The sequence below is a fragment of the Coprococcus intestinalis genome (assembly GCF_023656595.1).
In the GTDB taxonomy this organism is placed as follows: Bacteria; Bacillota; Clostridia; order Lachnospirales; family Lachnospiraceae; genus Coprococcus_A; species Coprococcus_A intestinihominis.
In genome coordinates this window covers 57,672-155,426 of sequence record NZ_JAMOKJ010000005.1, presented here as the reverse complement: position 1 = coordinate 155,426, position 97,755 = coordinate 57,672, and the positions used below count along the sequence as shown (strand labels likewise).

Sequence of the window (97,755 nt, the reverse complement as noted above, 5' to 3'; positions counted from 1 at the left end):
AATGCCTTAATTATAGCATGATATTTGAATTTGAACATCCATTATTAGGGCTTTATTTGACCTCAGAACAGAATTTTGATTATTAGACGTATTTTCAGTTGGGTTTTAGTTTTTCATTCAAGGTAGATATAAAAGAGAAAACAGGGGATTATGGCATACATCTCTAATATATGTGCTATACTGGATTTAACTAAGAAGAAGGAGAAGTTCTATGCAGGTATCGGACAAATTAATCAGGCCACTGACAGAAGCAAAATATTTGAATGCTGACAATGTAAGCAGATACCGTTGTATCATGCGTATATTTTTTGAGCATTATGAAAAACTGAAGTACTGGTTGTATCAGGAAGAAGTCTATGAAGAGATGATACAGGATCCATTTTTTGCTGATTATAGAATGGAACAGTGCCAGCAGGATCTCATGATGCTGACAGAGTGGAAGAATCTGAATACAATCCAGGATACCAAAAAGGTCGCATCGATTGAAGAATTCAAGAATAAGAAATACCGGTATCAGATGACGGAGTACAGTGTGGAGATAGAACGTCTGGTCATCCGGTTAGAGAATTTGTTTATAGAAGGTGCATCATTAGAGCCGACCCTTTTGGAACGTATCCGAAGAAGTGTGGAGCGGTTCCCGGAGATGGGAGAAAGAGATAAGAGTGAAGTATACACATGGTGGACGGACCTGAATAATGATTTTGTGCGGTTGAATCAGAATTATCAGGATTATATCAGGGATCTGAATAGCGTCCGGGCGGAAGAGATGATGCATACGAAGGAATTTCTGGTGTTCAAAGATCGGTTGATCGAGTATCTGCGAAACTTTATTAAAGGACTGCAGAGAAATGTCGGAGTGATAGAGGAAAATCTGCGTTTACAGAGCGAAGAGCTGAAAAAACAGGTATTTGAAAAAGTGATAGATTATGAATTGTCAATTCCGCGTATGGAGATAGAAGTCTCAAAAGAAATGATAGAGCAGAAGATCCAGGGACGTTATCAGAGCATCTATGACTGGTTCGTGGAAAATGAAGGGCAGGAGAACGAAGCGGGAAAACTTTTTGATGCTACCAATGATATCATCCGCAGGATTACAAGGTATGCGGCACAGCTGAGCGAGAAAAATGCACTGGGTGCCAACCGAAAAGAGGAATACCGGAAGGTAGCAGAATTATTCTTGCGATGTCAGAATGTGGAAGAAGCACACAAGATGTCGGCAATGGTATTCGGTATGGAATGCCCACAGCATCTTGCAGGAGAATTGATCCGTGAGACGGACAGCATGAATATCGGAGTCTACGAAGAGCAGCCAATGGAAATTACTCTGAAACCGAGAGTGCGTACGTACCGGGAAAAATCCCGGAGAAGTGCCATCCGTGAATCGGCAGAGCAAAAACAGGAAACAAGACGTAAGTTGCTTGAGCAGCAGAAAAAAGAGACGGAAAAACTACGGGCGTTGGAAGTAGATGGAAAGATATATTTTGATAAACTGCCTGTATTGGAACCAAGAATCCGCGAGATTCTTTTAAAATGGTTGTCAGATGCCATGGAATCCGCAGATTTTTCGGCAAGGACAGACGATGGAAGAAGATATATATTAGACAGAAGTCAGGCAGGAGAAAACTGTGTGGTACATTGTGAAGATGGAAACTTTACAATGCCGAAGCTGTCAATTGTATTTCAGGAGGAAGTATGATGAAGGAGTTGGAAGTTCTTTTAAGTAAAAGATGGATATTAAAATCCAGAGACAAAGAAATGTATTATAAATTAAGAGATGCACTCGGAGAACTTCGCAAATTTACTATAGAGAAAATGGGCTGTCAGATTATTGATAATTCCCTCCTGATCAAAATGGAGAAGATTCCGGTCATTCCAGAAAGTTTTATGGGCATCATGAAATTTTCATCAAAAGAAGAATATGCCTACCTGTGTATGCTGTTAATGTATTTGGAAGACCGGGATGCACAGGAACAGTTTATTCTGTCGCAGCTGACGGAATACATCACGGCAAATCTGCCGGGTGATATTTCGGACTGGACGTTATATACGAACCGGAGAAAACTGATCCGTGTATTAAGATTTGCAGTAGAGCAGGGAATTGTCGGAATTACGGATGGAAAAGATGAAGCATTCATGGATGATGAAGCGGGAGAGGTGCTTTATGAAAATACAGGAGCATCCAGATATTTTATGAAGAGCTTTTCGAAGGACATCATGGAATATACAAAGCCGGAAGATTTTCGGGAAAGTGATTGGTTCGAAGTAGATGAAGACCGGGGATTCGCGAGGAGACACAAAGTGTATAAAAGACTGGTTTTTGCGCCGGGCATGTATAAAGAAGACGGATCACCGGAAGATTTTGAATATTTGAAATATTATGGACGGAGATTGAGCGAAGAACTGGAGCAGCTATTTGACTGTCAGGTGCACATTCATAGAGGAAGTGCCTATCTTTTGTCCGGTGACGACTGCAGAATGGGTTCTGTATTTCCGGGCAATAATGCAATATCGGATATTCTGCTTTTGTGTTTTGGGAAGATGCGTAAGAAGATAGAGAATGATGAATGGAAGACAGCAGCAGATGAGAGCTGCTGCATAGACCAGATTGAATTTGAGAATCTGATAAAAGATGTGAAAAAGGAATACGGAAGTGGATTTTCGAAAAACTATCGTGAGATGCCAGAAGGTGAATTTGTCAAAAGTGTGATCGATGAGATGGAAGTGTGGATGTTTATAAGGAAAGATGAGGCGGATCATCAGATTAAGATCTGTCCGCTTATCGGAAAGATACAGGGAAGTTATCCGGCGGATTACATGGGAGGAAGAAATGATGAATAGTAGATGGCAGGCCAATAAAATCGGGTTGATCAACTTCTGGTATTATGATGAACAGGAATTTCCTTTTGTAAAGGGAAGAATGCTTCTTCGAGGATCAAATGGATCAGGAAAATCTGTTACGATGCAGAGCGTAGTACCACTTTTGCTGGATGGCAATATGAGCCCGGAACGATTGGATCCATTCGGTTCCAGAGACCGTAAGATGAGCAGTTATCTTTTGGAAGAAGATGATGGGCGAGAGGAGCGGACCGGTTATCTTTATCTGGAATTCAAAAGGAAGGACAGCGATACCTATCTGACGATCGGTATGGGAATCCGGGTGAGAAAAGGGAAGAATCTGGACAAGTGGTATTTTAGTCTGACGGATGGGAGACGGGTAGGAAAAGATTTCTTTTTATACAAAGACACGGGAGAAAAAGTCACACTTTCCAAAAAAGAACTGGAGAACAGGATAGGGGCAGGAGGACGGGTTATTGACAGACAGGCCGATTACATGGAGTATGTCAACCACCAGATCTTTGGATTCGAGACGGCAGAAGAATATAAGGAAATGATAGATCTTTTGATCCAGCTTAGAACACCGAAGCTTTCCAAAGATTTCAAGCCGTCTGTCATTAATGATATTCTGAGCGATTCGCTTCAACCATTATCGGATGATGACCTGCGTCCGATGTCTGAAGCCATTGAAAATATGGATACTATGAATATGAACCTGAAGAATAGAAAAGAAGCGAAACAGGCTGCAGAGAAGATTCAGGTGGTATTTTTAAAATATAATCAGAAATTATTATATGAAAAAGCAGACAGGTATGAGCAGGCAAAAATCAGACTGGAAGACGCAGAAACACAGCAAAAAGAGCAAGAGAAGAAACTGGACGGGTGCAGGCAGAATATAGAGAAACTCAAAACAGAACATCAGGAACTGGATGCGAAACGTGAGTCTATGGAAAAAGAACGTGAATCCCTGAATAAAAGTGATGCTGTAGCATTAAAACGAAGAGAATCAGAACTGGCAGCAGAACTGGAGGTCCGGCAAAAGAATTTAAAAGGGAAAAAGAATTTTCTTGAACTGAAACAGGATCAGTACAAGGATGCACAGAATCAGATCAAAGCAGAAGAAGACAGGAAGTATGAGAAAGAAAAAGAACTGGAGGAACTCATAGAAGAGATGCAGGACGAGGCAGATACCATGGCCTTTGAAGAACATGCATTTATGAAAGACGAGCTGAAAAAGTATCCGGAAGAGCCATATAAGTTCGAATTACATCAGCAGCAATATAATCATACAAAAGAAAAAATCCATGAAGGAACAGAGATTCTTGCAGAGACAGATCACCTGGAAAGACAGAAAGATGATCTGATCAAAGACAGAGAAAAACGGATCCGTGAACTGGATACGCTGCAGAGAAAAGTATCGGAACTGGAAGCTGTATTCGTACAGACACAGAATGAATGGAAAGAAAATCTGTATCAGTGGAATGGTGCGAATCAGGAACTGGTACTGGAAAAAGAACTATTAAGAGCATTAAGCATATTTGCAGAGTCTTACGAAGAGAACTCTGATTTTGCAGAGGTCCGTCAGAAGATTGCAGATGTGTGGATTGGAAAAAATGCGGAGGTTGAATCCGGGATTTCTGCGAATAGAGCAGAGAAAGAAACAACAGAAAGAGAACTGGAAGAAGTAAAAGCAGAACTGTCAGAATGGGAGAATCAGAAAGAACCACAGCCGGAACGATCAGAAGCGGTTATCTGTAACCGTCGGAGACTGGATGCACTTGGAATTCCGTACCAGGAGTTCTATAAGGTTATAGAGTTCGGAAATAATCTGGACGAAAAAGAGTGTAACCGTCTGGAAGAAGCATTATTGAAAATGGGAATTCTGGATGCGCTGGTGATTGATGAACAATACAAAGAGCAGGTTCTGCACTTAGAACAGGGCTGTGAAGATCATTACCTGTTTAGCTGTAAAAATGGTCAGAAAGATATCCAGTCGGAGCACAGTCTGTTAGATGTACTGAAACTGAATGAAGAAGTTAATGACATTTTCTCCAATCAGCGGTTGACAGGAATTCTTGGAAGTATTGCGTATGATAACGAAAGTATGATTGCGGTTGCAGAAGACGGCACTTACCGGATGGGTGTACTTGCAGGAACAGTAACCGGAGAATATGAGGCCGGCTACCTTGGGACAAAGGCCCGTGAAAAACACAGACAGGCAAAGATTGAAGCCTGCAGACAGAGAATCGCAGAACTGGAAGAAATATTGCAGCAACTGGAAGAAATGCATCGGAAGCTGTTTGAAAGGAAGGATATTCTCAGACAGGAGTACGAGAATCTTCCAAAAGACACAGATATGAGGGAAGCCCTTCAGATGATGCGTGCAGAGGAAAGGGCATGTGAACAGATCAGACGGGAGAGTGATAGATTAGAAGAGCAGATTCGTGAACTGATCGAAAACGTGAAAGAGAAGAAAAAGAAAGCACTGGAAATTGCAGAGTCTCTGTATCTGACCTGCTCTTATGATGTATTCAAAGAAGCAAAAAAAGCAGCAGAAGAATATGGCAGGCATCTGATCAGTCTGATTGCAGCACATGAAATGTTCCTCAGAAGCCTGGAGTATCTGAAAGAGAGAAAAGAACATCTGGAAGACCTGGATGCAGATATGGAGCAGATCCGGTATGATCTGTTCGAGATTCAAAAAGAAATACAGAGAAAGACGGAAGAACAGACATCGATTCAGGAACAATTACGGCTGACTGATTATGAAGAAATCAAAGACCGTCTGGACGCATGCATCAAGTGGCTTCAAGCCTATCCGGAAAAACTGCGTATGTGTGTAAGCAGACAGACCCATGAAGAAGACGAAGTCGGACAACTGACTCTGCGTCTGGAAAACGGCAGGAAGAGAATTGAAGAATACGAAAAGAAGACGGCATATTTTTCAGAATGTTATGAACAGGAGAAGCGTCTGCACTATGTGGAGATACCGGAAGAGATACCGGATGATGCCGGACATGTACGGAGTTATCTTGAGTCTGACGTAAAGGCATTGGATAAAGACAGTGTGATCCGTGATCTGAATAAAGTATATTTTGAAAACAGAGGATTTCTGACGGATTATCATTTGATGCAGAATGAATTATTTGCAGAAGCAGAACAGACAGAATTTCCTGCAAAGCGACTGGATATTTCCGCCAGATATCAGGGGGTAAAGATATCATTTTTAAGTCTTCTTACACATCTGGAAGAAGATATCGAAGAGTTGGAGAATCTGATTAAAGATGGTGACCGGGAACTGTTCGAAGATATTCTTGCCAATACGGTAAGCCGGAAGATCCGTGGAAAGATTAATGCATCCAACACATGGGTACAAAAGATGAATTCCCTGATGAACGACATGAACACATCCAGTGGTCTGAAGCTTAGCCTCAGATGGAGAAGCAAAACAGCAGAACAGGAAGACCAGCTGGATACAAAAGAACTGGTGGATTTGTTAAAGAAAGATTACCGCCTGATGAGCGAAGAAGAAGCATCTAGGCTTTCGGCACATTTCCGCTCGAAAGTAGCAGAAGCGAGAAGAAATGCAAGAGACAGTGCCGGAATGATATCATTCTATCAGATTATGAAAGATACTCTGGATTATCGTAAATGGTTTGAATTTCAATTGTTCTCACAGAAGAACGGAGAACGACAGAAAGAACTGACAAACAGTGTATTTGGAACTTTCAGCGGCGGAGAAAAGGCGATGTCCATGTATGTGCCGTTATTCTCAGCAGTTGTGGCGAAGTATCAGGGCGGCAGGGAAGACGCGCCAAGACTCATCTCACTGGATGAAGCATTTGCCGGAGTGGACAATAGGAATATCCGTGATATGTTCCGTCTGATGACAGAGTTCGGGTTTGACTTTATTATTAACTCCCAGGTTCTGTGGGGCGACTGTGATACACTGGATGCATTGGCAATCTACCAGCTGATTCGTCCGGGCAATGCGAAATTTGTGACGGTTATGCCATATCTGTGGAACGGACATAAAAAGGAATTGTTAGAGCATGAAGAAGAAGTTGAGCAGAGAGGTATAGAGCTTGGAATGGCATCAGAAAATCACTAGTACATCGTTTTCGAAATAACTACACCATTCACTTGCCTGCGAATCCGATTGTGCAGGTAGAAAAGCCTCGGCGTAGCCCGCTACGCCTGCGTTTTTTTACCTGCACAATCGAATCCGCATCCTACGCGATTGGTATAGTTATTTACGAAACGATGTACTAGTAAGATAGTTGAAAAATGCAGTTAAGGATATGATGAAAAGGTTGAATGGCGATGAATGAGAGTGAACAGGAAGAACTTGAGAAGATAAAAAAAGAATGCCTGGCATATTTTGGACAAAGTCCGGTCTGGAAAAAAGTTCTGAGAGGCTTTCGAGAAAAATACAGCTCTTATGGAAGGTTTGGCGGAAAAGTGGTTTTGAAGAATCTGAAATCACAGGACATCGAAGAATTGGAGGGCTTCTTTGGCAAGTCTTTTCATGGACAGAAAAGTGTGACAGTGTCTGCAGAGAAATTCCGGCAGGCACTGGAAGTAAGCCGTTACAAAAATATGACACCGGAATGGCTGTTAGAAAACTTTTTCGAAGAACCATTGCTTGGAAAACAGAAACAAAAACTTCTAAGGCAACAGGAAAAAGAAAGAATATGGGAAAATTTCCGAAAGAGTTACGAAGGAATGCCGATAGAGGCGGTGGAAGAATCGTTGAAAAATATCGTCAAAGACAGTGAGAATCGGGAACTTACAGAATGGGAGCGACTGTTGCGGCTTGGAGCAGAAATGTATAATCATTTACCATATCGTCAAAGTGAGAAGCTGTATCTGGCTGTATTTGCAGCGATGCTGACAGGAAATCCACATGCATTTGACAATGGAACTGCCGATGGCAATTTCCTGTATCAGATTATCCAGATGGATATGGAGAGTAGAAGCATTAAGATAGAGGCATCTGAGATTTTTCCGGCTTACAAGCGCCAGAAAAGTTATCTGATGGCAGGCATTATGCTGGATGATATCTCAAATTATGCGATGCTGTATCAGGTACAGGCAGTCAAAAAAGATGGAAGTATTCATCAGGGGATGGCGGGATTTGCAAGGGAACAGCATATTGTACAGGTGCCGCTTGCAGTGATATCAGAGTGGGAGTTGCTTCGTTGTTCACAAGATGAAATCTACATTGTGGAAAATCCTTCTGTTTTTGCAGTATTGTGTGGAAAAGAAAAAGAGAAAAACACAAGAAGAGCGTATATGTGTATGAACGGACAGCCGAGACTGGCCGGACTGATGGTACTGGAGCTTCTGGCAAAGTCTGGAACCAAAGTGTATTATGCGGGAGATCTGGATCCGGAAGGTATACTGATCGCACAGAAGCTATCACGGTATTATAAAGGAGAATTTCATTACTGGCATATGGAAACGGAAGATTATGAGAAGTGTAAGTCAGAGGAAGTTATATCGCCGAAGCGAATGAAGATACTGGAGCGGATTACGGATGATAGATTGAAACCGGTGGTGGAAAGAATTAAAGCGTATGGGACTGCCGGGTATCAGGAAATGTTGATGGAGGAGACAAAATGATGATCAGAGACGCAAAAGAAAAAGATATTCCGAGAATTTTAAAGCTATTAGAACAGGTACTGCAAATTCATGCAGATATAAGACCTGATATTTTTATCCCAGGTACGACAAAATATACCATAGACGAATTGAGAGAGATTTTAAAAAATAAAGAAAAGCCAATATTTGTTGCAGTGGATGAAGCGGATGTTTGTGTGGGGTATGCATTTTGCCAATTACAGGAGCAGCCTGTTTCAAACAATATGGTACCATTTAAGTCGTTCTATATCGATGATCTGTGTGTTGATCAAGAAGCACGGGGCCAGCATATTGGTGAAAGTCTGTTTGAACATGTAAAAAAAGAAGCAAAGCAACGGGGCTGCTATGAAGTGACATTGAATGTATGGACAGGAAATACTTCAGCAGAAAAATTTTATGAGAGAATGGGAATGCGAACGAAAAAAAGACAAATGGAATACACGGATCTGTAAAATGATAGCTTGAAATATTAGATTGTGAAAAGAAGGCAAGGGGAAATGAAATATGACCACAAATCATCTGATTTTAGATTTTTCACATGTATATTGTGACGAGAAGATTCCAAGGAATGATAAAGTGCATTGGCTGGACTGTTCTGATATTACGGAATGTGATTTATATTGTTCCAAACGTGCAGAAGAAGAAATCAGAGCGAGAATTGCGCCCTATGGTATTCATGGAATTCATTTTCTGGATTCTGGAAATTATCACTATGTAACAGGCATCATGACGGCGTTGATTAAACAGAAATTTTCTTTAATTTTACTTGACCATCATACAGATATGCAAAAACCGATGATTGAGCAAATGACAAGCTGTGGTGACTGGGCAGGAAAAGTATTAAAAACAAATCCATGGTTGCAGCAGTTGATATTGATTGGACCGCAGGAAAGCGATATTTTGCAGATATATTGTGAAAAAGAAGGTCTGGTGTCTGGTGCAGAATTGCAGGAAAAGCTGATTACTTTTTCTGAAGAGGAGATTCAAAGTGTAGAAGATGAAAATAAAATTTCGGGGATAAAAAGGAATCTTCCGGTTTATATTTCTATTGACAAAGATATTTTGGATGAAGAATATTCAGAGACAAATTGGAGTCAGGGAAAAATGCCATTACCTGTGCTGGAACGGCTGCTGATGCCATTTTTAACAAGCGGAAATATCCTGGGCATTGATATTTGCGGGGAATGTCAACAGGGAATACCATTGCCGCAGTACCTGGAAGCAGAGGAAATTAATGGAGAAACAAATAAAGAATTGTTTGATTTTCTGATGCATTACTGTAGAAATTTTTGACGACTGTCGTCGGCGACATACAGGCATTGCGATTCAGAATTTTCCAGAAGGAGCCACTATTTCCATGCCGCTCAGAGCAGAAGAAGAGGGGAAGGGGATTTCTAGGCGGCGTGTTATCCGGTGTAGTTGAACCGGTCGGATTCAGTTTGATGATTGATGGTGCTGGATGTGGCACTTGGATAAAGTAAATAAGGGAATTAAGTGAAGCCAACCGGAACAGTGGAATTCGAATAAAACGAATCTATACAATATAAAGCTCTTAGCTGTGGGTCAAAACCCATAGCTAAGGGCTTTTGTCAAACCATAAATCGAGAAATTGTATCACTGTGGCATTTTGCGTATGAAAAATAAATATAACTGTTCAGAGCTAACCTCCAAAATGCTACGCATTTTGTCGGTGTGGCGTATCCGCCAAATAAATATATAATTTCACTTTCTGTTTGACGGCTTTTTGTGTATACTAAAAGTAGCGGAAATATCTTTGCGAAGCAGACAAAGGATTCGTGTCAGATGGATGAGCAGGTTCGGGTATGCGGCGCATTAAAAAGAGTTTCTGATGACGTTGCAGGAGGAAAGTTTATGGGAACACGAAAAAAGATTTTGTCATTGCTGCTGATGATTGTATTATTGCTTCCGATTGGAATGGGGATTCATGTGGAAGCGGCAGCCGAAACGAAACAAGTAGACGTTTTGTTTACACACGATACGCATTCGCATCTGAACAGTTTTTCGACAATTGTAGATGGGGAGCAAAAGGAAGTCGGCGGATTTGCCAAAATAAAAACGCTGATCGACGAAAAGAAGAAAGTAAATCCGGATACACTTGTGCTGGATGGCGGCGATTTTTCAATGGGAACGCTGATTCAAACGGTCTATGACACAGAAGCAGCAGAGCTGCGCATGCTTGGTTTTCTTGGGTATGATGTGACAACCTTTGGCAATCACGAATACGATTACCGTTCAAAGGGGCTGGCGAATATGCTGAAGGCAGCTGTAAAATCCGGTGAGACATTGCCTGCACTGGTTGTCTGCAATGTGGATTGGGACAGTATGGAACAGGCTGGACTAAGTGACGGACAGCAGCAGATTCAGTCTGCTTTTGAAACATACGGTGTGAAAGATTACGTTGTGCTTCAAAAGGGAAATGTAAAAATTGCAGTAGTAGGTGTCTTTGGAACAGATGCTTTGAAATGCGCACCGACATGCGAATTGATCTTTAAAGATCCGGTGGAGGCTGTTAAGCAAACCGTAGAAGAAATCAAGAAGAATGAAGATGTCGATATGATTGCCTGCGTGTCTCATGGCGGTACGTGGGAGGATGAGTCGAAGTCGGAGGATGAAATCCTCGCAAAAGCAGTGCCGGATATTGATCTGATCATCAGTGGACATTCGCATACGGAGCTGAAAACAGCCATTTGCCATGGCGATACATACGTTGTTTCCTGTGGTGAATACGGAAGAAATCTCGGTTCCCTGTCGATGACACAGAAAGCGGACGGCCGATGGGAGCTGACAGATTATACGTTGATTCCGGTGTCTTCGGATGTCGAGCCGGATCAGGCAACGCAGGAAAGAATCAATGCATTAATGGATACGGTGGATACGAACTACCTTGCTGATTTTGGTTATACAAGAGAAGAAGTGCTTGCAGAAAATGCGGTGGAATTCAACAGTCTGGAGGAAATGGGGACAAAGCATGAGGAACTGAATCTCGGTGATATCATGTCCGATGCGTATATTTATGCTGTCGAAAATTCAGAGTATTTTGATGGCGATCCGGTAGATGTAGCCGTTGTTCCAAGTGGTACGGTGCGAGACACTTATACAAAGGGCAACCTGACAGTTGAAGATATTTTCAATTCATTTTCATTAGGTATCGGCAAAGACGGTGTACCCGGATATCCGCTGATTGACGCTTATCTGACGGGAAAAGAGCTGAAACTGGCAGCAGAAGTGGATGCTTCCATTTCTGATTTTATGACAACAGCGCGGTTATATTGCAGTGGTTTGAATTTTACTTACAATCCGAATCGAATGATTTTAAATAAAGTGACGGACTGTTATCTGACGCGCAAAGACGGGGAAAGAATCGAAATCCAGGATGATCAGCTGTATCATGTTGTGACAGATTTATATACCGGACAAATGCTTGGATCCGTCATGGATCTGTCGTACGGGTTATTGTCGCTTCAGCCAAAGGACAAGGATGGTCATCCGATTGAAAATCTGGAAGATTACGCAATTATGGAAGGTGACAGAGAGTTAAAGGCCTGGGACGCGATTGCCAGATATATGCAGTCTTTTGATGATACGGATGGGGATGGCATTGCCAATGTACCTGAGTATTATGCGGCGACACACGGGCGTAAGGTGGTGGATGACAGTAAAAATATCATAGATCTTGTGAAGCATCCGAACAAGTTCTCTGCGATCATTATCATGATCTGTCTGATTGTTGTTGTCATCATTGTGCTTGTGATCGCTCTGATCCGAAAGCTGGTCCGGAAAGCCAGAAAGTAACATAATATCGAAGAGACGACATCCATATGAAGTGACAGGAGGGTAAAGACAAATATGATTATTTCAAATCAACAGGACAATGAGATGGAGCATTTAAATAAAAGGATTCAGACAGTGGCTGTTCTTGGCGCCGGTGCAGTGGGCTGCTATTTAATTGCGGGCCTTGCGCCAAAGCTTGGTGAAAACCTCTGGATTATCGCAGAAGGCAGCAGAAAAGAGCGGCTGAAAAAGGAAGGTCTGACAATCAACGATTGTCAGCTGTCACTTTGCGTAAAAACACCTCAGGAGGCTAAAGGTGCCGATCTTCTGATTGTAGCTGTCAAATATGGCAGTCTTGAAGGAAGTCTGGATGCCATTGAACAGATCGTTGATGATGAGACGATCGTGATGAGTGTGATGAATGGTGTTGACAGTGAAGAGATCATTGGTCATCGGATCGGCATGCAGCATATGATGTATTCGATGATCAAAATCGCATCCGAGCGCACCGGCCATTGCGTCCGTTTTAATCCGGAAGTGACGGAGGGTGTTTATTTTGGGGAGGCGGACGGTAGCCTGTCGTGGCGTGTTGCGGCGATTGAGAATCTTTTCAATGATTCCGGTGTGCGATTCCATATTTCAGAAGATATCCTCAAAAAAATATGGGCGAAATATGCCCTGAATATCAGTATGAATCTGCCGCAGGCCATCGTCGGATGCGGTCTGGGCGGTTACAGAGACAGTGCGTATGTGATGGATATCAGTACAAAATTAAAGGACGAGGTAGTGGCAGTGGCCCTGGCCGTCGGCATCGATATCCGGGAGGAAAAGGCGGCGAGCTTTGACAGCCGGACGGTTTCACCGAAGGCCCGTTTCTCAACACTTCAGGATCTGGATGCAAAGCGACATACAGAAGTGGATATGTTTTCGGGAGTGCTCGTCCGACTTGGAAAGCAGTTTGGAATTCCGACGCCATACAATGCGTTGGCGCTGGATATCATCAAGGCACTTGAAGAAAAAAATGACGGCAGGTTTGATTATCAATAACCCGGGGAGGAAATAGAGAAATGAAAAAGAAAGTAATCACAGGGATGATGACAGCATCGGTGATAGTAAGTCTGGCAGGCTGTGGTGCAGGTCAGAAGGAGACCGTGGAAAGTACGGCACCGGCAACAATGACAGAAACAGTTGCGGCCTCTCAGGTGGAGACAGCTGAAGTGACCGAGACAGAGACGACGGTGCAGGCAGACCGTGCATCAAGAATCAAAGCCTATCAGGCAGCATTGGAAAATATTTATCAGAATCATATTTTGCCGGACGGATCAGAATTGAGAGATGACATCAGTGGTGAGATGTCAGGCAACAAATTTGCTGTTTACGATGTTGATCATGACGGCAGAGAAGAGCTTGTTTTCTGCTATACGGCAACAAGTATGGCGTCAATGACAGCGAAGATTTATGATTACGATGAAGCAAGCGGTGAATTGTATGAGGAACTTTCGCAGTTTCCGATGCTGACATTTTATGACAATGCAACGATCGGAGCCGGTATTTCACATAATCAGGGCTATGCCGGTGAGTTCTGGCCGTATACGTTTTATACTTATGATGTAGCCAATGACAGCTATCGGGCCGAATACTTTGTCGATGCCTGGGATAAATCTTTATCCGATGTCAATTATAACGGGGAAGCCTTCCCGGATGATGCGGACAAAGACGGTGATGGCATTGTGTATTACCTGGATGCACCGGATGGCAGTGAAACCGGTGAGCCGCTCGACAGGGATGCTTTTGATCAATGGATCAGTGAGAATGTCGGCAATGAAGAAAACATTCCGTTTCGGGATTTGACAGAGGATGCAATCCGTCAGATTCAGTAAAAAAGAATGAAACATACATGCGCTGAGCGTGTTTTTACAGAAACAGAAGGTGCGTAAGGGGGAATTTGGGATGGAGCAGAGAGAAATCAGAAAATTGGTCAATAGACAACGCAGGTTTTTTTATACAGGAAAAACGCAGCATATGGCATTTCGTGAGATGGCGCTTAGACGGCTGCAGATCAGCATTATGGCACATGAGGATGAGATTAATCGGGCACTCAGACTGGATCTCGGTAAAAGCGCATCGGAAGCGTATATGTGTGAAACCGGCATGGTGTTGGCAGAGATCAGCTATATGCTCAAGCATATGCGGCAGTTTGGCAAGGATCAGACTGTGCGGACACCGCTGGCCCAGTTCGCGTCCAGAAGCTTCAGAAAGCCGTCGCCATATGGGGTGACGCTGATCATGAGTCCGTGGAATTATCCGTTTCTTCTGACGATGGAGCCACTTGTAGATGCGCTGGCAGCTGGCAATACAGCGATTGTCAAACCGAGTGCCTACTCGCCTTTTACGAGTGAGATCATGGCGAAGATCATATCGGAATGTCTGCCTCAAAAATACGTTGTGGTTGTGAACGGCGGACGTAAAGAGAATCAGTGGCTGTTAAAGGAAAAGTTTGATTATATCTTTTTTACGGGCAGTCAGGCAGTAGGTAAAGAAGTGATGGCACATGCGGCGAAGCATCTGACACCGGTGACATTGGAGCTCGGAGGCAAAAGCCCGTGTATCATTGACGAGACAGCCGATATAAAGCTGGCGGCCAGACGTATTGTATTTGGCAAATATCTGAACTGCGGTCAGACCTGTGTGGCACCGGATTATGTGTACTGCGCGGCTTCGGTTAAGGATGCACTTGTTGACGAGATGAAGAAACAGATCAGGAAGCAGTTTGGAGACGATCCGCTGGCGAATGCCGATTACGGCCGCATTGTCAATGAGAAGCATTTCAGACGTTTGATTGGACTGATCGATCCGACGAAGGTTGTCGCAGGCGGCGAGTGTGATAGCACACTCCTTCAGATTGCACCGACGATCATGGATCAAGTGACATTTGAAGATGCCGTGATGCAGGAAGAAATATTCGGACCGATTCTGCCGGTGATGACGTTCCATTCACTGGATGCGGTGATCAGCCAGATCAATCGCAGAGAGCATCCGCTCGCCTTGTATATGTTTACGGAGAGCAAGGCCAATGCCGATCGTGTGATGACAAATTGCGGCTTTGGCGGTGGCTGTATCAATGATACGGTGATTCACCTGGCGACAAGTGAGATGGGCTTCGGCGGTTTTGGGGAGAGCGGCATGGGGGCTTACCATGGCAAGACCGGTTTCGATACGTTCAGTCATTATAAGAGCATTGTCGACAAGAAGACATGGATGGATCTTCCGATGCGCTATCAGCCGTATAACAAAGTCTTTGATTTCCTGATCCGACTGTTTATGCATTGATGGCTGCGTTGAAACCGGATTTTCAAAAGAGATAGACTTGTACTTATGCATATTATTTGATATGATAAAAGACGATTTAATTTAGTTGTGCGCCGAATTAAAGTGGTGGCGGCAACAAGACTGGATGGAGGAAATTATCATGGTTATTGCAAAAAGAATGGAGCCGCTTGTTGCAGGAAGCTCTATTATCCGTAAATTATTCGAAGAAGGCAAGGAAATGGCCAAAAAGGTGGGCGCTGAGAATGTCTATGATTACAGCCTGGGCAATCCAAGTGTTCCGGCACCGGACGCTGTCAAATCGTCGATTATCAAAATCCTGGATACAGAGGATCCGCTTTTTGTGCATGGCTATATGAGCAATTCCGGCTACGAGGAAGTCAGAAAGGCTGTGGCGGACAATCTGAATGAACGTTTCCAGTGGCAATATAAAATGGAAGATATCATTATGACAGTCGGCGCTGCTTCCGGTATCAATGATATTCTGAATCTTTTTCTGGACAGCGGTGATGAAGTGGTCGTCTTTGCACCTTTCTTTGGCGAATACAGGAACTATGTCATCACCGCAGGCGGTGTTTTAAAGGCAGTGCCGGCAGACACAGAGACCTTCCAGATTAATATTGACGGATTGGATGCAGTGATCACGGAGAAGACGAAGCTGATCATTGTCAATAATCCGAATAATCCAACCGGCGTCATCTATTCAGGAGACACTCTGGATCAGCTGCAGAAGGCACTGGAGCGGGCCGAAGCGCGCATCGGGCATCCGCTGTATGTGATTTCAGATGAACCATACAGAGAGCTTGTTTATGATGATAACGAGCTGCCGTTTATGCCGGCCCATGTCAAAAACTGTCTGATTGTTTACTCTTTCAGCAAATCACTTTCTCTTCCGGGAGAGCGTATTGGCTATATCGCTGTTTCACCGAAGATGGATTATTATGAAGAAGTAAAAGCCGGACTGATCACAACGAACAGAATCGGCAGCGTGAATGCCCCATCCCTGATGCAGCTTGTCATCAAAGAGTGCCTGAATGAGCGCCCTCAGATTGAAGTTTACGATCAGAACAGAAAGATGCTTTATGAGCATCTGACAGCGCTTGGCTTTGAATGTCTGAAGCCACAGGGGGCCTTTTATCTTTTTGTGAAATCACCGATTGAAGATTATGCCGCTTTTGTAGAAGAAGGCAAGAAACAGCATATTCTGATGGTGGATGCCTCAAGTTTTGGATGCCCGGGCTATGTGCGTCTGGCTTATTGTGTATCCCCTGAGATGATCAAGCGTTCTTTCCCGGCTTTTGAGAGACTGGCAGAAGCATGCAAGGCAATGAGGTAGAGGAAGAGGTGACCGAGATGAAAGCATGGCAGGATAAAATTCGTTCAGTTGTACCCTATACACCGGGAGAACAGCCGAACAGGCCGAATATGATCAAACTGAACACGAATGAGAATCCATACCCTCCGGCACCGGGTGTGCGGGATGTATTGGATCATTTTGATGAAGACAGATTGAGACTTTACCCAGATCCGACAGCGGGAACTCTGGTGGACGCACTGGCAGATTATTATCATGTAGGAAAAGACCAGGTATTTACCGGTGTGGGCTCTGATGATGTACTGGCCATTGCCTTTATGACATTTTTTAATTCAGATAAGCCGATCTTTTTCCCGGATATTACTTATTCTTTTTATCCGGTATGGGCGGATCTTTTTAAAGTGCCGTATGAGACAAAGCCACTGAAAGAGGATTTTTCCATTTGTCCGCAGGATTATTATCCGGCCAACGGCGGTGTGATTTTCCCGAATCCGAATGCACCGACCTCCCACTATGAGGACTTATCTGTGATCCGAGAGATTCTGGACCACAATCAGGATGTGATTGTCATTGTTGATGAAGCATACATAGATTTTGCCGGCGAAAGTGCCCTGAGTCTGTTGGATGACTACGAAAATCTGCTGATCGTGCAGACATTTTCAAAGTCACGTTCCATGGCGGGAATGAGAATCGGTTATGCCATCGGTCATCCTGAGCTGATCAAGGCCATGAATGATGTGAAGTACTCCTTCAATTCCTATACAATGAGTCAAACTGCACTGGCTCTCGGTGTAGAAGCTGTCAGAGATGATGTTTACTTCAAAGCATGCACTGCGAAGATCAGAGCAACCAGGGAAAAAGCCAAACAGGCATTTACAGACCTTGGATTTACTTATCCGGAACCGGGTGCCAACTTCATTTTCGTCACTCATCCGGACTATCCGGCCAAAGAACTCTTTGCAGCCCTTCGCGAAAAAGATATCTATGTCCGCTACTTCGATAAACCGCGCATCAACAATTACCTGCGAGTCACCATTGGAACTGATGAACAGATGGAAGCATTATTTGCGTTCCTAAAGGAATATATGAATCGATAAATTAAATGTAGCGTCTAAAAAGGAGAAACAAAATGTCACAAAAAACAGTCACCGTTTCCGTTCGCCGGCTTGTGGAGTTTATTCTCAGATCGGGAGACATTGATACCGTTTCCGGCGCGTTTGGAGAAATGGATGCAATGCAGCAGGGTGGCCTGATGCATCGAAAACTTCAAAAAGAGGCCGGGCCTTCTTACAGGGCAGAGGTGTCTCTGAAGCATACGACAGAAATGGATGAGACGCTGGCGATTACTGTTGAGGGACGTGCCGATGGTGTCATAACAGAAACTGAGATGGCAGCGGATGAAAGCGGCGAGCTGGGACTGAAAGAAGTTGTGACAATTGATGAGATCAAAGGTACTTATAGAAATTTAAGGTATATCACAGAGCCTGTGCCCGTCCATCTGGCACAGGCAAAGTGCTATGCCTTTTTTTATGCAGAAAAAGAGAATTTAGAGGAAATACAGGTCCAGATGACGTATGTGCATTTGAAGACGGGAAAAGTTCAGCGATTTAGGGAAAAAATGACACGAAATGAGCTGGAAGTATGGTATACTGAACTGATAGACAGATTTGCGGTCTGGGTGCGTCATCAGATAGCCTGGATTAAAAAAAGAAATCTTTCTATTGGTGCCGGCAGTTTTCCTTTTGAGTACAGAGAGAGTCAGAAAAAGCTCGTCTCAGGCGTTTATCAGACGATTCTGAGACATCGGCGGCTTTTTGTAGAAGCACCGACAGGTACCGGCAAGACGATTTCCGCCATTTATCCGGCTGTTCAGGCGATGGGAAATGGATTGTCAGAGACAATTTTCTATTTGACGGCGAGGACTATTGCCAGGACTGTTGCGGAAGATACATTCGGACTTCTTCAGGATAAGGGACTTGCCATGAAGGTGATCACCCTGACGGCAAAGGAGAAAATCTGCGTGCTGGATAAAGTTCAGTGCAGTCCGGAGTACTGTCCAAGGGCAAAGGGGCATTATGACAGAATTAATGAAGCCCTTTATGATCTGGTCACCCAAGAAGACCGGATGACCAGGGAGTGCATCCTGGCTTATGCCGACAAACATCAGGTTTGTCCCTTTGAGTTTCAGTTGGATGCGGCTTTATTCGCGGATGCGGTCATTGGTGATTATAATTATGTGTTTGACCCGAATGTGGCGCTCAAACGTTTTTTCAGTGACAGAAGCGGGGACTATCTTTTTCTGATCGATGAGGCACACAATCTGGTGGATCGTGCCAGGGAAATGTACAGTGCCGTGATGTCAATGACTGAATTGACCCATGCCCGTCACGCAGTGGAAGATAAAGCTGTGGACCGGCGACTGGTCACTTATATGGATCGTTCGATATTGGCCATGTCTGCGCTTCGGGAGTCTTCAAACGAGTCCTGCCAGCTGATGGGGAATATCGGCAGTCTGATCGTTTACCTGACGAAGCTCAGTGAGCAGCTGGAGGAAACACTGAAGGAGGGCGTTACTGCGCCACTCAGGGAAGTTCTGATGGAATTTTATTTTGACATTCGACGTTTTATATGTGCCTTTGATCGGTCGGATGACCGCTATTTGATCTATGCGCTTCGAAGTGAGGACAGCTTTGAAATCAAGATTTTCTGTGTGGATCCTTCCAAAGATCTGGGAGAACGTCTGGCAAAGGGATGCGGAGCCGTATTTTTCTCTGCAACGCTTCTCCCGGTGCAGTACTACAAGGAAATGCTCAGTGATACAGCAGCATCGGATTACGATCTTTATGTGGATTCACCTTTTGCGGAGGAAAACCGTCTGCTTGTAGCGGCAACAGATGTAAGCAGCCGCTATACAAGGCGGGGGAGAAAAGAGTATGAACGGATGGCTGCATATATCCGAGATATTATTCGCGGCAAGCATGGCAATTATATGGTCTTTTTTCCGTCATATCAGCTTATGAAGGATGTTTTTGAAGTTTTTACAGAAATGGAATTAATGAAGGCAGGCCATGGTCTGCAGTTGGTTGTGCAGGAATCCGAGATGAGTGAAGATGCAAGACAGAAGTTTCTGGATGCTTTTCAGGCGGATGCTGCAGATGCGGTTATTGGTTTCTGTGTGATGGGCGGTATTTTTTCGGAGGGCATTGATCTGAAAGAAGACCGGCTGATCGGTGTCATCATTATCGGGACAGGACTGCCGCAAGTTGGAGAAGAGAGAGAGCTTTTAAGTCGGTATTTCAATGAGAAATCCGGCAGAGGGTTTGAATATGCCTACCTTTATCCGGGGATGAACAAGGTTTTGCAGGCAGCAGGACGCGTGATCCGAACGGAGAAGGACAGAGGCGTGATCGCGTTATTGGATGAGCGATTTAATTACAGTCAGTACAGAAAAATGTTCCCGAGAGAATGGCACAATTGCAGTAAGACCAGTCTGAATACAATCGTGCAGCAGGTGGAGGATTTCTGGACAGATAAAGCATAGGATCAGATAAGAGAAAAATATTTTCAGGCAGATGAGATATTTGATATAGATAATAACAGGAGATAAACGGAGGCGATAAAGTTGAGGATTGGTTTTATAGGGCTCGGTATTATGGGCGAGGCCATGTGCTATAATATTATCAGAAAACATGACGGTGACGTCTATATTTATGACGTAAAAACAGAACCGGTACAGCGGTTGGCGGAAAAAGGCGGTATCGCCTGTGACAGTGTCGTTGATGCAGCAAAACATTCGGATGTGATCATTACGATGCTGCCGAGATCAGAAGATTCCCTGTCAGTATATAAAGAAATACTCCCGGCCGTCAATGCAACGAAAATCTGTATTGACATGAGCACCATTGATCCTTCCGTTTCATTGAAAATCAGTGTTATGATCCAGGCTCATGGTGGACATTTCCTGGATGCGCCGGTTGTTAAGTCGAAGGCGGCCGCGGTGCTGGGCAATATCGGCATTTATGTAGGCGGCGAGAAAGAAATTTATTTCCAGGTGAAGCCAATCCTGCAGTATATGGGATCAAATGTACTGTATATGGGATCCAGCGGCAAGGGTATCGGTATGAAGATCTGTCAGACCACACTGCTGGCACAGATTCAGAATGGTGTCAATGAAGCCCTGGCTATGGCTGTGAAACAGGGCATTGATGTGGATCGTTTTACAGCGGCCCTGTCTTTTGGCGGTGGTCAGAATGCTTATTTTGATGAACGTCAGATGGCCATCAGGAACAAAGATTATGCGACGACATTTTCGGTCCGGAATATGTCCAAGGATATAGATATCTGTCGTCGGCTGGCAAAGACGGAAGGAGTTCAGGCAGAAAGTCTGGAAGGCATCAGGGAAGTCTACGACCGGGCACTTGAGGCGGGATATGGTGATAAGGATTACAGTTCTGTCATTGATATGGTCTTTGAGAAAAACCATGTCAAATATAAACCTAAATTATAAAAGCGATTGATTGTTGAAAACGTGATTATAAAAGTATTATTCAAAAGTGGATATTGAATATTGTATACAAATTGTATAAAATTAAAAACTATAGGAAACTGTGTTGAAAGAAAAAGAAACTATTGTTAAAATATTGTTAATCACTCGGGGAGGAGAATGATTAACTAAAATAAGGAGGAATTGCTATGACAATCACAATCTGTATTGGAAGCTCATGTCATCTGAAAGGTTCAAGAACAATTATTCAGAAACTGGAAGAATTGATCACGGAGCGTCAGTTAAACGACAAAATTGAGCTCAATGGTTCATTTTGCATGGGCGAATGTTCAAATGGTGTTTGTGTAAAGATTAACGATGAATTGTTCAGCGTTTCACCGGAGACTGTGAATACATTTTTTGAAAATGAAGTACTCAGGAGGCTTTAAGGGTGGGCGTCATTGGATTTAGAAAGGCAAAGTGCAAGGACTGTTATAAATGTGTCCGTTTGTGTGAAGTAAAGGCCATTCGTATCAAGGATGAACATGCACAATTTGTTGCTTCAGAGTGCGTGGAATGCGGTCAGTGTCTGGAGGCCTGTCCACAGAATGCAATTACATTTATCAAGGATATTCAGTGGATCAAGTCCATGGTGAAGAACCGGGAGAAGATTGTTGTATCTCTGGCGCCGGCGTACCTGGGTGTATTTGGAGATGCAGATCCGAACCAGATGGCGGCAGCCCTTCATCAGCTGGGATTTACATATGTACATGAAACGGCAGAAGCAGCTGGATATGTTGTGCAGGAATACATGAATTATTGTGACAGATCTGATAAGGATGCGGTTCTTCTGACATCATCATGTTCTGCCATCAACAACTTGATTGAGAAATATCATCCGGATATGCTGCCGTATCTTCTGCCTGTTGTGACACCGGCTATCGCACATGCAAGAATGCTCAGAGCACAGTATGGACCGGATGTGAAGATCATCTATATCAGTCCGTGTGTCTCAGATGGAGGAGATGCATTGAAGGATCCGAGAACAAAAGGCATCATCGATGCGGTGTTGGATTTTGCAACACTGCGTGAATGGCTCAGAAGCGAACAGATCAAGATTCCGGAATGTCCGAGCAGCCATATGGACAGTATGGATCCAAAGGTGATGCGTCTGTTTGCTGTCAGTGGAGGGATTCTTTCTGCTATTAAGGCTGCAAAAGGCCGTAAGTACAAGCACAAGCGACTGTATGTCAGCGGTATCGGACCATGTGAAGAACTTTTTGAGTGTATCCGTAATGGAGAGATCAAGAACTGTGTTATTGAGTTGAATTCATGTACCGGCGGCTGCATCAACGGACCGATGACCGGAGGCAAGAAGCGTGACCGTTTCAGATCCAAGATCAGTGTCAGCCAGAAGGTAGATGAGCATGAGGCACCGGAATTACCGCCGCTGCCGGAAGGTGTCAGCCTTTATAAGGAATATACGGCGCGCTGCGAAAAGAGAATTGTCCCGTCAGATGAGCAGATCCGTGCAATCCTGTCCAAGATTGGCAAGGATTCACCAGAGAAGGAATTAAACTGCGGTGCCTGCGGTTTCCCGACATGCCGTGATAAGGCCATTGCTGTATACCGCGGCAAAACCCAACTGACCATGTGTATTCCGTATATGTATGAGCAGGCCAAGGGTATGTCTGATATTATTCTGGCTGTGACACCAAGTATGATCATTGTTGTGGATAAGGATTATTATATCTGCGAATTCAACAATGCAGCAGAGGTCGCTTTTGGTGTATCCCAGCAGAAAGCGCTGGGACATCCGGTATCTGAGCTTATTTCCACAGAATATTTTGAAAAGGTTTTCCGTGAGAAGCGAAGTATTATTAATCAGCGTGTAGATTATGATACCTATCATATTAAGACAATGCAGAATATTATCTACATGCGTGAGCAGGAAAAGGCCCTTGTGATTATGCGTGACATTACGGAAGGTGTGCGCAAGCAGGAGCAGCTTCGGAAGGTGAAACTGGACACAGTGGCTATGGCTCAGAATGTCATCAACAAACAGATGATGGTGGCTCAGGAGATCGCCGGTCTTCTTGGTGAGACAACAGCTGAAACGAAGTCAACCCTTCGCAAATTGAGAGACACACTGATGGACAGTGATGAGGATATAAAGATATGAATGTAAGTCTGGATGTCTGCAGCAAGAGTCTGAACAAAAGAGAAGAAGAACTTTGTGGTGATACTGTCGAGATCGTTAAGACAGCGGATGCTGATATTATCATTCTGTCAGATGGTATGGGAAGTGGTGTAAAGGCCAATATCTTATCCACATTGACCACCAGGATTCTCGGTACGATGCTGAAAAACGGCGAGACCATTGAAGACTGCGTGGAGACCATTGCTATGACACTGCCAATCTGCAAAGTAAGGCAGGTGGCCTATTCCACATTTGCGATCCTTCAGATTTTCAGAGATGGGCGTGCCTATCTGGTGGAGTATGATACACCGGCCTGCATTGTGATCCGTGACGGTCAGAAGCTTGATATTGAGCATACAGAGCGGGAGCTTTCAGGCAAGATTATCAGAGAATATCGTTTTAACATTCAGGAAGATGATTATTTTGTGATGATGAGTGACGGTGTGACCCATGCAGGGGTTGGCGGTCTGTATGGTTTTGGATGGGGACGGACGAGAGTTGGTGAGTTTATCCAACAGAGGTTCAATGATACGAAGATGACAGCAGCACGCCTGGCATCCTATGTGATCAATGAGTGCAGTCAGCTGTACCATCAGCGACCGGGAGATGATACAACCGTTGTTGTGGCGAAAGTGACAGCACGAATGGACCTGAATATTTTCACAGGTCCTCCGACAAAGCGAGAAGATGACGAAAGTGTTATCCGTGAATTCATGCGCTCACAGGGGCTGCATGTTGTCAGCGGCGGTACAAGTGCCACAATAGCGGCACGTGTATTAAACAAACATATAAAAGCATCCCTCATTTACGAAGATCCGGATATTCCTCCGACAGCTGAAATTGACGGACTGGATCTTGTGACGGAAGGTGTTCTGACACTGAACCGTGCGGTGAGTATGATGCATGAATATAATGAAGGACGGCAGGATCAGTCGTTTTTCAAACGGCTTGATGAGAAGAATGGCGGTTCGCAGCTGGCAAAACTCATTATTGAGAGATGCACGCATCTGCATTTATTTGTAGGTGAAGCGATGAATCCGGCTCATCAGGCAGCTGGTCTTCCATTTGATCTCAGTGTCCGCATGCGTTTGGTGGACAAGATCATTGAGGAAGGCAGGAAGATGGGAAAAACAGTCAGTGTTAAATATTATTGAGGATGATATGTATGAAGACAACATTTATTACTGATATTAATAAAATTAAATTTGAAGTCAATACAGAAGTTGCCCGGCTGGCTTTTGCAGGAGAATTGGACGAGAAAGCCAATGAGATTCCTTACAAGCTGATTCCGGGACGTACACCGCACTACAGATGCTGCGTTTATAGAGAACGTGAGATCATCCGTGAGCGTGTACAGCTGTCTATGGGACGTTCTGCCATGTCCGGCCAGAAGAACAAGAATATTGTGCAGGTGATCGAGGCTGCCTGTGAAGGCTGTCCGATCAACAGATTTAATGTGACTAACAACTGTCAGATGTGTATGGCCAAAAAATGTCTTGGCGCATGTAATTTTGGCGCCATCAAGTTTGAAGGCGGCCATGCCGTCATTGACCATAAGAAATGTAAAGAGTGCGGTAAGTGTGCAGAGGCTTGTCCTTACAATGCCATTGCCGATCTGATGCGTCCATGTAAGCGCAGCTGTCCTGTAGATGCCATTACAATGGATGAGGACAACATTGTTGTTATTAATGAGGAGAAATGCATTAACTGCGGTCAGTGTGTGATCAACTGTCCGTTCGGTGCTTTATCAGACCGTTCATTTATGGTGGACGTAATCAAACTGATCAGCAGCGGCGCACCGGTTTACGCCATGGTGGCACCGGCTATTGAAGGGCAGTTCGGCCCTGATGTCAGTGTCGGTATGATTCGTGAGGCTGTCATGAAGCTTGGCTTCAGAGACATGTATGAAGTATCTCTGGGCGCAGATTTTGTATCAAAGAATGAAGGACAGGAGCTTCTGGAGCACTATGAAGCCGGCGAGAAAATGACAACATCCTGTTGTCCGGCTTTCGTTTCTCTGATCAAGAAGCATTATCCGCAGGTACTCAAGTATATGTCTACAACTGTTTCACCGATGACAGCTACAGGACGTCTGATCAAAGCCATGCATCCGGATGCTGTATGCGTTTTTATCGGACCATGTATTGCCAAGAAATCTGAAGTCATTGATTCCATTACTTTCGGTGGTGCAGATTATGCCATGACTTATGAAGAACTGGCCAGCATGTTTGAGGCGAAAAATATTGACCCTGAGGAATGTACAGAAACTATGCAGCAGGGAAGTAAGTTCGGCAAGCAGTACTCTGTATCCGGCGGTGTAACAGCGGCAGTGCTCGAGACATTCAAGGAAGCCAACAAAGAAGTTGATCTGAAGGTTAAGACCTGCAGCGGTGCACTGGAATGCAAGAAAGCACTGATGCTTCTGAAAGTCGGCAAGCTTCCGGAAGACTTTATTGAAGGTATGGCATGTGTCGGCGGCTGTGTTAACGGTCCGGCAATGCTTGGTAAATCCAGAACATTCCTCAAGGACAGAAATGGTCAGATCGCCAAGGCGGATGATCGAGGTGTTCTTGAAAATGTTGCACAGTACGATGAATACGGCATTAATATGACGAGAAATCATCAATAAAATGATTAAAATGCGTTCGTATATTTCGAAAAGGATATAAAAAGGAGACTCTTCAACAGGCACGTTTGCACTGCCTAGCTCTGGCAGCAGTACGTAAGATGCTAAAAAACAGCATCTAAGTACTGGCCGAGCTAGAAGCACCTGTTTGAAGAGTCTCCTTTTTATATCCTTTCTCCGAAGTGTTTAGACGCATTTTATATGATGTATTGATGGTTTCTCGAAATCGGAGGAAGAGTGGGGAATAATCGAGGAAGATAAAATAGTGAGCAATTTTATTTTTGATGTTTTTGACTGCACGCTGTGATGGGCAGAAGTGTAAAAGAATGAATCCTGTGTTTGGATATGCTTTCTCAAGAAAATGTAGAGAATATGAGAAATTGATATTGACGAAATGATGTTTATATACTAAAATAATGATAACGATTACTATTTGTAAATATTTATTGATGAGTATAGAAACAGAGGAGATTAGTATGCCGGGATTGAAGTACAGCAGACAGAGAGAGTCTATTATTAATTGTCTGAAAGGGCGGAAGGACCACCCGACAGCAGATATGATTTACGCGTCGGTGCGGGAAGAGTATCCGAAGATCAGTCTTGGGACGGTTTACAGAAACCTTTCTTTATTAGTGGATCAGGGAGAGATTCTCCGCTTTTCATGCGGGGAAGGACAGGATCATTATGATGCAGATACATCACAGCATTATCATTTTGTATGCAAGAAATGCAGGGCTGTTTCAGATTTGCATATGCCACCGTTGGAACATATCGATGTGCTTGCGAAGGATGGTTTTGACGGTGAGATAGATGGTCATTTCGTTCTGTTTTATGGCACTTGCGGGAAATGCAAAAAAAATGAAAAAAATAGTTGACAAGGCAGGAAAAGTGGTGTAATATACAGATAACAGTAATGATTACTGTTTTAAAAGAAACATATTAATCGTAACCGTTCCGTATAATGGGGAAGCAGTCAGCGGGCATATAGCTGAAGGCAGTTAGTATGGATTGGAACGGTTACAGTATATTATAAAGTATGAAAAGGAGATTATAATTATGAAGAAATGGGTTTGTACAGTATGTGGTTATGTTTATGAAGGTGAAAACGCTCCGGAATTTTGTCCAGTCTGTAAGGCACCTGCCAGCAAGTTCAAAGAACAGTCCGGTGACAAGACATGGGCTGCAGAACACGTTGTAGGTGTTGCACAGGGTGCGCCTGAAGATATCATGGCTGATTTAAGAGCGAATTTCGAAGGTGAATGTTCAGAAGTTGGTATGTATCTGGCAATGGCTCGTGTCGCTCACAGAGAAGGTTATCCTGAAATCGGTTTATACTGGGAGAAGGCAGCTCATGAGGAAGCTGAACATGCAGCTAAGTTTGCAGAACTCCTTGGCGAAGTTGTTACAGACAGCACGAAGAAGAACCTTGAGATGAGAGTAGATGCTGAACACGGCGCAACAGAAGGTAAATTCGACCTTGCTAAACGTGCGAAAGCTCTGAACCTGGATGCTATCCACGACACAGTTCATGAGATGGCCCGCGATGAGGCAAGACACGGCAAGGCATTCGAAGGACTGCTTAAGAGATACTTCGGCTAAGATTTAAGGCTGAGTCAAACTAAAATTAAAAAAATATTCGGGAACCGCTGGAGATCGCAATTCTGGCGGTTTTCTTGCGTTCCGGTATCTCTTAAAATTTCTTTTTTTCTTCTCTTATAGGTGCATTTTCTTTAAAAATTTCTTTTATAAAATTCTTGATTTTCCCTTATTTTTTCAGCATTTCAGGCCTGTTCAGTCTCAAAAAATGGGGAGAAAACGGGCATTCACACTTTTTAGAGGTGTCAAATTCGGTCAAAATTGGCGACTAATCCAAAAATTTCACACGTTAAAGCGTTAGAAATACCTTGTTTTGTGCGGATTTAGGCACTAAAAAATTCACATTCTTATTCACACTTTCACCTTAAAAAAGGAAGTGCATGCTGGCTGAATCTGACCGACAAAAAACACTTCCTTCCATAAACGCTCAAAAAAATCTATTTCAAAAAAAAAAGGAGGCGGCCAGTTAGTTCCTGGCCAGTGAATCTAAAAAAACAATCGGAATAAAATGAAATAACAGTTTTAAAAATAATTAATTAATTGCTACGTTAGCATCACCTCTATTGTTCATGGACCTCTGTTCATCTGTATATCAACTCCTCTCCTTGTTTGTATCATCATTATACCACATCCTGCTGCCTCTCAAACTTTGCGAAAATCGGCTATCCTCCTCGAAAAATTACACGCCGCAAAACTCCCATATTATAATCAGAAAACCAACGGCCACGAAAAGGCCGATTCTGTTTTAAAGGGGGAAAACTTTATGAGCACAAAATTTAAGGCATTTTTAAAAGACACTAGCATCCGCGCGATCAAGACAATGGCTCAGACCGCACTGTCTCTGTTCACGATCGGTCAGGCGGTAACAGATGTTTCATGGATTTCAGTAATTTCAATTTCATTGGTGTCAGGTCTCTATTCTGTATTAACATCTATTGTTAACTACAACATTAAGCTCGACTCACCAGATACACCAGACACTACAGAGTAGCAGAGGTGATCTCAACATGATTACAGAACAAATCATAGTCACTGTCATCACAGCCTCTGCTTCCATCGTCGCCGCGATGATTGCAAACATTGCCGCTATGTCTCGAACGAGCCGAAAAATCGATACTCAGATCGCTCTTATCGAACAAAAAATCGATCAGCTCTCAACACGTGTTGAAAAACATAATTCAGTTATAGAACGCATGTATAGGCTGGAGGGAGAGGTCGAGGTAATAAAGAAAGAGGTAGAAAACTAAATGAAACAGACCATTTTCCTGACGTAACGAAAAAGGCAGAAACTAAAACAGAAAAGAAAGGGGGGACTAAACAAATGGGACAGTTAGATGGCATTAAAGATTACAGATTCGGCCAGAACATCAAAAGAACGCCAGAGGAAGAGCGGAAGCTGAAACAAAAGGGAGCTGCTGCCTCCCACGTGACCCGGAGGCGGAATAAAACCATGCAGCAGTGTGCTAAATTGCTATTATCTGCGGAACCGGATGATAATGCAAAAGCGTTGTTGAAGAAAAATGGCATTGAAGAGGATGATATGACTAATCAAATGGTCATTATGTATAACCTCATGCAGCTTGCAAAGGATGGCGATGTTAAAGCAGTCAAGGCATTGGCGGAGATCGTCGGCGAAGGGGCAGCAGGACAGGCTTTGAAGCAGAGAAAACTTGAGGCAAAGCAGAAGAAAATTTATCAAGACAAATCTCTGGAATTGATGGAACGCAAGGTCGAAAATTCGGAGTTTTAAAGTTTGAGAAGAGGCAGATGGGCAATACGCCTGCTGCTTCTTTTTTTTTGTGGAATTTAATTCCAAAACTTTCACGCTGTCAAAAATCACATATTTGTTGTAAATCCAACGAAAGCGAGGAATTACAATATGGCAATTGCTGAGACTTATGAAGAATTTGTTGATAAATTTAAGCCGAAAAGAACGACAGATGACTGCTACACTCCGGAAGGAATTTATGACGTCGTCCGCGACTATGTAATTGAAAAATATGATCTGCAGGGTCGTCCAGTTATTCGTCCGTTTTGGCCTGGCGGAGACTACGAAAAATTTGATTACCCTGAGAATTGTGTAGTCATCGACAATCCGCCGTTCTCAATCTTGGCCAGGATTCTTGATTTTTATGCGGAGAAGAAGATTGATTTCTCATTTTTGTGTCTTTTTTAGGTGAAAAAACTAGTGTGTTAGGTGCGCCTAATCATTGCTGCCATTCTCCTTCCTTCTATCTTCCTCCAAATTAATTCCGGTTTCTCTGTCCCACCAGCAATCCGCTTCCCTTGCCCTCACGGCTACATACTGTTCCGCCGACATTCCCACAATGTGTAATGCAGAACTAATTTTATAATGTTCCCTTACAATTAGCATATCCACTACATCCGCTGCTACATCCATTATCGTCTCTGCCGTCACGCCAAGCGTGCCTCTCGCGTAAGCATATGCATCAATAATCTTCAAATCTCTAATGCTCAACATATTCTCACTCATCCTCAGTTTCCTCCTCATCAAAAAACTATTTTTCTATATTATACCACAGCAAATTTTCCACACTTTTACCAGAAAATCGTTCATAAAAATCTAATTGTGTAATAAGTTATACACATTTGAAAGAAAAATTATATTTTTATCATAGACGTTATAGAACCAGATCGGAACAATGATTTTATCATCACACTCAATCATCATCAAAAAAACGAAAAAAAACAGAAAAATCCCCTCCAGCAAAAAAAACGAAACAGGAGAGGAAGAAGATTCCTTTTTTAACACTGTGTCACCTATACCTGCCACAGTTTGATCTGCTTCTCTACCTGCTGCAGTACCTGGACACCCTCACGTACTGTGTCACCTATAGCTGGCCCAGTTTGCTTTATTTTGCCACGGAAGAAGATGCTTTTACTGTGTCAGCTATACTTGGCCCAGTTCGTACAAAAAAGCCGGGACAATATCAAAAAAATGATATCTCCCGGCATCTGCTGCCAGTCAAGCTCTTCAAAATTCTGGCAACACATATACAGAACTCGCCAATCCACTAAAAAAAATCTGGCAAACACGCCAGCTGATCTCAAAAAACGAAATCGAAAACGAAAAAATGATGGGATTGCAGCGCTTTCTACTATATAAACTGTTTTTATCGTCAAGATGTGACAGAAAAATTGGAAAATTCTGGAAAAGATTTTAATTGGAGAGGAGACAGGAAAGAGGAGGCGACAAAGGAGCCGGATGACTGCAACAGGAGAAGCAGAAGTCCGGCTCTTAGTTTGTTTATGTTATGTTGCTGTTGTGGAATTTAATTCCAAAAAGACTTTATTCATCTTCCTCTCTATCTGTCTCTGCTATATCCTTAAAATCTAGCTTTATATAAACATTCTCCTCCTCTACACCAGCTTTTTTCTTATGATATCTATACCTTCGTCGTTGATCCCGAGGTAGTACTGCTGTGTGACTGTTATGCTGCCGTGCCCCATCATTTTCAGCAGTAAGTGCTGCGGGACGCCGGCATTGGCCATCCGCGATCCGTATGTGTGGCGGAGGTTGTGATAACGAAATTCAATTCTGCGCTTCTTCAATTCTCTAGCATGATATTTGAATGAATTGCGTGTGTATAGCGTTCCATCCATACTACAATTAACCAATTCTGTGGCGGAGATGACGCTTCCGTCAATGTCGATGATGCGGCGGGCTCTAAGCTCCCGTTTTTGCTTTTCCTCCGGCGTGAGGGCAGCGAATTCTGATCTTAGGAGAAGAAGATGGTTGATGAGGGCCTGCGGCATGACGACATTCCGGTATGCGTTTTTTGTCTTAGGTTTGACAAGGGAGAGGATGCCGTCGATGTACTGCTGTTGTCTGTCAATTTTTATGTAACCACCTTCAAAACACACATGATCCCATTTTAATCCGAATGTCTCATTTATTCGTAGTCCACAAAATTTGCCGATCATGTAGGCCGTCTCGACCGTCGAGCCTCTGAAAAAATCATCCAGCTGCTTCATTTCTTCTCTATTATACACCACAATATCCTGTTTCGGCTTTTCGCACGGCATCGTGATTCTTGCTTTTTTATCCTCACAAAGGCGGTTGTATTGCGATTTGCCTATATAATTATGCCGATAGGCTGTTCCGATAATTACATAGAAGAATTTTAAAAACCCTTCCACGTAGCCAAAGGCATAATCGTCATCCATTAATTCAGACAACCATAAATTTATTTCGCCGGCAGACAGACTTTTTATATCTCTCTGTCCCCACCTCGCACGGAAATGATTCTTCCAGAGACTCTTTCGTTTACACACTGTTCCGTAAGCTTTTTTCTGACTTTCTGGAATAACGCAATGTTCATATATGTCTGCTACCGTGCCATTTTTAAGCCCATATTTTTCCGCTTTTTTATCTCTGCGACGTTGTAATTCGTTCGCGATTGCCCAGTTTCTCTCTTTTTCCGCAGCAGCAGCGGTTTTCATTATTAAGCCGTTTCGGTCTCTTGTTCGTCTAATATCAAATTGATTCTCGATTCTCGCACGATATCCCCACGTGCCATCCGGCAGCTGAAAAACTCCTGTACGCTTTTTCATAGCATAGAATCGTCCTTTCTTTATTTATTTTTTTTCTTTTCTTGATTTTTATTTTTAGACTCGATTTTTTTTGAGATTTTTTGAAATTTTGGGGAGAATCCTGTGAATTTAGAATTTTACACCTTGAAAAAGAGGAGTGAAAATGTGAATCTTCCGGTGAAGAAAAGAAGGAAAAAAGCCTTGAAAATAGTGCGATTTTAAGCTCTGAACCTGGATGCTATCCACGACACAGTTCATGAGATGGCCCGCGATGAGGCAAGACACGGCAAGGCATTCGAAGGTCTGCTGAAGAGATACTTCGGCTAATCACAAAGCCGCATAGAATAAGGATTTTTATGAGAGGGAACCACGAAAGTGATTCCCTCTTTTCAGTTTCGTCGATCTTGATCCTTCCCTTTTTACAAGTCGTAGCCTTGGATTTCAATCGATGGGTAGCGGATTAATGGACCGCAGATATAATAGTCTGTCCTCGTTTAATCATGCTGGATAGTTTTTGCTGATTGAGTGGCTTGCGTTTGTAAAGGACATAATCATAAAGGTCCTGTCTGTATTGGTGTACTTCTCGGAGCAATGAATTTGTAGCAGAACCATGAAACGGCTCACTGAAGATATCTTCAAGGTTTAAAACGATGCGCTCTCTTGACTTTATTTCTTTCATAGCCCAGTCTTTACGATATTCCGTTGTCATTTGCTTATGTGTGATAAAGAAGTAATAGAAGTGTAAAAAATTTTGCCGTTCCTATCCGATACTTGCCTTTGATATCGGATAGGGCGGGCGGTCATTCGGGCAAGTCCACTTTGCCGACGAAAGAATAGTAAATCTCAATATCCTGTCTGCGTGTGCCGTTTTCATCGTAGCTGCACTCATGCACAACGATTTTCTCTACAAACTCACGCAAGAGGGTGTGGGTCAGTTCTTCAAAGTTCATGTGCTTGCGGACAATGTTCATAAACTTTTCTGCGTTTACGGTAGCTTCCTGTGCTTTGGAAAGCTCCGCCTGTATTCTGGCAACACGCTCTTTCAATTCCTGCTGTTCGGCTTCATAGTCTGCCGAAAGCTCCGTGAAACGCTCGTCAGAAATGCGACCGCTTACGCTGTCCTCATACAGCCGCTTGAAAATAGCGGAAAGTTCACCGATACGCTTTTCGGCAGCTTCCAGTTCCTTTTTCTTGGCGGCGTTCCGGCGTTTGCCGCCGTCCTCGTTCTGCTCGATCAGCAGCTTCATAAACCGGGCTTCATGCTTTGCCGCATAGCTCGTCACTTTCCGTAGATTGGAGAGAACGCCCGCAGTCAAAAGGTCGGTGCGGATAAAATGTGCGGTGCAGTCATGGATGCGCTTCTTGTAGTTCCCGCAGATATAGCAATCCTGTTTCCGCTTATCGGTCTGGTAACGCTGCTGATACATGACGCTGCCGCAGTCCGCGCAAAAGAGCATACCAGAGAACAAGCCCACTTCATCATAGCGGTTCGGACGCTTGCGCTGTTTGCGTAATTCCTGCACACGCTCCCATGTCTGGGTGTCGATGATAGGCTCATGGTGGTTCTCGAAAATTGCCTGTTTCTCAATGGGATTTTCTATGCTGTGCTTGGTCTTGTAGGACGGTTTCTCCGTCTTGAAGTTCACCAAACAGCCCATGTACTCCCGGTTTTCAAGGATATGCACCACGGTATTTGTCGCCCATTTGCACTCATAGCCGGGGTGATAGCGGCGTGTACTGCCCGTCCTGCGGTATTCCAGCGTTCCCGACGTTGGGATTTCCTGCTCGGTCAGCATACGGGCTATCTTGGTCGGACCGTTCCCGGCAAGGCACAGACGGTATATCTGCTTGACCACGGGTGCGGCTTCCTCGTCAATGATGAAGTTTTCGTCCTCGTCCATGAGGTAGCCGTACACGGGTTTGCTCGTAACAGGCTTGCCGCTCATGCCTTTTGACCGTTTTACAGCTTTGATTTTCTTACTCGTATCTCTCACCAGCCATTCGTTGAAAATGTTCCGCAGAGGGGCAAAATCATTGTCGCCCTGTGCGCTGTCTACTCCATCGTTGATGGCGATAAAGCGGACGCCTTTTTGTGGGAAAATCATCTCCGTGTACATTCCCACTTGCAGGTAGTTTCGCCCTAACCTCGACATATCCTTTACGATAACTGTCCCGACTTTTCCGGCTTCAATGTCCGCAAGCATGGCTTGAAAACCGGGTCTTTGAAAGTTCGCACCAGAATAACCGTCGTCCGTGTACCAGCGCAGATTGGAAAAGCCGTTCTGCTTTGCATAGGTTTCAAGAATACGCTTCTGGTTGGAAATGGAATTGCTCTCGCCTTGCAGCTCGTCCTCATGGGATAGTCTTGGATAAAGGGCAGTGATTTTCTGGGTGGTCTGTCTTAACATAAAATCCTCCGTTTCCGACAGCCAGCCCCACTATTCCGTATTTCGATTATACCACATGGGGCGGCTGTCTGTATAGCGGCTTCTGCTTCTTTACCGCCCGGTAAAATGACGATTTTTCTGTGCGGCTTGTAGCGTTAAGGCGAAAGCTGGGCTTTGTGTCCTGCGGCGGCTTCCGCCTCCAGCACTTTCATCATCTTATCGGCTGCGGTGTCGGTGGTATCTTTCTTGAAAAAGCCGGAAACGACAAGGACGGTGTTGCCCATGCGGATCTCTGTCACGCAGTCCGGGCGGCGTTCCGGGGTGGTGTTCTGCTTGTTCTCTGCCATAGGCAACTCCTTTCATTTCATCTCGTCGTCGCAAAGTCCATTCGGCTCCGTTTCCCGCTGGAGCGGAAAACTACGCTCATTTCCTTGCTCCTCCTCTCCCCGCAAAGCCTTACGGCTTTGTGGGGCCCCCATTAGCTTTTTCAGCCTGTTCAGCTTGGCTTGCGCCGTTTCCCGGCGAAAGTTCTCACCCGTAAAGAGGATAGGGGCGCACATTTCCAAAAGGCGGTCATAAATCCGGGCATGGGCGGTGTCCAGCGGATTTTGCAGGCTGTCCAATGTCAGATTGGTGGTGACGATTAGGGGCTTGCGGCTGCGGTAGCGGCTGTCAATCACATTGTAGACCTGTTCTAAACCGTACTCTGTGCCGCGCTCCATTCCAAAATCATCAATGATAAGCAGAGGAAATCGGCAAAGACGCTCGATATACTCGTTGCGCCCCCCAAAGCTGGCGGTCAGGTCATTCAAAATCGCAGAAAAATTCGTCATGCGGACAGCGACTTCCTGCTCCATGAGGGCATTAGCGATACACCCGGCAAAATAGCTTTTTCCTGTGCCGACCTTGCCCCATAGCAGATAGCCGATATTTTCCTCGCGCATGATTTCCCAATGCTCCACATAGAAGTGTGCAATCTCCATTTGCGGGCATTTCCCGTTGTCATTGGCGAAAGTCCATTCCTGCATGGTGGGATTGGTAAATCCCTGGCGTTTCAAGTCCTCCACGGTATCAAGGTGCTTTCTGCGCTGTTCGGCGGTTTCACGCTCCAAACGCTTGGCTTTCTGGCAGTCACATTCTGCCGGGTGGCGGTCACGCCCAAACGGGGCGGCTTGCTTTTCCGGGAAGTAGGCTTCTTTCGGGGTGCGGCACTTGCCGCAGTAAAGCAGCCCGTCCTCGCCTGTGTAGTCCTCCGGCTCTGCGGTAGTAGTCATCATATTCAAAACGGTATCGGTAAAAAGTTCAGTCATAAACTCTCGCCCTCCTTAAAGGTGTAATCGGGTATGCCTTTTTTCGGCGGTTTCTTGGCTTCGTCCTCCTGCGCCCACTTGTATATCGTGGCTGCATGGCTACGGTATTTCGTTCCTTTGGACGCTATATGAGTAGATAAGCGGTCAATATAATACTCCCATTTGTCGGGCAGTTCCGCTTTCAGCTCGTCCAGTTCCGTATCGGAAAGAAAAACATTGTTGTATCTGCCATAGCGGCGGGCGGGGGCTTGTCCCTTTAACTCTCCCTCTTTTTCTAACTCTATATCTATCTCTTTCTTTATCTCTATCTCTGGTGGACGAATGTCGGACAAATGTCCGCCATTTGTCCGCGGCGGCAAAAGCGCCTTGTTTTCAAGCCTTGCGGCGCGTTTCCGTTCCGCTTCGGTAGAGGATTGACCGATCATCAGCTCAATGTCGGTCATATAAAGCAGCCCGCAGTCAAGCTGCTCCACAAGCCCTAACTGCTGGAAGATGGCTAACGCCCGTTCCACCGTCCCGATTTGGTGACGGGTCAGCGTGGCTATCATCTGGGCGGTATAGGGGATATGCTCGTCAAGCTGTAATCTGCCGCCATTTTTCAGCGATTTTAAGTACAGCTTCAAGAGGATATTGGAATACAAAATCCCGTCTTTCATGTCCTCTAACAGCACAATGGAATCGCTGTCGAAGAAGTTTTCTTTCAGTTTGAGGTAGTAATATTTGCGGTTATCTGCCATTGGCGGTGTCCTCCCTGTGTTTCCATCTCTTAGAGAAATACCGGGGGCAGAGGACGATAATCGCCCGGAAGCTCTGCCTGCAGCCGTGTGTGCAGCCCCGGCAAAGGTCATTGTAAGTAATACGGTTTCGGTGGTTGAGGAAAAAGCTCCATTCCAACCGCCGCTTTTTGCTCATGCGCGGCATTTCTCGCTCCTTTCTGCCGCTTCCGCTGGTATAAGCGGATAGGTCGGTAAAAATGTTGTTTCTCGGTATCATTTTCGGGGATTTCCTGCGCTGTATGCCCCGTTTCAAAGGTGGGTAGTATTGCGGATAGGGTGCAGGGCATATCCCCGTTTTGGTATCGTTTGGGGCGGTTTTTAACGCTCCTGTTCGTGTGTTTTCTCTCTGTCTTTCTCGCCTTGCAGGATTTGGGAAAGATTGCTTTTCACGGTATGCAGCTCCTTGACGCGGGCTTTTTTCTCCCGGTATTCGTTGTAGTGGGCGTTCTTTTCGGCGGTAAGCTGCTCGATTTCCGCTTGCAGCGCCTTATGACTTGGCAGCTTGGAAACGCCATGCGCCCGGAAATAACGGGCGGCTGCGTCCGCTATGATAAAATCGCTTTCGTACCGTTCCCGATAGGTGCTGCGGGCTTTCTCCGTTTTCTGTGCTTTCAGACCATCACGGGCAGGCTTGGTCTTGGCATAGGCAATCACCTGTGTCTGAAGCTCTTTTTTCTCCCGGATAGCAGCGTCCAGGGCTTTCAGCTTGGCGGTGCTGTCCTGTAAATCCGCATTGGCAGATACAAGGGCTGCGTCCAGTTCCTCCGGCGAATAGCCGTACTGCCCGTAGGCGGCAACGGTAGCCGCCATTTGTTTCAGATTGTGGACTGCCGCCCAGCGGTCATATCCCACGCCTTTTCCCTCCGCTCGTTTTGCCGCCCGGTCAACCATACGCTGAATACCGTCCTTTTCCGGGGCGGTTTGGACAGCTTTTTTACCCTGCAAACGCTCCTTTATGCTGCGGGGATATTCGGGTATGGCTGCGGTCTGCTCGGCGGTTCTGTGGGCATTCTGTTCCAAAAGGGCAAGAACGGCGGTGCGGTCAAAATCGTCGCCCAGCTTGCGGGCGGTAATGGGCTTTGTCCTGTCCGGCGTGAGATAGGATAGCCGCCCCCGGCTCTCCTTGACGGTCACGCCCTGCTGCAAAAGAACGGCGGAGAACTCGTCATAGCTGGCGGCAGAGGACAGCGCGGCGCGTATGGTCTGCCGCAATTTTTCCTTGTCTGTTTCAAACTTCGTGGGCTTGGCTGGCTGCTCCTCGGCTGGTAAGGCGGCAGCTTCCTTGTCCAGCTTTGCCTGTCCTTTCCGCTGCGCCCAATACTCGCGCTCGGTAATGCGGTTCTTGCTGCCATGCAAAAGGTCGATTTGATAGAGATTTTCCCGGTGGCACAGCTCCATGACTTCGGCTTTGAAGTATTCCATCGCCGCGTCTGTGCAGCGGTGCTTGCACCCGGCGCGGGTGTCCGCCGGTCTGTCCATGTAAGGCAGGAACGGAACTTCCGCTATCCGCAGAGAATTGATAACGATATGCACATGGATATTTCCGCTGTGGTTATGTCCGTCCGGGTGGGTGCAGACAATGGCTTGGTGTCCGGGAAACTGTTTCCGGCAAAATTCCTCGCCCAACGCCTGCGCCCGGTCTACGGTCAAGCCGTTGTCTACTGCGTCCCGTGGGTCAAAGCTGATAATGTAGTGGTGGCTTTTCACATCTTCTCGTTTTTGGTTTTTCCCATAACGGAGATTGGATCGCATACAGGCAACAGCAAAATCCTCGCCGCCGCAGTTCAGCGTTGCTATTCGGTAGTCCTCCCGGAGCATGAGCCGCCCGCTTTCATCAAGGGTGGGCTTCATGGTAAACTCATCATGTTCAAAGGTGAGGTACTGCTCGGTTGCGCCATAATCCGCATTTTTAGAGCTGATATGTTTGAATGTTGCCAACAGCGTCACCTACCTTTCGCAAGACTTCAAACTTCAAGGCGGCAAGGTCAGAAATGGCGGCGCGGACTTCAACGGACAGGGCGTTGTATGGTGTGCCGTACTCATTGAGGACGCGGGCGATCTGATTGAGGTTGCCGCCGATTTTTCCGTATTCGGCGGTCAGCCTGCCAACGGCGGACAGCAGTTCATCGTTGACCGGGGAAACGGTAACGATGGGGCGAATAGTCGCCCGTGTGATGGCTTGCCGGATAAATTCGGCTTGGCTCATGTCATAGTGTTTCAGCCGCTCGGTAAAGTCGGCGTATTCTTCCTCGGTCATGCGGGTTTTGACCACATGGCAGCGGTGGGGCGTGTTGTATTTTTTCTTCAAGCGTTGACCTCCTTTCTCGCCCGACAGGGCGCATGAGCAGGGTTTGGGGAAGGCACTCCCCAACAAGATTTACCAAAGGGGCAAAACCGCAGATATGCGGATTTTGGCACCGTGGTAGAATCTTGCTCTAAAAAACTGCCGCTTTCCTCGGCGGCTCTGGTTTGCGGATATACTGGCTTGCTCCACCAATATAGCGATTGCGGCGGCGTGTTCTGCCCGCTGTTCACCACTACAACGGTGAAAAAGGTGCGTTTTGGCAAATGCAGCGGAAATTTTTTTGATTTCCCCGTCCTGCTCCCTACAACAATCCGGCGGTGTGGTTTGCCAAAGATTTTTGAAAATAGGCGCAAAAAAAGCAGCAAACCTTTTTCAAGATTTACTGCTTATATGCCGCTGTGATGGGCGGCGGTATTAAATTGTCAGCCGTTTTTCAAATGGAATTTATCTGCAATCGCTTTCTTTTCGCTTTCCAATCCCTTTTCTGTAATCTTCCATAATCCTAACGCAATGATCTGCTATCTTTTGCATTCCGAGTTCTTCAAAAAAAGCAATTTGTATTTTCATCAGTTCTTCGCAAACAGCCAACTTCTGCTCATCCATATTGCTAATAGCAAGCCATGGGAACGCTTTATATTTCTTAGTGTCACCAATGAGAAAATTGTACCCTATCAACTCATTTTCACGGAAAACGAAATAGAATTGTGGACCTGAACCCGGAACTGACTTTTCCATAATTTGTTGCATGGTTTTCACACCGCCGTATGCAGGAAAAAAACCTATTCGCTCAAGAGCATTTAATATGTCAAGCCTTTTATCTGTGGGTATGTCTCTATAATTGATAATCTGTTCCATTTGCTCCACCCCCATTAAAGTTTAATTTGTCAGGCTCTAATTATACAACTTTTCTGCTTAGCGGTCAAAGCGGAACTTCAACAGGCTTTCTATCAGCCGCCCGACGATATGTTCCTGCATATCTGTGTTGATCTGTCCGTCCATTTTCGCACAAGAGCGGATATATCCGGCATAATGGGATAGGACGGCGGCAACAGCTTCCGGGTCGCCCTCGCTTGCCTTAACGATTGTTTCATAGGGAAGTAGCTGGTTCATAGGACAAGCCCTCCAACTCTGCCCGTAGCCGCCGTAAAATCATCTGAATACGCCGCCCGGTTGTGTTGCCAGCCCGTCCATATCTCCGTCCAATCTCCCTATGCGTCAATCGTTGGAAGTAGTACAAGAAAATGATTTCCTGTTCCATCTGTGATAGTGCGGACAGGGCTGCGGCAAGCTCTGGACTTTCCAAAAGCACCATCTGACCACAGACGAAAAGCGGATAGCTGGTCATGCCGGATTGCTCCGCAAAGTATTTATCTGTGGTACTGAATGGATAGTGTTTTTCTTCTATCAGATATTCAAGCGAGATTTCCCGCTTGCGGCGGCTCCGTATGCTCCGGGCTGCGTCTATGGCAGCGTGGCGAATAACAGTCTTGCAAAAGGCATCGTGTGTATGCCGGATATGTTCTTGATACTTTTCGTGTTCGGTCATGGAAAATCCCCCTTTCTGAATAATGGCAGAGGGCGGCAGCATCTTGTGCTGTCGCCCTCTTGATTACCGAACAGCAAAGACGGGCGGGGCTGTCAACGGCGGCGCATTTGCGCCGTTCATCTTGACCGTTGACAGGCTCGGCTGGGTTTGCTATCTGCTCACGGCAATTCACTCTCATTGATAGGAATTGCTTCAAGGTCCGTATTCAAATTGTTCCAATAAGAGCCAATATCCGCACTTGTGAAATACTTAAAACCGCCTGCTTCTGACTTCAATTCGCCGTTTTTAACTCCATAGCAGGCGTAAATCAAATCGTAGCTTGTTCCATCTGAGAGGTTAAATCTAAAGCTGGTCACATCTGCTCCGGCAGTTTCCTCAGTTGTTTTGTCTTTTAAGGATAAGTCCTTGAACTTATCATACAGGGTCTTTATATCATTTTCAGCAACAACTACTTTCTTTTCTGCTGATGCAGGCACTCCGTCATAGTGGTACATTTCAACGCTTTCGACATCTTCAACCTCAAATGGGAAGTCGATTTTGACAGGCTCATAAGCAATGTTTATAGGTAACAGAAAGAGAGCTGTAAAAATTGCAATGGTACAAAGAGCGATGGAAACGAGAACAGCAATCGTTATCTTTTTCCTGCCCCTCTGCTTTTCTTTTGCCTCATGGCGCATAATAACGCTTTCGCTTTCTTCGTGAAGAACATCTTCGCTCGTGTGAGAAAGCAATTTCTGATAAATTGCGTTACAATCAGCACAGGCGTTCAAATGCTCTTTTACCATCTCTGCGCTTGCTTCGCTGCAAGCACCGTCAACATACAGCGGAAGAATATCTCGAACAATATCGCATTGTTTACTCATGCTTTTCATCCATCCTTTCTTGAATTTTTAGCTTTGCACGATGATAAGTAACTCTCGCCCATGATTCTGTTTTTCCAAAAATTGCAGCGATTTGTGAAAAAGATAGTTCCCCGAATACGCGAAGCTGAAAGACTTCTTTGTATGGTTCTTCCAAACGGTGAAGAACGAGGTGTATGCGGAACGCCATGTCAGAATCTGCAACTGAGTTCTCAACATTTTCATTTGATGGCAAGTCATTGATTTCACTCACATCAGCTACTCGCTGACGGCTTCGCATTTCATCATGGTAAAGATTTTTTGCTATGGAGCAGAGCCATGTCAATTCATCTGACTTACCTTTGAATTGTGATGTTGTAGAAACAGCCTTATAGAATGTGTTCTGCGTGATTTCCTCTGCTATCTCACGATTTTTGGCAAGAGAAATAGTATACGAGTATACCTGTAAATAGTAGGCTTTATAGAGCTTTTCATAGTCCATACTTGTCATCACCTCCTTCAGCTTCATAGGTTAGACGGAGAAATCGGAATTTCGTTACAAAGAAGTTTGAAATTTTTATACCTTTACGCTACTCTTGCTTTCTGCGGACTGTTGGTAGACGCACATTAACGGCAAGCAAAGAGATTGCTGTGTCAGCTTGATATGTTCAAATGCTAATTAAGTATAGCATACAGCTATGAATTTTTCTATTGCGTTCCCCTGACTTCGGAATAGTGGCAGGGCTGGCTATCCATGTCTTGTGCTTCTCTACCGTACATGAGCATTAAATCAAGGTACATATTGAGCAGATTGATTTGGGCTTTTCCAAGGCTCTGAAGCTCTGCCTGAGCTGTCTTTTTAAGTTCTAAACTTGAATCACCGTAGAAAATTGCATCTTTATTGTCAAACCAAAGTTTCCAATTGAAATCATAGGTTTGACTATTCCAACATTGTTCCACAAGTTTGTACATTTCTTGTTGGAAATATTTTTTTGACCTTTCCTTTTCGGCTTTTTCATTTGTCTCTTTTGCGTGATTATACAGACAAATACCTACGATTACAACAATAACGCCGTATAGATATCCTCCGCTCAGGAAAATAAGGATACCGATGATAGAAATGATGATGCCGACAGCTTCTGTTTCGAGACAAAATAAAACAACATTTACAAGGATTATAAAGAGGAGGGCTAATCCGATAATAGTTAATAACATTGATGTATCAATTCCTTTCTTTTCTGTTTATTTGATTTTTGATGAGTTGTGAAAAATAATTTGTTTTCTATGCTGCTATTGTATCATTTGAGTTAGAAGTGGGTGGTCCCGGGTGGGGAAAAAAACAGTGATTTGGAACTTGTAGACGGCTGTGATAATCGCTATAATAATGAAAGAGATAAACGGGCGCTTCACAGTGCGGCCGTGTCAAAGGAGTCAATCAATGATAATTACTATACTACTTGCAGGACTGCTTCTTATACTTGCTGCAGGCATCAGGTGTGGATTTGCGCTGGATGATTTAATATGGATGGCAGTCAATGGCATAAAAAAGGCTGTGAATGTCCTGAGTGTGCTGGCTATTGTCGGTATTTTGACAGCGATGTGGCGTGCAGATGGTACGATCGCTTATATCGTATCATCCGCAGCGGGGTTATTTAAGCCATCTATTCTGATCGTGACCATTTTTTTGATGAATTGTCTTGTTTCTTTTATGACAGGGACTTCATTTGGAACAGCTGCAACGATGGGCGTGATCAGTATGACGATTGCCGGTACAGCAGGTGTTAATCCGGTAATTAGCGGTGGCGCGGTGATTTCAGGCTGTTTTTTTGGTGACAGATGTTCACCGCTTTCAAGCAGCGCAATTCTCGTGGCCTCTGTAACAGATACGAATCTGTTTGACAATATCCGAAATATGTTAAGGACTGCAGCAGTTCCTTTTGTACTGACGTGTATCATCTATGGGGCGATTGGACTTGGTGGTGCCAATCAGGTTGATGCCGCTTCCATATCGGATGTTTTTGCAAAAGAGTTTCAGCTGAATAGATGGATGATTTTGCCGGCTGTTATTGTGCTTGGACTTTCAATGCTGCGTGTCGATGTGAAGCAGTCGATGACGCTCAGTATTGTATGTGCAGTCATCCTTTGTGTTTTGTATAAAGCACAAGAGAATTCGCAGAGAGCAGTTGATCTGGAAGATTCTGCCGTTTTGATTTCGGCACTTATTCCGTGGTCCATTGCGGGAGCCGTGCCGGCAGCTACGATTGGTGCACCGGTATATTGTCTTGCAGCGGCATGTTATCTGTATTTAATTCCGATTTGTCGACTGGTTAGAAAAAAGAATATCTTTCTGGGATGCAACAATTAAGAATAATATAAGAAATAAGTCAGTCAATCGTCCTTGACAGAAGATGCAAAAAAAATTACAATATCTATTATACATGGAATTTGCTCCCAATTCCGCTGAAAATAAGGATGGGAGCCTTTTTATCATAATTGGAGTATAAATTCCGCCTGTGGTAAACGCTCCGCATGGATGCGCAGCGATTTTTAATGGATATTTAGTTTGATTATTGAGTTTTGTCTGCACATGCAGACAGATAGATTTAGGAGGAGACGACAACATGCCGATTAAAATACAGGATGATTTGCCGGCAAAGTCCGTGTTGGAGGATGAGCACATTTTCGTGATGACGGAGACGAGAGCTTTGTCTCAGGATATTCGTCCTTTGAAGATTGTGATTCTGAATCTGATGCCGACGAAGATTGAGACAGAGACACAGATTCTGAGACGCCTTTCCAATACGCCGCTGCAGATTGAGATTACGCTTTTGCAGACAGCGACCCATGAGTCGAAGAATGTATCTGAAGAGCATATGATTGCTTTTTATCAGGAATTTGACCAGATTAAGGATGAGAATTATGATGGTATGATCATTACCGGTGCGCCGGTGGAGATGATGCCATATGAAGAAGTGGAATACTGGGATGAGTTATGCGAGATTATGGAGTGGAGTAAGACACATGTGCATTCTACCTTCCATATTTGCTGGGGTGCCCAGGCGGGGCTTTATTATCATTACGGTATTCCGAAGTATATTCTGGACAAGAAGATTTCCGGCGTATTTTCCCATAAAGTGCTGAACAAGAAGTCCAGACTGTTCAGAGGTTTTGATGATACATTTTATGCGCCGCATTCCCGTCATACGGAAGTGAGAGCCGAGGATATCGAGAAGGTGCCGGAGCTGAGAATTATGGCGGCTTCCGAGGAGGCCGGTGTTTATGTTGTGGGCAGTGCGGATGATTCCCAGTTCTTTATCATGGGCCATTCAGAGTACGATGTGGATACATTGGCGAAAGAATATTTCAGGGATGCAGAGAAGGGAATGAATCCGGAAGTGCCGAAGCATTATTTCCCGGATGATGACCCGACGAAGCAGCCGGAGATGAAGTGGAGTGCCCACGGACAGTGGATTTATTCTAACTGGATGAATTATTTTGTTTACCAGACAACACCATATGAATTGAAGAATGGTGTTTTTGTACCTGTAGAATGATCAATACAGTAACCTTGTGAAATGAGTGACAGGTAAGTGTACAACGGCAGTTATGATGCATGGTGTACCATATAAAAAGGATGATTTTATGACGGAAGATTATAAGGGACTATCTGGGAGTGAAGTCAGCCAGAGAGTTGAAGCGGGAAAGGTCAATACCACCACTAACAGTATATCCCGAACGAAGAAAGAGATTTTTCGGGCGCATTTATGTACGTTCTTTAACTTTCTGAATGTTTTTCTCGGTGCACTTGTTCTGATGACAGGACAGATTAAGAATCTGACTTTTATGTTTACGATTATTGCCAATTCAGTCATTGGTATTATTCAGGAGTTAAAGGTCAAGAGTCTTGTGGATAAGCTGTCTGTGATTACAGCCTCGAAGGCGACGGTTATCAGGGATGGCACGAAGAAGCAGATACCGTTGGATGAGATTGTTGTGGATGATGTGATGGTGCTGGAAAGCGGTGATCAGATTGGTGCGGACTGTGTGGTTCTGGAAGCCCAGGGCATTGAAGTGAATGAATCCATGATTACCGGTGAATCTGTGGCTGTGAAGAAGCATGAAGGCGATGAGATGTTGTCGGGAAGCTTTCTTGTGGCCGGAAGCGGTGTGGCAAGGGTTATTCATGTGGGTAGTGAGAATTATGCTACGATTCTGGCAGCCAAAGCCAAAGACAAAAAGCGTGCCACATCGGAAATGCAGGATTCCATCGGCAGGATTATCAAGATTGTCGGTTTCCTGATTGTACCGGTTGGTATATTGCTTTTCCTTTCTCAGAGAGCCATTGAGGGAACCACCACATCCGATGCCATTGTTAACACCGTTGCCGGTGTTATCGGTATGATTCCGGAAGGGCTGGTACTTCTGACCAGTGTTTCATTTATTTTGGGTGTTGGCCGTCTGGCAAGAAAGCAGGCATTGGTGCAGGAGATGGAAGCTATTGAAGCACTGGCCCGTGTGAATGTGCTTTGCCTGGATAAAACCGGTACCATCACCACCGGTGATTTGGAAGTGGTGGAAGTTGTGCCTTGCGGGACTATGTCGGATGAGAAGATCAGAGAGGTCATGAATGAGATCACATTTGCATTCAATGATGTCAATCCGACCCAGCAGGCTTTGATGAATTATTTTGAAAAGACGCAGAAATGGCAGACAACGGATCTGATTCCGTTTTCCTCTGCGAGAAAATATCGTGCCATTGCCTTTGGCGAGCACGGAGCTTATGTGCTGGGTGCACCGGAATTCATTATGAAGAATGATGAAGAACTACTGAAGAAGAGCGAGACTTATGCACTGCAGGGCTATCGTGTGCTTTTGCTGGCAGAAACGGATCAGATTTCAAGTGCCGATGGTACGGTAGGAACACCAAAACCGGCAGCGCTGATTGTTATTTCCGACTGTGTCAGAGAAGAAGCACCGTCCACATTTGCTTATTTTGAAGCACAGCATGTGGCAATTAAGGTTATTTCCGGTGATAATCCGGCGACAGTTTCACAGATTGCTCAGAAGGCCGGTCTGAAGGATGGCGACAAATATATTGATGCTTCCACCTTGCCGGAGAGCTTTGATGAGCTGAAAAATGTTGTCAAGAACTATACGGTTTTCGGCCGTGTAACACCGGAGCAGAAGCAGCGTCTGATCAAGGCTTATCAGGCCAATAAATCGGTTGTCGGCATGGTGGGCGATGGTGTCAACGATGTTCTGGCTTTAAAGGATGCTGACTGTGGTATCGCCATGGCGGCGGGCAGTGATGCAGCGAAACAGGTGGCACATATCGTGCTGCTGGATTCAGATTTTGTTCATCTGAAGGAAATCGTCAGCGAAGGCCGTATGATTATCTCCAACATCGAGAGAGTGAGCTCTCTGTATCTGACAAAGACGATTTATTCATTGCTGTTGAATGTGATTTTTATCTTATTGGGACGTTCTTATCCGTTTGTGCCGATTCATCTGACACTGATCAGTACGGTGGCCATCGGTATTCCAAGTTTTATTCTGGCATTAGAACAGACCGAGACTGTGACCCAGAGCGGCTTCCTGAAGCATGTGCTTCGAGTCGCACTGCCTGGAGCTTTGACCATGGTGCTGAATATGCTGCTGATTCAGGGAATTTCTATTGTACTTGGGTTTGACAGCGGCATGACTGCGACGTATAATTTGATTGTGGCAGGCATGGTCAGCCTGATGGTACTGATGCGGGTATGTAACCCGATGAATAAGATCCGAAGTATTTTGTGCAACACGATGATCGTGATTTTTGTGGCTTGTGTCATTTTATTCCCGGATCTGTTCAGCATCAACAGTGTATTCAGCTGGAGAATGATCTTTATTGCACCGCTTGTTATTTTTACTTATTACAGTATGAAGTATCTGTCGGCAATTGTTCATTTTCTGTTAAGAAAACATATTTAGAATCAGGAGGCCGTCGCTGCCTGTCGAAGTCTTTCGGCAGTGGCGGCGGTTTTTATTTTTTTCTGAAATTCGAGCATTAAAGATATCGCTGAGTGATTGAGTCATCGGCGTTAGGGAGGTATTTGTATGGATATAAAAACTTTTGCAAAGGAACATTTTGAGGAATACAAAGCGTTGATCTGTCAGTTGACAGCAATTCCGGCGCCGTCTCATCATGAGGAAAGGAGAGTTGCGTTTATCTGTGAGTATCTGCATCAGTTGGGATATGGCCAGGCGTTTATTGATGATACGAAGAATGTGATCTGTGAGGTAAAAGGCAGTGATTTGGAGGCACCGGTGCATATTTTTATGGCGCATACGGATACGGTTTTCCCTGATGAGATAGAGATTCCGGTTGTTGTAGAAGACGGCTGCATTAAGGCACCGGGAGTTGGGGATGATACCACCAATGTGTGTGCGATTCTGATGACTTTGAAATATTTATCTGAGAAAAAGATTGTGCCAAAACAAACCATGGTTTTTGCCTTGAATTCCTGTGAGGAGGGACTTGGCAATTTGAAGGGATGCAGAGCTCTTGTGAAACAGTATACAGGAAGAATCGGGCAGTTGGTTTCTTACGATTGCGGATACAATGCGGGAACCGTCTGGGCTGTCGGTTCGAGACGTTATGAGATTCGTATTCGGACTACCGGTGGACATTCCTATGCAGATTTTGGAGCGACCAATGCGATTGCGGTGGCTGCGGATATGATTCATGATTTTTATGAGATAGACACCAATACGATGCCGGGAAAAACGACGTACAATGTAGGATTGATCGAAGGCGGTACATCAGTGAATACCATTGCTCAGGATGTGAAGATTCTCTATGAATATCGTTCAGACAGAATGATGGGACTGGAGCTGATGGAAAGAGAAATGTCAGCGATTATTGATAAATATACAGATCGTGAAGATGCCAGAGTGGATATTGAGATGATCGGGGACAGACCTTCTATGGGTCAGGTAGACAAAAAGAAAATGGCGGAGCTGCAGAAGCGGGCAGAAGGGATTATTTTCAGAAATACCGGTGTGATGCCGATGTTCGGAAGTGGATCTACAGACTGCAATATTCCGTTGTCCATGGGCATACCGGCCATCTGCTTCGGCGTCTATCTGGGTGGCGGACAGCATACAAGAGAAGAATATGTCCGAATCGATTCACTGGAAACAGGCCTGTGTGCGGCCATGGAAATGATTTGCGAGGATATGACGAACCCGCTGTAGGAAAGGACTGGTTTCTTATTGACGGTTGAATATATCGTATTCTTCTATGAAACGTCGCACACCCGTGCGAAATGTTTCATAGAAGAACACGATATATTCAACCTGTGAATTGAGGGAAACCAACGCTTTGATGACAGCGGGATTGTCATATTCTCTTTGGAAAGTGGACAGTCGGGGAGAATGTTTCGGAAAGAAGGATATGATGTCAGAAGGATATTATATTTCTCAGATGAAAAAGAATGTATTGAAATATAAATTGTAATAGTGAGGAAAATACCGTGAAGATAAATAGAATGGCTGTTGTACAGGGGCTGAATCTTGAGCCTGTTCCGGGACAGTTAAGATATGGCTGCGGGATGACTGATTTTGAGGACTTTTATGACATTGCTGAATACGTGAATGAAAAAGCATATTTGGGCAATCAGATTGTTTTTGGCGATTATGAAACTGGGGCAGTGTATATACCTTTTGAAAAGGAAAGGAATATTGCCTATGGCGGAGTTGAATGGATAGAAGGTTACTTTTATTTTTTAAAGGCTGATTTTAGCAAAAAGACGGTGGCGATTATGCAATATCGGCCGGATTGGGACTGTAAGGAATACTTCAGTATCGGAATGGCTGAAGTAGAATTGTATAATTTGCGTATTGTTGGGACACCGGCGCATTTAATCAGTCAGGATGAGGAAATGCGGTGTTATTATCCGGAGCAATTTTCAATTAAGCTTTCAACTCGGGAAAGTGTGATTGAAATTGTGGACAATCATATCTATTGCAGCTGTTGGGAGGAAGAAGGCGTTGCTGAGTGTGAGATCACAGAAGACTATAAATATTATGAAAAACTGATCGTCAGAAATAGATTCGGTGATGTGGTGTCAGAGGAACCGGGGGCATTGACACGGCTGCCGAATGGCCAGTGGTGGTTGTCGTAGAAGCTGCCGCGGATGTATCAGATAGCAGGTGTGAATTACCTTTTTCATGCAAGCGGGAATGCCGCCGGTTTGACACCGCTGACCGCTGCCTGACAGAGATGGAAAACCGGTGTTTTCTCCGATTATGAGTGAATAGGTTCACTGAATCAATATTAGATCATGTTGTAATAGGCTGCATAAATGCCATTTTTATCAAGCAGTGTCTCATGTGTTCCGCGTTCGGCAATGCCGTTTTCAGTGAGGACAATGATTTCATCTGCATTTTTAATAGTGGACAGACGGTGAGCGATGGTGATCGTTGTACGGTCTCTGGAGAGTTCCTCCAGACTGTGCTGGATCCATCGCTCACTTTCGTTGTCCAGGGCACTGGTTGCTTCATCAAGAATAAGAATCGGCGGATTCTTCAAGAAGACCCGGGCAATGGAAATACGCTGCTTCTGGCCGCCGGAAAGTCTGGCACCGCGTTCACCGACAAAGGTATCATATTGATTGGGCAATTCCATGATGAAGTCATGGATATTGGCACGTTTGGCAGCTGCAATAATTTCATCTTCTGAGGCATCTGGTTTGCCGTAAGCAATGTTATCGCGGATGGATCCGGAGAACAGATAGACATCCTGCTGTACAACGCCAATCCGGCTTCGCAGACTTTTTAGAGTGAGGGTGCGGACATCGTGACCATCAATTGTGATCCGGCCATCGGTTACATCGTAGAAGCGGGGCAGCAGGGAGCATATGGTTGTCTTACCGCCGCCGGAAGGACCGACCAGTGCGACGGATCTGCCGGCAGGAATATCAATGGATACATGGGAGAGAACGGTTGTCTCATCGTCGCTGTAATGGAAAGAGACATCTTCATAGCAGACATGACCTTTCACATTGGCAAGATCCACGGCATCCGGTGCATCCTGAATATCCGGCACGGTTTCCATAACATCAAGAAAACGGCGGAAACCGGAAAGACCCTTCTGCATCATTTCCATCAGTTCTACCAGAATCTGTATCGGACTGATGAAGATGCCGATATACAGGGCATACATAGCCAGATCGGCAGCAGACATTTCGCCATTGGCGATTAAGAAACCGCCATAAACCAGTGTGACAAGATACATCATGCCCTGGAAGAACAGATTGGAGCTCATGAATTCCCCCATACATCTGTAGTTGTCCTTTTTGGAAACAAGGAATGCCTGATTGCTCCGTCGAAACTTTTCTTTCTCGATGTCTTCATTTGTAAAGGATTGAACCACACGGATGCCGGCTAAAGTATCCTGCAGGCTGGCATTAACATCCCCGATTTTTCTTCTGTTTTCCATGAATGTCCGCTGCATCTTTTGATTCTGACGGAAAGAGAAGAAAAACATGACAATGACAAGGAAAATCAGAGGCAGAGCAAGCTTCCTGTTGATGACAAAAAGGAAGATGAAGGCACCGACAATTTTGATCAGAGAAATGAACAGATTCTCCGGACCATGGTGGGCAAACTCAGAAATATCGAACAGGTCACTGACCAGTTTGCTCATCATCTGGCCGGAATTATTCTGGCTGTAATAAGAAAAAGACAATTTTTCATAATGCTCAAAGAGCTGCTGACGCATATCCCGTTCCATGTTGGCACCCATCATATGGCCCTGATAGCTGACATAATATTTGCATAGGCTCTGGATCACGTACATCAGAAACAATCCGATGCCAATCCATGGGAGGACATGCAGGATGATGCTTTTATCCTGAGTGAAAAGTGTTTTGGTGGCTGTCCGCAGAATCTGCGGATAGGAAAGGTCTACAAGGCTGATGATGGCTGCACAGAGCAGGTCAATAAAAAAGACCACTTTATAGGGGCCGTAGTAATGAATGAATTTTTTGAGTGTATGCATAAAAAGTTCCTTTCATCATATGATTTCTATTTGGTCAGTCATGACGTTGATTTTATTATAAAGGAATACGGGCACTATGACAAGCTGTTCATTCAAGTCATTTACCGGCCCCGTTTTTATGGTATAGTGATAGAAAATCCGGATTTGTGAAGTTGGAGGAAAAGGTATGACAGAAGGGGAAAAATCTTGTTTTTGACGAATAGAGAAAAGGACATTCAGATGTATTAAAACGTTAATCGCATCTGATGCCATACCACATTTCCGTGGACAGATTCTGAAATGCCTTCGTCCACGAAACCAAAGGAGGCATAATAATGGATCAGCTTGTCTTTGCAGGTTAATACCAGACCTTTTCGGTGCTGGGCTTTTGCGTCGAAAATGGCTCTTCGGATTAATTCTCCTGCATAGCCATGCTGACGATAAGAGGGGATGGTATTGACACCGAAAATCATTTGCCATGCCCCTTTTTCATTGTGCATAGAGGCGTTTTCATACATTTCATCAGTTAAATCCGGATGGTCGGTAACAAAGCCATCTACAAAGGCAATGAGTTTGTCTGCATCAAACATCAGCCAGAAATGATCGCCGTAAAATTTAATCCGTTCTGCAAATTCTTCTTTTGTTGCGGCTTCTGCTGCAGGGAAACATTCTGCTTCAACAGCAGCAATCGCATCAAGGTCATTGATGGTGGCAGTTCTTATCTTCATATGATGCCATAGATTATTCGATTCGATATGTGATTTTTTTAATTCATTTTTAAAAATTTTTTCATTGTCCATGAGAACCTCACCCACATTTAAATTTTGAAAATTATATCATAAATTTAAATATTAATCAATCAAAACATATGATGATATACTTGTGTAAATATTGAATAAGGAATGACAAGTGGATCTATATGATATATGAAAATATACAGCCACTTATTTTTGTGATATAGTGTTGGTAGAAACAACTGTACTTGGAGGTATACGATGATTTTTTGTTTTTCAGGAACCGGCAACAGCCGATATATTGCACAGCGGATTGCAGAGGCTCTGCAGGAACCGATGATAGATTTAAATGCCAGAATTAAAGATAACGATACGACAACAGTGGATACCGGCAGTGATGTCGTCATGGTGACACCGACTTATGCATGGCGTATTCCCAAAATTGTTTCGGAATGGATGGCGAAAACAAAATGGACAGGTGCGAAGCGTATCTGGTTTGTGATGGATTGTGGCAGTGAAATCGGTAATGCAGCAAAGTATAATCGCAGCCTGGCAGAACAAAAACAGCTTAACTATATGGGAACAGCACAGATTGTTATGCCGGAGAATTATATCGCCATGTTCAATGCACCACAGGTGGATGAGGCACAGCAGATTACGGCAAAAGCGGAACCTGATATTCAGGCAGCAATCAAATGTATTCAGAAGAAGCAGGAATTTCCTGTACCGAGGAATAATTTGTATGACCGTTTGATGAGTGGACCGGTGAACCCGATTTTTTATAAAATGATTGTAAAAGCGGATGACTTTAAAGCAAGTGAAGCCTGTACTGGATGCGGATTGTGTGTTAGAAAATGTCCGATGAACAATATTCAACTTCGGGAGAAAAAGCCGGTGTGGGGCAAAAACTGTACCCATTGTATGGCCTGCATCTGCTATTGTCCGACGGAAGCCATTGAGTATGGCAAAAAGAGCGTTGGCAAACCGAAGTATCAATTTGAAAAGCTGACAGGGGTGAAGTGATGGAGATAAAACTGCATTATCAGGAAAAAGGGGAAGGCGAACCGATGATTCTTCTGCATGGAAACGGGGAGGAGGGTTCTTATTTTGCACATCAAATGGACTATTTCAGCAGGAATTATCGTGTGATTGTGGTGGATACAAGAGGGCATGGACAGTCACCCAGGGGAACGGCGTCATTTACCATTGCTCAGTTTGCAAAGGATTTGCATGATTTTATGGATGAGCTTGACATTTCAAAGGCAGTGATTCTTGGCTTTTCAGATGGGGCCAATATTGCCATGAGGTTCGTTCTTAAATATCCTGAAAGGGTAAAGGCTCTGATATTAAACGGAGGCAATCTGAACCCGAAAGGTGTAAAGCCTATCACGCAGATCCCGATTGAGATCGGTTACAGAATAGCCTCGAAATTCGCTTCAAAATCAGCTGGGGCGAGGAAAAATGCGGAAATGCTGGGACTGATGGTGAATGATCCGAATATTGAGGCAGAAGAATTGTCTAAGATCACGGTTCCGACTCTTGTTATTTCCGGAACGAAGGATATGATTAAGGAATCTCACACAAAGGAGATTGCCAAAGCACTGCCAAATGCAAAGCTGGCTATTATAGAGGGCAGTCATTTTGTTGCCAATCAGAATTCGAAGGTATTTAACCGGGTGGTGGAGCAGTGGCTATCGCAGGTGCAGCATGAAAGATGAAAAGGAAGCAAAAAAAGTTGGCCTTGGAAAAAATATCGCAATGAAAAGAAAAGATATTGTCAAAAGGTGGAATTGCTTATATTACAAAATGAATTTAAGGTGGGGTAATAATGTTTATACAACCGGACCATACATACAGAGATATTCAGGAAAAATCCTTCCAGCAGTGGCTGGATGAAATGGAGCAGCATGAGGATTTGGCTGTCAGCGGCGGCGTCAAACTGGCCAGAGAATATGTACAGTATTTGAAAGATGAGATAAAGCGTCAGGAAGAATCCAATCAGCTGAAAATAGACTATATGAAAAAACTGAAAAACGGCAGATAACGATAGGAGCAACAGACTAAACATCAGGAAACAGAAGAGAGATGTTTAGTCTGTTTTTTTGTGTAGCAAGAGTTAGAGTTGTAAGTTGACAACTATATCGCACTGTGATATAGTATATATAACGAAGTGCGATATATTGAACGTTGATATAGAGTACAGCAATATCGATGAACGAAAGAGGAAAGACAATGGATGCCCACATTAGAAAAGTTTATGTTCCAATGACTGAAACAGGGTTTTACATTTTATATTGCCTGCAGGAAGAAATGCATGGTTACAATATCGGATTGAGAGTGAAGGTGATGACCTGCGGAGAAGTCACCATCAGTCCTGGAACGATGTACGGAACATTATCCAAGATGGAGAAGGATGGTTTGATTTCTTTTTTGAGGGAAGAAGATAAGCGGAAGATTTACCAGATCACGGATTTGGGGAGAGATGTGCTGAATCTGGAATTGGCGAGAATTGAACGATTGTACAAGAACAGTAAGGGGGAACGGTACAATGGCAGATAAGAAGGAGATGAAGATTTTTACCTTAAGTGAATATGAGGAAGAAGAACAGTATTTGAATCAGATGGCACGGAGTGGGTATTTGTTTGAGAAAGTCACTTTGCCGGGAGTTTACCATTTCAGGAAGACAGCTCCGGTGAATATGGTTTATAGAATAGATTTTAACCCCAAGAAGAAGGAAGACTGGGACAGCTATAAGCAGATGTATCAAGACTATGGATGGACCTATATCCAGGATTTAAATGAATACAGCTATTTTTGCAAAGTGGCAGAGGATGAGGAAGAAGCAAATGAGATTTTTAGTGATAATCAGTCTCGAATCGATATGATGGACCGCATTATCCGGCGAAAGATGCTGCCGATTGTAGCCATCTTTTTATGCTGTGTCATTCCCCAGGCAGTTCGTATGGCAGACGGTATGTATATAGATAGAGTGTCTATTGCATTTTATATTTTATGGGTGATTTTGATTGTGCTGTATGTTTATTTGATTGCCCGAAGTACAGCAGGGTTTGTAAGATTGAGAAAGAAGTATGAGATGGAGAAGTAAGGCTTCATTTAATCATCATCAGTTAATCTTTTTATTGAATAAAATATATATCGTGGTATATACTAATAATAGAAAGGGGCTGATTTTATGATGACGGCAAAAGTTTTTGAAAACGGAAGGAGCCAGGCTGTGAGACTGCCAAAAGAATGTAGATTTAACACAGATGAGGTAGCTGTTAATAAAATTGGGGAAATTGTATTGTTGGTTCCGAAATCAAGTAAATGGAATTCATTTATGCAGGCTATAGACATGTTTTCGGATGATTTTATGGAAGATGGGCGAGATAATGATATAAAGCAGGAGCGTGAATCATTATGAGATATATGCTGGATACCAATATATGTATCTATGCAATAAAGCATAAGCCAGAACAAGCATTTAAGCGGCTGCAAGAACACGACCCATCGGAAATATGTATTTCTTCTGTTACATATGCAGAATTGGTACATGGTGTAGAAAAGAGCAAATCAATTGAAAAGAACAGGCTTGCATTAGCATTATTGTTGGCAAATATTGAAATAATAAGTTTTGACTCTTTAGCTGCTGAAAGTTATGGAAAAATTAGAGCTGATTTAGAAAAAGCAGGAAATCCCATTGGACCATTGGATATGATGATTGCAGGACATGCAAAATCACTTAAGTATACTGTTGTAACAAATAACACAAAAGAGTTTGAACGGGTACAGGGATTGAAACTTGAAAACTGGGCAAAGTGATTTTAGTCTAAAATTACTTTGCCGGAAATTCAATACACTCAGAAAATAACAGAAGATGAAACAGACAGCAGAATGACTGGAACAATGGAATGGTCATATCTATGGCTTTGTCCGTTGAAACGTTTCGTACGGGTGTACGTTGTTTCAACGGACAAAGAACATGAGATATGGACAGATTGTGCCTAGGTGCTGTTTGTTTCATTTCCTGTTATACAAAGACTATTTGTTTTCGGCTCAAAATTTTTAGTTTAATTCAGCGATTCTTGAAACACCCACATAGATCTGGCTGATCTTATACCATGTGGCATAATCCGTCACCCCGGTCTGAGGGAGATTGAAGATCTTCTGGAATGTCCGTACAGCCTCTGCGGTCTGATTGCCATAGATGCCGTCTGCCGCTATTTTCGGAATAGCCGGATAATTATCGGAGATACGGTTTAATTGCTCCTGCATCTGCTGGACCTTCTGGCCGGAACTGCCGATGGTGAGATCGTAACCCGGCCAGGAGCTTGGAATGCCGCTGATCTGTTCTGCAGAGTTAATATAGATATCATCCCCATAGTAATAGCGCAGAATCTCAATGGGTGAATAACCCTGTTCGCCCAGATCCTTAGAGCCCCACTGGCTCATCCAGTTTGGGCAGGAGACTCGGCGACCGTCACAGTACTGGGTGAGAATCGGCTGCAGGACACCCGGACGGGAGAGATAGTTGGAGAAAATCATATCCACTGTTTCGGATATGTTTTCAAAAATATTTCTTCCATAGACAAAGAAATGGTCGTAGGCAGTGGAGTTGGTGATAGTAAAATCATAACCCTTATTGCGATACCATTCAGTGAACACTCTGTTGAGGGTGAAGGAGATAATGGCCAGACAGTTGGCGATAATGGAGGATTCCGGCCAGGTGGCGTAGATTTCACTGGAAGCGACGTTTTTGATATATTCTTTAAATGGAATATAATAATTGGCAGCTCTGGTATCTGTAGGCGGTCCGTCGTGGACGATGATGGTTTCGGGAATGACAACACGGCTTAGTACGACTTCACCGGATTCAGAGACATCTTTGATTTCCGCTTCTGCGATTTTAGGCGGGAAATTACCGTATAGGGTATGAGGCGGTACAACGATCGGAGAAGCTTCGATGTTGGCCAGCGGCATAAGTCGGGCGCTCTGAAGGGCAGTAACGTTGGCTAGTATCTGAGCACCGCTGATTGTCAGATTGGAATAACCTTCAGCCTGAACGGTGAAATTATACTCTGAATAGGGTTGGGCACTGCTGCTCTCCAGACTGTAAGAAACAGGAGGGGCAGGCAATTCAATGGTGGGTGTTTCACCGGAATTATCTGTTGTCAGTTCCTCAATAATATTGTCTGGATTTCCGGTATCTGTAACCTGAATCACGGCATTTTCGATGGGAGTATAATCATTGCGGCCTGTGACGGCAAGCTGCAGGCGACCGTAGGAAGCGGCGGATACCTGGGCCGGCATAACAGGAACTGGGGATGAAGCCATGGGTGTAAACCTCAATAGGGAATTGATTTATTATATGCATATTTGACGAAAAGATGACGGAGAAAGCATGCATTATGTGAAAAATTATGCATACAAAAATTTTCAGATAATCATATAATTATTTAGGTTGAATTTGCTTTTAATCTATGGTATACTTCATGCAGTTTAAAATTCAGTGTCGAAAGATATTGAATATAAGTGACTTTTGGAAGTTATTTACAAAAAAGGACAGGAGTGGAAGTATCAATGATGTGTTTATATTCGCAAAGCTTGAAAATGCATATTTATACAAAATTTTCCATTTTCTGTTTATATTTATTAACTTAAAAAAAGAGGTTTCATGTTATTGTCTTTTCTATTTTTGACATGAAATTATCTTTTTTTTTTGCAAATTAGGAGAAAGGATCAGGTGAGAAAATGAAAGCGTTTCTGATTTTGGCAGACGGTACTGTTTATGAAGGAGAAAGCATCGGTTCTACCAGAGAAGTTATCAGTGAAATTGTGTTTAATACATCTATGACAGGTTATTTGGAAATTTTAACAGATCCGTCCTATTGCGGCCAGTCTGTCGTTATGACGTATCCGTTGATTGGCAATTATGGTGTATGTTATGAGGATATGGAGGATCCGGAATCTTATGTAGACGGTTATATCGTCAGAGAGATCTCCAATAGCCCAAGCAACTTCAGAAGTGAAGATAAACTTGAAAAATTCCTGGTGGATCATGATATCGCCGGCATCCAGGGCATTGATACACGTGCATTGACAAAACGTCTGAGAAACTACGGTACAATGAACGGCATGATCACAACCAATGAAAATTTTGTTCTGGAAGAGGTTCTTCCGAAGATTAAGGCATACAAAGTAACAGATGCGGTAAAACGTGTCAGCTGCAAGGAGAAGACAGTCCTTCCGGGTGACGGCATGAAAGTAGCTTTGATGGATTTCGGCGCAAAGAAAAACATTGCCAAATCCCTGAATGAGCGCGGATGTGAAGTAACGATTTATCCGGCGTATACATCTGCCGAAGAGATTATTGCTTCCAATCCGGACGGTATTATGCTGTCAAACGGCCCCGGCGACCCAAAGGATTGCGGACCGATCATTGAAGAACTGAAGAAGCTTTATGCAACAGATATTCCGATTTTTGCAATCTGTCTTGGACATCAGCTGATGGCGCTGGCCAATGGCGCTGATACAAGAAAGATGAAATGGGGGCATAGAGGTGCCAATCATCCGGTCAAAGATCTGACAACAGGCCGTGTGTATATGTCTTCACAGAACCATGGTTATGTGGTAGCAGATAAGACAGTACCGGAAGATGTAGCTGAGATCAGTTTCATTAATGCCAATGATGCCAGCACAGAAGGTCTGCATTACCTTGGCAAGAATATTTTTACGGTGCAGTTCCATCCTGAAGCCTGCCCGGGTCCACAGGATACAGCGTTCCTTTTCGATAAATTCATAGACATGATGGAGGTCAATAAAGATGCCTAAGAATAATAGTATTAAAAAAGTTCTGGTTATTGGTTCTGGTCCGATTGTCATAGGACAGGCAGCAGAGTTTGATTACGCAGGTACACAGGCCTGCCGTTCTCTGAAAGAAGAAGGTATTGAGGTTGTACTGGTCAATTCCAATCCGGCAACCATCATGACGGATAAACAGATTGCAGACAAAGTGTATATTGAACCGCTGACAACAGAGGTTTTGAAGAAGATTATCAAGAAAGAAGAACCGGACAGCATTCTTCCGACACTTGGCGGACAGGCTGCACTGAATCTGGCTATGGAGCTGGATGAGAGCGGATTCCTGGTTGAAAATCGTGTCAGAATGATCGGTACTTCTTCACAGACCATCAAGAAAGCCGAAGACCGTCTGGCATTCAAAGAGACAATGGAGAAGATCGGCGAGCCATGTGCAGCCAGTGAAGTCTGCACAACACTTCAGGGATGTTTTGATTTTGCAGAGAAGAACGGTTATCCGGTTGTTATCAGACCAGCTTATACACTGGGCGGCAGCGGCGGCGGTATTGCCCATGATGCACAGCAGCTGCATGATATTGCCAGCAATGGTCTGAGACTGAGCCGTGTCGGTCAGGTCCTTGTTGAACGCTATATCGGCGGTTGGAAAGAAATTGAATATGAAGTGATCCGAGACAGCTACGGCAACTGCATTACCGTATGTAATATGGAGAATATCGACCCTGTGGGCGTTCATACAGGAGACAGTATCGTTGTGGCACCTTCACAGACTCTGGGGGATAAAGAGTATCAGATGCTTCGTACATCTGCCCTGAACATCATTCAGGAACTGGATATCCACGGCGGCTGCAACGTACAGTATGCACTGAATCCAAACAGTTTTGAATATTGTGTTATCGAGGTTAATCCGCGTGTATCCCGTTCTTCAGCGTTAGCTTCCAAGGCAACCGGTTACCCGATCGCCAAAGTTGCTGCCAAGATCGCTCTGGGTTATGCCTTGGATGAAATCAAGAATGCGGTTACCGGCAAAACATACGCCAGCTTTGAACCGGCCCTTGATTATGTGGTTGTCAAAATCCCGAAATGGCCTTTTGATAAATTTATTACAGCGAAACGTACACTGACGACTCAGATGAAAGCCACAGGCGAGGTTATGAGTATCTGCCAGAATTTCGAAGGTGCGCTGATGAAAGCCATCCGTTCTCTGGAACAGAATATTTACAGCCTGGATTACGGCAAATACCATGAGCTGACAGATGAAGAACTGAAAGAACATTTATATAGAATTGATGACAGACGTCTTTTCTGTATCGCAGAGGCTATTCGTCGTGGTTATACACTGGAAGAAATCCATGCCATCAATAAGATCGATCTCTGGTTCCTGGATAAGATCGCCAACCTTGTCAAGATGGAACAGCGTCTGAAAACAGAGCCGATGTCTGTTGAACTGATGAAAGAAGCAAAGCGTATGGAATTCCCTGATAAGGCCATTGCTGAGTTTACACATCAGTCCGAAGCAGAAGTGAAAGCTTATCGTTACAGAAACGATATCGTTGCAGCATTCAAGATGGTTGATACATGTGCAGCTGAGTTTGAATCCGAAACACCATATTATTATTCATGCTTCGGCAATGAAAATGAAGTTGAAGTTGGCGAGAAGATGCGTAAGAAAGTCCTTGTACTGGGTTCAGGCCCAATCCGTATCGGTCAGGGTATAGAGTTTGACTACTGCTCCGTTCACAGTGTATGGGCATTCGCAGACTGCGGTTATGAGACAATTATTGTCAACAACAACCCGGAAACAGTCAGCACGGACTTTGATATTGCAGATAAACTGTATTTCGAACCATTAACACCTGAAGATGTGGAGAATATCGTTCGTTTGGAGCATCCGGACGGTGCGGTTGTTCAGTTCGGCGGCCAGACAGCCATTAAACTGACACAGGCCATCATGAAGATGGGTGTGCCGATTTACGGTACACAGGCAGAGGATGTAGATGCAGCTGAAGACAGAGAGCTGTTTGATGAAATCCTTGAGAAGTGTAAGATCCCGAGACCTGCAGGCACAACAGTATTCACAACAGAAGAAGCATTGAAGGCAGCCAACCATCTGGGTTACCCGGTACTGATCCGTCCTTCCTATGTTCTTGGCGGACAGGGTATGCAGATTGCAGTTAATGACGGCGATATTGTCGAATTTATGAATATTATCAATCAGACAGTTCAGGAACATCCGATCCTGATCGATAAGTATCTGATGGGTAAGGAAGTCGAAGTGGATGGTGTCTGCGACGGCAAAGATGTCCTGATCCCTGGCATCATGGAACATATTGAGAGAGCCGGTATCCACAGCGGTGATAGTATTTCCATCTATCCTGCACAGCATTTGAGCGATGCCGTTATTGATAAGATTGAAGATTACACAGCGAAACTGGCGAAAGGCCTGCATGTCAAAGGTCTTCTGAACATTCAGTTTATTGTATATCAGGAAGAGGTTTATGTTATTGAAGTAAACCCTCGTTCAAGCCGTACGGTACCTTATATCAGCAAGGTAACCGGTATTCCGATTGTCGATATTGCATCAAAATGTATCGTGGGCAAGACAATCAGAGAGCTTGGTTATGAGCCGGGTCTTCAGAAGAAAGCAGATTATATTGCCATCAAACAGCCGGTATTCTCATTCGAGAAACTGCGTGGTGCCGAGACAAGCCTTGGACCTGAAATGAAGTCAACGGGCGAAGTCCTTGGTATTGCCAAGACATTTGAGGAAGCCCTGTACAAATCATTTATCGGTGCCGGCATCAATCTGCCGCGGACAAAGAAGATGATCTGTACAGTCAATGATGCGGACAAAGATGAATTAGTACCGATCGCAGCACGCTTCCAGAAATTGGGTTATACCATCTATGCAACCCGCAGCACTGCAGATAAGCTTATTGAGAACGGCATTCCTGCCATCAAGATCAAGAAGATTTCTGCAGGCTCACCAAATGCGCTGGATCTGATCCTTGCCGGTGAAGTCGACCTTGTTATCGATACACCGACACAGGGCCGTGACAAGAGCAGAGATGGTTTCCTGATCCGTCGAAATGCCATTGAGACAGGATGCACATGTCTGACATCCTTGGATACAGCGGCAGCATTGGTAACAAGCCTTGAAAATGCCAATATGGAGACACTTTCCGTGATTGATATCGCAGAAATCTAAAAGCTTCTGACATTTTGACGGTATGAAAAGATTCATGCTGGTCAATTGAGAAAAAGTATGCTAAACTAAATACAAAATATGGAAAAGACTGCAAGGGGGCAGTGTGTGGAGTGAGAATTCCCTGCCCTTTTGCGGTCTTTTTGTATATGCCTGACGTAAATTTTTTACAATATTGACAAAGAAAGGGCATTATTGATATAGTTGAACTATCTTAATATAAGGAGAGAGCGTAATGGCAAAATATACAAAAAAGGACATTATTCAGATGGTGGAAGATGATGATGTTGAATTTATCCGACTCCAGTTTACGGATATTTTCGGAGCATTGAAGAATGTGGCGATCACAGCCAGTCAGATTGAAAAAGTACTGGACAATGGCTGTATGTTTGACGGCTCTTCGATCGAAGGCTTTGCCAGAATCGAAGAATCCGATATGTATCTGGTACCTGACCTGAATACATTTGAGATCTTTCCGTGGCGTCCGCAGCAGGGCAAGGTGGCACGTCTGATCTGCGATGTTTACAAACCGAACGGTGAACCTTTTGAGGGCGATCCCCGTTATATTTTAAAGAAAGTGATCAAAGAGGCAGATGCGATGGGCTATACATTCAATGTCGGTCCTGAACTGGAATTCTTCCTTTTCCATACAGATGATTATGGTATGCCGACGACAGAAACCCATGAAAAAGGCGGTTATTTTGATCTTGGCCCTATTGACCTTGGTGAAAATGCAAGACGTGATATGGTGCTGACCCTTGAGGATATGGGATTTGAAATCGAGGCATCCCATCATGAAGTTGCACCGGCACAGCATGAGATTGACTTTAAGTATACAGATGCTCTTCATACAGCGGACAATATTGAAACCTTCAAGCTGGTTGTCAAATCCATTGCGAAACGCCATGGTCTTCATGCGTCCTTTATGCCGAAGCCGGTTTACGGTGTGCCTGGTTCCGGCATGCATATCAATATGTCACTGGATGACAAGGACGGCAACAATATTTTTGGTGATCCGAATGATGAGAATGGTCTCAGCAAAGAAGCCTATTATTTCCTGGCCGGTCTGTTAAAGCATGCAAAAGGTCTGATGGCATTGACGAATCCGTTGGTCAATTCCTATAAGCGACTTGTACCGGGGTATGAGGCACCGGTGCATATTGCCTGGTCTTCCATCAACAGAAGTCCGCTGATCCGTATTCCGGCAACCCGAGGAACCGGACGTCGTATTGAACTCAGAAGTCCTGATCCGGCCGGCAACCCATATCTTGTACTGGCAGCATGCCTGGCAGCGGGTTTAGAAGGCTTAAAAGAAAAGAAAATGCCGATGCCGAATGTGGATAAGAATATTTTTGAGATGACAGAAGCAGAAAAAGCAGCAGAAAGCATTGAAGAACTGCCGCTAAATCTTTTTGATGCAGTCAAAGAGCTGGAGGCCGATCAGTATATTTGTGATGTTCTGGGCAAACATGCCAGCAGCAAATACATCGAGGCAAAATACGCGGAATGGGATGAATACCGCAGACAGATCACAAACTGGGAGATTGACCAGTATCTGTACAAAATTTAATTTTTTCCCCTTCTTGATGAATCATTAATGGAGGTGGAAAAAAGTGGTTAATATTATCGTTGTCTTTTCAAGCCAGAAGGATGGCATTAATATCCGCAACCTTCTGATGAGGCACGGGCATAATGTGGTCACTGTCTGTACCAACGGAGCCGCTGTCAGTCAGGCCGTTGATCAGATGGAAGGCTCCGACGGCATTGTTGTGTCGGGCTATAAGTACCAGGATATGACTTACAGTGACCTTCTGGCGGATCTTCCGGATACATGGCAGATGATCGTTATGGCCTCTCAGGGTAATCTGAGTCATATTTTTGAGTACAACGTTATCAAAATTCCCATGCCGGTCAAAGTCTATGATCTGTTTACAACATTGCAGGCCATCGAGACAACCATTATGCGCCGACGCAAGAAGCGCAGAGAAAAGCCGAAGGAGCGTTCATCCGCTGAGAGAGCCTTGCTTGAGCATGCCAAAAGCCTTTTGATGGAGACAAAGAATATGTCAGAGATCGAAGCTCACAGGTACATACAGAAATGCAGCATGGATAACGGAACCAACATGGTAGAGACAGCACAGATGGTCATTGAGATTTATTCTCAGGCGTAAAGCGGTGTGCGAAACTTCAAGGGTATTGAATTGTTGAGATATTTAACAGTTTCGTGGCGGCAAAACACGAAGGCTGTGAATTGATTGGATCACTGTATTATTCAAATGCAGGCACGTTTGCACTGCCAGCACCTAGCAGCGGTACATAAGGCAGCAAAGGACGCTGCCTAAGGACCGGCTGGTGCTGAAGCACCTGCATCTGAATAATACAGTGATCCAATCGATAATGAGGTTTATTGAGTTTTGCCTTAATAATTCAAGGTTATACAACTGTTAAATACCTCAACATTTTCAAAGGCTGTGAGTTTCGCAAATATTATTTACGCCGTAGGGGTTATAGGGGAGTGCAGCTCGGAAGGTTATAGAAATGGATAGATAAACTCGAGTATAGGACTTTTGAGTTTGGAAATTTGTTAGAATGCGTGCAATTCAAATGGTATAGATAGATGAGATAAGTGCATGTAGAAAATGTACACGAGCCTATTGTTAACTTAAATATAAAAATGGTTGACAATAGGCTTTCTATGGTTTACAATACCAACATCAGAAATTTTTATTTGAATGAAAGAAACAAGCATTAGAAAAAGCCTTGTTATCCTGGATAGCTGTAATGAACTGACAGATTCGGATACAGGTGCTTCCAGCGCGTCCAGTACTTAGGCAGTGTCTTTTACTGCCTTATGTACTGTTGACAGCGCTGGGCAGCGAGAGCGGCCTGCTCCGAACTGCCAGTTCATTACAGTTTTGATAATTTGATGGCTTTTTCTAATGCTTGTTTCTACATTAAGAAGAGATGTAGAGGAGTTGTTACCATGGAAAATGAATTTTCAAACAGAATTTCAGTGAAGAATATTGTGTTAGCCGGCATGTTTGCCGCATTCCTGGCGGTTATGTCCCAGGTGTCCCTGCCGATGCCGACAGGTGTCCCGATTACGGTGCAGGTTTTTGCGGTTGCACTGGTGGGTGTGATCCTGGGCTGGAAGAAAGGTGTTCTGGCGGTTCTTGTGTATATTTTAATCGGTGCCGTTGGCGTTCCGGTTTTTGCTAATTTTAAAGGCGGTCTTTCTGTCCTGACAGGTCTGACAGGCGGTTACATTATTGCATGGCCGGTGATGACAATTTTATGCGGTATCCAGCCGAAGACGCAGAATACAAAGCTGAATATGACAGTGAATATTATTTTATCTCTGGTGGGTCTGGCTGTCTGTGAAGGTGTGGGCGCCCTGCAGTGGGCATTGCTTTCAGGTAATGATCTGAGAGGCATTATTATTTATTCCCTGACAGCATTTGTACCAAAAGATATCGTTTTGACGGTGCTGGCCGTGATCATCGGCAGACAGGTGAGAAAAATGGCAGCAAAGGCCGGTGAATTGTAGAAATAAAAACACGCAAAATAAGAAATCGTGAACACTTTGGTGGGCACGATTTCTTTGTGGTAAAGAACGTTTTATTTTGTTTACTATATTCTGCCTCGACAGCTATTGACAAAAATTATTAATAAGGATAGACTAACTCCGTAAGAATTGATTTTTTTTATCAATAGGAGACATAAAATGACATTAAGAGATTTACAGATGGGTGAATCTGCCGTTATCACGACAGTAGGCGGAAGAGGTGCCCTTAGGCAGCATTTTCTGGATATGGGCATGATTCCGGGGGTTCAGGTAACACTTGTGAAGTATGCGCCGATGGGAGATCCGATGGAGCTGAGGCTTCACGGATACGAACTGACACTGAGACTGGCAGATGCAGAGCAGATAGAGATTGAAGAAGTTCAGAAGGCAGGAGCCGAACATGAGGCCTCTAAGGCGGGAAAAGGTGGAAGATTGAAGGAAAGCGGGCGCTTTACGGATCATCCCGGTCTTGGTGAGGGTGGCAAATACCATGAGAAGGAGACGGAGCATCCGCTTCCGGATGGGACAACACTGACTTTTGCATTGGCGGGCAATCAGAATTGCGGTAAGACAACATTATTTAATCAGCTCACCGGTTCCAACCAGCATGTAGGTAATTTCCCGGGAGTTACTGTGGACCGTAAGAGCGGTGTGATCAGAGGACATGAGAATACACTGGTGACAGATTTGCCGGGAATTTATTCCCTGTCACCCTATACAAGTGAGGAAATTGTCTCAAGGCAGTTTATTCTTGATGAAAAGCCGACAGGTATTATTAATATTGTGGATGCAACCAACATTGAGAGAAATCTTTATCTGACCATGCAGCTGATGGAATTGGATGTACCGATGGTGCTGGCATTGAATATGATGGACGAGATGCGCGGCAATGGCGGAACCGTTGATATCAATGAGATGGAGACATTTCTTGGAATTCCGGTTGTACCGATTTCGGCAGCGAAGAATGAAGGTATTGAGGAACTTGCAAGTCATGCGCTGCATGTGGCGAAGTATCAGGAATGCCGCGGAAGGAAAGATTTCTGCGATGAGAGTGATCATGGCGGTGCGGTTCACCGCTGTCTGCATGGCATTATGCATCTGATTGAAGATCATGCCATACAGGCCGGCATCCCTGTGCGCTTTGCGGCCACAAAGCTGGTGGAGGGCGATAACGGCATCCTGGAAGCTTTGAAACTGTCGCAGAATGAGCAGGAGATGCTTGAGCATATTATCTGTCAGATGGAGGAGGAGCGCGGACTTGATCGTGCAGCGGCCATTGCGGATATGCGTTTTTCATTTATCCAGCACCTGACAGAAGCATGCGTGGTCAAACCGCATGAGAGCAAGGAACGTGAGAGAAGTCGTAAGATTGATCAGATCCTTACCGGCAAATATACAGCTATTCCATCTTTTATCGGTATTATGGCGCTGGTTTTCTGGCTGACATTCAACGTGATCGGGGCATGGCTGCAGGGACTGCTTGAACAGTTCATTGGATGGCTGACGGAACTGGCAGATGCGGGAATGACAGCATGGAATGTGAATGATGCCCTGCATTCGTTAATTATTAACGGCATTTTTAATGGCGTCGGCAGTGTGTTAAGCTTCCTGCCGATCATCGTGACATTGTTCTTCTTCCTGTCACTTCTGGAGGATACAGGTTACATGGCCAGAGTGGCTTTTGTTATGGATAAGCTGTTGAGAAAGATCGGTCTTTCGGGACGAAGTATCGTACCGATGCTGGTCGGCTTTGGGTGTTCAGTACCGGGGGTTATGGCCAGTAGAACCCTGCCATCGGAACGTGACCGTAAGATGACGATCATGCTGATTCCGTTTATGAGCTGTACCGCCAAACTGCCGATTTACGGATTTTTTACGGCGGCATTTTTCCCGGAGTACAGCGGATTGATTATGGTTGCACTTTATTTTGGCGGTATTGCAGTCGGTATTCTGGTGGCAATGATTGCGAAGAACAGTATTTTCAAAGGGGATGCGGTACCTTTTGTTATGGAGCTGCCGAATTATAGAATGCCGGGAGCCAAGAATGTTTTGCAGCTTTTGTGGGATAAGGCAAAAGATTTCCTTCAGCGAGCATTTACGGTTATATTTCTGGCAACGATTATTGTCTGGTTCCTGACAACATTCAGTCTGCATCTGAATATGGTGACAGAATCCAAAGACAGTATCCTGGCCGGTATTGCCGGTGTGATCGCACCTGTTTTTGCGCCGCTTGGATTCGGTGACTGGAGAATATCAACAGCATTGATCACCGGTTTTATTGCCAAAGAGAGCGTTGTTTCCACATTATCTATTTTGTTTGGGACAACAACTGCACTGACGTCGCTGATATCGACAAAAGCAGCGGCAGCATTGCTTGTATTCTGTTTGCTTTATACGCCGTGTATAGCTGCCATTGCATCCATACGAAGGGAGCTGGGACAGAAATGGGCCATTGGTGTGGTTATTCTGCAGTGCGCCATTGCATGGGTATGCGCATTTGCCATGTATCATTTGCTGATGTTTTTGTAACAGATGACATATTTTACTTTACAGGCTGCTTTTCGGAAAGTTCCCGGAAGGCAGCTTTTTACGTTGCTGACTCAGATGCGTACTTTGTTGAATTCCTTTCGTTCAGTGATTGACCGGGAGAATGAGTTGTAATAAAATAGTAAGAGTCAAAATGGCCGAAAGGAGATTTTTGGAATGCGAACAGCTGAAGAGCTTCGAAATGAACTGCGGGGGATGGACAGGCGGAGCTATCCGGCCTATAAGGCACTGGCAGGAACCTGGCAGTTTGAGAAATATAGATTAACCATTGATCATGTGCAGGGAGATCCGTTTGCCTCACCTTCCAGTCTGCATGTGGAGCTGTCTCACAGACAGGCCAGGATTCCGGAGCGATATTATGAGAATCCGTATGCAAAAACAGCACTCAGAGATTATATTGTCCGTGAAGCAGGGAGACAGTTTGAAAAATGCAATTTCAAGGCCAGGGGATCCGGCAAGAGCGGTCTGATGAGCATCAGCCGGTGCGGCCAGGAGGTACTGGAGCGAAGCGCCTGCGAAATTGACGGGGAAGGGATTATTCTCAGATTTCATGTGGGTTTTCCGGCTTTTGGAAGGACGATTCAGGCCAAGGAGCTGGAGAAGATATTATTTGATTTTCTGCCGGAGTGCATCGAGAATGCCATGTGCTGGCGAAGGCTTGATCATCGAGCAGTGGAACAGGCTGTCTGGCTGGCAGAGGATCAGGAAGCGCTGCGGAAGATACTTGTGGAGAGGCATTGGGTCGCTTTTGCGGCAAATGGTTCTGTTTTGCCGAGAAAGAGCGGTGTGTCAGAACTGCCGATGACAGGAAGCGTTCCGTTTACGGCACCGGATTCAATGACAGAGACGGTTGAACTGCCGCATCGCGGCAAGGTAACAGGAATGGCTGTACCTGAGGGCATTACGCTGATCGTCGGCGGCGGTTATCATGGCAAGTCTACATTTTTGGAGGCTCTGCAAAACGGTGTGTATAATCATATCGGCGGTGATGGCAGGGAATTGGTTATCACAGACAATACGGCAGTGAAGCTCAGAGCGGAAGATGGGCGTTCTGTGAGGAATGTAGATATTTCCATGTTCATCAATGATCTTCCGAATGGCAGGGATACGACCTGCTTTTCAACGATGGATGCCAGCGGTAGCACTTCTCAGGCTGCGGGAGTTGTTGAGAGCATGGAGGCGGGGACACGGCTGTTATTGATCGATGAAGATACATCGGCAACGAATTTTATGGTGCGGGATGCGCTGATGCAGCGGGTGATTTCCCGGGAGAAAGAGCCGATTACGCCATTTATCGAGCGGATGCGCGCACTTTATGAGCAGGCGGGTATATCGACAATTCTTGTTGCCGGAAGCTCAGGCGCATTCTTTTATGAAGCAGACAGAGTTATCCAGATGGATCGCTATCATGTGGTGGATATCACGGAAAAAGTCCGCAACATCTGTGGACAAAATGCCTGTGGACAGCATGTTATGGAGCAGGTGCAGACTGCAGCCTTTGAGATGCCGGTATTTGACAGAAAAAGTCCGGCAGCCGGACATAAACGGGAAGTGACGGACACGGGCAGAGAACGCGGCGGCCGGAGAGGACGGCATGGATCAGGTGCCGCAGATCGTTCGCGTACAATGAAAGTGAAGATCATGGGCAAAGAAATGCTGATGCTTGATAAGGAAAACGTTGATCTGAGATATACAGAGCAGCTGGCAGACAGTGAGCAGACAACGGCATTGGCTTATTTTATGCGTTATCTTCTGGAGAAGGCAAAGTCAGCACAGACAGTCCGGGAATCTGTCAGTGAAATAGAAACACTTTTTGAGAAAAAAGGATGGCAGGCTTTTTGCAGTGGCTATGTACCCTGCGGGCTGGCACGGCCGAGGACGCAGGAAATATATGCGGTACTTAACAGATACCGCGGTTAATGGATGGTACACGCCTGACAGGAAGGACTTTGATAAGGAATGTTGTAAATGCGTGCATTGAATTTAGGAGGAAAATATGCTGAATCAGTTTTCTAGAACAGAATTACTGCTGGGACATGACAATATGGAAAAACTGAAAAATGCCAGAGTGGCAGTTTTTGGAATAGGCGGTGTCGGCGGATTTACAGTTGAAGCCCTGGCAAGAAGCGGCGTCGGCACGCTGGATCTGATTGATGATGACAGGGTGTGCCTGACGAATATCAATCGTCAGATTATTGCAACAAGAAAAACAATCGGACAGTACAAAGTGGATGCAGCCAAAGAAAGAATTCTGGATATTAATCCGGATGCAGTGGTCAATACCTATAAGACATTTTTTATGCCGGATACGGCAGATGCTTTTGATTTTTCTGTCTATGATTATGTTGTGGATGCCATCGATACCGTCACGGGCAAGATTATGCTTGTGGAGGCTGCGCAGAAGGCCGGTACACCGATCATCAGTTCAATGGGAGCTGGCAATAAACTGGATCCGACAGCTTTTGAAGTGGCGGATATTTATAAGACATCGGTATGCCCTCTGGCAAAGGTTATGCGCCGGGAGCTGAAGAAAAGGGGCATCCGCAAGCTGAAAGTTGTTTATTCGAAAGAAAAGGCATTAACACCGATTGATGATACGGCCAACAGCTGCAGGTCACATTGTATCTGTCCGCCGGGAAGTGCAAGAACCTGTACACAGAGACGTCAGATTCCGGGAAGTACAGCCTTTGTCCCGTCTGTGGTGGGCCTGATCATTGCCGGAGAGGTTATTAAGGATTTGACGGTACATTAAGACGGCTGTATCGCATATTACTTTTTTTCTCTAAATTATGGCATATAAGGTATAAATGTGGTATACTCAATATACCTTTTGGGTTATCCCGGCGGGAAGAAACGCCCGGATTGAATAATAGAGGAAAGGATAAGTTTATGCTGAATGAAGAGAAAATCCGCTGGATGACCAGAGCTTCTATTTATGAGAAGCGTCAGGGACATACGGATCTTGAACGAAATGAATATTTTCTTGGTGATTATGTCAGACTCCATCTGATGAAGAACATGATTGGTGTGACGGTTGCCTATATTCTGATGGTAGGACTCTATGCGGTTTGCAAGATTGAGGATATATTCGCATTAGCAGCGAATATGCAGTTGATGGTGTTCCTGAAGGAAGTACTGCTTGTTTACCTGATTCTTGCGCTTATTTATACGGGTATTGGTATTATTTATTATGCATGGCAGTATCAGTCAAGCCATAAACAGTTAAAGAAGTATTATCGCATACTGCGCCATATTGACCAGTGCGGTGAGAAGAACAGCCGATCACAGGAGGATAAGAGATGACGGAGATTTTTGTGATGAGGGACAGAATCAATCGCTTTGTGAAAGAATACGAGACATGGTTCCTGATCATTGCCAAGTTTATAGGAATGATGTTTGTTTTCAGTTGTGTCAATTCACAGCTTGGATATTTTGAAGTTTTGAACAATCCGATGGTCAATATATTGCTGGCATTGATCTGCTCGATTATTCCGGGCAGTTTTTCGGTATTTATCGTGGCAGCAGTTATTGCAGCACATATGGTGAAGCTGTCCGTTTTGCTTGCTGTTCTGACAGTTGTGGTTATGCTCATCGTGTATCTGATGTTTTTGAAGTTTGCACCGGGACAGAGTGTTGTGTTGCTGGCGGTGCCGGTACTGATGCAGTACAATCTTCATTATATGATCCCGATCCTGGCAGGTATGTATTTTTCACCTTATGCGGTTGTTCCGGCAGTGATCGGTCTGTTTATGGTGAAGTTTCTGGGATATGCATGTGCGGCTGTATCCATGACAGGTACAGGCATGTCCATCAACCTTGAAGGTGCGACAGAAGCCATCAGCACGATTTTCGGTCAGTTAGCCGATGACAAGTCTATCTGGGCTTATGCCATTGCGGCAGCAGTGACGATGACGGTTGTTTATCTGATCAGTCAGTTATCCTTTGATTATGCCTGGTATGCAGCGATTGTGGCCGGTGCAGCAGCAGAGATCATTGTTACGTTTTTCTGTGCAGCGGCATTTGGAACAGAGCTGAATATAATCATGACGAACGTGGGTATCATCATTGGTACTTTACTGGCAGTATTTTTGCAGTTTATGAAATGTGCTGTAGATTATTCCAGAAAAGAATATATACAATTTGAAGATGACGATTATTATTATTATGTAAAGGCTGTTCCGAAGATTTTCATATCGGAACCGGAGAAGAATGTTGTGAAGATGAATTCCAGGAAGAAGGCGTTTGCATCCAAAGAGGTGCAGGCATCGAAGGATCATGAGGAATAGTTAACGGGAATCAGTGAAAGACAGGGGGGATATGAAATGAATAACTGGATGAAATCATTGACGAATATTGGATTGCCGCAGTCGTTTCATATTACCTATATTGTTGAAATTCTTATCCTCACAGTTATTATTTATGAACTGTTGATATGGGTCAAGAACACCAGAGCCTGGACACTTCTGAAGGGCATTGTTGTCGTGACGGTTTTTGCCCTGGGTTCCTATTTCTTTCATCTGACAACACTGACATGGATTATGTCGAAGACCGCAGGTGTGCTTGTGACGGTTGTTGTGATTGTTTTTCAGCCTGAGCTCAGACGTGCATTGGAACAGCTGGGAAGAAAGAATATTATCTTCTCTATTTTCGGTCCGGCAACGGTGCGTGCAGAGGAGGACAGGAGAAGTCTGGACAAGATCAATTCCGAAATTGTACGTGCCGTATATGAGATGGGCAAGGTCAAAACCGGTGCGCTGATCGTTATGGAGAAGCAGGTGATTCTCAATGAATATGAGCGTACGGGTATTCCCATTGATGCACAGATATCCAGTCAGCTGCTGATGAATATTTTTGAACATAATACACCGCTCCATGATGGTGCGGTATTTATAAGGAACCAGCGAATTGTAGCGGCGACCTGTTATCTGCCGCTGAGTGACAATATGGAACTTAGTAAGGAGTTGGGAACAAGACATCGTGCCGGCGTTGGCATCAGTGAAGTCTCCGATAGTCTGACGATTATTGTTTCGGAAGAAACCGGTGCTGTTTCAATTGCGGAAGGCGGATTGCTGAAGCGGGATGTTGGACAGGATGAATTGAAGAAGAAACTTTCAGAGATTACACAGGGAATAGAAGAAGGCAAACGTAAAAAGCTGATGGGAAGGATTAAGAATGAGAGAAAGACTGACGCATAATTTTGGTTTGAAACTTCTGTCATTGGCTCTTGCAATTCTGGTATGGATTGTCGTTTTAAGCATTGAAGATCCGGTGTATACCCGTGAATTTTCAGATATCAGCGTGACGGAAGTGAATGGAGATCAGATCACTGAAGCAGGTAAGGCCTACAGCTATGTAGGCGGCAATACAGTCAGTGTCAAGGTCAAGGGAAAGACCTCGGTGGTCAATCGATTGTCGAAGGATGATCTTCTGGCAGTGGCAGATCTTTCCACACTGTCGATTACAGGTGCGGTCATGGTGGATGTCTCATGTCCGAAATATCCGAGTCTTGAGATCACACCAATTGGAAGCAGCACAGCACTCAAGGTTGAAATAGAAGATCTGGTTGAGAAGTCGTTAAATGTCAAAGTGAATACGAATGGCAAGGTTTCTGAGGGCTATTATATCGGTCAGGGTGTGGCAACACCGAATATGGTTACAGTATCCGGTCCTGAGTCGGTGGTCAATAAGATTAACGAGGCCAGTGTCAATGTCAGCATAGGCAGCGGTAATACAACGGATGTGACGACGAATACGACGCTGAAACTGCTGGATCAGAGCGGGGATGAGGTATCGAGTTCTACATTGAATATTTCACAGACCGATATCAGCGTCACTGTGCCTATCTATGAAACGAAGACGGTGCCGGTGGACTTTGGTGTAACGGGACAGGTGGCGCATGGATACAGGATGGTTTCGGCAGCCTATGAACCGAAAGAGGTGACTGTTGCCGGAAGAAAGGAAGATCTGGACAAGATCAGTCAGGTAACACTGAAGGATTATGATATTTCAGGCAAGAACAGCAAGGTGGAAGATTCCATATCGATTGTACAGAATCTTGCCGAGCAGCTTCCGGATGGTGTTGTATTTACGGATAAGGAAGCAACAGTTGCATTGGTTGTGGATATTCAGCAGATTACAGAGACATCCTTTGAACTGCCGCTGAGCAAGATATCGCTGAAGGGCAGTAATACAGCCTATACTTATCAAAAGAGCGGGCCAGGTTCTTCTGATAAGGCAGTAACATTGAAAGTTAAAGGAATATCCAGTGAGATTAACAGTCTGACAACAGATAATCTGACAGCGCTGATCGATGTGAGCAATTATGGTGAGGGAGAATATGACCTGCCGCTGACGGTTATCTTTGATGATAATTTGGAACTGGCCGCAGATGCATATGTACATGTGGTGATTTCTAAGACCAGTGATGAATAGAAAATAGGATATTGAGGGAGGCACTGAAGATGGTAAGTGTAGAACTGCAGCTTCAAAACCCGTCGGGACTTCATCTGAGACCTGCAGGTATTCTGTGTAAAGCCGCAACAAAATTTCAATCGCATATTACAATAACGACAGCAGACGGAACAGAGGCCAATGCCAAAAGCGTACTGAGTGTTCTGTCAGCCTGTGTCAAATCAGGGGATAGGATAACGCTGTCTTGTGACGGTAACGATGAAAACGCAGCCCTGAAAGAACTGGAACTGGTTATCAGAGAACGACTCGAAGAATTATAAATCCGTAAGCGGAAAGCTCATACGCATCGGTGCGGAAATAAAAATGATCGGGTCATCTATCATTTGAATAAAAATACATATTGTATTGAGCAAATAGTACTTGGATAGGAGAGGCCGAATAAAATGTTCAGTCACAGGTGCTTCAGCACTTATCGAAACGGAGCGGAGATTTAGTAGCGGAAGCGGCCAGTGATAAACATTTTATTCGGCCTTTCCTTGTGAATATCCGGGCGGCACACCGCATTTTTATACACAGAATATTGACAGATGCACTTTTTTTTGCTAAAGTAATGTTTAGACGAAGTTCGTCTGGAAATAGATTGAAAAGGAATGAAAGACATGGGGTTAGTATTTTAAGTCCGACATTGTTTAAGTTAATTGTATATGGAGTGGTCCTTCGACTCCGTCACTCATAGATCGTAAGATAACTAACGGAGATGCAGCAGAAAGGTCCGCAGATAGTTAAAGCTGATGGAATTCCTTGGCTTTATTTTCATGCGCAAATACAGTGATTAACGGAGGAATATAAAATGTTAAATTATAAGAGATATAAGAGAGTACCTGTAGTTCATTATCCGGAGAGACAGTGGCCGGACAAAGAGATCCAGAAGGCACCGATCTGGTGCAGTGTCGATCTGCGAGACGGCAATCAGGCACTGATCGAGCCAATGGTTGTTGAAGAGAAGATTGAATTTTTCAATTTGCTTGTGAAACTGGGATTCAAGGAAATCGAAGTCGGTTTCCCGGCAGCTTCTCAGATTGAATATGATTTTCTGAGAACACTGGTTGAGAGAAATCTGATTCCTGATGATGTCAAGGTTCAGGTTCTGATCCAGTGCAGAGAGCATCTGATCAAGAGAACATTTGAGGCTATTCAGGGATGCAAGAATGTCATTATCCATATTTACAATTCCACATCCACCTTGCAGAGAGATGTGGTCTTTAATATGGGTCGTGAAGAGATCAAGCAGATTGCAGTTGATGGTACGAAGATGGTGAAGAAGTATATGGAAGGCTTTGACGGCAATATCCAGCTTCAGTATTCACCGGAGAGCTTTACAGGTACAGAGCTTGATTTTGCGCTGGATATCTGTGAGGCAGTCAAGGAAGTATGGCAGCCGACTGTGGAGAATCCGATCATCTTCAATCTGCCTGCAACGGTTGAGATGACAACACCGAATGTCTATGCAGACCAGATTGAATGGATGTCCAGACATTTTACAGAGCGTGACAAGATTGTGCTGAGTATTCATCCGCATAACGACAGAGGCTGCGGTGTGGCTGCTTCTGAACTGGCATTGCTGGCTGGTGCAGACAGAATTGAAGGTACATTATTTGGAAACGGTGAACGTACAGGTAATGTCGATATTCTGAACATTGCTTACAATATGTTTTCACAGGGCATTAATCCGAAACTGGATATTGAGAATGTCAATGAGATTATAGATGTATATGAGAGATGTACCAAGATGGATATTGATCCGCGTCATCCATATGCAGGCAAGCTGGTCTTCACAGCATTCTCAGGTTCTCATCAGGATGCCATCAACAAGGGACTTCATGCGATGGAACAGAGAAATTCCGAGTATTGGGAAGTTCCATATCTGCCGATCGACCCGGCAGATCTTGGAAGAGAGTACGAACCGATCGTTCGTATTAACAGTCAGTCCGGAAAGGGCGGCGTAGCCTTTGTTATGGATCATTACTATGGTTTCAAACTCCCGAAGGTGATGCACAAAGAGCTGGCTGATGAGATTCAGTTACTTTCTGAGCGTCAGGGTGAAGTATCACCGTCACAGATCATGGACAAGTTCAGAGAGATGTATATCAATGCAAAATATCCGTTGCATTTCAAGAAGATGCGCGCAGAAGATATTTCCGAGACAACAGAAGGCTACGATACAAAGGTTGTTCTGACTTATACATTCAAGGATGAGTTAAAGACCATCGAAGGCTTCGGCAATGGGCCAATTGATGCAGTTAAGCATGCACTGTGCAACCAGGGTGGTTTCAATACCAAACTGACAATGTACGAGGAGCATGCATTGACAACCGGTTCTGATTCTCAGGCTGCATCCTATATTGAACTGATGAATTCAGAAACAGGCGAGAAAGCTTTCGGTGTTGGTATCAGTTCCAACATCACACGTTCCTCTGTAAGAGCGATTTTCAGCGCGATGAACAGACTGTTCTTCAGAAAGAAATAAAGCATTGCAGTCATGAAGGCTGCCGTCATATAACAGGTGACGGCAGCCTTTTTATACGGTTATTTTGTAACAAAAAATTAAATTTTTGTTACAAAATAACTTTAAAAATGTTAAAGGGTGTGATAGAATAGTACCAGTTGGTGTGATACAAATTGAAATAAAACGATATGTATCGATGAAAATACATAACGGAGAAGGACGGAAAGGCAAGTGAGTATAAAACGTATGAAGAAGAAGCTATTAGCAATGTTGATGATTATGTTGATGTGTATCCCATTATCAGGAACTGTCACTGCGAATGCAGCCAGTTCTGATTATCGGTCCTGGGCACAGTGGGATTCGGAATGGGGAAGCATTCATTTAGGCAAGAGCCAGTATACCATGAAGTCATCAGGATGTCTGGTTACAGCTATTGCAATGTTGATTTGTCATACAGGCAGTGCAGATGCATCCTCCTTTAATCCGGGAACATTGGTTACCTACTTGAATAACAACGGCGGTTTTACATCAGATGGTTCTTTGTATTGGGGCAAGGTATGCGGCGCAGCAGACAACTTTACGCTGTATAACAGCCGAGTGAGCCTGGCGAATATGACAAAGGCACAGAAGATCGCCAAGATGGCGGAGTATGTCAATAACGGCTACGGTGTTATTGTTTCTGTCAGAAACGGCGGACACTGGGTAGCTGTTGACAGAATTGAAGGCAGCACAGTCTATATGCTGGATCCGGGTGACCGTAATACAGATCTTTTTGCAACATACAGTGAATCCGGTGTGGATCGTCTGGCTATCTATAAAGGCAAGAATGCAGGCGGTACAGTTTCTGGGCATCCGGGCAATACAGACAATACAACGACGCCTGACAAAGTGATCGGAACAGGCACTGTGAATTGTTCCAGCTTATATGTCCGAAGCGGAGCTGGCACGAATAACAGCATTATTACAGCCATCAGCAAGAATACCAGTGTAGATATCCTTGGCAAAGCTAATGACAGCAAGGGAAGGAAATGGTATCAAGTGAAGGTAGGCGGCAGAACAGGTTATGTCTGTGCCGATTACATTACAGTCAAGAATTCCGGTTCTAATAACAATAATAATACAGAAACTGCATCAGGCAGCGGCGTTGTGAACTGTTCAGCACTGAATGTTCGAAGCAGCGCGGGTACAGGAAGCCGTGTGATGACAACCATATCCAGAAACCAGGCGGTTACAATTACCGGAACAGCTAAAGACAGCAGCGGCAGTAAGTGGTATGCGGTGTCATTCACGAAGAGCGGTAAGAGCTATAAGGGTTATGTTTTTGCACAGTATATTACATTAAAGAGTGATAACAGCAGCAATGGCAATAATAACAATAATAGTAATTCTGATAACAGCACATCGGCAACATCTATCCCGGCAGTTGTTAACTGCGGTGCATTGAATATGCGTTCAGGTGCCGGCACGAATTATTCAGTCGTGACAACACTGACAAAGAATACAGCCGTAACGATTACCGGAGAAGCAAAGGACAGCAGCGGTACATTGTGGTATAAGATTACTGCAGGCAGTAAGACTGGCTATGTGCATTCTTCTTATCTGACGAAGAAGAACGCAGGTGGCAACAGCAGCAATAACAACAACTCAGATACTTCAACAGATGTATCCGGACAGACAATGAAGGTTGCGTATGATGTGGTCAATGTTCGAAGTGGAGCCGGTACATCTAAGGGCGTTGTGACGGTTGTCTACCAGAATGAGAAGGTAACTGTCGTAGGTCAGGATAAGGATAGCAGTGGCAATATCTGGTATAAGATTAAGACAGCATCCGGCAAGAACGGTTATATCCGCTCTGACCTTCTAAAGGCTGATAACTCAAACAGCAGCGATACAAAGAGTGACAGCAATAATTCAAATTCAGGAACAGAATCAGATCTGAATGGACAGAAGATGCAGGTAAAATATGACGGTGTCAATATGCGAAGCGGAGCCGGTACATCCAAGGGTGTTATTGAAGTCATTTATCTTGAGGATACATTGACGGTTGTAGGTCAGGATAAGGACAGTAGCGGAAATATCTGGTATAAGGTCAAGGCAAAGTCCGGCAATACCGGTTATATCCGTTCTGATATGCTGAAGCAGTCCTCCTCATCAGGCAGCACAGCATCATCCGATCAGACATCGGACAGTACACCGACAAGCGGTCGTGTTGTTGATGGATGGCTGAATGTTCGAAGCGGAGCCGGTACATCCAACAAAGTACTGGTTGTTATTTCCGAAGGAACCAAAGTGACGATCAGTGAATCTGTTAAGGACGGCAGCGGAAGTCTCTGGTATCATATTACAGTGAACTATGGCGGTGTGAATTATGACGGCTATGTTTCATCTCAGTATATCAGCAAGTAATCGGCTGATCTAACAACGAAATACATAATTTGGCAAAACCTGTGGTAAATCGTGTTTTTACCACAGGTTTTGATTGTTATTTTTGAAAAATCAGATTATAATGAAATATATTGTAGTCTAAGGAGAAAAGATTGTGGAAAATAGAGAACAATATAAACGCTTAATTATGTTTTTTGCTTCTGCACTGATTCTGCTTGTTCAAGTGGTGATATTCTACTATATTTGGCATCGCTACTATAACTACAGATCAGTTATCGGAGCATTATACTGGCGCCGAGGCAACTGGGCATTGATGGGAGTGTATGCTTTTATCAATTTCTTCTTTTCAAAAATTTTTGGTGCCTATAAGGTTGGTTATCTGAAAGTCTCAGATGTTATTGCGTCCCAGATCCTTGCCGTTTTATGCTGCAATGGCGTGACTTATATGCAGCTGGCGCTGATTGGCCGTTGGCGTTTTTCGGCTTATCTGGAACCTATCATGCAGATGACCCTTTATGATGTTGTCGCTGTTATTGCATGGGTGATCTTCATGCGATGGATTTATGCGAAGATTTATCCGCCGAGACAGATGCTGCTTGTTTATGGTGATATCAATCCAAAGGCACTGATCCAGAAGATGACATCCAGAACGGACAAGTACAGTATTGTTGATATGATTAATATTTCAGAGGGTTATGATGCAGTCATAGAACGGATCAGCCATTATGAAGCAATTGTGATCGGTGATATTCCGTCTGTTTATCGCAATAAATTTTTGAAATATTGTTATGCCAACTCTATTCGCTGCTACAGTATTCCGAAGATTTCGGATATTATGATCAAGAGTTCAACAACCATCAATCTCTTCGATACAGAATTGATGCTGTTCAGGAATCACGGCCTGACAGCAGAGCAGAGACTGCTCAAGAGAGCATCGGATATTGTTTTTTCATGTATCATATTGGTTGTTTTTTCACCGATATTGCTTCTGGTGGCCGTATTGATCAAGCTTTATGATGGCGGGCCGGTTTTTTACAAACAGGAAAGGTTGACATATAATCATAAGGTTTTTATGATCTACAAATTCAGAAGCATGCGTGTGGATTCTGAGAAAACCGGTGCACAGCTGGCGAAGAAGAATGACGACCGTATTACCCCTGTTGGGCATGTGATCCGGTCTCTGCATATCGATGAGCTGCCACAGCTCTTCAATATTCTAAAAGGGGATATGGCATTTGTCGGTCCGCGTCCGGAGCGCCCTGAGATTGCAGAACTGTATAAGAAGAGTATTCCGGAGTTTGATTTCCGTCTGAAGATGAAAGCAGGACTGACGGGTTATGCACAGGTTTTCGGCAAATACAGTACAACACCTTATGATAAGCTGAAACTGGATCTGACTTACATCGAGAACTATACTTTCGCACTGGATTTGATGATCATTATTCAGACAGTGAAGATTCTTTTCCAGAAAGAGAACTCAGAGGGGCTTGATACCGGTCAGAAGACAGCATTGCGTACGGAGGACAAGAAGAATTGAAGCATGTAGAGGTATCTGTTATTATTCCTGTGCATAATGGTGCGGATTATATTGCACAGGCGATTGATTCAGCTTTAATACAGGATATACCGTTGGAGATTATCATTGTCGATGATGGTTCAACAGATTGTCTGGCAGAGGCTTTGTCGCCATACATGGAGCGGTCGGAGATAACGGTGCTGCATAACAGGCACAATATAGGCGTTGCAGAGAGCCGCAATCGGGGTGTAAGGCAGGCCAGAGGTGAATATATCGCTTTTTTGGATTGCGATGATTGGTGGGAGCCTGGAAAGCTGAAAATGCAGCTGACATTACTCAGAAAGACTGGTTATGTTTTGTGTGCATCAGGAAGACGGCTGGTCACACCGGATGGAAGACCGACGGAGAGAATCATCGGTGTGAAAGAAAAGCTTACATATAGGGATCTGCTGTTCCAGAATCCTGTCAATTGTTCCTCTGTTGTGATCAAACGTGATGCAGCCACTGCATTTCCGATGGTACATGATGAATGCCATGAAGATTATATTATGTGGCTTCAGATTTTGAGACATTATCATACGGCCTGTGCCGTGAATCAGCCTTTATTGAACTACCGGCTGAGCAAGACAGGCAAATCAGGCAATAAGCTTCATTCAGCGAAGATGACGTTTAAGGTATATCGACACATGGGTTTCAGTATGCCAAAAGCATTGTTTTGCTTCGCGGGATATATGTTCAACGGTATCAAAAAATATTACTTTCATTAAAAAATTATTTTTTTTCGGTTTTTCTGTCACAATTCGTTGAAAAAGAAGGTTTATATATTATAAGAGTTTGAGGAGAGCTTGTGGGAGGCGGTAGTATGGCAATGAATTTGACGGATTCGGGATCGAATATGCATTCAGAGGAGCAGCAAAACCCTGAACAGGTGGCAAAATTCAACATAACCTTCAGGCTGTATGCATCAACGATGAAGCGGAAGGCCTATGCTATTTTGAGAGATGAAGGATGGGCAGAAGATGCTGTTCAGTGGACATTTATGAAGCTGTTGCAACATTTGAACCAGATTGGTGATCCGTACAGTATTAAAGCGAGATGTTATATTAATACAATTCTCGTCAATAACTGCTTCACTCTGCTCAAGAAGAACAACCGATATTATTTCATGGAAGATTATACCTATCAGAATGATTACAGACACAGCATGATCAGGGCGGATGAGTCATTAGACAATCTCATTTACCGGGAATTGCTGGCGGATGTACAGCAGATTCCGGAGATGTATTCGAATTTGATCATACTGAATGGGCTTTATGGGTATTCACCGCAGCAGATCAGTGAATTGCTGGACCTGAAGCCGGCAACGGTCAGAAAGCGAATGCAGCGAGGCAGGGAAATGCTCCAGAGAAAGATAGAAGAAAAGCAAAAGAAGAATAAGAAATGAATAAAAGGCGTTTCCGCGAAGGAAGCGCCTTTTGAGTATTAATAACCGGTTTCGTTATAAAGTTCATAGCTGATATCAGAAACAGTAGAAGAAGGGTTATAATCCTCATTGTCAAAGAGGTATTCGTGTAGCTCTTTGACGTTCTGTTCAAGACTGTCTGCAAAGACATAACTCAATCCGTCTGAAGGGAGAGAGCCTGTTTCTTTCTCAAATGGCCAACCGGTCTGATCGGCAATGTTGTAGTTGAAGATATCCTTGGCGAGGGAAATCAGGTCGGTGCTCGTCATGTTGGTATATACTTCAGGGAGAATCGTATCGATAATATTCAGCAATGTTCCGATATTCGCTGATTTGGCTTCTTCAAAAACCTTGGATAAAACGATTCGCTGGCGTTCAGCACGCTTGAAGTCGCTGTCAATCTTTCGGATTCGGGCATAGGCGGTGGCCTGTGTACCGTTGACGTGCTGGTAGCCCGGACCGGATATGTATTCGGAATCAGAACCGGTGACGCTGTTCTGTTCATCAATCAGAGGATTGATCAGACTGTATTCGGCATCTGAGATATCCAGATCGATACCGCCCACAGCATCGATGATCTTGGCCAGGACACCGAAATCAACAGTTGCAAATTCTGTGATATCCAGGTCAAGGTTGGTATTCAGCATACTCATGGACAGCTCAGCACCGCCGTAGGCATAGGCATGAGTGGCTTTTGAAAAACCATATCCGGGTACTTTCAGACATGTATCACGATAAATGCTGGTAATCTTGACATCCTTCGTCTCCTGGTTGATGCTGATAACCATAATACTGTCAGAACGTGCGCCTGTCTGAAGAGAGCCGTCACGGGAGTCGACACCGAAAAGTGCAATATTGCGGTAGCCCTTCAATGCTTTTTGTGTTGTGGCATCCACATCATTGTTGATAACGATGTTCGCTTTGTCTACATCACTTGCAGAGGCTGTCTGGATAAGAGAAAGCTTGGCATAGACAAATACAACAGGGATCAGGATAAGAATAAGAACCAATTCAATGCAGAAGATAATTCCCCAGCGCTTTGTCTTGGATGATCTCTTCTTCTTTCTTCTTTTACTCATTGTAGAAATCCTCACTTTGTAGTACGAGATGCCTGCGTGGACAGAAATCTCTATTGGTTATATGAAAATGAAATGCATATTAAAAAGCATAAACAACTTTTATAATACCTTAAAAACGTTGAGATGACAAGCTTTTTCTCAAATATCGGCAAATGTTGTCATTGATCGGATAACATAAAGTTTTCATTTTTGGTTCACAATCTTAACACAATTAGGTGGTAGTATAATGGCATAAAAGAAATAAAGACGAAAGGGGTTGTCTATTATGGCATTTGATGAACAAGATAGATTCGATCATACAGAAACTGATAATCATGTTAATGAGCAGAACCAGACCGCAGGCACCGCTCAGAACGAAGGAACGGAAGGATCCGGATTGTACAGAATGACAAGAGAGGATTTGAAGAATTCTACATTATATACAGATACAGACAGAAGAAGTGAATATACATCCGGTACTGCATATGAGAACAGAACGAATACAGCGCACACAGGCAGTTCTTATGCGGCCGGCAATGATTACAGCTATTATCATCCGACACAGAATAGCGGCGGCAATGGCGGAAACGGCGGCAATGGCGGAAACGGCGGCAGCGACAATTTCCATTCAGGTCCTGAGAAACATCATTCCCGGAAGAAGGGCGGTTTTGGCAAGACGGTGGTTAAGGCAGCATGTCTCGGCGTTGTCTTCGGACTGGCAGCTTCAGCTGTGATGTTTGGTGTGAATAAAGCAACAGGTGTATCTGCATCAGCCAGCGGCAGCGGTTCACCTTCTTACAATGTTCAGATTGTGAAGACATCGGCAGAAGGTGTGACAACAACGGATTCCAATGATGTGTCTGATATTGTAGCTAATGTTATGCCGGGAATAGTAGCTGTGAATACAACCGTTGAATCAACTTCCACCGACTGGTTTGGCAGACAGTACACACAGGAATCCAAAGGCGCCGGTTCAGGTATGATCATCAGCGAAGAGAACAATACATTATATGTTATGACCAATTACCACGTTGTTGAAGGTGCCAAAGAGGTATCCGTTCAGTTTTCAGATGAAACCACAGCTACAGCAACGGTTAAGGGATACGATGAGGATAAGGATGTGGCAGTCCTGACGATTGATATGTCCCAGTTATCCGACGATACAAAGAAGGCTATCGCAGTTATGGTTATGGGCGATTCAGATCAGTTGAAAGCCGGTGAAAGTGCGATTGCCATTGGTAATGCTTTAGGTTACGGCCAGTCAGTGACAACAGGCGTTATCAGTGCTGTCAACAGAGAAGTGGCATTGACAGATAAGACAATGACATTGCTCCAGACAAGTGCAGCCATCAATCCCGGCAACAGCGGCGGCGCTTTGCTGAATGGTAAGGGCGAAGTGATCGGTATGAATACCGTGAAGTATTCAGATACATCTGTAGAAGGTATGGGATATGCAATTCCTATTAATACAGCACTGGAAACAGCCAAAGGCATCATCGATGGTACAATTGTTGCAAAGACAGATGAGACAACGGCATTCCTTGGTATTACAGGCGGTACACTTGATGAAGATACGGCATCTGCCTATAATGCACCAGCCGGTATCTATGTCAGCAACGTGGCATCCGGTTCCGCTGCACAGCGTGCAGGTCTGCAGGCAGGATGCATTATTACCGGATTCAATGGTGAAGATGTTTCCACAATGGAAGACCTTCAGAAACTGATCCAGAATTGTGCACCGGGCGACAGTGTCACCATTACAGCACAGTTCCCGGACAGCAACGGCAATTATACAGAACAGACATTGACAACCATCATGGGATCAAAGGCTGATGCCGGAGACAGCAGCCAGAGTACACAGCAGAATGGTCAGAATAACGGTCAGGGCAGCCGAAACAGTCAGGGCGGTCTGGGCCAGTCAAATGGTCAGTAAGATTGGCTGAATTGCATAACCAAAGGGCGTATGGAAATTGTTAATTCATTTTTCATGCGTCCTTTTTTAAATCAAAATTAAGAAAATTGTAAATTGAATACAGACAGGGATTGGTCTATAATAGAGAGTAATACAGGAGGATGAGCAGAGTTAATGAGCGATTATAATAACGATGATATAAAGGACACTGAAGATGAACAGAAATACGAAGATGTCTGCTATATGTGCAGACGACCGGAGAGTAAGACAGGACGTATGCTTCATATTCCGGGTATGAACAATATGTGTATTTGCATTGACTGTATGGAGCGCAGCTTCAGAGTCATGGATGGCAGCAACTATGCAGATCTGATGCAGGGTATGAATATTCAGGATATTTTTCCGGGAGGTCTGAATATGGATGATATGATGAATATACAGAATCAGATCCCGAAGAAGCAGAAGCTGAAGAAGAAGGCGAAGGATGGTGAAGAAGCCCATCCGGAATTTGATATAAAGAATATTCCTGCACCGCACATTCTGAAGGCAAAGCTGGATGAATTTGTTATCGGACAGGATCAGGCGAAGAAAGCGATCGCAGTTGCCGTTTATAATCACTACAAACGTGTGGCAACAAATACAATGGATGATATTGAGATTGAGAAGTCCAATATTCTGATGATCGGTCCGACAGGATGCGGCAAGACCTATCTGGTCAAGACGCTGGCGAGACTTCTGGATGTGCCTCTGGCAATCACAGACGCCACATCCCTGACAGAGGCCGGCTATATCGGTGATGATATAGAAAGTGTCGTATCGAAGCTTCTGGCGGCTGCTGACAATGATACAGAACGTGCAGAGCGAGGCATTATATTTATTGATGAGATTGACAAGATCGCCAAGAAGAAGAATACAACAGCCCGGGATGTCAGCGGTGAGTCTGTACAGCAGGGCCTTTTGAAACTTCTGGAAGGCAGTGAAGTAGAAGTACCGGTTGGGGCCACCAGCAAGAATGCCATGGTACCACTGGTAACAATTGATACAAGAAATATTTTATTTATTTGCGGCGGTGCATTCCCGGATCTTGAGAATATTGTTAAAGAACGTCTGACCAGACACAGTTCGATCGGTTTCAGTGCTGAACTGAAGGATAAGTATGATCAGGATAAGAATATTGTCAGCAAGGTGACCATCGATGATCTGCGGGCATTTGGCATGATTCCGGAGTTTATCGGGCGACTGCCGATTACGGTGACACTGGAAGGCCTGAACCGTGATATGATGATCCGTATTTTGAAGGAACCAAAGAATGCTATTCTCAGACAGTACCAGAAACTGCTGGCGCTGGATGAGGTGGATCTTCGATTTGATGATGAAGCCCTGGGTGTTATTGCGGATAAAGCAATTGCCAGAAAGACAGGTGCCAGAGCACTCCGCTCCATCATTGAGGAATTTATGCTGGATATTATGTATGAGATTCCGAAGGATGACAATATCGGCAGTGTGACGATTACCAAAGCCTATATTGAAGGCAAAGGCAGTCCGATGATCGCTATGCGCGGAACACCTGCATTGCCGGAGAGTCCGTCAGCGAACAATTAACAGTTTCTATCACCGTCGATACATTTCCAAAGTGCAGAAGCTGGTTATAATTTCCGGGTAAGCGTCATATAGTCTGTTGAATCTGCTGACAGGCGGGAATGAAATGGCAGAGAATTATGACGACATATCCTGTGAAGATGTGATTTACAGTGAGGATTACCGGGATTATATCAAAGAGTATTTTCAGGACTTTTCAAGTATTGCGGGCACGTATCATCCGGTCTGCATTGAGGCTATCGGCAGCCGGTATGCGGTGATGCATCTGGCAGGTGATACATCTATGCAGAACATACTTTCTGACTACAATATCAGCATGCTGCCGGCTTTATATGGTCTTCTGGGGACAGCCGGACTGGAAGAGAGCGGTATTTCATATTTTCACAGATCACCTTATCTGAATCTGAGAGGTTCAGGTGTGATGATCGGTGTCATTGATACCGGAATCGACTACAGGCATCAGGCATTTACCTATGAGGACCGTACAACGAAGATTTATTCCATATGGGATCAGACTATTCGTGACGGGGAGAGCCCCGAAGGCTTTATATATGGCACTGAATATACTTCAGAGCAGATCAACCGGGCATTGGCTGCAGAGAATAGTCTGGCTGTTGTGCCATCTCAAGATGAAAACGGGCATGGGACATTTATAGCCGGTGTTGCAGCAGGAAGAGTGATAGAATCAGAAGATTTTTCGGGGGCAGCACCGGATTCATCTTTGTGTATTGTCAAGCTGAAGCCATGCAAGCAGTATTTGAGGCAGTTTTATGGAACGGCGGCAGATGTCCCTGCATATCAGGAGAATGATATTATGGCAGGCATCAGCTACTGCATTCAAAAGGCACAGGAAGCCAGGATGCCTGTGATCATTTTGCTGGGAGTCGGGACGAACAGCGGCGGACATACGGGCCAGTCGTATCTGAGTCAGCTGATTGATGATATTTCCGGTTTCAGCGGTGTTTGTGTTGTAACAGCAGTGGGCGGAGAGGCAGATAAGAGACATCATTTTCTGGGCGTCCTGCCTGAGGATTCGGCTTATACAGAGGCTGAGATCAGAGTGGGGGCCGGGGAGAGGGCTTTTTCGCTGGAGCTGTGGTCGATACACCCGGATCTCTATACTATTGGGATTCAGTCACCCGCCGGTGAGAGAATTGAGAAGATCACACCAATTGCAGGAAGAAGCCAGACTATTCGTTTTATTCTGGATCAGACGGAAATTTTTGTTTATTATCAGATGGTTGAATCTCTTTCCGGACAGCAGGTGGTTTTTCTGCGATTTGATGAACCGACACAGGGAATCTGGTCACTGCGCATATATGGCAATCTGGCAGTGAACAGACGATTTCACATCTGGCTGCCTATGACACCATTTATTTCAGATCAGACATATTTTCTGAGACCAGATCCGGATGTGACACTTTCTGATGCAGCCTGTGCATCGGAGGGCATATCCGTGGCGGCTTATAATGATACGAATAACAGTTTGTACGCCGCATCGGGAAGAGGGTTTACAGCAGATTACGAAATAAAGCCGGATCTGGCAGCACCGGGAGTGCAGATATACGGACCGGTTCCGGGAAACAGATTCGGGACCAGGACAGGAACAAGCATGGCTGCGGCACAAACGGCCGGTGCGGCAGCTTTGCTGATGGAATGGGGACTTTTAAAGGGCAATGATCTTCAGCTGAACAGTCATAAGATCATTAAATATCTGACATTGGGTGCTGTCCGCAGAGAAGGTGTTGTCTATCCTGATCGGGCATGGGGCTATGGAAGATTGAATCTTCTGAAAACTTTCAATGAACTGGTGACAGGACGTACATAAAGGTATATAATAGTAATCGAGACAAAGAGATTTTTGACTATACACGACAATAGCCGGAAATAGTACATACAATTCATACAGGAGGGTAATATTATGGCATTTTTTGATGAGCTTAAGAAAAATTTATCAGGCGTAACAGACACAGTTGCAAAAACTTCTGAAAACGTGATGAAGAAATCCAGTACAGCGATTGAGATTCAGAAGGCAAAGCTGAAAAGAGTATCGTTGGAAGGCGATATGAAAGAATTATATGCATCTCTTGGCAAGTTGTATTTTGAGGAATACGCTGATGGCGATATGCCAAAGGAAATGGCAGAGTTATGCGAGAAGATTACATCTTGTCAGCATGCGATCAATGAAGCTGAGCAGAGAGCCGCTTTATTGAAAGGAGTTGTCATCTGTTCAAATTGTCAGGCAGAGGTGGATAAGGATGCGTCCTATTGTCCGAAATGCGGTGCAGAGATCATCCATGTTGTAGAAGAAGATGAGAATGTGGATGCAGCATCTTCTGAGGAAGTGGATGATGAAGTGCCAGATGGTGCAGATACAGAGGATTCAGAAGGCGGGGCTGAAGAAGCAGACGCTGAACCGGAAGAAAGTGCAGAGGCAAACGAGCAGGAAGATGAAGCTGCTAAAGAAACGGAAGAGGGAGAAGCTTCAGACGAATGCACAGACAACGAATAAACGAGATGAGAAACAGAAAAAGCTGCTGTCGAGCAGGCAGCAGCAAGAGGGAGAATAAAATGAAAAGCCTGAAGAAACTGGCGGGCATGATTGGGCTTGTTATTTTGTTGTGTGGCATTATGACCGGATGTTCCGGAAAGAGACTGTATTCAGAAGAGGAATTAACACAGATCCATGATGTAGTTGGTGCTGTAGAACAGATAACAAAGGAATTCCAGTATGTGATCGGCGGCAGCATGCAGTCGCTTTTGGAGGATTCTTCAAGCAGGGCAGATTTGATGGATTATGTGTCCACAAGGAAATATGACCCGGACAAGAAGATCATTGCATTGACCTTTGATGATGGGCCGAGCACAGCGGATACGAATGGCACCAGTGATCTTCTGGATGTACTGGAACAGTATGACAGCCGTGCAACATTTTTTTGTGTCGGCAACAATATTAATGACAAATCAGGTCCGTTGCTGAAACGTATGGTGGAACTGGGATGTGAAGTAGGCAACCACAGCTATGACCATGCACAGCTGACGAAACTGGATGCCAAAGGTGTCCATGATGAGATTGATACGACCAACGAATTGATTAAGAAATATTCAGGCAGAGACTGCCGTATCATCCGACCGCCATATGGCGCGGCTGATAATGACATTGTACCGGCGAATGTATCACAGCCTTTTATTATGTGGGATGTAGATACGGAGGACTGGAAAAGTCTGAATGCGTCTAAGGTTATTGCCAGTGTCGAAAGGTACAGAAACCAGGATTGGGATGGTGCTGTTATACTGATGCATGATATCCATCCGACAACGGTTGAGGCCTGCAAGACACTGATCCCTGAACTGGTCAATGCAGGATACCAGTTAGTCACGGTATCGGAGTTGGCTTATCTCAAAGGTGTTAAACTGGAACCGGGCAAGAGTTATTGGGGCATTGGTGAGAAATCAACTGAAACAGACTATTAGCATGGTTGTTTGCGTTCGGCCGCTCAGAAAGCCATGTGATAAAAAAGAGAAATCCCCCATTGAAAACGTTTCGTGCGGGTGCGCGTTGTTTTCAATGGGGGATTTCTCTTTTTTATGATATAACCTACCAGCGGCCGAACTCGGACAACTCAAGGCCTTTATTCTTATCCAAAACGGACTGAACAGCCCATTCATGAACAAAGAGCAGCAGCGGGTTGCCTTTGAGGTCTTTGATACGCTTCATATCGGATGTGCCGATAATCTTGTTTGTCTCAATTTCATCCTTATTGGCAATCCAGCGGATGTATTCGTGAGGCATTGGTTCAAGACGGATCTCAACGCCGTATTCATTGAGCAGACGGTGCTTCAGAACGTCGAACTGAAGGACACCGACAACGCCGACGATGATCTCTTCCATACCGGTGTTGTATTCCTGGAAGATCTGGATGGCACCTTCCTGGGCAATCTGGGAGATACCTTTGATGAACTGCTTACGCTTCATGGTATCTACCTGACGGACTTTGGCAAAATGCTCAGGTGCGAAAGTCGGAATACCTTCAAAGGCGAATTTCTTGCCGGGTGCGCAGACGGTATCTCCGATGGAGAAAATACCCGGGTCAAAGACACCGATGATATCTCCGGCATAGGCTTCGCTGATAACCTTACGTTCCTGAGCCATCAGCTGCTGCGGCTGGGAAAGACGGAGCTTCTTCTTACCCTGTACGTGATAAACTTCTTTGTCAGCATCAAATTTGCCGGAACAGATACGCATGAAAGCGATTCGGTCGCGGTGTGCCTTGTTCATATTGGCCTGGATCTTGAATACAAAAGCTGAAAAGTCCGGGCTGAAGGTATCGATGAGACCGGAGTCAGACATCCTCGGCAACGGAGAGCTTGTCATTTCCAGGAAGTAATTCAGGAAAAGCTCAATACCGAAGTTATTCAGAGCAGAACCAAAGAAAACAGGTGAGAGCTGACCTTTGGAGACAAGATCCATATCCAGTTCATCGCTGGCACCATCTAAAAGTTCAATATCATCTACAAGTCTTTCATAAAGTTCGGATCCAAGTTCCTGCTCAAGTTCAGGAGAGTCCATGGTCAGATCCTTGTCAGATGCGGCCTTCATACCGTTATTATTCTCTGTGAAGGCGTGGATATGGCGTGTCTGACGGTCATAGACACCCTTAAACTCCTTACCGCTGCCGATAGGCCAGTTGATCGGGCATGTATGGATGCCGAGGACGGATTCGATATCTTCCATTAGGTCAAATGGGTCCTGGGCTTCACGGTCCAGCTTGTTGATAAATGTAAAAATCGGAATATGGCGCAGCACACAAACCTTGAAAAGCTTGATAGTCTGAGCCTCAACACCCTTGGATGCGTCGATAACCATGACTGCAGAATCTGCCGCCATCAGTGTACGGTAGGTATCTTCAGAGAAATCCTGATGTCCCGGTGTATCCAGAATATTGATACAATAATCTTTATAGTTAAACTGCATAACGGAAGAAGTAACCGAAATACCTCTTTCCTTCTCAATTTCCATCCAGTCGGAGACAGCATGCTTTGCTGTTTTCTTTCCCTTTACGGAGCCGGCCAGATTGATGGCACCGCCATAGAGCAAAAACTTCTCTGTCAATGTCGTCTTACCGGCATCGGGATGGGAAATAATTGCAAATGTACGGCGTCGTTCTATTTCCTTTTTAAAATCAGCCATTTTAAATCCTCCATTCAATCTCTGATATTTTAGCGTGAACAGGGCCTCCTTGTCAAGAAAAAGGCGGATATCCTTGCAAAATAGCGATTTTTACGGTATATTAGACAGGTATAGAATTTTTTTGAATATAAGGAGGATTGGCCGATGGCAAGAATCGCTATTGTGACAGACAGTAACAGCGGCATCACCCAGGCAGAAGGAAAGAAGCTTGGCGTTTATGTATTACCGATGCCTTTTGATATAGATGGACAGCCGTATTTTGAGGATATTAACCTGACGCAGGAACAATTTTATGAGAAGCTGACGGGAGATGCAGATGTATCCACATCACAGCCTTCACCGGATGCAGTCATGTCTCTGTGGGATGACCTTTTGAAGAATAAAGGATATGATGAGATCGTCCACATTCCGATGTCAAGCGGGCTCAGCAGTTCCTGTGCTACAGCCATGATGCTGGCACAGGATTATGACGGCAAGGTTCAGGTTGTGGATAACCAGAGAATTTCCGTGACTATGAAGCTTTCTGTACTGGATGCCATGAAGATGACAGAAGACGGTTTTTCAGCAGCAGAGATCAAGCGGATACTGGAGGAGCAGAAGTTTAATTCCAGCATTTATATTATGGTAGATACATTGAAGTATCTGAAGAAAGGCGGACGTATCACACCGGCAGCAGCAGCCCTTGGTACATTGCTCAGACTGAAGCCGGTTCTGCAGATCCAGGGCGAGAAGCTGGATGCTTTTGCAAAGGCCAGAACCGTGAAGCAGGCAAAGAGAATTATGCTTGATGCGATTCATAAGGATATCGAAACCCGTATGGGCGGCGAGGTGAATATGGATAATCTCCACATTGCAGCTGCTTATACACCGGGGGAAGGTGTTGAACAGTGGCTTGAAGAAATCCGCAGGGAATTCCCGGACAAGGAGATTATAGTAGATCCGCTTTCATTAAGTATATCTTGTCATATCGGACCGGGCGCGCTGGCTGTAACAGTGACAAAGAAGACGGAATATTAGAAATGCGTACATATACTCATGTGGTACATGATCTGACACCCGTTTATGATGAGCATTCGCGGATATTGATACTTGGATCGCTGCCTTCGGTGAAATCCCGGGGGCAGTTTTTTTATAATCATCCGCAGAATCGTTTCTGGAAGGTGCTGGCAGCGGTGACAGACCATGCACCTTTAGAAAATGTGGAAGAAAAGAAACAATTTCTGCTGGAGCATCAGATTGCCCTGTGGGATGTGATCGCCAGCTGTGATATTATCGGCTCCAGCGACAGCAGTATTAAGAATGTTGTGGCGAATGATATCGGCAGGGTTCTCTCGGAAGCATCTATCCGGCAGATATTTGTCAATGGTCAGACAGCGTTTAAACTCTATAAGAAATATGTTCTTCCGGAAACCGGAGTGATGCCGGTGTGTCTGCCTTCCACCAGTCCGGCCAATGCGGCCTGGAATATGGAGAGACTGACAGAGGCATGGCAGGTGATTGTCAGAGAATCGTAAGGCTTCTTTCATTGTTTTCATGCAGCAGGTATGTTATAATCTGAATATAAGATGCATGAAAATGGGGACAAGGACTGGGCTTTGAGGCACAGGGAGAAAGGAAAAGGGAAAGTATGAAGAAGCGATTTTTGGGCATGGTGACGGCAGGGATTTTGGCAACAGTTATGCTGGCGGGCTGCGGAGCATCCGCATCAAAGGTAACCGCAGAATCTTTATTGCAGGAAGTCCAGAGTAAATGTGATGCAATGAAGTCTTTGGAGACACACACAACAGCGGAGATCACACTTGAGTCAGATGCTCTTGGCGGAACCATGGATATGACTATGGATATGACCATGCAGACAACCATAGAACCGGTTGCTAACTACCTGAAGGGCAATATCAGTATTCCGGGGCTGGGTACAGCAATGGATATGGAGAATTACACAGTGGTCCAGGATGACCAGATTCTTTCTTATACCGGTATAGCGGGCCAATGGATGGTGTCTAAGATGGCCTATGACAAGGATTCTGTAGAGAGAATCAATGCTGCAGCAGAAGATCTGCTTAAGAGCAAGGATTCTCTGAAGTTAGCAGACGAGACACAGGATGTGGATGGCACGGAAGCCTATATGATTTCCGGCAGTATTTCCGGTGCAGATGTGAAGAATCTGCTGAGTTCCATGGAGAGTACACTTGGCGGTCTGACTGGTGATACAGAGATGAATCTGGATGATATCACCGTGGACTTTACCTATGCTGTCAGCAAGGCGGATAAGATGCCATTATATATGGATATGGTATTTAGTGGTCTGGGTGCCGGTGAGGGTGATGAACAGGTGACATTCAGCAAGTTCAACATGAAGATGGAATATACGAATTATGATACTGTAGAAGCCATCACGGTTCCTCAGGATGTCGTTGATTCTGCAATCGATGTGACAGATTATCTGAATGATCTTCAGAATGAGACATCTTCAGATACAGAATCTGAAACAGCAGCATAATAGAAATAAAAGAAAGACAGCGCATACGAAGTGTGTCGGAAACAGCAATAACCGGACAGGGTGGATCATCAATCTGTCCGGTTATTTTTGTGTTCGCGTTTCAGATCCCCTGTCTTATGAATAAATTTATTGACACTGCCACATACTACCTGTATAAGATGTGTGGGAATTCAGATGAAAATTGATGTCTGTGCAGCAGACCGGAATTCCGTATCGGGACCCATGGGCGGGTCGCGGATGAAAATAGACAGTAAACAGGAGGAATGGCATTATGAAGGCGACAGGAATTGTAAGACGTATCGATGATCTGGGGCGGGTGGTTGTGCCGAAAGAAATCAGAAGAACGCTGAGAATCCGGGAGGGTGATCCGTTGGAAATATATACAGACAGAGAAGGCGGTATTATTCTTAGAAAATATTCACCGATTGGTGAATTAAGCCAGTTTTCAAAACAATATGCGGAGGCCCTGGCACAGAATACCGGCTATATTGTCAGTATTACAGACCGAGACCGGCATATTGCTACGGCCGGTTCGGGGAAAAAAGAGTTGATGCAGAAAGAGATCAGCCGTCAGCTGGACAATCTGATGAACCAAAGAGAGAATCTTCTGGCTGTGAAAGGGGAACGAAAATTTATTTCGATTACGGAGGATGGCGGAGAAAATTATACAGCACAGGTCATCTATCCGATTATCGCAGAGGGAGATGCCATCGGCACCGTTATTCTGACGACAAAGGATGAAAAAGTACGGATGGGTGAGATGGAAATGAAACTGGCTGCTTCAGCTGCCAGTTTTCTCGGGCGACAGTTGGAACAATAAGACGGGCGTCGGGGGACAAGCGGCACAGGCAAAGTTGCAGAGAACATAATTTCCTTGATTTTAGCCTGTGCCATTGCTATAATCAGAAAAGAAATTTCTTGAACAGAGGAAAAAGGCAATGAGTGAGAACCAATTATATTTTGCACCCATGGAGGGAATTACAGGCAGCATTTACCGAAGAGCCCATCATCGGATATTCGGCGGTGTGGACAGATATTATGCACCGTTTATATTTACCAATCCAAAAGGAAAAATCAGCAAAAAGGATTTATTGGAAATCGCGCCGGAGTACAATGAGGGATGTTGGGTTGTCCCACAGCTTTTGTCAAATTGTGCAGAGGATTTTATAGCCACAGCCCATACATTAAAAGGGATGGGGTATGATGAGGTGAACCTGAATCTGGGGTGTCCATCGAGTACAGTGGCATCAAAGGGACGTGGATCTGGATTCCTTGGAGAAAAGGAGGCGCTGAAAGCTTTCCTGGCAGATATTTTTGAAAAAACAGATATGAAGATTTCTTTGAAGACAAGGATCGGGCTGAACCGTGCGGATGAGTTCGATGACATCCTTGACATTTATCAAGCCTTTCCGGTGGAAATGCTGATCGTGCATCCGAGAATCAGAATGGACTATTACAGCGGTAAGCCGGATATGGAAGCCTTTGAGAAAGCGAGTGCCAGAATGCCTTTTCCTGTTTGCTATAATGGGGATATATTTACAGCAGCAGCTTATGGACGTGTCAGTGAAAAATATTCAGATATCCGTCATTGGATGATAGGCCGGGGGCTTTTGTCTAATCCGGCATTGTGTCGTGAAATTCGAGGCGGGGATTGTGCGTCCCGGGAAGAACTGGCGGATTATTATCATACAATGCGGGATGAATATGAAGTACGCCTGCAGGGAAATAAGAAAGTTGTTTTTTTGATGAAGGAATTCTGGCATTATATCAGCTGGATCCTTTCAGAGGAGGACCGACAGGAAATCGATGTACTGATGCATCTGAGAGATGGAGCGGAATTCTTCCGGAAAGCGGAAGAAATTGCGGCAAACTGTACAGTAGTGAAAGGACAGGGGTTTCATTCTGAGATGGAAGTACATAAGTTTTAGGGTAAATGACGGTGTAATAAAAGGACGGTGGAAGCCGTCCTTTTATTTGTTGACATCAATATAGCTGTAAAGTGTATATTTGGAGATGCCGAAAAAGTTTGAAATTTTGTCTCCGGATTTTGTAATGAGAAATGCACCGGCATCATTCAGAAATTGAATGGCGCGCACTTTATCATCCTTGGTCATCATGGCCACCGGTTTGCCGACCAGGGTAACAGACTGGCGAATCAGATCTTCCAGCAGATCATTCACATTCTGAGGGATACTTTCAGGTTCCTTCTTATCATCCTCATTAGCAACCAGGGATTTCAGCGCCTGTTCAGCCAGCAGCATGCTTGTAATATCGTAATTGATAGACAGAATACCGGTAATCTTCTGCTCTGTGTCATCATGAATATAGATTGTACTGGACTTCAAAATACGTCCATCGCCTGTTTTTGTCAGGTATGCCAGGTGATCTGTTGGAGCAGAACCCCGAGCTCCCATTGCCTTCATGGCTTCCAGAACAACGTGTGAAGGACCGTCTCCGACTGCACGATGCGTTACATGTCCGTTTTCAACAAGAACAACGGAATGTTCAATATCCGTAGATGTCAGGTCGTGGAGAACGACTTCGCAGTTATCACCAAACTGTTTGGCAAGCGCTTTCGCTAATTGCCTGAAAAATGGCAGATTGAGTGTCATAAAATTGTGTCTCCTTCCTGCAAATATGATTAAAATGCACAGTAATATTATAATAATATATCAATTTTTGTAAAAAATTTCAAGGAAAAAGACAAAAAAATTTTGGACAATAACAATTTTTTTGCAACAGTTCAGAAATTATTATGCCCGATACATTGAAGATACAATGATGTCTATATTG

General features: G+C 44.5%; 87 protein-coding genes and 2 pseudogenes. 68 read left to right on the top strand and 21 right to left on the bottom strand.

Features of this window, described 5'->3' with window-relative positions; all coding sequences use genetic code 11:
* Positions 1–211 precede the first annotated feature (211 nt).
* The 25 genes and pseudogenes from NBH03_RS06045 to NBH03_RS05925 all read left to right on the top strand — a co-directional run bounded on the left by NBH03_RS06045 (position 212) and on the right by NBH03_RS05925 (position 29,993).
* On the top strand, positions 212–1,696 hold the full coding sequence (locus tag NBH03_RS06045; protein ID WP_250798146.1) for a TIGR02677 family protein: 1,485 nt from the start codon (positions 212–214) through the stop codon (positions 1,694–1,696).
* Positions 1,693–2,838: a TIGR02678 family protein gene (locus tag NBH03_RS06040; RefSeq protein ID WP_250798139.1), complete on the top strand. Its 1,146-nt coding sequence runs from the start codon at positions 1,693–1,695 to the stop codon at positions 2,836–2,838. The genes NBH03_RS06045 and NBH03_RS06040 overlap by 4 nt, the downstream gene beginning before the upstream one ends.
* Entirely contained in the window at positions 2,828–6,946 is a 4,119-nt protein-coding gene (locus tag NBH03_RS06035) for a TIGR02680 family protein (RefSeq protein ID WP_250798137.1), read from the top strand. The genes NBH03_RS06040 and NBH03_RS06035 overlap by 11 nt, the downstream gene beginning before the upstream one ends.
* A 212-nt stretch (positions 6,947–7,158) precedes the next feature.
* Positions 7,159–8,460 (top strand): DUF2399 domain-containing protein, encoded by a 1,302-nt coding sequence (locus NBH03_RS06030; protein WP_250798136.1) that lies wholly within the window; start codon positions 7,159–7,161, stop codon positions 8,458–8,460.
* A complete protein-coding gene (locus NBH03_RS06025; protein ID WP_215633206.1) occupies positions 8,457–8,930 on the top strand; it encodes a GNAT family N-acetyltransferase in 474 nt (157 codons plus the stop codon). The genes NBH03_RS06030 and NBH03_RS06025 overlap by 4 nt, the downstream gene beginning before the upstream one ends.
* Positions 8,931–8,982: 52 nt before the next feature.
* On the top strand, positions 8,983–9,771 hold the full coding sequence (locus NBH03_RS06020) for an arginase (RefSeq protein ID WP_250798135.1): 789 nt from the start codon (positions 8,983–8,985) through the stop codon (positions 9,769–9,771).
* A 22-nt stretch (positions 9,772–9,793) separates the two neighbouring features.
* Positions 9,794–9,926, top strand: a pseudogene (locus tag NBH03_RS16095) (ZIP family metal transporter); the annotation flags it as partial.
* A 424-nt stretch (positions 9,927–10,350) separates the two neighbouring features.
* Positions 10,351–12,291, top strand: a complete 1,941-nt coding sequence (locus NBH03_RS06010) for a bifunctional metallophosphatase/5'-nucleotidase (RefSeq protein WP_250798134.1) — start codon at positions 10,351–10,353, stop codon at positions 12,289–12,291.
* Positions 12,292–12,345: 54 nt separating this feature from the next.
* Positions 12,346–13,317, top strand: coding sequence for a ketopantoate reductase family protein (locus tag NBH03_RS06005; RefSeq protein ID WP_250798132.1), 972 nt, complete (start codon positions 12,346–12,348; stop codon positions 13,315–13,317).
* 20 nt (positions 13,318–13,337) lie between these two features.
* The gene (locus NBH03_RS06000; protein WP_250798130.1) at positions 13,338–14,150 is read left to right on the top strand and encodes a hypothetical protein; all 813 of its coding nucleotides are present in this window, start codon (positions 13,338–13,340) and stop codon (positions 14,148–14,150) included.
* Positions 14,151–14,220: 70 nt separating this feature from the next.
* On the top strand, positions 14,221–15,600 hold the full coding sequence (locus tag NBH03_RS05995; RefSeq protein ID WP_250798128.1) for an aldehyde dehydrogenase: 1,380 nt from the start codon (positions 14,221–14,223) through the stop codon (positions 15,598–15,600).
* A 139-nt stretch (positions 15,601–15,739) separates the two neighbouring features.
* Positions 15,740–16,933 (top strand): pyridoxal phosphate-dependent aminotransferase, encoded by a 1,194-nt coding sequence (locus NBH03_RS05990; protein WP_250798126.1) that lies wholly within the window; start codon positions 15,740–15,742, stop codon positions 16,931–16,933.
* A gap of 17 nt (positions 16,934–16,950) precedes the next feature.
* Positions 16,951–18,009 (top strand): histidinol-phosphate transaminase, encoded by a 1,059-nt coding sequence (hisC, locus tag NBH03_RS05985; protein ID WP_250798124.1) that lies wholly within the window; start codon positions 16,951–16,953, stop codon positions 18,007–18,009.
* A gap of 32 nt (positions 18,010–18,041) precedes the next feature.
* Positions 18,042–20,453, top strand: coding sequence for an ATP-dependent DNA helicase (locus NBH03_RS05980; protein ID WP_250798122.1), 2,412 nt, complete (start codon positions 18,042–18,044; stop codon positions 20,451–20,453).
* Between the two features lie 81 nt (positions 20,454–20,534).
* Positions 20,535–21,419 (top strand): NAD(P)-dependent oxidoreductase, encoded by an 885-nt coding sequence (locus NBH03_RS05975; RefSeq protein ID WP_227081689.1) that lies wholly within the window; start codon positions 20,535–20,537, stop codon positions 21,417–21,419.
* Positions 21,420–21,604: 185 nt separating this feature from the next.
* The gene (locus tag NBH03_RS05970) at positions 21,605–21,844 is read left to right on the top strand and encodes a (2Fe-2S) ferredoxin domain-containing protein (protein WP_015515270.1); all 240 of its coding nucleotides are present in this window, start codon (positions 21,605–21,607) and stop codon (positions 21,842–21,844) included.
* A gap of 2 nt (positions 21,845–21,846) precedes the next feature.
* The gene (locus NBH03_RS05965; RefSeq protein ID WP_250798120.1) at positions 21,847–23,577 is read left to right on the top strand and encodes a [Fe-Fe] hydrogenase large subunit C-terminal domain-containing protein; all 1,731 of its coding nucleotides are present in this window, start codon (positions 21,847–21,849) and stop codon (positions 23,575–23,577) included.
* Entirely contained in the window at positions 23,574–24,749 is a 1,176-nt protein-coding gene (locus NBH03_RS05960) for a SpoIIE family protein phosphatase (RefSeq protein ID WP_250798114.1), read from the top strand. Before NBH03_RS05965 ends, NBH03_RS05960 begins: the two co-directional genes overlap by 4 nt.
* Positions 24,750–24,760: 11 nt before the next feature.
* Positions 24,761–26,224 (top strand): 4Fe-4S dicluster domain-containing protein, encoded by a 1,464-nt coding sequence (locus tag NBH03_RS05955; RefSeq protein WP_250798113.1) that lies wholly within the window; start codon positions 24,761–24,763, stop codon positions 26,222–26,224.
* Between the two features lie 473 nt (positions 26,225–26,697).
* Complete coding sequence (locus tag NBH03_RS05950) at positions 26,698–27,096, top strand: Fur family transcriptional regulator (RefSeq protein ID WP_250798111.1); 399 nt, start codon at positions 26,698–26,700, stop codon at positions 27,094–27,096.
* A 181-nt stretch (positions 27,097–27,277) separates the two neighbouring features.
* Positions 27,278–27,820: an NADH peroxidase gene (locus tag NBH03_RS05945; RefSeq protein ID WP_250798108.1), complete on the top strand. Its 543-nt coding sequence runs from the start codon at positions 27,278–27,280 to the stop codon at positions 27,818–27,820.
* A gap of 760 nt (positions 27,821–28,580) precedes the next feature.
* Entirely contained in the window at positions 28,581–28,808 is a 228-nt protein-coding gene (locus tag NBH03_RS05940; protein WP_250798104.1) for a holin, read from the top strand.
* A gap of 16 nt (positions 28,809–28,824) precedes the next feature.
* Entirely contained in the window at positions 28,825–29,064 is a 240-nt protein-coding gene (locus tag NBH03_RS05935) for a hypothetical protein (protein ID WP_250798099.1), read from the top strand.
* A 74-nt stretch (positions 29,065–29,138) separates the two neighbouring features.
* Entirely contained in the window at positions 29,139–29,567 is a 429-nt protein-coding gene (locus NBH03_RS05930) for a hypothetical protein (protein WP_250798097.1), read from the top strand.
* Positions 29,568–29,696: 129 nt separating this feature from the next.
* Entirely contained in the window at positions 29,697–29,993 is a 297-nt protein-coding gene (locus NBH03_RS05925) for a hypothetical protein (RefSeq protein ID WP_250798095.1), read from the top strand.
* Positions 29,994–30,020: 27 nt separating this feature from the next.
* Here NBH03_RS05925 and NBH03_RS05920 read toward each other — a convergent pair whose 3' ends face one another.
* Complete coding sequence (locus NBH03_RS05920; protein WP_250798094.1) at positions 30,021–30,311, bottom strand: hypothetical protein; 291 nt, start codon at positions 30,309–30,311, stop codon at positions 30,021–30,023.
* An 887-nt stretch (positions 30,312–31,198) separates the two neighbouring features.
* Positions 31,199–32,392 (bottom strand): site-specific integrase, encoded by a 1,194-nt coding sequence (locus tag NBH03_RS05915; RefSeq protein WP_250798093.1) that lies wholly within the window; start codon positions 32,390–32,392, stop codon positions 31,199–31,201.
* Between the two features lie 201 nt (positions 32,393–32,593).
* On the opposite strand from NBH03_RS05915, the pseudogene NBH03_RS16090 reads away from it, so the two are divergent.
* Positions 32,594–32,698 (top strand): annotated as a pseudogene (locus NBH03_RS16090) (NADH peroxidase); the annotation flags it as partial.
* Positions 32,699–33,171: 473 nt separating this feature from the next.
* Here NBH03_RS16090 and NBH03_RS05905 read toward each other — a convergent pair.
* From NBH03_RS05905 to NBH03_RS05875, 7 genes are all read right to left on the bottom strand, one after another.
* The gene (locus NBH03_RS05905; protein ID WP_250798092.1) at positions 33,172–34,779 is read right to left on the bottom strand and encodes a recombinase family protein; all 1,608 of its coding nucleotides are present in this window, start codon (positions 34,777–34,779) and stop codon (positions 33,172–33,174) included.
* 134 nt (positions 34,780–34,913) lie between these two features.
* On the bottom strand, positions 34,914–35,105 hold the full coding sequence (locus tag NBH03_RS05900) for a transposon-encoded TnpW family protein (protein WP_005946147.1): 192 nt from the start codon (positions 35,103–35,105) through the stop codon (positions 34,914–34,916).
* A gap of 12 nt (positions 35,106–35,117) precedes the next feature.
* The gene (locus tag NBH03_RS05895) at positions 35,118–36,068 is read right to left on the bottom strand and encodes an ATP-binding protein (RefSeq protein WP_009259844.1); all 951 of its coding nucleotides are present in this window, start codon (positions 36,066–36,068) and stop codon (positions 35,118–35,120) included.
* On the bottom strand, positions 36,065–36,805 hold the full coding sequence (locus tag NBH03_RS05890; RefSeq protein ID WP_009259845.1) for a phage replisome organizer N-terminal domain-containing protein: 741 nt from the start codon (positions 36,803–36,805) through the stop codon (positions 36,065–36,067). Before NBH03_RS05890 ends, NBH03_RS05895 begins: the two co-directional genes overlap by 4 nt.
* Positions 36,795–36,989, bottom strand: a complete 195-nt coding sequence (locus NBH03_RS05885; RefSeq protein WP_250798156.1) for a hypothetical protein — start codon at positions 36,987–36,989, stop codon at positions 36,795–36,797. The genes NBH03_RS05890 and NBH03_RS05885 overlap by 11 nt, the downstream gene beginning before the upstream one ends.
* 173 nt (positions 36,990–37,162) lie before the next feature.
* Positions 37,163–38,782, bottom strand: a complete 1,620-nt coding sequence (locus tag NBH03_RS05880; protein WP_009259846.1) for a relaxase/mobilization nuclease domain-containing protein — start codon at positions 38,780–38,782, stop codon at positions 37,163–37,165.
* Positions 38,754–39,152: a plasmid mobilization protein gene (locus tag NBH03_RS05875; protein WP_009259847.1), complete on the bottom strand. Its 399-nt coding sequence runs from the start codon at positions 39,150–39,152 to the stop codon at positions 38,754–38,756. The genes NBH03_RS05880 and NBH03_RS05875 overlap by 29 nt, the downstream gene beginning before the upstream one ends.
* A 111-nt stretch (positions 39,153–39,263) precedes the next feature.
* Here NBH03_RS05875 and NBH03_RS05870 point away from each other — a divergent pair, with 111 nt between their 5' ends.
* Positions 39,264–39,551, top strand: a complete 288-nt coding sequence (locus NBH03_RS05870; protein WP_243281675.1) for a hypothetical protein — start codon at positions 39,264–39,266, stop codon at positions 39,549–39,551.
* A gap of 42 nt (positions 39,552–39,593) precedes the next feature.
* Here NBH03_RS05870 and NBH03_RS05865 read toward each other — a convergent pair whose 3' ends face one another.
* The 6 genes from NBH03_RS05865 to NBH03_RS05840 all read right to left on the bottom strand — a co-directional run bounded on the left by NBH03_RS05865 (position 39,594) and on the right by NBH03_RS05840 (position 42,749).
* Positions 39,594–40,004 carry a hypothetical protein gene (locus tag NBH03_RS05865; protein WP_023921374.1) on the bottom strand — a complete coding sequence of 137 codons (411 nt, stop codon included), beginning with the start codon at positions 40,002–40,004 and terminating at the stop codon, positions 39,594–39,596.
* A gap of 57 nt (positions 40,005–40,061) precedes the next feature.
* On the bottom strand, positions 40,062–40,259 hold the full coding sequence (locus NBH03_RS05860; RefSeq protein WP_004853580.1) for a helix-turn-helix domain-containing protein: 198 nt from the start codon (positions 40,257–40,259) through the stop codon (positions 40,062–40,064).
* Positions 40,237–40,695: an RNA polymerase sigma factor gene (locus NBH03_RS05855; protein WP_023921375.1), complete on the bottom strand. Its 459-nt coding sequence runs from the start codon at positions 40,693–40,695 to the stop codon at positions 40,237–40,239. The genes NBH03_RS05860 and NBH03_RS05855 overlap by 23 nt, the downstream gene beginning before the upstream one ends.
* A gap of 158 nt (positions 40,696–40,853) precedes the next feature.
* Positions 40,854–41,558, bottom strand: a complete 705-nt coding sequence (locus NBH03_RS05850; RefSeq protein ID WP_009259848.1) for a zf-HC2 domain-containing protein — start codon at positions 41,556–41,558, stop codon at positions 40,854–40,856.
* Complete coding sequence (locus NBH03_RS05845) at positions 41,551–42,036, bottom strand: RNA polymerase sigma factor (protein ID WP_008818014.1); 486 nt, start codon at positions 42,034–42,036, stop codon at positions 41,551–41,553. The genes NBH03_RS05850 and NBH03_RS05845 overlap by 8 nt, the downstream gene beginning before the upstream one ends.
* Positions 42,037–42,242: 206 nt before the next feature.
* Positions 42,243–42,749: a hypothetical protein gene (locus NBH03_RS05840; RefSeq protein WP_250798090.1), complete on the bottom strand. Its 507-nt coding sequence runs from the start codon at positions 42,747–42,749 to the stop codon at positions 42,243–42,245.
* 223 nt (positions 42,750–42,972) lie between these two features.
* On the opposite strand from NBH03_RS05840, the gene NBH03_RS05835 reads away from it, so the two are divergent.
* The 6 genes from NBH03_RS05835 to NBH03_RS16085 all read left to right on the top strand — a co-directional run bounded on the left by NBH03_RS05835 (position 42,973) and on the right by NBH03_RS16085 (position 49,792).
* Complete coding sequence (locus tag NBH03_RS05835; protein WP_250798082.1) at positions 42,973–43,899, top strand: Na+/H+ antiporter NhaC family protein; 927 nt, start codon at positions 42,973–42,975, stop codon at positions 43,897–43,899.
* A gap of 256 nt (positions 43,900–44,155) precedes the next feature.
* Entirely contained in the window at positions 44,156–45,088 is a 933-nt protein-coding gene (metA, locus tag NBH03_RS05830) for a homoserine O-acetyltransferase MetA (protein ID WP_015515284.1), read from the top strand.
* A gap of 88 nt (positions 45,089–45,176) precedes the next feature.
* Entirely contained in the window at positions 45,177–47,504 is a 2,328-nt protein-coding gene (locus tag NBH03_RS05825; protein WP_250798080.1) for an HAD-IC family P-type ATPase, read from the top strand.
* Between the two features lie 126 nt (positions 47,505–47,630).
* Positions 47,631–48,770, top strand: coding sequence for a M20/M25/M40 family metallo-hydrolase (locus tag NBH03_RS05820; protein WP_250798078.1), 1,140 nt, complete (start codon positions 47,631–47,633; stop codon positions 48,768–48,770).
* Positions 48,771–49,048: 278 nt separating this feature from the next.
* Positions 49,049–49,699, top strand: a complete 651-nt coding sequence (locus NBH03_RS05815) for a hypothetical protein (RefSeq protein ID WP_250798074.1) — start codon at positions 49,049–49,051, stop codon at positions 49,697–49,699.
* Positions 49,700–49,711: 12 nt separating this feature from the next.
* Positions 49,712–49,792 (top strand): DUF6440 family protein, encoded by an 81-nt coding sequence (locus tag NBH03_RS16085; protein WP_334303174.1) that lies wholly within the window; start codon positions 49,712–49,714, stop codon positions 49,790–49,792.
* A gap of 59 nt (positions 49,793–49,851) precedes the next feature.
* Here the strand turns inward: NBH03_RS16085 and NBH03_RS05805 are convergent, their stop codons facing one another.
* Together NBH03_RS05805 and NBH03_RS05800 are read right to left on the bottom strand one after the other, a co-directional pair.
* Positions 49,852–51,576, bottom strand: coding sequence for an ABC transporter ATP-binding protein (locus tag NBH03_RS05805; RefSeq protein ID WP_250798073.1), 1,725 nt, complete (start codon positions 51,574–51,576; stop codon positions 49,852–49,854).
* 224 nt (positions 51,577–51,800) lie between these two features.
* Complete coding sequence (locus NBH03_RS05800; protein WP_250798152.1) at positions 51,801–52,283, bottom strand: GNAT family N-acetyltransferase; 483 nt, start codon at positions 52,281–52,283, stop codon at positions 51,801–51,803.
* A gap of 267 nt (positions 52,284–52,550) precedes the next feature.
* On the opposite strand from NBH03_RS05800, the gene NBH03_RS05795 reads away from it, so the two are divergent.
* The 7 genes from NBH03_RS05795 to vapC all read left to right on the top strand — a co-directional run bounded on the left by NBH03_RS05795 (position 52,551) and on the right by vapC (position 56,111).
* Complete coding sequence (locus NBH03_RS05795) at positions 52,551–53,312, top strand: EFR1 family ferrodoxin (RefSeq protein WP_250798072.1); 762 nt, start codon at positions 52,551–52,553, stop codon at positions 53,310–53,312.
* Positions 53,312–54,007 (top strand): alpha/beta fold hydrolase, encoded by a 696-nt coding sequence (locus tag NBH03_RS05790; RefSeq protein ID WP_250798071.1) that lies wholly within the window; start codon positions 53,312–53,314, stop codon positions 54,005–54,007. The genes NBH03_RS05795 and NBH03_RS05790 overlap by 1 nt, the downstream gene beginning before the upstream one ends.
* Positions 54,008–54,117: 110 nt before the next feature.
* The gene (locus NBH03_RS05785; RefSeq protein ID WP_215633229.1) at positions 54,118–54,333 is read left to right on the top strand and encodes a hypothetical protein; all 216 of its coding nucleotides are present in this window, start codon (positions 54,118–54,120) and stop codon (positions 54,331–54,333) included.
* Positions 54,334–54,500: 167 nt separating this feature from the next.
* Positions 54,501–54,848 (top strand): PadR family transcriptional regulator, encoded by a 348-nt coding sequence (locus NBH03_RS05780; protein WP_330371377.1) that lies wholly within the window; start codon positions 54,501–54,503, stop codon positions 54,846–54,848.
* Complete coding sequence (locus NBH03_RS05775) at positions 54,838–55,395, top strand: DUF2812 domain-containing protein (protein ID WP_250798067.1); 558 nt, start codon at positions 54,838–54,840, stop codon at positions 55,393–55,395. Before NBH03_RS05780 ends, NBH03_RS05775 begins: the two co-directional genes overlap by 11 nt.
* Before the next feature lie 87 nt (positions 55,396–55,482).
* Positions 55,483–55,713, top strand: a complete 231-nt coding sequence (gene vapB / locus NBH03_RS05770; RefSeq protein WP_250798066.1) for a type II toxin-antitoxin system antitoxin VapB — start codon at positions 55,483–55,485, stop codon at positions 55,711–55,713.
* Positions 55,710–56,111, top strand: a complete 402-nt coding sequence (gene vapC / locus NBH03_RS05765; RefSeq protein WP_015515296.1) for a type II toxin-antitoxin system tRNA(fMet)-specific endonuclease VapC — start codon at positions 55,710–55,712, stop codon at positions 56,109–56,111. Before vapB ends, vapC begins: the two co-directional genes overlap by 4 nt.
* Before the next feature lie 243 nt (positions 56,112–56,354).
* Here the strand turns inward: vapC and NBH03_RS05760 are convergent, their stop codons facing one another.
* Entirely contained in the window at positions 56,355–57,599 is a 1,245-nt protein-coding gene (locus NBH03_RS05760) for a peptidoglycan-binding domain-containing protein (RefSeq protein WP_420361084.1), read from the bottom strand.
* Between the two features lie 441 nt (positions 57,600–58,040).
* On the opposite strand from NBH03_RS05760, the gene NBH03_RS05755 reads away from it, so the two are divergent.
* From NBH03_RS05755 to NBH03_RS05670, 18 genes are all read left to right on the top strand, one after another.
* Positions 58,041–59,120, top strand: coding sequence for a carbamoyl phosphate synthase small subunit (locus tag NBH03_RS05755; RefSeq protein WP_227081708.1), 1,080 nt, complete (start codon positions 58,041–58,043; stop codon positions 59,118–59,120).
* A complete protein-coding gene (gene carB / locus NBH03_RS05750) occupies positions 59,113–62,313 on the top strand; it encodes a carbamoyl-phosphate synthase large subunit (protein ID WP_015515299.1) in 3,201 nt (1,066 codons plus the stop codon). The genes NBH03_RS05755 and carB overlap by 8 nt, the downstream gene beginning before the upstream one ends.
* Before the next feature lie 232 nt (positions 62,314–62,545).
* Positions 62,546–63,880 (top strand): type I glutamate--ammonia ligase, encoded by a 1,335-nt coding sequence (glnA, locus tag NBH03_RS05745; RefSeq protein WP_250798063.1) that lies wholly within the window; start codon positions 62,546–62,548, stop codon positions 63,878–63,880.
* 43 nt (positions 63,881–63,923) lie between these two features.
* Entirely contained in the window at positions 63,924–64,481 is a 558-nt protein-coding gene (locus NBH03_RS05740; protein ID WP_250798051.1) for an ANTAR domain-containing response regulator, read from the top strand.
* An 812-nt stretch (positions 64,482–65,293) separates the two neighbouring features.
* The gene (locus NBH03_RS05735) at positions 65,294–65,857 is read left to right on the top strand and encodes a biotin transporter BioY (RefSeq protein WP_250798046.1); all 564 of its coding nucleotides are present in this window, start codon (positions 65,294–65,296) and stop codon (positions 65,855–65,857) included.
* Between the two features lie 177 nt (positions 65,858–66,034).
* The gene (feoB, locus tag NBH03_RS05730; RefSeq protein WP_250798042.1) at positions 66,035–68,404 is read left to right on the top strand and encodes a ferrous iron transport protein B; all 2,370 of its coding nucleotides are present in this window, start codon (positions 66,035–66,037) and stop codon (positions 68,402–68,404) included.
* 174 nt (positions 68,405–68,578) lie between these two features.
* A complete protein-coding gene (locus tag NBH03_RS05725) occupies positions 68,579–70,342 on the top strand; it encodes an ABC-ATPase domain-containing protein (RefSeq protein ID WP_250798041.1) in 1,764 nt (587 codons plus the stop codon).
* 76 nt (positions 70,343–70,418) lie between these two features.
* The gene (locus NBH03_RS05720) at positions 70,419–71,174 is read left to right on the top strand and encodes a tRNA threonylcarbamoyladenosine dehydratase (protein WP_227081712.1); all 756 of its coding nucleotides are present in this window, start codon (positions 70,419–70,421) and stop codon (positions 71,172–71,174) included.
* A gap of 110 nt (positions 71,175–71,284) precedes the next feature.
* A complete protein-coding gene (locus tag NBH03_RS05715; RefSeq protein ID WP_147322292.1) occupies positions 71,285–71,725 on the top strand; it encodes a hypothetical protein in 441 nt (146 codons plus the stop codon).
* Positions 71,722–72,708 (top strand): hypothetical protein, encoded by a 987-nt coding sequence (locus tag NBH03_RS05710; protein WP_215689209.1) that lies wholly within the window; start codon positions 71,722–71,724, stop codon positions 72,706–72,708. Before NBH03_RS05715 ends, NBH03_RS05710 begins: the two co-directional genes overlap by 4 nt.
* A 36-nt stretch (positions 72,709–72,744) precedes the next feature.
* On the top strand, positions 72,745–73,617 hold the full coding sequence (cdaA, locus tag NBH03_RS05705; protein WP_015515307.1) for a diadenylate cyclase CdaA: 873 nt from the start codon (positions 72,745–72,747) through the stop codon (positions 73,615–73,617).
* On the top strand, positions 73,595–74,854 hold the full coding sequence (locus tag NBH03_RS05700) for a CdaR family protein (protein ID WP_250798040.1): 1,260 nt from the start codon (positions 73,595–73,597) through the stop codon (positions 74,852–74,854). Before cdaA ends, NBH03_RS05700 begins: the two co-directional genes overlap by 23 nt.
* Before the next feature lie 29 nt (positions 74,855–74,883).
* Positions 74,884–75,153 (top strand): HPr family phosphocarrier protein, encoded by a 270-nt coding sequence (locus tag NBH03_RS05695; RefSeq protein ID WP_015515309.1) that lies wholly within the window; start codon positions 74,884–74,886, stop codon positions 75,151–75,153.
* A gap of 530 nt (positions 75,154–75,683) precedes the next feature.
* On the top strand, positions 75,684–77,360 hold the full coding sequence (gene leuA, locus NBH03_RS05690; protein ID WP_250798039.1) for a 2-isopropylmalate synthase: 1,677 nt from the start codon (positions 75,684–75,686) through the stop codon (positions 77,358–77,360).
* Positions 77,361–77,570: 210 nt separating this feature from the next.
* Positions 77,571–79,745 carry an SH3 domain-containing protein gene (locus NBH03_RS05685; RefSeq protein WP_250798038.1) on the top strand — a complete coding sequence of 725 codons (2,175 nt, stop codon included), beginning with the start codon at positions 77,571–77,573 and terminating at the stop codon, positions 79,743–79,745.
* A 133-nt stretch (positions 79,746–79,878) separates the two neighbouring features.
* Positions 79,879–81,261 (top strand): exopolysaccharide biosynthesis polyprenyl glycosylphosphotransferase, encoded by a 1,383-nt coding sequence (locus NBH03_RS05680; RefSeq protein ID WP_250798033.1) that lies wholly within the window; start codon positions 79,879–79,881, stop codon positions 81,259–81,261.
* Positions 81,258–82,007 (top strand): glycosyltransferase family 2 protein, encoded by a 750-nt coding sequence (locus NBH03_RS05675; protein ID WP_250798024.1) that lies wholly within the window; start codon positions 81,258–81,260, stop codon positions 82,005–82,007. The genes NBH03_RS05680 and NBH03_RS05675 overlap by 4 nt, the downstream gene beginning before the upstream one ends.
* A gap of 95 nt (positions 82,008–82,102) precedes the next feature.
* Positions 82,103–82,684, top strand: coding sequence for an RNA polymerase sigma factor (locus tag NBH03_RS05670; RefSeq protein ID WP_015515312.1), 582 nt, complete (start codon positions 82,103–82,105; stop codon positions 82,682–82,684).
* A 38-nt stretch (positions 82,685–82,722) separates the two neighbouring features.
* Here NBH03_RS05670 and NBH03_RS05665 read toward each other — a convergent pair whose 3' ends face one another.
* Positions 82,723–83,781 carry an LCP family protein gene (locus NBH03_RS05665; protein ID WP_250798022.1) on the bottom strand — a complete coding sequence of 353 codons (1,059 nt, stop codon included), beginning with the start codon at positions 83,779–83,781 and terminating at the stop codon, positions 82,723–82,725.
* Between the two features lie 265 nt (positions 83,782–84,046).
* Here NBH03_RS05665 and NBH03_RS05660 point away from each other — a divergent pair, with 265 nt between their 5' ends.
* From NBH03_RS05660 to NBH03_RS05640, 5 genes are all read left to right on the top strand, one after another.
* Positions 84,047–85,693, top strand: a complete 1,647-nt coding sequence (locus tag NBH03_RS05660; protein ID WP_250798017.1) for a S1C family serine protease — start codon at positions 84,047–84,049, stop codon at positions 85,691–85,693.
* A 153-nt stretch (positions 85,694–85,846) separates the two neighbouring features.
* Positions 85,847–87,274, top strand: a complete 1,428-nt coding sequence (clpX, locus tag NBH03_RS05655; RefSeq protein WP_117538647.1) for an ATP-dependent Clp protease ATP-binding subunit ClpX — start codon at positions 85,847–85,849, stop codon at positions 87,272–87,274.
* A gap of 103 nt (positions 87,275–87,377) precedes the next feature.
* Positions 87,378–89,099, top strand: a complete 1,722-nt coding sequence (locus NBH03_RS05650; protein ID WP_250798011.1) for a S8 family peptidase — start codon at positions 87,378–87,380, stop codon at positions 89,097–89,099.
* 93 nt (positions 89,100–89,192) lie between these two features.
* Positions 89,193–89,783 carry a zinc ribbon domain-containing protein gene (locus NBH03_RS05645; RefSeq protein WP_250798010.1) on the top strand — a complete coding sequence of 197 codons (591 nt, stop codon included), beginning with the start codon at positions 89,193–89,195 and terminating at the stop codon, positions 89,781–89,783.
* A 59-nt stretch (positions 89,784–89,842) separates the two neighbouring features.
* On the top strand, positions 89,843–90,745 hold the full coding sequence (locus tag NBH03_RS05640) for a polysaccharide deacetylase family protein (protein ID WP_250798009.1): 903 nt from the start codon (positions 89,843–89,845) through the stop codon (positions 90,743–90,745).
* Positions 90,746–90,869: 124 nt separating this feature from the next.
* Here the strand turns inward: NBH03_RS05640 and NBH03_RS05635 are convergent, their stop codons facing one another.
* Positions 90,870–92,462 (bottom strand): peptide chain release factor 3, encoded by a 1,593-nt coding sequence (locus NBH03_RS05635; RefSeq protein ID WP_015515319.1) that lies wholly within the window; start codon positions 92,460–92,462, stop codon positions 90,870–90,872.
* Between the two features lie 144 nt (positions 92,463–92,606).
* Here NBH03_RS05635 and NBH03_RS05630 point away from each other — a divergent pair, with 144 nt between their 5' ends.
* The 5 genes from NBH03_RS05630 to NBH03_RS05610 all read left to right on the top strand — a co-directional run bounded on the left by NBH03_RS05630 (position 92,607) and on the right by NBH03_RS05610 (position 96,890).
* Positions 92,607–93,479: a DegV family protein gene (locus tag NBH03_RS05630; RefSeq protein ID WP_227081721.1), complete on the top strand. Its 873-nt coding sequence runs from the start codon at positions 92,607–92,609 to the stop codon at positions 93,477–93,479.
* 2 nt (positions 93,480–93,481) lie between these two features.
* Positions 93,482–93,976, top strand: a complete 495-nt coding sequence (locus NBH03_RS05625; RefSeq protein ID WP_215689221.1) for a DNA-deoxyinosine glycosylase — start codon at positions 93,482–93,484, stop codon at positions 93,974–93,976.
* Positions 93,977–94,089: 113 nt separating this feature from the next.
* Positions 94,090–94,962: a DUF6612 family protein gene (locus NBH03_RS05620; protein ID WP_215689222.1), complete on the top strand. Its 873-nt coding sequence runs from the start codon at positions 94,090–94,092 to the stop codon at positions 94,960–94,962.
* A gap of 271 nt (positions 94,963–95,233) precedes the next feature.
* Positions 95,234–95,782 (top strand): stage V sporulation protein T, encoded by a 549-nt coding sequence (spoVT, locus tag NBH03_RS05615; protein WP_227081723.1) that lies wholly within the window; start codon positions 95,234–95,236, stop codon positions 95,780–95,782.
* 118 nt (positions 95,783–95,900) lie between these two features.
* Positions 95,901–96,890, top strand: a complete 990-nt coding sequence (locus tag NBH03_RS05610; RefSeq protein WP_250798004.1) for a tRNA dihydrouridine synthase — start codon at positions 95,901–95,903, stop codon at positions 96,888–96,890.
* 42 nt (positions 96,891–96,932) lie between these two features.
* Here the strand turns inward: NBH03_RS05610 and NBH03_RS05605 are convergent, their stop codons facing one another.
* The gene (locus NBH03_RS05605) at positions 96,933–97,574 is read right to left on the bottom strand and encodes a helix-turn-helix transcriptional regulator (protein WP_117527122.1); all 642 of its coding nucleotides are present in this window, start codon (positions 97,572–97,574) and stop codon (positions 96,933–96,935) included.
* Positions 97,575–97,755 lie beyond the last annotated feature (181 nt).

Excerpts from the sequence above, each read along its gene's own strand:
- NBH03_RS06045 (WP_250798146.1), top strand. The coding sequence starts at position 212 with ATGCAGGTATCGGACAAATTAATCAGGCCACTGACAGAAGCAAAATAT.
- NBH03_RS06040 (WP_250798139.1), top strand. The coding sequence starts at position 1,693 with ATGATGAAGGAGTTGGAAGTTCTTTTAAGTAAAAGATGGATATTAAAA.
- NBH03_RS06035 (WP_250798137.1), top strand. The coding sequence starts at position 2,828 with ATGATGAATAGTAGATGGCAGGCCAATAAAATCGGGTTGATCAACTTC.
- NBH03_RS06030 (WP_250798136.1), top strand. The coding sequence starts at position 7,159 with ATGAATGAGAGTGAACAGGAAGAACTTGAGAAGATAAAAAAAGAATGC.
- NBH03_RS06025 (WP_215633206.1), top strand. The coding sequence starts at position 8,457 with ATGATGATCAGAGACGCAAAAGAAAAAGATATTCCGAGAATTTTAAAG.
- NBH03_RS06020 (WP_250798135.1), top strand. The coding sequence starts at position 8,983 with ATGACCACAAATCATCTGATTTTAGATTTTTCACATGTATATTGTGAC.
- NBH03_RS06010 (WP_250798134.1), top strand. The coding sequence starts at position 10,351 with ATGGGAACACGAAAAAAGATTTTGTCATTGCTGCTGATGATTGTATTA.
- NBH03_RS06005 (WP_250798132.1), top strand. The coding sequence starts at position 12,346 with ATGATTATTTCAAATCAACAGGACAATGAGATGGAGCATTTAAATAAA.
- NBH03_RS06000 (WP_250798130.1), top strand. The coding sequence starts at position 13,338 with ATGAAAAAGAAAGTAATCACAGGGATGATGACAGCATCGGTGATAGTA.
- NBH03_RS05995 (WP_250798128.1), top strand. The coding sequence starts at position 14,221 with ATGGAGCAGAGAGAAATCAGAAAATTGGTCAATAGACAACGCAGGTTT.
- NBH03_RS05990 (WP_250798126.1), top strand. The coding sequence starts at position 15,740 with ATGGTTATTGCAAAAAGAATGGAGCCGCTTGTTGCAGGAAGCTCTATT.
- hisC (WP_250798124.1), top strand. The coding sequence starts at position 16,951 with ATGAAAGCATGGCAGGATAAAATTCGTTCAGTTGTACCCTATACACCG.
- NBH03_RS05980 (WP_250798122.1), top strand. The coding sequence starts at position 18,042 with ATGTCACAAAAAACAGTCACCGTTTCCGTTCGCCGGCTTGTGGAGTTT.
- NBH03_RS05970 (WP_015515270.1), top strand. The coding sequence starts at position 21,605 with ATGACAATCACAATCTGTATTGGAAGCTCATGTCATCTGAAAGGTTCA.
- NBH03_RS05960 (WP_250798114.1), top strand. The coding sequence starts at position 23,574 with ATGAATGTAAGTCTGGATGTCTGCAGCAAGAGTCTGAACAAAAGAGAA.
- NBH03_RS05955 (WP_250798113.1), top strand. The coding sequence starts at position 24,761 with ATGAAGACAACATTTATTACTGATATTAATAAAATTAAATTTGAAGTC.
- NBH03_RS05950 (WP_250798111.1), top strand. The coding sequence starts at position 26,698 with ATGCCGGGATTGAAGTACAGCAGACAGAGAGAGTCTATTATTAATTGT.
- NBH03_RS05945 (WP_250798108.1), top strand. The coding sequence starts at position 27,278 with ATGAAGAAATGGGTTTGTACAGTATGTGGTTATGTTTATGAAGGTGAA.
- NBH03_RS05940 (WP_250798104.1), top strand. The coding sequence starts at position 28,581 with ATGAGCACAAAATTTAAGGCATTTTTAAAAGACACTAGCATCCGCGCG.
- NBH03_RS05935 (WP_250798099.1), top strand. The coding sequence starts at position 28,825 with ATGATTACAGAACAAATCATAGTCACTGTCATCACAGCCTCTGCTTCC.
- NBH03_RS05930 (WP_250798097.1), top strand. The coding sequence starts at position 29,139 with ATGGGACAGTTAGATGGCATTAAAGATTACAGATTCGGCCAGAACATC.
- NBH03_RS05925 (WP_250798095.1), top strand. The coding sequence starts at position 29,697 with ATGGCAATTGCTGAGACTTATGAAGAATTTGTTGATAAATTTAAGCCG.
- NBH03_RS05920 (WP_250798094.1), bottom strand. The coding sequence starts at position 30,311 with ATGAGTGAGAATATGTTGAGCATTAGAGATTTGAAGATTATTGATGCA.
- NBH03_RS05915 (WP_250798093.1), bottom strand. The coding sequence starts at position 32,392 with ATGAAAAAGCGTACAGGAGTTTTTCAGCTGCCGGATGGCACGTGGGGA.
- NBH03_RS05905 (WP_250798092.1), bottom strand. The coding sequence starts at position 34,779 with ATGTTAAGACAGACCACCCAGAAAATCACTGCCCTTTATCCAAGACTA.
- NBH03_RS05900 (WP_005946147.1), bottom strand. The coding sequence starts at position 35,105 with ATGGCAGAGAACAAGCAGAACACCACCCCGGAACGCCGCCCGGACTGC.
- NBH03_RS05895 (WP_009259844.1), bottom strand. The coding sequence starts at position 36,068 with ATGACTGAACTTTTTACCGATACCGTTTTGAATATGATGACTACTACC.
- NBH03_RS05890 (WP_009259845.1), bottom strand. The coding sequence starts at position 36,805 with ATGGCAGATAACCGCAAATATTACTACCTCAAACTGAAAGAAAACTTC.
- NBH03_RS05885 (WP_250798156.1), bottom strand. The coding sequence starts at position 36,989 with ATGCCGCGCATGAGCAAAAAGCGGCGGTTGGAATGGAGCTTTTTCCTC.
- NBH03_RS05865 (WP_023921374.1), bottom strand. The coding sequence starts at position 40,004 with ATGGAACAGATTATCAATTATAGAGACATACCCACAGATAAAAGGCTT.
- NBH03_RS05860 (WP_004853580.1), bottom strand. The coding sequence starts at position 40,259 with ATGAACCAGCTACTTCCCTATGAAACAATCGTTAAGGCAAGCGAGGGC.
- NBH03_RS05855 (WP_023921375.1), bottom strand. The coding sequence starts at position 40,695 with ATGACCGAACACGAAAAGTATCAAGAACATATCCGGCATACACACGAT.
- NBH03_RS05850 (WP_009259848.1), bottom strand. The coding sequence starts at position 41,558 with ATGAGTAAACAATGCGATATTGTTCGAGATATTCTTCCGCTGTATGTT.
- NBH03_RS05845 (WP_008818014.1), bottom strand. The coding sequence starts at position 42,036 with ATGGACTATGAAAAGCTCTATAAAGCCTACTATTTACAGGTATACTCG.
- NBH03_RS05840 (WP_250798090.1), bottom strand. The coding sequence starts at position 42,749 with ATGTTATTAACTATTATCGGATTAGCCCTCCTCTTTATAATCCTTGTA.
- NBH03_RS05835 (WP_250798082.1), top strand. The coding sequence starts at position 42,973 with ATGATAATTACTATACTACTTGCAGGACTGCTTCTTATACTTGCTGCA.
- metA (WP_015515284.1), top strand. The coding sequence starts at position 44,156 with ATGCCGATTAAAATACAGGATGATTTGCCGGCAAAGTCCGTGTTGGAG.
- NBH03_RS05825 (WP_250798080.1), top strand. The coding sequence starts at position 45,177 with ATGACGGAAGATTATAAGGGACTATCTGGGAGTGAAGTCAGCCAGAGA.
- NBH03_RS05820 (WP_250798078.1), top strand. The coding sequence starts at position 47,631 with ATGGATATAAAAACTTTTGCAAAGGAACATTTTGAGGAATACAAAGCG.
- NBH03_RS16085 (WP_334303174.1), top strand. The coding sequence starts at position 49,712 with ATGTATCAGATAGCAGGTGTGAATTACCTTTTTCATGCAAGCGGGAAT.
- NBH03_RS05805 (WP_250798073.1), bottom strand. The coding sequence starts at position 51,576 with ATGCATACACTCAAAAAATTCATTCATTACTACGGCCCCTATAAAGTG.
- NBH03_RS05800 (WP_250798152.1), bottom strand. The coding sequence starts at position 52,283 with ATGAAGATAAGAACTGCCACCATCAATGACCTTGATGCGATTGCTGCT.
- NBH03_RS05795 (WP_250798072.1), top strand. The coding sequence starts at position 52,551 with ATGATTTTTTGTTTTTCAGGAACCGGCAACAGCCGATATATTGCACAG.
- NBH03_RS05790 (WP_250798071.1), top strand. The coding sequence starts at position 53,312 with ATGGAGATAAAACTGCATTATCAGGAAAAAGGGGAAGGCGAACCGATG.
- NBH03_RS05785 (WP_215633229.1), top strand. The coding sequence starts at position 54,118 with ATGTTTATACAACCGGACCATACATACAGAGATATTCAGGAAAAATCC.
- NBH03_RS05780 (WP_330371377.1), top strand. The coding sequence starts at position 54,501 with ATGAACGAAAGAGGAAAGACAATGGATGCCCACATTAGAAAAGTTTAT.
- NBH03_RS05775 (WP_250798067.1), top strand. The coding sequence starts at position 54,838 with ATGGCAGATAAGAAGGAGATGAAGATTTTTACCTTAAGTGAATATGAG.
- vapB (WP_250798066.1), top strand. The coding sequence starts at position 55,483 with ATGATGACGGCAAAAGTTTTTGAAAACGGAAGGAGCCAGGCTGTGAGA.
- vapC (WP_015515296.1), top strand. The coding sequence starts at position 55,710 with ATGAGATATATGCTGGATACCAATATATGTATCTATGCAATAAAGCAT.
- NBH03_RS05760 (WP_420361084.1), bottom strand. The coding sequence starts at position 57,599 with ATGCCGGCCCAGGTATCCGCCGCTTCCTACGGTCGCCTGCAGCTTGCC.
- NBH03_RS05755 (WP_227081708.1), top strand. The coding sequence starts at position 58,041 with ATGAAAGCGTTTCTGATTTTGGCAGACGGTACTGTTTATGAAGGAGAA.
- carB (WP_015515299.1), top strand. The coding sequence starts at position 59,113 with ATGCCTAAGAATAATAGTATTAAAAAAGTTCTGGTTATTGGTTCTGGT.
- glnA (WP_250798063.1), top strand. The coding sequence starts at position 62,546 with ATGGCAAAATATACAAAAAAGGACATTATTCAGATGGTGGAAGATGAT.
- NBH03_RS05735 (WP_250798046.1), top strand. The coding sequence starts at position 65,294 with ATGGAAAATGAATTTTCAAACAGAATTTCAGTGAAGAATATTGTGTTA.
- feoB (WP_250798042.1), top strand. The coding sequence starts at position 66,035 with ATGACATTAAGAGATTTACAGATGGGTGAATCTGCCGTTATCACGACA.
- NBH03_RS05725 (WP_250798041.1), top strand. The coding sequence starts at position 68,579 with ATGCGAACAGCTGAAGAGCTTCGAAATGAACTGCGGGGGATGGACAGG.
- NBH03_RS05720 (WP_227081712.1), top strand. The coding sequence starts at position 70,419 with ATGCTGAATCAGTTTTCTAGAACAGAATTACTGCTGGGACATGACAAT.
- NBH03_RS05710 (WP_215689209.1), top strand. The coding sequence starts at position 71,722 with ATGACGGAGATTTTTGTGATGAGGGACAGAATCAATCGCTTTGTGAAA.
- cdaA (WP_015515307.1), top strand. The coding sequence starts at position 72,745 with ATGAATAACTGGATGAAATCATTGACGAATATTGGATTGCCGCAGTCG.
- NBH03_RS05700 (WP_250798040.1), top strand. The coding sequence starts at position 73,595 with ATGAGAGAAAGACTGACGCATAATTTTGGTTTGAAACTTCTGTCATTG.
- NBH03_RS05695 (WP_015515309.1), top strand. The coding sequence starts at position 74,884 with ATGGTAAGTGTAGAACTGCAGCTTCAAAACCCGTCGGGACTTCATCTG.
- leuA (WP_250798039.1), top strand. The coding sequence starts at position 75,684 with ATGTTAAATTATAAGAGATATAAGAGAGTACCTGTAGTTCATTATCCG.
- NBH03_RS05670 (WP_015515312.1), top strand. The coding sequence starts at position 82,103 with ATGGCAATGAATTTGACGGATTCGGGATCGAATATGCATTCAGAGGAG.
- NBH03_RS05665 (WP_250798022.1), bottom strand. The coding sequence starts at position 83,781 with ATGAGTAAAAGAAGAAAGAAGAAGAGATCATCCAAGACAAAGCGCTGG.
- NBH03_RS05660 (WP_250798017.1), top strand. The coding sequence starts at position 84,047 with ATGGCATTTGATGAACAAGATAGATTCGATCATACAGAAACTGATAAT.
- clpX (WP_117538647.1), top strand. The coding sequence starts at position 85,847 with ATGAGCGATTATAATAACGATGATATAAAGGACACTGAAGATGAACAG.
- NBH03_RS05650 (WP_250798011.1), top strand. The coding sequence starts at position 87,378 with ATGGCAGAGAATTATGACGACATATCCTGTGAAGATGTGATTTACAGT.
- NBH03_RS05645 (WP_250798010.1), top strand. The coding sequence starts at position 89,193 with ATGGCATTTTTTGATGAGCTTAAGAAAAATTTATCAGGCGTAACAGAC.
- NBH03_RS05640 (WP_250798009.1), top strand. The coding sequence starts at position 89,843 with ATGAAAAGCCTGAAGAAACTGGCGGGCATGATTGGGCTTGTTATTTTG.
- NBH03_RS05635 (WP_015515319.1), bottom strand. The coding sequence starts at position 92,462 with ATGGCTGATTTTAAAAAGGAAATAGAACGACGCCGTACATTTGCAATT.
- NBH03_RS05630 (WP_227081721.1), top strand. The coding sequence starts at position 92,607 with ATGGCAAGAATCGCTATTGTGACAGACAGTAACAGCGGCATCACCCAG.
- NBH03_RS05625 (WP_215689221.1), top strand. The coding sequence starts at position 93,482 with ATGCGTACATATACTCATGTGGTACATGATCTGACACCCGTTTATGAT.
- NBH03_RS05620 (WP_215689222.1), top strand. The coding sequence starts at position 94,090 with ATGAAGAAGCGATTTTTGGGCATGGTGACGGCAGGGATTTTGGCAACA.
- spoVT (WP_227081723.1), top strand. The coding sequence starts at position 95,234 with ATGAAGGCGACAGGAATTGTAAGACGTATCGATGATCTGGGGCGGGTG.
- NBH03_RS05610 (WP_250798004.1), top strand. The coding sequence starts at position 95,901 with ATGAGTGAGAACCAATTATATTTTGCACCCATGGAGGGAATTACAGGC.
- NBH03_RS05605 (WP_117527122.1), bottom strand. The coding sequence starts at position 97,574 with ATGACACTCAATCTGCCATTTTTCAGGCAATTAGCGAAAGCGCTTGCC.